This is a genomic window from Mesorhizobium sp. B2-5-13 (assembly GCF_006440535.1).
In the GTDB taxonomy this organism is placed as follows: Bacteria; Pseudomonadota; Alphaproteobacteria; order Rhizobiales; family Rhizobiaceae; genus Mesorhizobium; species Mesorhizobium salmacidum.
This window is the reverse complement of the sequence record NZ_VFUI01000003.1, coordinates 172,009-285,820: the sequence shown is the minus strand read 5'-3', so window position 1 is coordinate 285,820 and position 113,812 is coordinate 172,009. Positions and strand designations below refer to the sequence as shown.

Here is a 113,812-nt window from a genome sequence, read left to right as displayed (position 1 = left end):
CCGGCGCTGATGGCCGGCAACGCCGTTATCCTGAAACATGCGGCGCAGACATTGCTGGTCGGTGAGCGCTTCCAGCAGGCCTTCGACAAGGCTGGCCTGCCCAAGGGCGTTTTCCAGAACGTGGTTCTCAACCACGCCCAGACCGAAAAACTGCTGGGTTCGGGCAAGATCGACCATGTCAATTTCACCGGCTCGGTCGGCGGCGGTCGCGCCATCGAAAAGGCGGCGGCAGGCACCTTCATGACGCTTGGCCTCGAGCTTGGCGGCAAGGATCCGGCCTATGTGCTGCCCGACGCCAAGATGGACCATGCCGTGGCCAATCTGGTCGACGGCGCCTTCTTCAATTCCGGGCAGTGCTGCTGCGGCATCGAACGCGTCTATGTGCACGAGAAGGTCTATGACGAGTTCGTCGAAAGCTTCATCGCCGAGACCAGGAATTATGTCGTCGGCAATCCGCTCGACCAGGCGACGACGATGGGACCGATGGCGCAGGCGCGCTTCGCCGACCTGATCCGCGAGCAGAAGGCCGAAGCGCTGCGCAAGGGTGCCAAGGCGCACGTCGACATGAAGGTGGCTAACGACAAGGCCGGCTCGCCCTACCTGGCGCCGGAGGTGTTGACGCAAGTCGACCACCAGATGAGCGTCATGCGTGAGGAAAGCTTTGGCCCGATCGTCGGCATCATGAAGGTGCGCAATGACGAGGAGGCGATCGCTTTGATGAACGACAGCCCCTACGGGCTGACGGCCTCGATCTGGACGCGCGACACCGAGCATGCGGTGGCGATCGGCGACCGCGTCGAGACCGGCACGGTTTTCATGAACCGCTGCGACTATCTCGATCCGGCGCTGGTCTGGACCGGTGTCAAGGACACCGGCAAGGGCGCCGGGCTGTCGGCCATCGGCTACGACAATCTGACGAGGCCGAAGTCATTCCACCTGCGCGAAGCCATCTGATTTTTGAAAGACAAGCAATGTCCAAGCTCATCTCCAAATGGAACTACCCCACCACCGTCCGCTTCGGCGCCGGGCGCATCAAGGAATTGCCGGAGGTGCTCGCGGCCACCGGCATCAAGCGGCCGCTTTTCGTGACTGATCCGGGCTTGGCGAAACTGCCGGTCGTCGCCTCGACGCTTAGGATTCTCGATGAGGCCAAGGTGCCCTATGGCGTGTTCTCCGAGGTGAAGCCGAACCCGGTGGACTCCAACCTCACCGCCGGCATCGCCGTGTTCAACAAGGGCAAGCATGACGGTGTCATCGCCTTCGGCGGCGGCTCCGCACTGGATCTTGGCAAGCTGATCGCCTTCCAGTCCGGCCAGACGCGGCCGGTCTGGGATTTCGAGGATGTCGGCGACTGGTGGACGCGCGCCGACTCCGATGCGATCGCCCCGATCATCGCCGTGCCGACCACTGCAGGCACCGGCTCGGAGGTCGGCCGCGCCGGTGTCATCACCAATGAGGCGACCCATACCAAGAAGGTCATCTTCCATCCGAAACTTTTGCCGGCAATCGTCATTGCCGATCCGGAACTGTCGGTCGGCATGCCGGGCTTCATCACCGCCGGTACCGGCATGGACGCGCTCGCCCATTGCCTCGAAGCCTACTGCGCACCGGGCTACCATCCGATGGCCGACGGCATTGCCGTCGAAGGCATACGCCTGGTGTTCGAGAACCTGCCGAAGGCTTATGCCAACGGTGGGGACCTCGTCGCCCGCGCCCATATGATGAGCGCGGCCGCCATGGGTGCTGCCGCCTTCCAGAAGGGGCTGGGCGCCATCCACTCGCTGTCGCATCCGATCGGCGCGCTCTACGACACCCATCACGGCATGACCAATGCCGTGTTCATGCCTTACGTGCTGGCCTTCAACCGGGATTCCATCGAGGAGCGCATTGCCAGGCTTGCCGCCTATTGCGGCATCAAGGGCGGCTTCGACGGCTTCGCCAAGGCAATCATCAAACTGCGCAAGGAATTGAAGGTGCCGCACGCGCTGCCGGGCCTGATCAAGGGGCTCGACATGGACAAGAAGCGCAAGGCGCTGATCGCCGACATGGCGGTGGTCGATCCAACGGCCGGCGGCAACCCGGTCAAGCTGACCAAGAAGGCGGCGCTGACACTGCTCGAAAACGCGATCGCCGGGACGGTCTGAGGCCGGTTCCGGGGTGCGGAAGTTGATCGAGAAACGAGGGGAAAGGAAAGGGGAAGGGGCGATATAGGGGCGGATTAATGATTAGCCGGAAAATTAAGTGATGGCTAATTGCTACAGTCCGTTAAAAAGAGTTAACTTTTCACGCTGCGAGGCGCTGGTTTCACAAAGCTTTCATTTGGCTGTCACACGGAAACGATACCGCATCGCAGACGTCCAACGGCGTCAGTTCAATGGAGAGAACACATGTTCAAATTCACGGGGAAAGTACTTTCCCTTTCGGCCGCGGCCCTGATGGTGTCGTCGGTGATTTCGTCCGCCGCTTCGATGGACGATCTCATCAAGGCCGCGAAGGCCGAAGGCCAGCTCACCACGATCGCGTTGCCGCATGACTGGTGCGGCTACGGCGACGTCATCGCCGGTTTCAAGGCGAAGTATCCGGAAATCAGCATCAACGAACTCAACCCCGACGCCGGCTCCGGCGACGAAGTCGAGGCAATCAAGGCCAACAAGGACAACAAGGGCCCGCAGGCTCCTGATGTCATCGACGTCGGCCTGTCCTTCGGCCCGACCGCCAAGGCCGATGGCCTGTTGATGCCTTACAAGGTGTCGACCTGGGACTCGATCCCGGACAGCGCCAAGGATGCCGATGGCGCCTGGTACGGCGACTATTATGGCGTTCTCTCGTTCATGGTGAACAAGGACCTGATCAAGGAGTCGCCGAAGGACTGGGCCGATCTCCTCAAGCCCGAATTCGCCAACGCGGTCGCCGTTGCCGGCGATCCGCGCGCTTCGAACCAGGCCATCCAGGCCGTCTACGCCGCAGGCCTTTCCGGTGGGGCGGCTGCTGGTGAAGCCGCTGGCACCGCCGGCCTCGACTTCTTCAAGAAGCTCAACGCCGCCGGCAATTTCGTGCCGGTCGTCGGCAAGCCGGCAACGCTTGCCCAGGGCCAGACCCCGATCCTGATCAACTGGGATTACAACGCGCTTGCTGGCCGCGATACGCTGAAGGGCAACCCGCCCGTCGACGTCATCGTGCCGAAGACCGGCGTTGTCGCTGGTGTTTATGTGCAGGCGATCAGCGCCTTCGCGCCGCATCCGAACGCAGCCAAGCTGTGGATGGAATATCTCTATTCCGACGAAGGCCAGGTCGGCTGGCTGAAGGGCTATTGCCACCCGATCCGCTTCAACGATCTCGCCAAGAACGGCAAGATCCCGGCTGACGTGCTGGCCAAGCTGCCGCCGGCGGAATCCTACGCCTCGGCCGCCTTCCCGACGCTCGACGAGCAGGGCAAGGCGAAGGAGGCCATCAGCAAGAACTGGGACGCCGTTGTCGGCGCCAACGTCAAGTAAGGCTTGAAATCCACCGGGCGGCCTCGCCGCCGCCCGGCTTCCCCTCGAGGACGGTAGCCGGCGCATGACCGATCTTACGCTTTCAAATCAGTCCGTTACCACCAAGCCCGCGCCGCCGAACGAGGCGACCGCTTTCCGCTTTCCGATGCAATGGATTGGCGTGGCGCCCTTCTTTATCTTCGTCCTGATGTTCCTGATCCTGCCGACGATCTATCTCGTCCTGGGCGCTTTCCAGAATGGCGACGGTCAGCTGACGCTGGATAATATCCTGCAGCTGGTCAGTGATCCCTCGATCAGCGCTTCCTACTGGGTTTCGATCAAGATCAGTTTCTGGTCGGCCGTCATCGGTGCCTTTGCCGGGCTCGCGATTGCCATCGCCATCGTGCGCGGCGGGCTTCCCAACTGGACCCGCTCGGCGACCCTGACTTTTTCCGGCGTCGCCTCGAATTTCGCCGGCTTGCCGCTGGCCTTCGCCTTCCTGGCGACCCTCGGCCGCGTCGGCATCGTCACAACGCTTCTGCGTGACGTTCTCAATGTCAACATATACGCGATGGGCTTCAATTTCCTCACGACATCGGGCCTGATCGCGGTCTATCTGTTCTTCCAGATTCCGCTGATGGTGGTCATCATCGTGCCGGCCATCGACGGCTTGAAGAAGGAATGGGGCGAGGCCGCCGCCACGCTCGGGGCAACCCAGTCGCAGTATTGGCGCATGGTGGTCATCCCGGTCTTGTGGCCGAGCTTCCTTGGCACCGTCATCCTGTTGTTCGCCAATTCCTTCGGCGCCATCGCCACGGCTTATGCGTTTGCCGGCCCGGCACTCAACATCGTTCCGATTAAGCTCTATTCGCAGATCAATGGCGACGTGCTGCACAACCCGCAGCTCGGCTATGCCATCGCCTTCGGCATGATCGTCATCACGGGCTTAGCCAACGTCTTCTACATCTGGTTCCGGACCCGGTCCGAAAGGTGGCTCAAATGAAGTCGGGCAAATTCTGGGCCTGGGTCGTCTTCATTGTCGGCGCGGCCTATTTCTTCATTCCGCTGATGGCGACGGTCGAGTTCTCGTTGCGCATGCGGCGCGGTGTCCATTCCTTCGACGCCTACCAGATCGTGCTGGGCGACGCTCGCTTCCAGTCGACCTTCCTGTATTCGGTGGTGGCGGCCGTCTTCACCATCATCCTCGGTGTGCTGATCGTGGTGCCGGCGGCATACTGGATCCGGCTGCGCCTGCCGCAGCTCAGGCCGATCGTCGAATTCATCACGCTGTTGCCGCTGGTCATTCCGGCCATCGTCATCGTCTTCGGCTATATCAGGATGTACGGCTCGAATTCCCCGCTGCCGTTCCTGGGAAGCAATATGGGCGCCAATGCCTTGCTGGTGATCGGCTATGCGACGCTGGCTCTGCCTTACATGTATCGCGCCGTCGATACCGGGCTGCGCACCATCGATGTGCGGACATTGACCGAAGCAGCGCAGATCCTGGGTGCCGGCTGGGGCACGATCATTGGCCGGGTGATCCTGCCCAATGTCCTGATCGCCGTGCTGTCGGGCGCCTTCCTGACCTTTGCCATCGTCATCGGCGAGTTCACCATGGCGAGCCTCCTCAACCGTCCGGCCTTTGGCCCGTATCTGCAAAACGTCGGCGCCAACCGGGCCTATGAACCGGCGGCCCTAGCCATCATCGCCTTCGCCATTACCTGGGGCTGCATGTCGCTCATCCAGATCCTGTCCCGCTTCGCGCCGAAATCGGCGAACCGCCCGAATTGATCGAAAAGCACTGACCTGAGAGAAAAAGCCATGGCCGAGCCATTCCTGTCCATCCAGCATGTGCGAAAGTCCTACGGGTCCAACACCGTGGTGCAGGATTTCAGCCTCGACGTCGAGCCGGGCGAGTTCGTCTCGTTCCTGGGGCCCTCCGGTTGCGGCAAGACGACGGTGCTGCGCATGGTGGCCGGCTTCGAGGAGCCGTCGGCCGGCAAGATCGTCGTCGCCGGCAAGGACATCACGCGGCTGAAGCCCAACCAGCGCAATGTCGGCATGGTGTTCCAGGCCTATGCGCTGTTCCCAAACCTCACCGTGGCACAGAACATCGCTTTCGGGTTGAAGGTTGCCGGCATGCCGAAGGCCGACGCCGACAAGCGCGTCGCCGAGATGCTCGACATGATCAGGCTGCCGCAGATGGCGGACCGCTATCCCTACCAGCTCTCCGGCGGCCAGCAGCAGCGCATCGCGCTGGCGCGCGCGATCGCGCCAAAGCCGAAGCTGCTTTTGCTCGACGAGCCGCTGTCGGCGCTCGACGCCAAGGTGCGCGTGTCGCTGCGCGAGGAAATACGCTCGATCCAGAAGAAGCTCGGCATCACCACCATCTTCGTCACCCATGACCAGGAAGAGGCGCTATCGATCTCCGACCGCATCGCCGTCATGTACGGCGGCAAGGCCGAGCAGGTCGCGACGCCGTTCGAGATCTACAACCGGCCGGCGACCAAGTTCGTCGCCTATTTCGTCGGCACGCTGAACGTGCTCGAAGGCAAGGTCACCGATGCCGCCTCCGGCAAGGTTCAGGTCAACACGCAGGAAGTCTCGCTCAAGGGCAAGCTCAACGGCTCGAAGTCCGGCGACACGCTGTCTCTGGCGCTGCGGCCCGAGGCGATTTCGCTCGGCCGCCAGCCCGGCCGCGACTCCAGCCTGACCGGAGAGATTTCCGAAGTGCACTTCCTCGGCTCGGTGATCCGGGTTCGTGTCGGCATCGGCGGCAACACGGTGTCGCTCGACACATTCAACAGCCCGGCGACGCCGCCGCCCGCGGTAGGTGAAAAGGCGGAGATTTCGTTCTCGTCGAGCGATATGCTGGTGTTGCATTAGGTAATCCACGGTCGGTTGGCGCTCCCGAACGGATGCTCCAGCAATCCGAATTCCCGTGCTGTCCGCGGCGACACAACCCGTGCCAGAAGTATCGCCCGTTGTTTCACGGCCACGACTTTGGCACTGCCAATCGTTTCATTCGGCCGCTACGATAGCGCATGGCCCTTTTCGAACTGACGCTTATCCTGCTTTTGACCGCCGTCGCGCTGACGGCGCTGTCGCGGCGGCTGGAGATTCCCTATCCGTCCCTTCTGGCCCTGGCCGGCGTCGCGATTGCCTTCGTACCTGGCGCGCCTGTGATCGAGATCGATCCGGAACTGGCGCTTGCCCTGTTCATCGCGCCGGTGCTTCTCGATGCCGCCTATGACACGTCGCTGCGCGACCTGAAGCGCTACAGGCTGTCTCTGGTGCTGCTGGCGCTCGGCGCCGTGGTCTTCACCACCGTGGTCGTTGCCTTCGTCGGCTGGAAAATGGCCGGGCTGCCGATCGCGGCGGCGGTCGCGCTTGGCGCCATCGTCGCACCGCCGGATGCGGTGGCGGCGAGCGCCGTGCTCGGCCAGTTCAAGGTGCCGTACCGCCTCACCGCCATCCTGCAGGGCGAGAGCCTGCTCAACGATGCCACCGCGCTGCTGATCTACCGGTTGGCGGTTTCGGCCGCACTCGGTTCGATCCTGTTGAGCAACGCCATTCCGGTGATCTTGCTGTCGACGATTGGCAGTTTGGCCGCGGGTTATGTGCTTGGCCGTGTCTCGCTGCTGACACTTAGCCGGATCGACGACGCCGCAAGCAGCACCGTGGTGCAGTTCGCCGGGACATTCGGGGTGTGGATCCTGGCCGACAGGCTCGGTCTTTCCGCCATCATCACCATCGTCGTGTATGCCATCACCATTGCGCGCAGTGCGCCGCGCCGCATGTCGGCGAGACGCCGCGTCAGCACCTATTCAGTCTGGGAATCGGCGGTGTTCGTGCTCAACGTGCTGGCTTTCGTGCTCATGGGGCTGCAGGCACGCTCTATCGTCGGCCGGCTCTCAGGCGACGGGCAGGGCGGAGCCTTTCTCTTTGCCGCGACGGTGCTGGTTGTCGTCATTCTGGCACGTCTCGTCTGGGTGGCGAGTTACGTTGCGATCATCAGATGGTTCGCCCGTTTCGGTGGCGAGGACAGAAGGCGAGAAGCGCCGACATTTCGCGGCGCCGTGCTGGTCGGCTGGTGCGGCATGCGGGGGCTGGTGACGCTGGTGGTGGCCATTGCCCTGCCGGCCGGCTTTCCCGGCCGCGACCCGATCGTGCTAGCCGCCTTCGCGGTGGTTCTGGGCACGCTGGTGTTGCAAGGCATGACCTTAAAGCCCTTGCTGCGGATACTCAACTTCGAACGGGATACGAGCGTCGATCGCGAAGTGGCTCAGGCGCGTGTTGCCGTCATGCAGGCCGCGCTTGACGTGTTGAGCCGCAAGACGTCGGCCGCGGCGGCCGTCGTGCGCGAGCAGTACGAGGCTCAGCGGCAGATCGCGGAAAATCCAGAGGATGCGCAGGCGGCGACCGAATACGACCGGCTGCGGCTCTATGCCATCAACCGCCAGCGCGACACGCTGGAGGAACTGCGCAGCAACGGCACGATCGGCGATGAAGCCTATCACCGGCTGGAGGAAGAGATCGACTGGGCGGAACTGGCGGCGTCGCCGGCAGGCCGGTTCCAGCCGCTGACCACGGACTAGCAGATGCCGGGTCTCGACCGCCGCCCTGCTGGCCCAAGCCCCGTCCGTCCTCCTGCACATTGCAAGCGATCGACCGAACCGTTACTGCCAACACCGGGAAGTGAGCCGGATAAGCAATGAAGCTGGTCAGCTACAACATCCAGTACGGGTTCGGCAGCGACGGGCGCTACGATCTTTCGCGCGCCGCGCGCATGATTGCCGGCGCCGACATCATCGCCTTGCAGGAGGTCGAGCGGCACTGGCAGCGCAGCAATTTCGACGACCAGCCGGAGTTGCTTTCACGGCTTCTGCCTGATTATCACTGGGTGTATGGCCCGGCCTTCGACATGGATGGCAGCGAATGGCGGGACGGCCGTCTGGTCAACCGCCGCCGGCAATTCGGCACCATGGTCCTGTCAAAACTGCCGATCGTCTGGTCGCGGCTGCACGCGCTGCCGATGCGCCGTACGCTGCGTCCGCTCAACACCCGCAACGCCGCGCTCGAATGCATGATCCGCACGCCGGCCGGGTCGGTCAGGGTGCTTTCGCTGCATCTCGCGCACATCGCCGCGGAAGAGCGGCTGGACCAGATCGACTATCTCTCGGCGCAGCATCGCCGGGCGCCGGGGGAAGGCGGACCGTGGAGCGGCGTGGACGACGAACCTTCGCGTAACTGGACACATGGGGAAGTCGAGCCGGAAAATCCGCCGGCGGCGATCTGGCTGGGCGATTTCAACATGGAGCCGGACAGCGCCGAATACCGTCGCATCGTCGGCAGCACGCCATATCATCGTGGAGCAGCCTATCTCGACGGCTTCGTCGATGCCGCCGCCGTGGCGGTTGAACCGGCTGGTGATTTCCATACGCATGAGAAGATCATCGACGGCAGACTGGCAAAGCGCCGTCTTGACCATTGCTTTGTCGGCGGCATGTTGGCCGGGCGTGTGCGCTCGGTCAGCGCCGATATAGGCGAGCTTGCTTCCGATCACTTCCCCGTCCAGGTCGACATCGATCTCGAAACGCCCTTCGGCTCCGGAGGTCGATGAGCTCCATATGACGCTTTTCGTCTTCCTCGCGGTGCTTGCCGCGGCCGCCATGCACGCGATCTGGAACGCGCTGGTCAAGGTACATCTCGACCGCTTCCTGTCGATTACTTTGATGACGTTCGGCATGGGGGTCGCTGGCCTCGTGGTGCTGCCTTTCGTCGAGGTGCCCAAGGTGGAAGTCTGGCCCTATATCGCCGCTTCGGTGATCTTCCACATGGGCTACCGCACCTTCCTGATCGGCGCCTACCAGGCCGGCGATTTTGCCCAGACCTATCCGTTGGCACGCGGAACGGCACCTCTGCTGGCCGCGATTGGCGGGATGTTCGTTGTCGCCGAGGTGCCGGCACCGCTTGCCATCGTGGGCATCCTGCTGTTGTCGGCCGGAACGCTGGTGATGTCGTTTCGCGGCGGGGCGCATCTGGAGAAGCTGAACCTGCGCGCGGTCGCATTCGCGCTGGGCACGTCGATCTTCATTGCCAGCTACACGCTATCCGACGGCAGCGGCGCGCGGCTGGCCGCGACCGCGCAAAGCTATGCCGCCTGGCTGTTCATCTGCGATGCGCTTGGGGCGCTGGTGCTCTGCCTCGTTTTCCGAGGATCCAAGGCGCTTCCGGTGTTGGCGCGCGACTGGAAGACCGGGCTGTTCACCGGCGTGCTTTCCGGCGCCGCCTACTGGATCGTGATGTGGGCGATGACCAAGGCGCCGATCGCCTCGGTGGCGTCACTGCGCGAAACCTCGATCCTGTTCGCCATGATGATTTCGGTCTACGCGCTCGGCGAGAAGATGACGGGCTGGCGCGGTGCAGCCGCGCTCAGCATCGTCGCAGGCGTCATCGCGCTGAGGATGGGCTGACATTTCAACCCAGCACCGTCATTACCTGACCGCGCCGCTCCGGACTGAAGCGGATGACCACGATGATGCAGACGGCGACCACGCCGGCAAATAGCGCCAGCGCATAACCATAACTGCCGCCGGGCGCTTCCGCGATCCCCGCTTGATACGGACCGCCGTAGGAGGCGGCGAGATTGCCGGCCTGGTATATGAAGCCGGGCAAGGTGGCGCGCACCGCGCCGGGCGAAAGCTCATTGAGGTGAACCGGGATGACACCCCAGGCACCCTGGACCGCGACTTGTATGATGAAGGCGCCAATGGCCAGCATGAAGGGCGTGGAGCTGTAGGCCCATAGCGGGATCGCCGGCAGGGCGATGATGCATGCGAGGGTAATGGCGTTGATGCGGCCGATCTTCTCCGACAGCGCGCCAAACGCCAGGCCGCCGACAATGGCGCCGATATTGGCGACGATGGTGATCCAGCTCACCGTATGCGAATCAAAGCCATGCTGTTTCTTCAGGAAGGTCGGGTAGAGGTCCTGGGTGCCATGGCTGAAGAAGTTGAAGAACATCATCAGCACCACGGCATAGAGCGCGACGCGCCAGTGCTTCCGCAGCGTTTCCAGCAACCCCGGTCTGACCTGCTTTCGTGCCTCGACGAAGGGGGGCGATTCCGGCACGTGCGAGCGGATGAACAGCACCATCAGCGCCGGTATGAAGCTCAGCAGGAACATGAAGCGCCAGCCGAGGACGAAGTCGCCGACCTTCTGTCCGTAGAGCAGCCCATAGACCACCGCCGCCAGGAGGTAACCGGCGGGATAACCGCATTGCAGGATACCCGAGACCATGCCGCGTGCCCGCGGCGGTATGGATTCCATGGCAAGCGAGGAGCCGAGGCCCCATTCGCCGCCCATGGCGATGCCGAACAGGGCGCGTAGCGCCAGGAACATGCCGAGATTGGGAGAGAAAGCAGCCAGCGCCCCGATCACCGAATAGCTGACGATGTTGAGCATCAAGATCGGCTTGCGACCGTATTTGTCGGCAAGCATGCCAAAGAAGAACGCGCCGGTGAAGCGGGTCGCCAAGGTCAGGAACAGAGCCTTCGACACCGCGGGGACATCAGTCTGGAACTCAGCCGCAATGTCGGTGAGCAGAAAGGTCAGAAGGAAGAAATCAAAAGCATCGAGCGTCCAGCCCAGAAATGACGCCAGAACGGTTTTCTTCTGCTCGGCGGTGAGGTTCAAGGCGTCCTCCTTTGTACCCCAAAGGAACGATATGTCGCCTTGTCGGCAAAAGAGAACAGTGATCGGGCGGCTTTCGAAAGGCCGGCGGTTCACTTTTTCGTAAGATCGAGGTCGAAGACCATCAATCCGTCGGTGCCGCCTTCGAGGGTCGCGATCAGCCGGGCGCCGGCACGCTGATGCGCCTCATGGACGAGATAGGCGTCGCGCGCCGCTGCATCGCGGAAATCGATGGTAAAGCCATGGCTGAAACCCCGCGCGAAGGGCTCCGGACTGACATTGGCGCTGAATTGAACCGTCTCCATGCCTTCGATCACCTGCCGCAACGCTTCGAGGTCGGCGTGGATAGCCGTGCGCTCGGCCGGGGACACATCACTACGAAATCTTGCGAAAACACAGTGCCTGATCATTTTACCACTCCCTAAGCAGCACGATTGCCGGAAAACACCGCCGGCGCCAGCGGCTCGCGGCCTAGGATCAGATCAGCGCCCTTTTCGCCAACCATGATGGTCGGCGCGTTGGTGTTGGAAGAAGGCACACGCGGCATCACCGATGCGTCGCAGACGCGCAAGCCTTCTATACCGCGCAGCTTGAGATCCGGCGTCACCACCGCCATCTCGTCATGGCCCATGCGGCAGGTGCCGACGGGATGGTGGTCGGTCTTGGACGTGCGGCAGGCATAGTCGATCAACTCGTCATCGCTGGCGAGCGACGGACCGGGCAGCACCTCGCGCAGCACGTAGGGGGCAAGTGCCTTCTGCCGCATGATCTCTCGCGCCAGCCGCAGTCCCTTCAGCGACATGGCGCGGTCATAGGGATCGGACCAGTAGTTCGGATCGATCAGCGGATGGTCGGCTGGATCGGCGCTTTTAAGCCGCACGGTTCCGCGCGAGCGCGGCCGCAGGAAAGCCGAGTTCAAGGTGACGCCCGGGTTTTTCAGCTTCTCGACGCCGGCCTCGATGCCGGAGCCGAGACCCAGATGGAACTGGATGTCGGGCGAGGCGGCGGTCGGATCCGCGTACCAGAAGCCGCCGGTCTCGAACAGGCTGGAAGCCACCGGTCCCTTTTTCAGCAGCAGATATTGCAGCCCGGCCCAGGCCGTGCGGTGCAGCTTGGCGTAATTGTCGTAGGTGTGATCGCCTGTGCATTCGGCGATGACGAAGAGGTCGAGATGATCCTGCATGTTGGAGCCGACGCCTGGCAGATCGTGTACCGGCGTGATGCCGACCGATTTCAGGTGGTCGGCCGGGCCGATGCCCGACTGCATCAGAAGCTTCGGCGAACCGACGGCGCCGGACGAGACGATCACCTCGCGGTCGGCATGCAGGATTGTTGTCTGGCCGCCCGGCCTGTCGACCACCTCGACGCCGACGGCACGGCCGTTCTCGACGACGATGCGGGTGACCAGCACATCGGTCCGGACAATGAGATTCTTCCGGTCGCGGATCGGCTTGAGATAGGCCACCGAAGCGGAGGACCGGCGGGCGTCCTTCTGGGTGAGCTGGTAATAGCCGACGCCTTCCTGGCTGGCGCCGTTGAAATCCGGGTTGAAAGGAATGCCCATCTCCTGGCCGGCGCGGAAATAGGCCTCGCAGATCGGCAGCGGCGAAATCGGGTTGGAGACGCCGAGCGGGCCTTGGTCGCCGTGAAAATCGTTGGCGTAACGCTGGTTGTTCTCGGCGCGTTTGAAATAGGGCAGTACGTCGCGGTAGCCCCAGCCGGCCAGCCTTTCTTCCTTCTCCCAGGCATCGTAATCGCGTGCATTGCCGCGCGTGTAGATCTGGGCGTTGATGGAAGAACCGCCGCCGACCACCTTGGCCTGCGTGTACCAGAAGACGCGGTCCTTCATGTGTTTCTGCGGCACGGTCGACCAGCCCCAGGAGGCGATGCCCTTGGTCATCTTGGCGAAACCCGCCGGCATGTGGATATAGGGGTGCCAGTCCTTGCCGCCGGCTTCGAGCAGCAGCACGGAATTGGAGGGATCCTCGCTTAGCCGGTTGGCCAGCACGCAGCCGGCCGGACCGGCGCCCACGATGATGTAGTCGGTCATTGTCTTATCCGTTCACAGCCGGGGCACGGAGAGCGCGCCGTCGACATTGATGATCGAGCCGGTCGAAAAACCCAGTCTGCCGGCAGCGAGCGCCGCCACCATGGCGCCGATGTCGGAGGCTTCGCCCCAGCGTTTCGCCGGCACCAGGCCGCCGTCGATCAGCGCGTCGTATTTGGCACTCACGCCTGCCGTCATGTCGGTGCGGATGATGCCCGGCCGCAGCTCGAACACGCCGATGTTTTCCGGGGCGAGCCTGAGCGCCAGGTTCTTCACCCACATGGAAAGCGCTGCCTTCGACATGCAATATTCGGAGCGTTCCGGAGAGGCCATCTCGGCGCTGACCGAGGTGATGGTGAGGATTGACTTGGCATGATCGCCCGGCTTGGCCAGCATCGCCTTGGCGACGGCCTGGCTGAGGAAGACGGTGCCACGCAGGTTGACGCCGAGCGCGCGGTCGAAATTATCGGGTTTGAGGTCGAGAAGGTCGCCACGCGCCACGGCGCCGACGCCGGCATTGTTGACCAGGCAATCGATGCGGCCGAAGGCGCGCATGGCGGCGTCGACGAGGGAAGCATGGGTGGAAAGATCGGCGATGTCGCAGCCGAAATACGCGAACTTCGCGCCGCGCGCGGTGATGTCAGCGGCGAGCTCGCCTGCGGCTGTTTTGGCAAGGTCAGCGACGAGAATGTCGAATCCGGCGTCGGCCAGCGCCTCGGCGCAGGCAAAGCCGATGCCGCGCGCGCCGCCGGTGACGATGGCCGCCGGGCGGGTCATGCGGCAAGCTCTGTTTTGCGGATGTGTTCGGCTACCCGCAGCGCCTGGGCGGCGATCGACAGCGCCGGGTTCACGGCGGCCGAGTTCGGCAGGAAACTGGCGTCGACGACGAAGAGGTTCCGGTGATCGAAGGCGCGACAGAACGGATCGAGCGGCGACATCGCCGGATCGTCGCCCATTTTGACCGTGCCGCACTGGTGCGAGGGCGTGCGCTTGTCGAACGGGCGCGACAGCACGATGGGATAACCGCAGGCGCGGAAATTCGCGCGCATCACCTTGGTCAGGCCGTCGAGCGACTGCATGTTGGAGCGTCGCCATTGCATGACGATGTCCTTGCCGTCGACCATGATGCGGCTTTCGGGATCGGGCAGGTCTTCGCACATCAGATACCAGTCGATGGCATGGCCGGCCATGAAGTCGAGCGCGAATTTCGGCAGCCGTTTCACATTGGCCTTGAGCATGTTGCCGTCGATTTTGCCGAGAAGCTGGACATTGCCGAGCGGTTTGCCGCCCTTGCCACCCGTGAGATAGTAGTCGTTCAGCATTAGGGTCTTCTGGTAGACGGCATCGTTCCTGCGGCGCGGATCGATCGCCAGCATGGCGCTCGAATTGTGGTTCATGAAGTTGCGGCCGACCTGGTCGGAGCGGTTGGCCAGGCCTTTCCCATGAGGTGAGGGTGAGCGCAGCAGGATGACGGCTGAATTGACCGCGCCGGCCGACAGGATCACTAGTTTCGGCGCGACTTTCCTCGGCTCGCCGTTCTGGCGATAGTGAACGGCCGAGATGGTTTTGCCGTCCGGGGCTGTCTCGAGATATTCGACATAGGCGCCGGTCTCGAGCTTGATGTTCTGGTCGGTCAGGGCCGCCGTCAGCGGTCCGGTCTGCGCGTCGACCTTGCCCTGGCCGGTATTGGGAAAAGCGTCCCAGCCGGTCCTGCCCTCCTTCAGCCAGGTGTCGATGTCGACGCCGAGCGGCAGGGAGGCCGGATGCAGCCCCAGCCCCCTGAGTTCGGCACGGGCGCGCGCGATCGGCGCCTCGTCGGGCACCGGCTTGAAGGCATAGGGAACCGAATGAAATGGCTCGGTTGGATCCTCGTCCAGCGCGCCGCGCACGCGGAACAGCTGCTCTGCCCTGGAATACCAAGGCTCGAATTCGTCATAGGAAAACGGCCATGCCGGCGAGACGCCGCCAAAGTGTTCCATGGCGGAAAAGTCTTCCTTGCGGTAGCGGATCAGCACCGCGCCGAAGAATTTCGAATTGCCGCCGACATAGTAGTAATTGCCTGGGTTGAACGCGGCACCGCCAGCTTCGCGCCACATCTCCTTCGGCCGGTAATGGCCGTCAACGAAGATGGCGCGTGTGTCGCGCGCGTGCGGCGTTGCCGGCAGCGGCTCGCCACGCTCCAGCATCAGGATAGAGGCGCCGCTGCCGGCCAGACCAGAGGCGATCGTGGCGCCGCCGATGCCGGAACCGATGATGACGATATCGGGGTTTGCCATCGCCTAAAGCGCGCCGCGTTTGAATTGACACATGCGACCCGCTTCAGGTCTTTTGTTTTGATGCATGTCGTTGCCCCAAAACCAGATCCATTTTTGGGCGACACGCATCAGCGAATACGGCTCTCGGTCGCCGGATCAAAGAACACAGCCTTGGTCAGGTTGAAGGCCAGCGGCGTGTTGGTGCCCGGCTGGATGTTGGCATCGGCGCGCAGCCGCGCCACCACGCCCTTGCCACCGAGATTGGTGACGGCGAAAGTGTCGGAACCGGCCGGTTCCACAACCTCGATGTGACAATCGGCGGTGGCGATTTGCGAGGCGTTGCGTTCCGCGCCTTCCGGATCGGTGAGCGCCTCCGGGCGGACGCCGAAGATGATCGGCTTACCCTTGAACGCCGACAGTCCGGCCGGCGCGTTGGCCATCGGCAAGGTGATCGGCTGGCGTGCCTCGCGATCAAGCACGACGGCCAGATCGCCGCCATTGCCGCCGATGGTCGCCGGGATCAAGTTCATTGCCGGCGACCCCATGAAGTCGGCGACGAAGACATTGCTCGGGTTATTGTAGATTTCCGCCGGCGTGCCGAATTGCTGCACCTCGCCGTCACGCATGACCGCGATCTTGGTCGCCAGTGTCATCGCCTCGATCTGGTCGTGGGTGACGTAGACGATCGTTGTGCCCGTGGTGGCATGCAGGCGCTTGATCTCGATGCGCATGTCGACGCGCAGCTTGGCGTCGAGGTTGGACAGCGGCTCGTCGAACAGGAACAGCTTGGGGTCGCGCACCAATGCCCGGCCCATGGCGACGCGCTGGCGCTGGCCGCCGGAGAGTTGGCTCGGCTTGCGCTGCAGCAGATGGCCGATCTGCAGTACCTTGGCCACCTTGTCGATCGCCTTCTGGCGTTCCTCGGCTGGTACGCCGCGCATCTCCATGCCGAAGGAGATGTTCCCGGCCACCGTCATGTTGGGGTAGAGCGCATAGCTCTGGAACACCATGGCGATGTCGCGCTTGGACGGGTGCAGATCGGTGATGGTGCGGCCGTCGACGCGGATATCGCCAGAGGTGATCGTCTCCAGTCCGGCAATGGTGTTGAGCAGCGTGGACTTGCCGCAGCCGGACGGACCGACCAGCACCAGAAAGCCGCCCTTTTCCAGCTCGAGGTTAATCCCTTTCAGGATCTCGACCTGGCCGAAACGCTTCCTCAGACCATCAATTTCCAGAAAAGCCATTGCGTTATCCTTTGACCGCGCCGGCCATCAGGCCACGCACGAAATAGCGGCCGGCGAGCACATAGACGAGAAGGGTGGGCAGCGCGGCGATCATCGCAGCCGCCATGTTGACGTTGTATTCGACGACGCCGGTCGAGGTGTTGACGACATTGTTGAGCGCTACCGTCATCGGCATCGCGTCACCTGTGCCGGCATAGGCGGAGGCGAACAGGAAGTCGTTCCAGATGTTGGTGAACTGGTAGATGACGGTGACGACGAAGATCGGCATCGAGTTCGGCAGCATGATGCGCCGGAAGATCTGGAAGAAGGAAGCGCCGTCCACCTGCGCGGCCTTCACCAGTTCGGTCGGGAACGCCTCATAATAGTTACGGAAGAACAGCGTGGTGAAGCCGATGCCGTAGACGACGTGGACGAACACCAGGTTGACCGTCGGGTTGCCGAGGCCGAAGCTGGTTCCGACCGTGTTCTGCAGCGTCACGCCGAACCGTCCGAGGCTGCCCAGGATCGTCGCCATCGGCAAGAGCACCGACTGGAACGGGATGAAGCAGGCAAACAGCATCAGCCCGAACACCAGTGTCGCGCCGCGGAAACGCCATTTGGTCAGCACGTAGCCGTTGAGCGCGCCGAGCATGGTCGAGATCAGCACGGCGGGAACCACCATCTTGATGGAGTTCCAGAAATAGCCCTTGATGCCGGCGCAGGTGAGGCCAACGCAGGTCTCGCCCCATGCCTTCAGCCAGGGCTCGAAGGTCGGCGCCTTGGGCAGCGCCAGCATGTTGCCGTTCTGGATCTCGTCCATGGTCTTGAACGAGGTCACCAGCATGACAAACAGCGGCATCAGGTAGAACAGCGCGAACAGCGCCAGAAGCCCGTAGATGACGATGCGGTTGACGATCTTGACGTTCATGCCGCCGCTGGCCTGGCGGGTGGGAGTGGTTACGGCGCTCATCGCGACTTCTCCCTGAGTTCCGAATAGAGATAGGGCACGATGATGGCGACGATGGTCATCAGCATGATCACGGCACTTGCCGAACCGACGGCCATTTCGTTGCGCTTGAAGGTGTATTCATACATGAAGTTGGACGGCAGCCAGGCCGAGCCGCCGGGGCCACCGCTGGTCAGCGCCACAACCAGATCGTAAGATTTGATGGCAAGGTGCGCGAGCACGATGAAGGCTGACAGGAAGATCGGCCGCAAGAGCGGAATGACGATGCGGCGATAGAGCTGGAAGGTGGTGGCGCCGTCGATCTGCGCCGCTTTCATGATCTCGCCGTCGATGCCGCGCAGGCCGGCCAGGAACATCGCCATGATAAAGCCGGAGGCCTGCCAGACACCGGCGATGACCACGGTGTAGATGACGAAATCCTTGTTCTTGATCCAGTCGAAATGGAAGCTCGTCCAGCCCCATTGATGCAGCGTCTGCTCGAGACCGAGGCCAGGGTCGAGGAACCATTTCCAGGCAACGCCGGTGACGATGAAGGAGAGCGCCATCGGGTAGAGATAGATCGGACGCAGCACGCCTTCACCACGGATCTTCTGGTCGAGCAGGATGGCCAGGAACAGGCCGAGCGCCAGGCAGATCAAGATGTAGAGAAAGCCGAAAATGCCCATATTGGTGATCGACGTGTACCAGCTCGATGGCGGGTCGGTGTCGAAAGTCCAGCCCCACAGTCGCTGATAGGCGCGCCCGCCCGTTATAGCGTAGGACGGGAAGGTCTTGGAGTTGGTGAAGGATAGGTAGATCGTCCACAGGATGAAGCCGTAGACGAAAACGATAGTGATGGCGAAGCTCGGCGCCAGCACGATTTTCGGCAAGGCGTCCTGCAGGCGCGACCGCACAGAGGTGCGCGGGCGGGCATGCTCCGGCGTCAGCTTGATCTGGCTTGTCGCAACTGTGCTCATGGGTTCCTCCCATCGGCGTCCGGCCGACCGGCCTCACGGGACCTTCCCCGCCGGAGCGGGGAAGGCGTTTTCGTGCGTAACGCTTACTTGGCGTCGTCGATTGCCTTGACCAGTTCGGTCACGGCCTCGTCCGAGGTCTTGATCTGACCATGGACGAATTTGGAGATGACGTCCTTGTAGGCGTTGGCGACAGCCGGGGGCGCGCCATAGCCCTGGGCGAGCGAGCCGAACAGCGTGCCGCCTTCATTGGCCTTCTTCAGGTCGGCAATACCCTTCTTGCCGCAAGCGTCGAAGTCGGTGTCAGGCACGTCGGTGCGGGCCGGAACCGAACCCTTGACGACGTTGAAGGCCGACTGGAAGCTCTTCGACAAAGTGGCGGTGGCGAGTGCAACCTGGGCGGCCTTGCGGTCGTCCGGGACGTTGAACATGCCGAACATGTCGGAGTTGTAGATCACCGAGCCGTCGGTGCCCGGGAAGCGATAGCAGAGGAAGTCCGTACCCGGCGTCTTTTTAGCGGCGTGGAACTCGCCCTTGGCCCAGTCGCCCATGACCTGCACCAGCGCATCGCCCTTGATGACCATGGCGGTGGCGAGGTTCCAGTCGCGGCCCGAGAAGTTCGGGTCGACATAGGTGACGAGCTTGGCGAGATTGTCGAACGACTTCTTCATCGTATCGGACTTGAGCGACGCGTCGTCGAGGTCGTTCATCGCCTTCTTGTAGAACTCAGGTCCGCCGGTCGACAGCACGACGGAATCGAACATGGTTGCTTCCTGCCAGTTCTGGCCACCAAGCGCGAGCGGGGTGACCCCAGCCGCCTTGGCCTTGTCGAGCAGGGCGACGAAGTCGTCGAAGGTCTTCGGCTCGGTGCCGCCGATCTTGTCCATCACCGCCTTGTTGATCCAAAGCCAGTTGACGGAGTGGACGTTGACCGGAGCGGCAACCCACTTGCCGTCATAGACGGAGAATTTCTGCAGGGCGGCCGGAACCGACTTGTCCCAGCCTTCCTTCTTCGCCGTCTCCGTGAGGTCGCCCATGACGCCGGCAGCGGCATAGTCGAGCACTGTGTAGCCGAGCATCTGCGAGGCGGTCGGATAGTTGCCGGCCGCGACCATCGCCTTCAGCGCGGTCATGGCGGCATCACCGCCGCCGCCGGCCACGGGAACGTCCTTCCAGGCATAGCCTTCCTTGGCCAGATCGCCCTTGAGCACGTTGAGAGCAGCCGCTTCGCCGCCCGACGTCCACCAATGCAGCATCTGCACTTCCTTGACGTCCTCGGCATGGGCCGCGAAAGCCAGGCCCGAAGCGAGCGCCGTTCCGATAAGCAGTTTGCGCAACATGTACTTCCTCCCTTGTTGCATTACACGACCGGTGGCAGCCCACCGGGTTCTTCCCAACTCAGCCGACCCACCAACCGGTGCGCTGGCCGCGATGAAACTGGATTGTCTTTTCCTCGGTATAGTCCTCGACGGCGCGCTTGCCGAGTTCGCGGCCCAGGCCCGACTGCTTGTAGCCGCCGAACGGCAGTTCGGGATAACCTTCCATGAACGTGTTCACCCAGACTGTCCCCGAACGCACGCCCCGCGCCACCGACATGCAGGTGTCGATGCTGGTGCTCCACACACCCGCCGACAGACCATAGGGCGTGTTGTTGGCAATGTGCAACGCCCTTTCAATCGATTCAAAAGTCAACACCGATAGCACCGGCCCGAACACTTCCTCGCGGGCGACGGCCATGTTTTCGGTGACGTCGCGTAAGATCGTCGGGTCGAGATATTGGCCGGCATTGGAGGGGAGTTGCCCGCCGCCGCTGTAGATGCTGCCGCCGTCACTCGCGGCTGCCGCCACGTAATCCGTCACCTTGGCCAGATGGTCGGAGGAAATCATCGCGCCGACCTTGGTCCTGTCATCGAGCGGATCGCCCACGGTTACCTTGGCTGTCAACGCCTTCACCGCGGCCAGGAAATCGTCGGCGATCGCCTCGTGCACGATCAGCCGGCTGCCGGCATTGCAGCATTCGCCGGCATTGAAGAAGCCGCCGAACACCGCTGCATCGGCGGCCGCCTCGAGATCGGCATCGGGAAAGACGATCTGGCCGTTCTTGCCGCCGAGCTCCATCGACACCTTCTTCAGGGAGTTCGAGGCCGCCGCCATGGTCATCTTGCCGACGCGGGTGGAGCCGGTGAACGAAACCATCTCGACCAGGGGATGGCTGACCATCGGCGCGCCGACATCGGCGCCGAGACCGGCGAGGATATTGATGACGCCGGCGGGCACGCCGGCTTCGAGCAGGATGTCGCCAAGCACGAAGGTCGAGGCCGAAGTCATTTCGCTTGGCTTGACCACCGCCGTGCAGCCGGCGGCCAGCGCGAAAGGCAGTTTCTGGCTGACGATGAGGAACGGAAAATTCCACGGCGTGATGATCGAGACGACGCCGATCGGCTCGCGCAGCACCACGCCCAGCATGGCATCGCCGAGATTGGCGTAGCTTTCGCCGTGCAACGTGCGGGCCAGCGAAGCGGCATAGCGCCAGATGTCAACGGCGCCGCCGATCTCGCTGCGCGCCTGGGCGATCGGCTTGCCGGATTCCAGCGCATCGAGCCGCGCGATGTCTTCCAGTCGCGCCTCGATCAGGTCGGCCGTCTTGAGCAGGATCGCGGCGCGCTCGGCCGCTTTCATGCGCGGCCAGGGACCGGTCTCGAACGCCCTGTGCGCTGCCTGCATCGCGGCTTCCACTTCGGCGGCACCTGCCTGGGCATAATGTGAAACGGTGAAGCCGTGGCCGGGGCTCTTGCGTTCCAGCATGCGGCCGTCGCGGGCATCGACATGCTTGCCGTCGATCAGAAGCTTGTATGCCTTGGGAGCCGCGGAGGCCTCGGCAGGCATGGAAATCTTGAGAGGTGCATTCATGTGATTTCCACTCTGTCCTAGGAACGCGAAAACACGGGCTTTTGCTTGGTCTTGAAGGAGCCGACGCCGGCCTTGAGATCGCCGGTGAGCGCTATGAAGCCGCTGGCCAAGGCTTCGGTCGCGGCAGCGCTTTCTTCGCCTTCCGCCACTGCGATCATCAGCTTGGCGGCTTCGGTCGCCAGCGGCCCGCGTTCGGCGATTTTTTCAGCCCATGTCTTGGCTTCACCCGACGCTTTGCCGGTTTCGACGATGCGGTCGACGATACCCAGCGCAAGCGCTTCCGCCGCCAGAAAAATCTCGCCACCGACAGCCATACGGCGCACCGTCTGAGCGCCGAGGCGGCGCACCGCGCGTTGCGTGCCGGACCAGCCGGGGACGACGCCGATCGAGGTTTCGGGAAAGCCGAGTTTCACCTGCGTTTCCGCGACGCGAAAATCGCAAGCGACAGCCAATTCGAGCCCACCGCCGAGCGCATGGCCGGACAGAACGGCGATGGTCGGCTGCCGCAGCCGTGCCAGCCGGTCGAAGACACGGTGGCCGTAGCGCACCCATTGCACCTGGAAATCGGCGGCACTCATGCCGCCCCAGGCTTCGACATCGCCGCCGGCGCAAAAACCCTTGCCTTCGCCGCATATGAGCACCACGCGCACACCTTCGGCGCTTTCCGCCTCGTCGAGCGCCGCTTCCAGCGCGCGCAGCATCGGGATGTCGAGCGCGTTGAATTTTTCGGGCCGGCGCAAGGTGACGGTGCCGATCGCACCATCCTGCTGAAAGGTGACGAGGCGCTCAGCCATGCACGCCTCCGAGCGGGGTGCTGCCATTGAGCGAAAGGCCGATCGGCCGATCCTGGTAGAGCGCGGTCGGCGTCACCTTGAGGTCGTTGGCTACATTGAGCGGGATCTCGGCTTGACCAAGCACATCGCGCTCGAGGTCGATGCCCGGCGCCAGTTCCGTCACCATCAGCCCATCTGATGTCAGCTTCATCACGCAACGCTCGGTCACATAGGTGATATCCTGTCCCTGCGCGACGGCGCGCTTGCCGGAGAAGGAGATTTGCTCGACCTCCTCGACGACTTTCTTGACCTTGCCTTCCGCGTCGATGCGGATGCCGCCATCGGCGAGCGACAGCTTGGCTCCGGCATTGAAGAAGCCGGAAAACACGATCTTCTTCGCCCGCGACGTGATGTCGACGAAGCCGCCGGCGCCGGCGGTGACATGCGGCCGTGCCGAAAGCTTCGAGACGTTGACCGAGCCGTGGCGGTCGATCTGCAGGAAGGAGAGCAGCGAAGCGTCGAAGCCGCCAGCCTGGAAATAGATGAACTGGTGCGGCGAGGGCATGATCGCCTCGGCATTGGAGGCGCAGCCGAACTTGAAGTCGAGCAGCGGCACGCCGCCGACAGCGCCCTGTTCGATCAGCCAGGTGACCTTGCCGTGCTGGCCTTCTTCCAGAAGGATGCGCGGCACGTTGGCCGAGATGCCGAAGCCGATATTGACGGCCATGCCGTCGCGAAGCTCCATGGCGACGCGGCGCGCGATCACCTTCTGAACGTTCATTTCCGGCGTGCGGAAGCTCGACAGCGGCCGGAAGATTTCACCCGAAATCGCCGGATCGTAAGGCGTCAGCGTAGTCTGCAACTGGTCGGGCGCGACGACGACATGATCGACCAGCACGCCCGGCACGCGCACATCATGCGGTTTCAGCGTGCCGTTCTCGACGACGCGTTTGACCTGCGCGATGACGATGCCGCCATTGTTGCGGGCGGCGAGCGCCTGTTCCAGGCCGCCGAGATAGGCGCCCTCATGCTCATAGGTCAGGTTGCCGCGCTCATCCGCCGTGGTGGCGCGGATGATCGAAACCTGGGGCACGATGGCGCGGAAATAGAGCCATTCCTCGCCGTCGAATTGCTGCACCGAGACGATCGGCTCGCCGGCGGCGGCGTTCATCGCGCAGCCCTGGTGGCGCGGGTCGGCGAAAGTGTCGAGGCCGACCTTGGTCAGCACGCCCGGCCGCTTGGCCGCGGCCTCGCGGTGCATGTCGAACAGGATGCCGGACGGCACGTTATAGGCGGCAACGGCATTGTCGCCGATCATCTTCCAGATCCGCGGCGGCTCGGCGGAGGAGGGACCCGACGGATAGGAGCCGCACAGCGTACGCTTCAACAGGCCCGGCTTGGCCAGATGATCGATGCCCTTGATGCCATACATATCGCCGGCGGCGATCGGGTGCAGCGTGGTGATGTCCTTCGGATGGCCCTCGCTGTCAAAGCGTTCGCCGATGGCGGCGAGCACGGCGTCCGGACAGCCGAGGCCGCTCGACGAGGACACCGAGACGACCATGCCATCCTTGATCAGGCTGGCTGCCTGCGCCGACGAAACGACCTTGCTCAATTCATGCTCCCGAGTTTCGGGTCGATCTTGACGGCTCTGCCGGAATTGGCCGATTGCAATGCCGCCTCGGCCGCGGCGAGCGACCAGATGCCGTCCTCGCCGGTGGCGGAAGGCTGGCCCTCGCCACGGATCGCGGCATGGAACCGGCGCACCGACCTGACATAGAGATTCTCGCGGTCGAAGCTCAATTGTTCTTCGCCGCTGGCGGTGCGCAGAAGGACCGAGCCGACCGGTTTCTGCGTCATCACGTTACGGGCGATCAGCGAGCCTTGGGAGCCGTGCACCTCGAAGCCGGTGTCGGCAAATCTGGTGGTGAAGCCTTCATGCGATTGCGCGATGAGGCCCGACTTGAAGCGCCAGATGCACATGGCGCCGTCTTCCAGCCCGCTGCCGGCCATACCGGCGGATTGCGTGAAGGCGGAAACCTCGACCGGATCGTCGCCAAGCACGAAGCGCAGCGTGTCGGCATCGTGCACGGTGATGTCGAGCACCACGCCGCCGCCCGCCTCAGGCCTGGCGATGCGCCAACCCTGGAGGTTTTCGGGCAGGTAGACGGCGTGGAAGACCCGCGCGGCGATCGGCTGGCCTATGCGACCGACGGCAATCGCCTCGCGCATGGCACGGTGCGCGCCGGCGTTGCGCAGATGATGATTGGTTCCGAGCACGATGCCCGCGGCCTTGGCCGCAACGACCATTCTGCGCGCGTCGTCGCTGGTCAGCGCCAGCGGCTTTTCACACAGCACATGCTTTCCCGCCTTGATCGCGGCCAGCGCCTGTTCGAGGTGCAATTCGTTGGTGGTCGAGATGTAGACGGCGTCGATGTCGGATCCGAGCAAGGTATCGAGATTTGATACGGCGGCTGGAATACCATTTTCCCTTGCGTAGGCCGTGGCGCGTTCGGAGTTGGAGCCCATTACCGCCGCGATCTCGCCATCGGGCTGCGCGCGAATGGCGTCGATCATGAATTGCCGGGCGATCGTGCTGGCGCCGATCAGCCCCCATTTGACGCTCATGTCGCGGCTCCCGTAGGCCTTTTTTGCGTGCGGCGATCTGGGCCGCAGCTTTCCCTGACCACGAGATTGACGGCGCCGATATGGTCCTCGGCGCGCGTGGTGCGCGACTGGATCATCTTGATCATGACGTGGGCCGCGCGTTCGCCGAGACCGGCGGAGTCCACCGCGACGCTGGTCAGCGGCGGCATATAATGTTCGGCCTCGACCACATCGTCGAAGCCGACGACGGCGAAATCCGGGCCCGGCTCAAGTCCACGCTTGCGCAGCGCTAGCATGACGCCGAAGGCAACGGCATCGTTGAAGCAGAGCGCCGCGGTTGGCGACTCCGCCATTGCGAGTGACGTTTCCAGGCAGGCCATGCCGCCCTTGCGGTTGGTCTCGCCCTCGATGATGAGCGCGTCGCGAGCGTCGATGCCGAGCGTCTCGCAGGCCTCGCGAAAGCCGCCCAGCCGCTCATGGTAGACCACCAGATCAGACGAGCCGCCGAAGAAGGCCAGGCGTCGATGTCCCTTGCCGACGAGATGAGCGGTCGCGAGATAGGCGCCCCGATGATTGTCGGGAGCAATCACCGGAATGCGGCTTTCAGGCAGCCGGCGCATGGCGAAGGCAATCGGCAGACCGGCTATTTCCAGCCGCCGGAACGCCCCTGGCGTGGTGCCGCGCGCCGGGGAAACGATGAGCCCGGCGACGCCCTGTTCCATCAGAGACTTCAGCACTTCTTCCTGGCGCACTGGATTTTCGGCCGTGTTGGCGATGAAGGGCACGATGCCGGCCGATTGAAAAACACGCTCCATGCCCACTGCCAGTTCCGCGAAGAAGGGATTGGTGAGATCGTTGATGACCATGCCGATGACGTTGGAATGGGCCTTGCGCAGATTGGCGGCGCCGCGGTTGTAGACATAGCCGACATCCTCGATCGCCTTGCGCACCTTGACCGCGGTTTCGGGGCGGATCAGCCCGCTGCCCTGGAGCACGAGCGACACCGTCGATTTGGACACGCCCGCCTCGCGGGCAATGTCGAAGATCGTCGCCTTGGCCCGACTGGCCATCCTGATATCCTCCCGGTTTTCTAAATCGACTTTTATTGGAACGTTCTAATCTCTGCATCGTAGGCAAGTCAATCGGGATTTTTTCTCAATCAGAAGGAAGCGATCATACGTGATCAAGAAACATGCCATCCAGGGCCATTTTGTGCTGCAACGCAGCATTGGCTGGCCGGCCATTTCGAATCTAGAGGTTCTTGATTTATTGGAACGTTCCATTTGATAGGTGTCGAAAGGGAGAGATTGATGGATATTGCCTTGCCGGGCGAGAGTGGCCGCAGCACACGTTACGCGCTTGTCGGACAGCCGGTCCAGCCGGTGATCGGCGCGGGGTTCCCGCGCATCGCCTATGCCGCAGCGCATGTCGTTGCCGATCCCCTCAAGATGACCGATCCGTGGTCGCGGCCAGTGGTCGACTGGGACAGGACGATGGCGTTTCGTCATCATCTGTGGCGCCTCGGCTTCCGCACCGCAGAGGCGATGGACACGTCGCAGCGCGGCATGGGCTTCGATTGGACAAATGCGCGGGAATTGATCCGCCGTTCAATCGCGGAGGCGCAGACCGTCGCTGGCGCCGATCTCGCCTCGGGTGCCGGAACCGACCATCTGGCGCCGGCGTCGGCCAGGACACTGGACGATGTGATCGCCGCCTATGAGGAGCAGTTCGCTTTCATCGAAGGCCAGGGCGGCAAGGCGATCATGATGGCCAGCCGCGCCCTGGCGGCCGTGGCGAAGGGGCCCGACGATTACGCCCTGGTTTACGACCGCATATTGGGCCAAGCCTCCGGCAAGGTCATCCTGCACTGGCTGGGCGACATGTTTGATCCGGCCTTGAGGAGTTATTGGGGCAGCGACGATTTTGAGGCCGCGCTCGATACGGTGATCGCCATCATCGAGCGCCACGCCGGCAAGGTCGAAGGCATCAAGATATCGCTGCTCGACGCCGGCAAGGAGGTGGCGCTCAGGAACCGCCTGCCGGACGGCGTGTTGATGTTCACCGGCGACGACTTCAATTATCCCGAACTGATCGCCGGAGACGGCAAGCGGCACTCGCACGCATTGCTCGGCATTTTCGACGCGATCGCCCCGGTTGCCAATGCCGCGCTGGCGAAGCTGGCTGACGGCGATCGTGCCGGCTACGACGCGCTGATGGCGCCGACCGTGCCGCTGTCGCGAAAAATCTTCGAGGCGCCGACCGAATATTATAAAGCCGGCATCGTCTTCATGGCCTGGCTGAACGGCCACCAGGATCATTTCGCGATGGTTGGCGGCATGCAGTCGGCGCGCGGCATCCGCCATTATGCCGATGTCTTCCGCCTAGCCGACCAGGCTGGACTGCTGGCGGATCCGGAGATGGCGATTGCCAGGATGAAGAGCCTCTGCGCCGTCGCAGGCATTTAAGCGAGTTTCGCGATCGGATCAGCCGTCGTCCATCCCAGCCGGCGCCAAGACGGGCGCTCCGCGATGCAAGGTCCGATTGTCCGGGTTGGATGGTGGGCGTGACAGGGATTGAACCTGTGACCCCTGCAATGTCAATGCAGTGCTCTCCCGCTGAGCTACACGCCCATCCGAAGCCGCGCATACACCATTTTTGGTCCGGCGCGTCAATAGCAGGAAAAGAGGAAATACATGTCGTCTCGCCGCGGCTGTGGTTGACGCCCGGCGGCTTGCGGGAGGCGGCTCAGGCCGCCTGCAGCATCTTTTCGACCTCGTTGACGAGATCGCGCAAGTGGAAGGGCTTGGACAGCACCTTGGCGTCTTTCGGCGCCTTGGAATCCGGGTTCAGCGCAACGGCGGCAAAACCGGTGATGAACATCACCTTGAGGTCGGGGTCGATCTCCGTGGCGCGACGCGCCAGCTCGATGCCGTCCATCTCCGGCATGACAATGTCGGTCAGAAGCAGCGAGAACGGTTCCTCGCGCAGCCGCTCGTAGGCGCTGGCGCCGTTGTCGAAATCGCTGACCTGATAGCCGGCGCGCTCCAGCGCCTTGACGAGGAACCGACGCATATCGTCGTCGTCTTCCGCCAGAAGAATGCGTGCCATGATATCCCGTCCGAATCACCCGCCCGAGACTGCCGTGGGGCAGGCCCGTTAACCATCCTGTATATGAGGAGGTGAGAGTAAACATCAAGTGAACGCGGACGCGCTTGACCCACATTTGCCCAGCGGCACGACCGCCGAAATGCTGGACATGCGGCCAGCAAGGTGGCAGTTTCATGCCATGATGCACTGGTGTTTTCGGGTTCGTTCAAATTGAAGACGGCAGCCGAGGATTTTTCGGTCTTTCCACCCTTCGAAATCCGTTCGGGCGCCGAGCAGCGCGTCCCCTTTCTCTTCAATTCACCGCATAGCGGCCGTTACTATCCCGAACGCTTCCTTGCCATGGCAAGGCTCGATCGCAACGCCATCCGCCGCTCAGAGGATTGCTATGTCGACGAGCTGTTCGGCGGCGCCGTGGCGCTGGGCGCGCCGATGCTGGCGGCGAATTTCCCGCGTGCCTATCTCGACGTCAACCGTGAGCCCTGGGAACTCGACCCGCGCATGTTCGCCGAGCCGGTGCCGTCCTTCTGCAACATCCGCTCCGCGCGCGTGGCCGGCGGGCTCGGCACCGTGCCGAAGCTGGTGGGCGAGGGGCTCGACATCTATGCGGGCCGCTTGCCGCTCGCCGAGGCGGTTGCCCGCATCGAGGCCGTCTACAAGCCCTATCACGAAACGCTGAAGCGGCTTTTGACCAGGACCCATGCCCGTTTCGGCTTTGCCGTGCTGATCGACTGCCACTCGATGCCGGCGAGCATCCGCGTCGGTGACAACGGGCTGCGGCCGGATTTCATCATCGGCGACCGTTTCGGCATCTCGGCCACCGCGGCCCTGACCGAAACCGCGATCGGCCTGCTGACCGCGATGGGCTATACCGTCGCTCACAACAAGCCTTACGCCGGCGGTTTCATCACGGAACACTATGGCCGCCCGGCGCGTCATCTGCATGCGCTGCAGATCGAGGTCAATCGCGGGCTCTACATGAATGAGCGGACATTCGAGAAAGCCGCCGGCTTCGACGCGCTGGCCGACGATCTGACGCGATTTTCAGCCGACCTGATGGCGATGCCAGACCATCATTTCATCGACCTGCCGCTGGCCGCGGAGTGAAGATCACGCCTTGTCTCATGCGTGCCACTGCCCAATACACTTTGCGGTATTTGGACCCTTTGCAGTATTTGGGCGGCACGCTCCGGGAGCGGCGGTGAAAAAAAGACCGCATCGTTTGCACGATACGGTCGAAGTCTAGGGAGGAAACGCCCAAGGAGGGCATGGACAGGAAACCCTGTCCATCATTGATGGTATTGTGCAGCGCACAAATGTCAAGCGACGTTTAGGCTTTTTTAATTCAGAGTGATGTGGAAATTGCGTTTCGTTGGCGGGAACGTGATATTTGGGCAACAGATGTCGCTGGCGAATAATCCTCGAACACCCTTGTTTTGGCACGAAAGTGGCGGCAAACGACAGTCCGGGCATGCCGTAATTCGGGAGAATCAGTTGGACATCAGCATCGATTTCATGCGCCGCATCGCGCAAGCGGCGGCCGCCGAGACCTTGCCGCGCTTTCGCGCCCAAGGTGCGGTCGCCAACAAGGAGAAGGGCAGTTTCGACCCGGTCACCGAGGCCGACCGCGAGGCCGAGCGCGCCATCCGGGCGCTGATATCGGCCGAGTATCCCGACCACGGTATCCTGGGCGAAGAGCATGGCAGCGAGAACATTTCCAGCCGGCATGTCTGGGTGATCGACCCGATCGACGGCACGCGCGCCTTCATCTCCGGCCTGCCGGTGTGGGGGACATTGGTCGGGCTGACGGTCGATGGTGACGCGGTCGCCGGCATGATGGCGCAGCCCTTCACCGGCGAGCTGTTCTACGCCAATGGCTCCGGCTCCCACTATGAGGGACCGGGAGGTCCGCGAAAACTGTCGACCCGCAAGACGACGAAGCTGGCCGAAGCGACGTTGTTCACCACAACGCCGGCGCTGTTCAAGGGCGAGGCGCGCAATCGCTATGACGCGTTCGAGCGGCAAATCCAGCTCGCCCGTTATGGCGCCGATTGCTATGCCTTCGCCATGATCGCCTCGGGAAGCGTCGACATCGTCGCCGATCCTGGATTGAAGCCCTATGACATCGTGGCGCTGATCCCGATCATCGAGAAAGCCGGCGGTGTCGTCACCACTTTCGACGGCGGGCCGGCGGAGAATGGCGGCGATGTTCTGGCGGCGGCGACACCGGAGCTTCATGCCGCCGCCATGGCCGCCCTGCACGGCTGATATCGCCCCTGCTCAGTGCAGCCTTATCGAGCGCTGGAATTCCGCAGGGGTGCGCCCGTAGACCTGCCTGAATGAGGTCAGGCCGTCGGATCGTCCGAGCCGGGGACGAAGGCGTCGAAGGCGGCGAGGAATTGTTCGCGGTAGAGGTCGACTTCCTGCAGGATTTCGTGTTTGGCGCCGTCGATCATCAACAGCGAACCGAGTCTCAGATTTCTCGCATATGCTTCCACCGCCTTGGTCGAGACGACCTGGTCGGCGCCGGCGGCGATGATCAGCAGAGGCACCTGAATGCGGGCCATGAAGTCGGGGTCGCTTATGGCTTCCGACGCCTTCGCCGCCGCCTGCAGCCAGCGGACAGTCGGGCCGCCAAGTGCCAGTTGCGGATATTCTTCATAGATGCGCGTGTTGCGGCGATAGCGTTGCGGATCTGATGTCACCTTGTTGACCTCGAAAGGCAGCGTCTGTCTCGGGCGTGGACCCCAGGCGGCATAGAGCCGGCCGAGCCCCAGGGCGCAGAAAATCGAACAGACCCGGCGCACCGTCCCTATCGAGACCGGCAGGTCGGGCAACGTCAGGAATGGCGCGATCAGCACCATGCGCCGCACGCGGTTCACCATCGACGGCGCGGCAAGCAGCGTGATTACCGCCCCGGCGGAATGGGCCAGGATGTAATAGGGTCCACGGCAGTCCGGCAGCACGATCTCCTCGAAGAACTGCTCCAGATCGGCCGTATAGTCGCGGAACGACCTGACATAGCCGCGCTGGCGATCGCGGATCAGCCGGTCGGAATCGCCCTGACCGCGCCAGTCGAGGGTGGCGACACCGAAGCCCCGCGCGGCAAGGTCGCGGATGGTCTCGAAATATTTCTCGATGCACTCGTTGCGGCCGCCGAGCAGCACCACGGTGCCCCGCATTGGACGCGCCACCGCCGCGAACAGGCCATAACGGATCTTCTTGCCGTCGCGCGTGGTGAAAAAGCCGCCCGTGACGTTTTCCGGTCGCGGATTGCCTTCAATTTCGTGAAAAAGGGGTGTGTCGTGGAAAAGATCCGTCATTCGGCGCTTTGTGCTCGGCGTCTTGGCGCGCCAGCCCTTCACGGCCAGCCTCGTCAAGGTGATAGACGCCCACACATCAAAAGCAAAGCAAATCCGGGTTACGGAGGCCTGCAACGGGGAAGGCCGGAAGCGGCTTTGAGCACGCTTCCGGCCCCTGTCGATCCGGGAGGAAGGGACGTTAACACCCGGTTCGGCCTCGATGCGGCACCTCTGCAAATCCGGCGCCGCCAATCCTTGATCTTGAAAGCCACTTTAGCGGCGGCTGTCTGAACGGGCGCCGAAGCGCCGGTTCATCTGCCGTTCATCAAAGGCCGGCGGCCTCACTCTTTTTGCCGTCAAACGCAACTTGAAATGCTTTCGAACGCTCCCCAGATGTGGGTTGCGGCCGCCAATGTCGGGGCTGGTCCAGCCGAAACGCCGCTTACGGGTTTCGCACCGGCCATACGCAAACCATGTTGCTCAACAGGAGAACACCTCATGCGTCACGTTGATTTTTCCCCGCTTTACCGTTCGACCGTCGGCTTCGACCGTCTCTTCACCATGCTCGATTCGCTCGCGCAGCCCGATGGCGCGCAGACCTATCCGCCCTACAACATCGAGCGCACCGGTGAGGATTCCTACCGCATCTCGATGGCGGTTGCCGGCTTCTCGGATGACGAGATCTCCATCGAAGCCCACCGCAACGTGTTGACGGTGAAGGGTGAGCGCAAGGACGAGGGCACCGGCGAAGGCTCCGAGCTGCTCTATCGCGGCATTGCCTCCAGGGCCTTCGAGCGCCGCTTCCAGCTTGCCGATCACGTTGAAGTCGTCGGCGCCGCGCTGAAGAACGGCCTGCTCTTCGTCGACCTCAAGCGCAACATTCCCGAAGAGCTGAAGCCGCGCAAGATCGCGATCACCTCGGCTCCGGCCAAGGCCAAGCAGATCGAGGCCAAGACGGCAGCCTAAGGTTAGTCTCCCTCCCGAGACGGAAAGCGGCGCCGAAAGGCGCCGCTTTTTTGTTGTCGCGAAGCCTGACTATCCCGCGATCAGCTGGCCAAAGCGGTCGACTTCCTCCGAGGTCGTCGCAAAGCTGGTGACGAAGCGATAGAGCAGCTCGTCCTCGCCGATATGGCCGTCGAAGCCGTGCGGCCTGTGCCAGTCGTAGAAGGCCGCGCCCGCCGCCTGCAGCTTCTCGGCTTCGGTTTTCTTGATCACCGCGAAGACTTCGTTGGCCTGCGGCAGCCAGGCGAGCTTTGCCGTGGCCGAATCCTCGATCGCGGCCGCCAGGCGCGCGGCCATGGCATTGGCATGCCTGGCGGTATCGAGCCACAGCCCATCCTTGAAATAGGCTTCGAACTGCGCTGCGACGAAACGCGACTTCGAAAACAGCTGGGCGGCACGCTTGCGCAGAAAAGCCAATTCCTTGGCGCGATCGAGATCGAACAGCACGATCGCCTCGGCGCACCAGCAGCCGTTCTTGGTGCCGCCGAAGGACAGGATGTCGACGCCGCGTTTCCAGGTCATTTCAGCCGGCGTGGTGTCGAGCGCGACCAGCGCATTGGCGAAGCGGGCGCCGTCCATGTGCAGCGGCACGGAATGGTGTTTGGCGATCGCCGCAATCGCGGCAATGTCGTCCAGGCCATAGATCGTGCCGACCTCGGTCGACTGGGTGACCGAAACGGCCATCGGCCGGCCCCAATGGACTACCTCGCCGGCGAAACGGCCGATCGCCTTGTCCAGATTATGTGGCTCGATCTTGCCCAGCGGGCCGTCGACGGCGTGAAGCCGCGAGCCGCCGGAAAAATGTTCCGGCGCGCCGCACTCGTCCTCGATGATATGCGATTCGCGGTGGGCGAAGGAAATGCCGCCGGGCTTGTTATAGGCCGTCAGCGACAGCGAATTGGCGGCGGTGCCGGTCGCCACGAAGAACACGGCCACTTCGCGCTCGAAAATCTCGCTGAAGCGCTGATAGACGGTTTGGTCGAGGGCACCATCGCCATAGGCGGTCGAAAAGCCGGCGGTGTGGGCCGAAAGGCCGGCTGCAATGTTTGGATGGGCGCCTGCCCAATTGTCGGAAGCGAAGAACATGCGTCTGCCTGTGCTGGGGAAATCGCCGGACCTTGACCGGTTTCATGACCCGCCCGCAAGAGCCAGACACAAGAAAACGGGTAAAGCCAGCGTCGGGCTCGCGGCGTCTTCAGAGACCGAAGCTTACGTTTTGCAGCCGCCTCACGAAATTTTGTGTCGCGGCGCGGCCAAGTTTTTTGTGAATCGGTCTTGTATGGGTCCTGGATTTCTGTCATAAAAATTTAGGACAGTAGTGCTGTCTTATTTTGTCGCACAAAACAGGCTGGATTGGCGTATCGTTTAGGCCACTCCGGCTTTTGCCGCGAGCGACAGGTGGACGGACCAGCTCTGGCCTGTACGATACCGGATGTGAACCAGCGGCGCGCCGCTTGGTTCGGCGATTTCGCAAGACGTGCCGCAAGGATGAAGGGCGAGCCCAAGTGCTCGCCAAGGCAAACCAGCGCCCCCAGGCTGACCAAGGCCAAGTGGCGCGGAACGGAGGACAGGACGATGACGGAATTGACGCTCTCTGCGACGAACGGCCAGGCCGCGCAGACGAAAGCGGCCGCCGTCAAAAATACCTCCACCAAAAATCGCACGACCACCGGCGGCCTCACCGCCCAGGGACTCTACGATCCGCGCAACGAACATGACGCCTGCGGTGTCGGCTTCATCGTCAACATGAAGGGCGTGAAGTCGCATCAGATCGTCAAGGACGGGCTTGCGGTGCTCGAGAACCTGACGCATCGCGGCGCCGTCGGTGCCGATCCGCTGGTCGGCGATGGCGCCGGCGTGCTGGTGCAGCTTCCGGATCTTTTTTTCCGTGAGGAGATGGCGGCCCAAGGGATTGATCTGCCACCGGTAGGCCAGTATGGCGTTGGACACTGGTTCATGCCGCAAGATGCCATCCTTCGCGCCCATGTCGAAGAGATCATCGCGGAATCGGCGCAGTCCGAAGGGCTCCCGCTGCTGGGATTCCGTGACGTGCCCGTCGATAATTCGTCGCTGTCGAAGGCGGCTGACATCGTCGCGTCCGAGCCCTTCCACCGCCAGGTCTTCATCGGCCGCACGGCTGATATCACCGACGACGAGGAATACGAGGCCAGGCTCTATCTGCTGCGCAAGGTCATCTCGGGCCGCATCTACGCCGAGAACGACAACAAGGACATCGGCGCCTATTGCGTGTCGCTGTCGGCGCGCACCATCGTCTACAAGGGCATGTTCCTGGCCTATCAGGTCGGCGCCTATTACAAGGACCTCAAGGACCCGCGTTTCGAGACCGCGCTGATCCTCGTCCACCAGCGCTTCTCGACCAACACCTTCCCATCGTGGAAGCTGGCGCATCCCTACCGCATGGTCGCGCACAATGGCGAGATCAACACCGTGCGCGGCAACAACAACTGGATGGCTGCCAGGCAGGCGTCGGTCGATTCCGAACTGTTCGGCAACAACATCTCGAAGCTCTGGCCGATCTCCTATGACGGCCAGTCCGATACGGCGTGCTTCGACAACGCGCTCGAGTTCCTGTTCCAGGGCGGCTACAGCCTCAGCCACGCCATGATGATGCTGATCCCGGAAGCCTGGGCCGGCAACAAGCTCATGGATGCCGACCGCAAGGCTTTCTACGAGTACCATGCGGCGTTGATGGAGCCGTGGGACGGGCCGGCGGCGGTCGCTTTCACCGATGGACGCCAGATCGGCGCCACGCTCGACCGCAATGGATTGCGCCCTGCACGCTACATCGTCACCGATGACGACCGCGTCATCATGGCTTCGGAAGCCGGCGTGCTGCCGGTGCCGGAGGAAAAGATCGTCCAGAAGTGGCGGCTGCAGCCCGGCCGCATGCTTCTGATCGACCTGGCCAAGGGCCGCATCGTCCCCGACGAGGAGATCAAGTCGGAGATCGCGACCAAGCACCCGTACAAGACCTGGCTTGGCAATACGCAGCTCATCCTGGAAGATTTGAAGCCGGTGGAGCCTCGCGCGCTGCGCAAGGATGTCAGCCTGCTCGATCGCCAGCAGGCGTTCGGCTACACCCAGGAAGACACCAAGCTGTTGATGTCGCCGATGGCGACCACCGGCCAGGAAGCGGTGGGCTCGATGGGCACCGACACGCCGATCTCGGCGATGTCGGACAAGTCGAAGCTGCTCTACACCTATTTCAAGCAGAACTTCGCCCAGGTCACCAACCCGCCGATCGACCCGATCCGCGAGGAGCTGGTGATGAGCCTGGTGTCCTTCATCGGACCGCGGCCGAACATCTTCGACCTAGTCGGCAATTCGCGGCGCAAGCGCCTCGAGGTGCGCCAGCCGATCCTGACCAATGGCGACCTCGAGAAGATCCGCTCCATCGGCCACACCGAGGACCGTTTCGACACCAAGACGATCGACATCACCTATGGATCGAGCGAGGGCGCTGCCGGCATGCAGGGCGCCGTCGAACGTCTGTGCGAGCGGGCCGAAGCGGCGGTCGCCGGCGGCTACAACATCATCATCCTGTCCGACCGCCAGCTCGGGCCGGACCGCATCGCCATTCCGGCACTGCTGGCGACGGCCGCCGTGCACCACCACCTGATCCGCAAGGGACTGCGCACCGCGGTCGGCCTGGTCGTCGAATCCGGCGAGCCGCGCGAGGTGCATCATTTCTGCTGCCTCGCCGGCTATGGCGCGGAAGCGATCAATCCCTATCTCGCCTTCGACACGCTGCTCGACATGCACAAGCGCGGCGAACTGCCGGAAGAGGTCGACGCCTATGAAGTGGTGTCGCGCTACATCAAGTCGATCGGCAAGGGTATCCTCAAGGTGATGTCCAAGATGGGGATCTCGACCTATCAGTCTTATTGCGGCGCGCAGATATTCGACGCTATCGGGCTGAAGTCGGATTTCGTGCAGCAATACTTCACCGGCACCGCGACGCTGATCGAAGGCGTCGGACTGGATGAGGTCGCAGGCGAAACCGTCAGTCGCCACACGGACGGTTTCGGCAGCGATCCGGTGCTGCGCAACAGCCTGGAGGTCGGCGGCGAATATCTGTTCCGCATGCGCGGCGAGGCGCATATGTGGTCGCCCGACGCGGTCGCCACCTTGCAGCACGCGGTGCGCCAGGGATCGTGGGAGACGTTCAAGGACTATTCGGCGCAAATCGACAGCGAGACGGCCCGCGCCCAGACCATCCGCGGCCTGTTCAAGATCAAGCTGGCGGGTGAGACCGGCCGCACGAAGGTCGCACTCGACGACGTGATGCCGGCGGCCGACATCGTCAAGCGCTTCTCGACCGGGGCGATGTCGTTCGGCTCGATTTCCAGGGAAGCGCACACCACGCTGGCACGTGCCATGAACCAGATCGGCGGCAAGTCGAACACCGGTGAAGGCGGCGAAGAGGCCGATCGCTACCTGCCGCTGCCTGGCGGCGGCAAGAATCCGGAACGCTCGGCGATCAAGCAGGTCGCTTCGGGACGGTTCGGCGTGACTGCGGAATATCTCGTCAACTCCGACATGATGCAGATCAAGGTAGCGCAAGGCGCCAAGCCCGGCGAGGGCGGCCAGTTGCCAGGCCACAAGGTCGACGCCACCATCGCCAAGGTGAGGCACTCGACGCCTGGCGTCGGCCTGATCTCGCCGCCACCGCACCACGATATCTACTCGATCGAGGACCTGGCGCAGCTGATCTACGATCTGAAGAACGTCAATCCGGCGGCCGACGTGTCGGTCAAGCTGGTGTCGGAAGTCGGTGTCGGCACGGTCGCGGCGGGCGTCGCCAAGGCGCGCGCCGACCACATCACCATTTCGGGCTATGATGGCGGCACCGGCGCGTCGCCGCTGACCTCGCTCAAGCATGCCGGCAGCCCGTGGGAAATGGGTCTTGCCGAGACGCACCAGACGCTGGTGCTGAACGGCCTGCGCTCACGCGTGGCGCTGCAGGTCGATGGCGGTTTGCGCACCGGGCGCGACGTCATCATCGGCGCGCTGCTCGGCGCCGACGAGTTCGGCTTCTCGACCGCGCCGCTGATCGCGGCCGGCTGCATCATGATGCGCAAGTGCCACCTCAACACCTGCCCGGTCGGTGTGGCGACGCAGGACCCGGTGCTGCGCAAGCGCTTCAAGGGCACGCCCGAGCACGTCATCAACTTCTTCTTCTACGTGGCTGAAGAGGTGCGGGCGCTGCTCGCCGAGATGGGCTTCACCCATATCGACCAGATCATCGGCGACGCCGACCTTCTGGAAAAGCGCGACGTGATCCAGCACTGGAAGGCGCGCGGGCTCGACTTCTCGAAGATGTTCTACAAGCCCGATGCGCCGCATGAAGCGGCGCACTGGACCGAACGGCAGAAGCACCCGATCGATGATGTGCTCGACCGCAAGCTGATCGAACTGGCCAGGCCCGCGCTGGAGACCAAGCAGCCGGTCAAGATCGAAGTCGACATCCGCAATGTCGACCGCTCGACGGGCGCCATGCTGTCGGGTGAGGTGGCCAAGCGCTTCAGGCACAAGGGCCTGCGCGAGGACACGATCCAGGTCAAGCTCACCGGAACCGCGGGGCAGTCCTTCGGCGCCTTTCTGGCGCGCGGCATCTCGTTCGAGCTCGTCGGTGCCGGCAACGACTATGTCGGCAAGGGCCTGTCGGGCGGACGCATCGTCATCCGGCCGCCGCAAGAGGCCAGGATCGTCGCGGCCGACTCCATCATCGTCGGCAACACGGTGCTCTATGGCGCGACCGAGGGCGAGGCCTATTTCGCCGGCGTAGCGGGCGAGCGTTTCGCCGTGCGCAATTCGGGCGTGGCAGCCGTCGTCGAAGGCGTTGGCGACCATGGCTGCGAATACATGACCGGCGGCGTCGTCGTCGTCATCGGCAAAACCGGCCGCAACTTCGCCGCCGGCATGTCGGGCGGTGTCGCCTATGTGCTGGACGAGGCGGGCGATTTCGCCGAGCGCTGCAACATGGCCATGGTCGAGCTGGAGCCGGTTCCGGAAGAAGACGACCTCATGGAAAAGCTGCTGCACCATGGCGGCGACCTCGATCACAAGGGTCGCGTTGACGTGTCGGGCGACATGACCAGCCACGACGAGGAGCGGCTTTACCAACTGATCTCGAACCACGTGCATTATACGGGTTCGGTGCGCGGCCGCGAGATCCTCGACGACTGGACGATTTTCCGGCCGAAATTCCGCAAGATCATGCCGGTCGAATACCGCCGCGCGCTGATCGAGATGGAACGCATGCGCATGGGCGTCGCGGCCGAATAGATTTTTGAGAATTGCCGGGGAGCCCAGGCTTCCCGGCCCCTTTCATCGACAGTTTGACCTCGGGCTCAAGGTTGCCATGGCTGCCTCAAGAGGTTAACGGGTGCGGCGAAAACCGCACCATCTGGACAGCAGGAACTGGACTATGGGCAAGGTAACAGGCTTTCTCGAAATCGACCGGCAGGTGCACAAGTACCAGCCAGCCTCGGACCGCATTCGGCACTTCCGCGAGTTCACGCTGCCGATGTCGGACAAGGAGGTCGAGAAACAGGCCGCGCGCTGCATGGATTGCGGCATTCCGTTCTGCCACGGGCCGACGGGCTGCCCGATCCACAACCAGATCCCCGACTGGAACGATCTCGTCTACAACAGGGACTGGGACAACGCGATCCGCAACCTGCACTCGACTAACAATTTCCCGGAGTTCACCGGCCGCATCTGTCCGGCACCCTGCGAGGAAGCCTGTACGCTCAACCTCGAGGACATTCCCGTCGCCATCAAGACGGTGGAGCAGGCGATCGCGGACAAGGCTTACGAGACCGGGCATATCAGGCCCTATCCGCCGGAGAAGAAGACCGGCAAGCGGGTCGCCATCATCGGCTCCGGCCCGGCCGGCATGGCGGCCGCCCAGCAGCTTGGCCGCGCTGGCCACGACGTGCATGTCTACGAGCGCGAGAGCCGCCCCGGCGGGCTGATGCGTTACGGTATTCCCGACTTCAAGATCGAGAAGCACTATATCGATCGGCGCGTCGAACAGATGCAGGGCGAGGGCGTCACCTTCCATTGCGGCGTCAATGTCGGCGTCGACAAGCCCGTCGCGGAACTGCTGACCGAACATGATGCCGTGCTCTATTGCGGCGGTTCGGAAACGCCGCGCGCCGCCGGAATTCCCGGTGACGATCTCGGCGGCGTGCATGACGCGATGCCCTATCTGGTGCAGCAGAACCGCCGCGTCGGCGGCGAGCCGATCCAGTCCGTGGCGTGGCCGTCGCATCCGATCATCGCCGGTGGCCAGCATGTCGTCGTCGTCGGTGGCGGCGATACCGCGTCCGACTGCGTCGGCACCGCCTTCCGCCAGGGTGCGGTGCGCGTCACCCAACTCGACATCCGCCCGCAGCCGCCCGAGAAGGAAGACAAGCTCTCCGTCTGGCCCTACTGGGCAACGAAGATGCGTACCTCGTCCTCGCAGGCTGAGGGCGCCGAACGCGAATTCCAGGTGGCGACTCTCGAATTCATCGGCGAGGAAGGCCAGCTCACCGGCGTCAAGTGCTGCGAGGTCGACGAGAAGCGCAAGCCGATCGCCGGCACCGAATTCGTCATCCGCGCCGATCTTGCCTTCATCGCCATCGGCTTTGCCGGCCCGGCGATGGGAGGGGTTGCGGCGGAACTGGAGGGTGAGATGAAGATCACCACGGACAGCCGCCGTTCCAGGAATGTCGAGGCCAACGACCGCGACTACAGGACCAGCGTCGACCGGCTCTACGCGGCGGGCGATGTGCGCCGCGGCCAGTCGCTGGTTGTCTGGGCGATCCGCGAAGGCCGCCAGGCGGCACGCTCGATCGACGAGGCGCTGATGGGGACGACCGTCCTGCCGCGTTAGAGCGGTTCAGCGTTTGATAGACTCGCTAACATGCTCTAACTCTTTGCTTTACGCAATTCCCTAGGGAAAGCGCTACGCGCTTTTCCCGGGAAAACCGTTACACACTTTTCCTGCAATTGCTCTAGGGGCTGATCGCCGTCGTGGTGTCGCTTGCTGCCGCCGCGGCTGCTGGACTTGCCTTCGGCGGCCATGAGAAATCATCGGCGCGTCCGGGCGACGCCTCCGGTGCCTTGCCCTCGATCACCAGCCTTTCCCCGGGAAGAGCTGGATTGGCTTTCGGCGGCGGGGCAGCGCCGAGCAATTCGGTGCCGCCGTCGAGCGCGGGATCGCTGAGCAGCATGGGTTGGGTGCGATCGATGACGATAGGTGCGGCCGCCGGAGCCGGTGCTTCGACGGGTGCGCCCGCCGGCGCTGCCGCCGGTGCCACGCTTCCGGGCGCTGCCAGTCCAAGGATCTTCAGCAGCGGCCTTTCGGTGTAGAAGGCGAGCTTGCGCTTGCCTGCCTTGGACACGTTGATGCCGTCATCGGCGCGTAGCCGCACGGGCTGGCCGTTCATGTCGGGGCCGCTGGTAATGAAGGCGCCGTTCTCGTCGACGAAGCCGTCCCAGACATCGACGAATTCGCCGCCGTGGCTTTCGGCCGCCTTGTGGTAGATGTCGTTGAAGGCCAGCATGTCCGAGGTCATCTTCGGCACCCGGAAGGCCGGCATGCCGACCCACAGGAAAGGCACCTTGGCGGTGGCGATTGCCTTGCCGAACTCATCGGTACGGCGTTCGTATTCCTTGGTCCAGTTTTCGGAACGAGGCTGCTCGCGCACGTCGCCGACCTTCATCTGCTGGCGGTCGTTAGACCCCAGCATGACGACCACCGCGGCGGGTTTTTCGGTTTCGATCAGCGATTTGATCTGTTCAGGCCAGTTGTAGAAATCATCGCGCACGAAGCCTGACGAGCCATTGCCGCGGACAATGATCCTGACACCGGTATTCTCGGCGAAGGCTTCGTCCAGACCCTCGGCGAGCCCCGTCGCCATGAAGTCGCCGACCACCAAGACGGTGCGGGCGTCCGGCGCCTTTTCGACCACGGGCGTTGCCGGCTCCTCGGGTGGACGTGGCGCACGAGGTTTCTTCTTCGGCTTAGGCCTCGCCTGCTGGATGTCCGGCGGCGGCTCGATCCGCTCGCTGCGGCGCGGAAACAGAAGGTCGCGCAACGACCAGCCTCGGCTCTGCTGCGGCTGCTCCTGCGCCATGGCTGGGGCATGGACGGCGCCGGCCACGGCAATGGCGAGCACGGCGAAGGCCAGGATCAGCACCGGCATGCGACGAACGAACGTGCCGATGCGCGCAGGCCAAACCAATCGCTCCCTCCCTACTCAACTTCGTCAGGCTCTATTTCTGCCTGAGCCATTTCAGCACTTCCAAGCTCGGATAGCCATCCTGGGTCAAGCCGACCTTTGCCTGATAGGCCATGATGGCCGTCTTCGAGCCGTCGCCGATCTTGCCGTCGAATTTGCCATCATAAAGGCCATGCTGGGAAAGTCGCTTCTGCAACTCCTGCCGTTCCTCGAAGCTGAGCTTGGTGAAAGGCCGGTTCCAATCCTGGACCAGGCCGCTGCCGCCGGCGATCTCATCGGCAAGCAGACCAACGGCCAGCGCGTATTTGTCGGCATTGTTGTAGGCCTTGATGACCGAAAAATTCCTGACCATCAGGAAGGCTGGTCCGCCACGCCCGTCCGGCACTTTCAGCGTCGCCTTGTCGGTGAGGTTCTTGAACGGCTTGCCGCTGGCCCTGACGACGCCGAGCGCCTGCCATTGTGCCAGCGTCTTCGATCCGCCCGGCAATTTGCCTGCCGGCAACGTGACTTCGTAGCCCCAGGTCTTTCCGGCCTGCCAGCCATTCTTCTTGAGCAGGTTGGCTGACGTCGCCAGCGCATCGGGGATGGAATTCCAGATGTCGCGCTTGCCGTTGCCATCCATGTCGACGGCATAATGCTGGTAGCTGGTCGGGATGAACTGGGTCTGGCCCATGGCGCCCGCCCAGGAGCCCATCAGGTGGCTCTCGTCGATATCGCCGGTTTGCAGGATCTTCAGCGCCGCGACCAACTGGGTGCGGGCATATTTCGAACGTTTCGCGTCGCCGTAGCCCAAAGTCGCCAGCGAACGGATGACGTTGCGCATGATGTCGTCGCGCTTGAGGATCTCGCCATAGTTCGATTCCATCGACCAGATGGCCAGGAGAACATAGCGGTCGACGCCGAACCTTGCCTCGATCCTGTCCAGCCAAGGCTTCCACTTTTTCGCCATTTGCTGCCCGACGGCGACGGACTGATCATGGACGCGGTTGTCGAAATAATCCCAGGCGGGGGCGGTGAATTCGGGCTGCGTTCGGGCCTTTTCCAACACCACCGGATCGGGCTCGTTGATAGTCCTGAAAGCCTGGTCGTAGACGGAGCCGGAAACGCCGCCCGCCATGGCGGTGGCGCGGAACCCGGCAACCCATTGCCGGAAACCGGCGTCGGCGAAAGCCGGCCCGGTCGGCACCAGCAAAGCGAGCGAGAGGCTGGCCGCCGTCATGACGCTGGCGAAACGTTTTGCGGCATTGCGAACGGACATCTTTTCCTCCTTCTCTGTCTCAGGAAAGACCATTCATCGCCGAACCGGGTTAGGAATTAGTTTACCATAGGCGTCGCCTGGAACGAAAAGACACCTGGGTGCTTTAACCGGTGGAAGTTTCCCCTCAGTTGCCCCAGTAATCTTCAATTCCGGCGTGAAAATGTCGCGAGACGGGGATTGCGGAGCTGGCCAGCAAACGGATAATTGAAGGCATGAAGAGAGTTCGCAAGGCAGTTTTCCCGGTCGCCGGTCTCGGCACGCGGTTTCTCCCGGCCACCAAGGCCGTTCCCAAGGAGATGCTGACCGTCGTCGACAGGCCGGTCATCCAGTATGTCGTCGATGAGGCGCGCGAGGCGGGCATCGAGCATTTCATCTTCGTCACCGGCCGCAACAAGGCGGTCATCGAGGACCATTTCGATATCCAGTTCGAGCTCTATGACACGCTGGCACAGCGCGGCAAGGACGAGCAGCTTGCTCGCCTGCAACGGCTGCAGCCGGCGCCAGGGCAGACCAGCTTCACCCGCCAGCAGGTGCCGATGGGTCTCGGCCATGCCGTCTGGTGCGCGCGCGAACTGGTCGGCGACGAGCCGTTCGCCCTGTTGTTGCCGGATATGATCATGCAGTCGGAGAAGAGCTGCACGAAGGCAATGGTCGAGCTCTATGAGGAAACCGGCAACAACATCATCGCCGTGCAGGAATGCGATCCGGCGGAGGCGCATAGATACGGCATTGTCGGGCGCGGCGAAGACACGCATCACGGGTTCCGTATCACCGAAATGGTGGAAAAACCGAAGACCGGCACGGCGCCGTCCAATCTCTACATCAACGGCCGCTACATCCTGCAGCCCGAGATTTTTGGGATTCTGGAGGGGCAGGAGAAGGGCGCCGGCAACGAGATCCAGCTCACCGACGCGATGCTGAAGCTGGAGAAGCAGCAGGCCTTCTACGGCTATCACTATCAGGGCCGCACCTTCGATTGCGGTTCGCCGGAGGGTTTTGTCGAGGCCAATGTCGCCTTCGCGCTGTGGCGCAGCGACATGAATGAGAACATGGCCGGCGTCATCCGCACGCTTCTCGACGAGGTGAGCCCATCCGAGCGCCGCGGGGCCGCATTTTAGTCACCGCACTTTCGTCATCCTCGGGCAAAGCAGGAGCGTAGCGACGTCGCGGAGACCCCAGGATAACGAAGCTTATAGGCCTTCAGCGCTGCACTTTCACGCCGAGGTAGATGCTGTTGGCGGTGTAGTCGCGGCCGGGCAGGTTGCTGGTCAGCTTCTCGGTTCTCACCCGGGTGGTGAGGCCGGCATACCGGTTCAGCCACCAGGTCAGTCCGGCCTCCGCGCTCAAGATCCTGTCATGGCCGTCGATGCCGACATAGTCGCGCCAGTCCAGGCCCAGAGCCGCATTCGCGGTAAGATTGGATCGGATCACACGTTCGCCCGTCAGGCGTCCGGAGTAGAGGATATCGCCGCTTTCGCCTGACGTGGTCGTGGTCTCGACAGTTGTCTTGCCGGTCAAGCCGATGATGGTGCCGCGTTGCGGCGACCATTTGACATCCGCGTTGACGGTGGCCCCCGAAATCGCTTCCAGGCTCTTGTCGTCGACGGCTTCCCTGAGCCAGCCGGCCGAGAATTCACCCGACAGCTTCTCGCCCATGTCGAGCTGCAGGCCCGCGCGGGCGCCAAGCCGCGTCGAGGAGCGCTCGAAGCCTTCATTGTCGATGCGCTGGTCGTAGGCCCGGCGGCCGACCTCGATTTCGGTGAAGGGCGTGAGCGCCGGGGAAATCTCGTAGCCGGTGCGCAAGGTTGCTGTGTAGAGCGTGTTGTCCTGGTCTTTCTGCGACAGCGAGGTGCCGTCCGAGAGCTTGGCGTCGCCATAGAAGTCGTGTGAGACCGCCCCGGTCAATGTGTACTGCATCTTGCCGACCGCCTTCTCGACGCCGATGCTGCCGTCGATCGACTGCCGCAGGGGCTGGGTGCTGACGCCGGCGATGGCATCGGGCGAAGACGCGGATTCCGGCACGGCTTCGTAGCCGAGCTTGGCGATGGCGCGCATTTCCTTGTCGAGGTCGACATTGAGCTGGCCTTCGATGCGGCCCTGCGCATCGTGAACCCGGTAGCCCGACACCGTTTCGCGGAAAATGCCGTAGCCGTCGATGGTCGCGGAGTTTTCACGCCAGTCGGAAGCGGCGGTAAAGCGCAGCGCCGTCTCGGACAGCAGCGCCGATGTTCCGGCACTGCTCGAGTCGCCGTTCGTCGTGGCCGTCAATCCCTGTTCGATGGTCGGCCGGATGACGAAGGAGCCCCATTTGACCCCGGTGGCGGCGAACGGATCGTCCTCGGGTTTCTTGTTCCGGCCCTCGATCGCAGTGGTGCGCTCGGCGCCAGCGTCGAGTTTCTGCCTGTCCGCACTGTCGATGGTGAGTGCACGGCGGTTGGCCGCGTCCTGGTCCGCCGCGATGCTGTCGGTGTCGTCCGTTGTGGCCGTCGTGGCAGTGGTGGTTGGATCCGTAGCCGCCGTAGTGCTCTTTTTCTTCTTCGACTTGTCGGCCGCCCTGTCCTTTGCCTTGTCGGCCGCATTCTTCCTGGCGGTCGAAGTGCGGCGCGGCTTGGGCTGCGTCGGCGCATCAGCGGAGGTATCGTCGCTAGCCTGAGGCGGGTCGAAGACGCTGGTGGTCGAGTTCGCGGCGTCCGTGTCGTCAGGCACGGCGTCGGCGCTGGCCGGCAAATAGGTGCGCGCCGGCGCGTTGTCCCGCGCGTCAGCGTTGGCCGCCGTTTGCTGGGCGAGAACCAGGCTTCCCGCCTTGCGCTGCTGGTCGGACAGGATCGCCGATTCGGATACTTCTCCACGCAGTTCCGTTTCCTGGGCATGGAGGGGCGCAGGGCGCAGCAAGGCAAGGATGCTGGTCGCCAGCAGCAAGGCGCAGGCCGCCTTGTCCCGTCGTCCTCTCAATTTTTCTGGCTGGACCCCGGACATCGCCACCACTGCTTGCGCGGCGCATGCGCGCCATACTTACCGAACCGTAAATGGGGATGGTTAATGGAGGGTTGAGGCGGCACGCATCCCCCCCGGCTCGAACGCGATTTTCGCGGGCGACAATGCCGGTCCGGGTCGTGCCCTCTGTCTTGATCCTTGTCCTTGCTCCAACCGCCGCACACTCGACCTTGATGCCGGAGGGCCATTTCCGTTGGACAGGCGGGCGGCAAAGCGCTAATCGCATGATCCATGCATGCGAGACCTCTCGATAAGAAGCCTCTGGACAGGCAAGCGTCGATCGAATCGGCGCTGAGAACGGTGGCAACTGAACAGGCCGGGATCGCGGCCCTTGCCGAGGCACTCGAGAACGGACTGGCAGCACCCTTTGCCCAGGCCGTCGAGATGATCTCGAAGATCGAGGGCCGGCTCATCGTCACCGGTATTGGTAAAAGCGGCCATATCGGGTCGAAAGTCGCGGCGACGCTGGCCTCGACCGGCACGCCGGCCTTCTTCGTCCACCCCGTCGAGGCCAATCATGGCGATCTCGGCATGATCGCCAAGGACGACGCCGTCATCGCGATTTCGTGGTCGGGCGAGAGCAAGGAGATGATGGGCATCGTCGCCTATTCCAGGCGTTTCTCCATCCCGCTCATCGCCGTGACCTCCGGAGAGACGTCGGCGCTGGCGCGCGCGGCCGACGTGGTGCTGCTTTTGCCACGCACCCCCGAGGCATGCCCGCATGGCCTGGCGCCGACGACATCGACGCTGCTGCAACTGGTCATCGGTGACGCGCTGGCGATCGCGCTGCTCGAGGCGCGCGGCTTCACGCCTGACCATTTCCGCACCTTCCATCCCGGCGGCCAGCTCGGCGCCAACCTGACCATGGTCTCCGAGATCATGCGGGCCGGCGACCAGATGCCGCTGGCTTCGCTCGGCACCAAAATGCCGGAAGCTGTGATGACATTGTCGCAGAAGAAGGTCGGCTGCGTTCTGATCGTCGACGCGAATGGCGAACTGGCCGGGATCATCACCGACGGCGATGTCGCGCGCAACCTGCACCGCAACCTGGCCGACGTCATCGTCGACGACGTGATGACCCGCACGCCCAAGACGGTCGACCCGCAGACGCTTGCAGGCACGGCCATCGCGCTGCTCAACGAGCACAATATCGGCGCGCTGGTGGTGACCAGGAACAACATGCCGCTGGGCGTGGTGCATTTCCATGACCTGTTGCGCATCGGCGCTGCCTAAGGCGTGTCGGTATTCAGGTCAGGCCGGCCTGCGGACGGCAGCCTCCTGCGCTTCCCCGTTCTACTGCGTCGCAGTAGAACTGAGCTCACGGACTTAATGCCCGCTCCGCTCCGGTTCTCGGAAGCCACCATTCTCGGCTCGGCCTGACCTGAATCTCAACACACCTCGTGCCGGTGCTATTCAGGTATTGGGGGCCGGAAACTCAGACCTGTTCCACCGTCAATTCCAGGTCGGTGTCGGCAGCGGCGGTGACGCGCACCTGTGTGCCGGCGGGCAAATCCGGGCCGGAAACCCGCCACAGCGTGTCGCCGAGCTTGATGCGGCCGCGGCCGTCACGGATCGGCTCGGCGAGCGTCGCCATCCTGCCGATCATCTGCGCACCACGGCGGTTGAGCAGCGGCTGATCGCTCGGCTGGTCGTGTCCGCCCATGAGTTTCTTGCCGGCAAAGGCTGAAACCAGCGACAGCACGAGGAAGAGCAGCACCTGGACCTGCCATGTCCAAATGGCGGCACCCCAGACCAGCAGCGACACCGCGCCGACGATCAGAGCGGCGATGCCGATCCAAAGCATGAAGAAGCCCGGCGCGATGACCTCTACCACCAGCAGCACGAAGCCCAGGACCATCCAGTTCCACGGGCCGAGTTCAGAAACGATGCGGTCGATCATGAGAGTGGCCTATCTCAATTCTCGCTCGGGCGGACCACCGGCGGGCGGGCTGCCTGCCTCTGCGCACCGGTCGTGCCTTCGCTGCGGAAGACCTCCTTGGCGATTTCGCCAATGCCGCCAAGTGAGCCGATCAGAGACGACGCCTCGAAGGGCATCAGCACGATCTTGCTGTTGGTGGCGGTGCCGATCTTGCCCAGCGCCTCGGTGTATTTCTGGGCGACGAAGTAGTTCAGCGCCTGCACGTCACCCTTGGAAATCGCTTCCGACACGACCTGGGTGGCGCGGGCTTCGGCTTCGGCGGAGCGTTCGCGCGCCTCGGCATCGCGGAAGGCGGCTTCCTTGCGGCCCTCGGCTTCGAGGATCTGCGACTGCTTGAGGCCCTCGGCGGCCAGGATCTGCGCGCGCTTGTTGCGCTCGGCGGTCATCTGGCGGCCCATCGATTCGATGAGGTTGGCCGGCGGGTTGATGTCCTTGATCTCGACGCGGGTGATCTTGATGCCCCACGGGTGCGCCGCCTCGTCGACGACGCGCAGCAGGCGCTCGTTGATGGCGTCGCGGTTGGACAACAGCTCATCGAGGTCCATCGAGCCCATGACGGTACGGATGTTGGTCATCGTCAGGTTGAGGATGGCGTTCTGCAGGCCGGCAACCTGATAGGCGGCCTGTGCCGCATTGAGGATCTGGTAGAAAGCGATGCCGTCGACACCGACGATGGCGTTGTCGCGGGTGATGATCTCCTGGCTCGGAACGTCGAGCACCTGTTCCATCATGTTCATCTTGGCGCCGATGCGGTCGACGAACGGCGTGATGAGGTTGAGGCCGGGGCTCAGTGTCTTGGTATAACGACCAAAGCGTTCGACGGTATAGTTGTATCCCTGCGGAATTGTCTTGATGCCCTTGAACAGCACCAGCACGACAAGCGCGACAAGAACAACGATCGCAATATCGAAACCACTGAAATCCATTTGGCTCTCCCTCAGAGGCAGGCCGCGCAAGCCATTCCCGCGCAGCCAACTTCACCAAAGACTTAAGTGTGTTTCAAGAACGTTACAATCATGTGATGAGGGATTGTTTGCGAGTATACACTCAGCGGTTGAAGGCAAACAGGCTTGCATCCGTGTCTTCAAGCCCGTCGATCGACGCCGAGACGATCTCCGCAGCGATCCGCGAGAAGGTGATGCCATTGCCGCCATAACCCAACACGGCGTGGATGCGCGGGTGCCTGGGAATGGCGCCGATATAGGGCAGGCCTGACGTCGTGATGCCGAAGGAGCCGGCCCAGGCAAATTCGGGCCTGACGTCGAGATGCGGAAACATCAGGCCTAGCTTTGCGGCGATGCGTGCGCTCTTGTCCCCGATCAGTTCATCGCGCCGCGTCTCGTCGATGAAATCCTCGTCCTCGCCGCCGCAGATGACCCTGCCGTCGACCGTTGCCCTGACGTAGAGATAGGGATCGGAAGCTTCCCAGATAAACGCCGCACCCGGCCATAGTTTTCGCGTTTGCGGGCGGGTTGCGATCGCCCATGTCGATATGACCCGGTGAGCAGCCGCCGGCACCATGTTGACCAGTTCGTAACCCGTGGCCAGGACAACATGCCGTGCCGTGATGGCGGGGCCATCCCTGGTCGTCACGATCACCTCGTCGGCACTGTCCTTGATCGCCGCCGCTTCGACCGGCGTATAGAGACGTGCCTTGCGCTCCCGAGCCTTGAGTAGCAACCCGGCCGTCAGCTTGCGCGGGTCGAGCGCGATGTTGCCATGGCTTAGGATGGCGCCAGCGCGATCGATGCCGAATGTTTCGGCCAATGGCGCCGGTGTGAGATAGGTCGCGCCGATGCCGGCCATCTGCCGCGCCTCGGTTTCGTCCCGGAGTTCCGAGGGGCCGAGCGCGGTACCGGCCAAATAGAGCGATTGGGTGCGGCTCATGCCGCATTTGATGCCGAGTTCGGCGATGCGGGCGGCGAGATTGGAAATAGCCAGCCGCGAACGTCGCCAGGCCTGCCGTGCCTGGGCCGTGCCAATCATCCTCGACAGAGCCGAAAGCGGCTGGTCGATTTCGAACTGCACCAGCGCCGTGGTTGCCGCTGTCGATCCTTTCAGCGGCCCCCGCCGGTCGATGCAGATCACGGAGTGACCATCCGCTGTCAGCGCCTCGGCCATCATGGCGCCGCTGATGCCCATGCCGACGATCAGCACATCGGCCTTGACGTCCCGGATCAGACTGCCCGTCGGCACCGCGGGCGCCCGATAGGCGGACCAGACGGGCCGGCCAGTGCTGAGGTCGAGTTTGCGGAGCATTGAATTCTCCGGAGGCGCTGCTCAACGCTTCGGAGCTTGTGTTGTTCCGGCGTCAGACCCAGCCCGACAGTTCGCGCCGCACCATTGCTTCGATCACCGCCATGCCCTCGGGGCTGTCGTTGAGACAAGGAATGTGGGCGAAGTTTTCGCCACCGGCATGATGGAAGGTCTCGGCTGCTTCGCGGCCGATCTCGTCCAGCGTCTCGATGCAGTCGACGGAAAAGCCTGGATTGACGATGGCAATCGATCTGATGCCGTCCTTGGCCAGTTTCTCGACCGTCTTGTCGGTGTAGGGCTGCAGCCACTCCTGCGCCCCGAAGCGCGACTGGAAGGTGGTGATCAGCTTGTTCTCGCCCCAGCCGAGTTTCTCGCGCAGCAGCCGCGTCGTCTCCAGGCAATGCGCCCGGTAGGGATCGCCCTTGTCGGAATAGGGTTTCGGGATGCCGTGATAGGAGGTGATGACCACCTCCGGTTCGAAATCGAGCGTCGCCAGATGCCGTTCGATCGAACTGGCGAGCGCTTCGATGTAGACCGGCTCGGCATAGTAGGGCGGCACACTGCGGATCGCAGGTGCCGCGCGCATTTTCATCAACGCCCGGAACAACTGGTCGTTGGCGGTGGCGGTCGTCGTCGCCGAATATTGCGGATAGAGCGGAAAGCTCAGGATGCGGTCGCAGCCTTGCGCCACCAGCCTTTCGGCGACGCTTGATGTCGAAGGGTTGCCGTAACGCATCGCCCAGTCGACGATGACATTGGGCAAGTCGCGCAATGCCCCGGTCAGCTTTTCGGATTGCGCGCGCGTGTAGGTGCGCAAAGGCGACTCGTTCTTCTCCCGGTTCCAGATCCTGGCGTAGTTGGCACCCGACTTCTTCGGCCGCGTGGTCAGTACCAGCCCATAGAGGATCGGATACCAGATCGCCTTGTTGAGCTCTATGACGCGCGGGTCGGACAGAAATTCGCGGAGATAGCGCCACATAGGCTTGAATTCGGTACCGTCGGGCGTGCCGAGATTGACCAGCATGACGCCGACCTTGCCGGCCCTGGCCGGCGCGTGTCCCGCCGTCGCGGCGACCGGCTTGACCGTCTTGGGGTCGACAACATTGGTAGGCGTCATAAGGGTTCTCCGGAGACGGCGTGAAACTAGCGATGGCGCGCCGCTTTTCAATGCTGCGTCTGGCCGCACCATACCGCCTTTCCGTCTGGAAAAAGAACACCCGCCAGGTTTCCCAGGCGGGTGTTCTCGCCGGAAGCGAAATGAGGTTACTTCGCGGGGATGGTCAGTGTCGCGCCCGGCACAAGCCGATGCGGCCTTTGACCCTTGTTCGCCTCATAGATGAGTTTCCACCTGGTCGCATCGCCATAGGCTTTCTTTGCCAGATCCCAGTAGGTATCGCCGGCCACGATGACATGGTTGCCGGTGGCTGGCGCGGCTTCAGCGGGCGTTGTCGGTTCTGCTGGCGCCGCCGAAGCGGGAGCGGCAGGCGCGGGGGCGGTCTCGGCAGGTGCCGGCGGCGGGGGTGCCTTTTCCGTCGATATGGCTGGCGGCGTATTGGCGATATCGCCTGAGTTGGCAGGCAGTTCAGGCATCGCCGGTGCGGCCGGTTTGGCGGCTTCGGCCGGTGCCGGCGCTGCCGGTGCGGTCTCCGCGGGCTTTGCTGGTTCGGCAGGCTTGGCCGGCTCGGCGGCGGGAGCTGCCGCTGTCGTCGCGGCGATCTCGGTGATACGGCCGTCGAGCTTTGGCGTATAGGGCCGGTGGGCGCCGAGATAGTCGGCGACGACCTGTTCGAGGCCAGGGCCGTAATCATAGGCATTCCTGGCCTTTTCGGCGAAGACCTTGTAACCGTCGCCGCCCTGGCGGACATAGTTGTTGGTGGCGACCAGATAATCCTTGTCGGGATTGATCGGCGTCCAGGCGCCGTTTTCCATCACCTCCACCGACTTCACGCGGCCGGCATTGGGCGCGACCGACCTGTCGAAGGAATATTTGAGCCCCGCGACCTGCGGGAAGCGGCCGGCGCCGTCCTCGATCTGGCTGAGACCGGCTTCGAGCCCGGCGACCAGATCCTTGCCGGAAATCTGGAAGGTCGCCAGCGTGTTCTGGAACGGCAGCACGGTCAGCACCTCACCCATGGTGACGGTCCCCTTGTCGATCGAGGCGCGCAGGCCGCCACCGTTGGAGATAACGATCTCGACGCCCTGTCCCTTGACGCGGTCGAGTATGGCGTCGGAGACGAGATTGCCCATCTCGCACTCCTTGGCGCGGCAGCTTTCGCGGCTGCCGTCGATCACGTCGGTGGTCTCGGCCACTTCCTTGTTCTTCAGCGCCTCGATCGGCGCGCCGAGTTCCTTGATGCGGGCGAGCACCGCGGGATCGGGCGTGATCGACTTGTCGAGATAGATCGGGTCGCCGCTCGCCGATTTGACGACGCCATTGTCGTCGAACACCACCTTGAACTCGCCGAGATATTTCGAATAGGACGCCGCCTGCACCACCGGAACCTTGTAGCCGCCAGGGTTGTCGACCATGGTCGGGTAGGGGCCAGCCGCCTTCGGATCGGTGTTGGACAGGAGCGTGTGGCTGTGGCCGCCGACCACGACGTCGATGCCGGGGATCTTGGCAATGATGTCGCGTTCCCTGTTGTAGCCTATATGGGTGACGGCGATGATCTTGTTGACGCCTTCTCCCTTGAGTTTCTCGACTTCGGCCGTGATCGACTTGACGTCGTCCTCGATCGTGATGTTGGGGCCGGGGGAGGCGAGTTCGGGCGTGTCGTTGGTGACGGCGCCAATGATGCCGATCTTCTGGCCGCCGACCTCGATCACGATCGACGGCTTGACGCGGTCGCCGAGCTTGGACTGCGCGTTTGCCTTGACGTTGGCGCCGAGCACCGGGAATTTGATCATGTCGAGGAAGGGCGCAAGGGCGGCTTCGCCGTCGTCGAATTCATGGTTGCCGAGCGCCATGGCGTCGAACTTCATGTCGTTGAGGAACTCGCCTTCGACCTTGCCCTTGTAGGTCGTGTAGAACAGCGAGCCTTGGAAATTGTCGCCGGCGCTGAGCAGCAACACGTTCTGGCCTTCCAGCTTCTTGCGTTCCTGGGCGATGGCGGTGATCAGCCGGCCGGCGCCGCCGATGCACTCGCCCTTGGTCTCCTCCTCAGCAGAGCAGGTCGACTCATATTTGTTGTTGCCTTCGATGCGGCTGTGCCAGTCATTGATGTGCAGGATGTTCAGTGTGTAGTCGGCAAAGGATGCCCCGGCCGACAGGCCAAGCGTCGACGCGGAAAGGGCGGCAATGGCGGCAAGCTTCTTCATCTTCGTCTCCCGGTAGGCTGATCGGACGCGTCTACGCCCTTGCTTGACTGGGATATTACAGCCAGCGTTTCGATCATGTTCCCATCGCGTTCCGGCTGACGCAAGCGGAAATGCGGCGGTCTTTCCAGGCGCAAAAAAAGGACGGCGACCAAGCGGCCGCCGTCCTTTGTGACTGGAATGTTCGCCGGGTTCAGGTGCGCCGCGTCAGCACGAAATTCTGGCCGGCGGAGCTGGTGCAGTTGAGCTGGCTGGTAGACACCATCAGACAATTGAAGCTCACCGGGGTTTGGCGGATCAGCGAGGTGCCGTTGATCTGCACCGACGTGGCGCCGGTCATTGTGTAGCTGCCGTCGGCAAGCTTCTGTCCCGTGTCGGTGGCGACGGTCGTGAAGGTGCCGCCGCCGGTGAAGGTCGACAGGCCGGTACCCTTGGCATCGATCCAGGAACCTTCGACGCCTTTCGGCGTGGCAGCCATCGGCGGCTGGTCGGGACCGCTGGTGGCACAGGCAGCAAGCATCGAGGCAAGGGCACCCGCCATGCCCATCGAAAGAACTTTGCGCGCAATCGTCATATGAAATCCTCTCCAAACGCGTCGGTCCAAAAATCGGGCCGATTTCTGGGAAGCACGACGCGAACGTCCAAAGTGCTGGGGTATGCTTTAAGCGTCCAACGGACGCACATCGCCACCCCAGGCCGCATCCCTTCAATCGCCCGATTTCCGGGCGATTGCAAGGCAATGGCACATGGTCCGGGTGATGCTATCGGACGAGGATGTTGCGGAATTGCCACGGGTCGCTGCGGTCGAGGTCTTCCGGGAAAAGGCCCGGGCGTCTGTCGAGCGGCGTCCAGTCGGTATAGTAGCCCTTGACCGGTCCGAGATAGGGCGACTGCACGTCCAGGCAGCGCTTGTAGTCCATCTCGTCGGCCTCGACGATGCCGGCGGCCGGATTTTCCAGCGCCCAGACCATGCCGGCCAGAACCGCCGAGGTGACCTGCATGCCGGTGGCGTTCTGATAGGGGGCCAGCTTGCGCGCCTCGGCAAGCGACAGCTGGGAACCGTACCAGTAGGCATTCTTGTCGTGGCCGTAGAGCAGGACGCCGAGTTCGTCGACACCGTCGACCAGTTCGTTCTCGTCGAGCACGTGGTGCACCGGCTGTGGCTTGCCGGCGGCACCGAACATCTCGTCCAGCGACAGCATGGCATCGTTGCAGGGATGATAGGCGTAGTGGCATGTCGGGCGGTATTGAACCTTGCCCTTCTTGGAGTGCACGGTGAAGAAATCGGCGATCGAGATCGCCTCGTTGTGCGTCACCAGCAGGCCATATTGCGGTCCCGGCGTCGGGCACCAGGAGCGCACGCGGGTGTTGGCGCCAGGCTGCTCCAGATAGATCGCGGCCTTGGAGCCGTGCTTGTGCTTCTTGCCGTTCTTGGGCATCCAGGTCTCATGCGTGCCCCAGCCGAGCTCGGCCGGCTGCAATCCCTCGGAGATGAAGCCCTCGACCGACCAAGTGTTCCAGAACACATCCATCGGCTTGGGCTTCTTGGTGCGCTGGGTGTCGCGTTCGGCGATGTGGATGCCCTTGACCCCGGCCTTCTTCATCAGTTTCCCCCAGCCCTCGCGGTCTTCCTGCGCCGGCTCGGAGAACTCCATGCCAAGATCGGTGGCCAGATTAACTAGCGCCTGCTTGACGAACCAGGACACCATGCCGGGATTGGCACCGCAGGTGGAGACGGCGGTGGCGCCGCCGGGCTTGTCGTGCTTTTCCTTGAGCAGCGCCTCGCGCAACGCATAGTTGGTGCGGCTGGCATTGTCGGCCTTGGCGTCGAAATAGAAGCCAAGCCAGGGCTCGACGACGGTGTCGATGTAAAGCACGCCGAGCTTGCGGCAGAGTCGCATCAGGTCCACCGAGCCGGTGTCGACCGACAGGTTGACGCAAAAGCCCTGGCCACCGCCATTGGTCAGCAGCGGCGTCAAAAGCTTCTTGTAATTCTTCACGGTCACCGCTTCCTGGACGAAGGTGATGCCGCGCTCGTCGAGCAGCTTGCGATCGGTATCGCGCGGATCGACGACCGTCATGCGCGACTTGTCGAACTTGAAATGGCGTTCGATGAGCGGCAGCGTTCCGTGTCCGATCGAACCAAAGCCGATCATCACCACGGGGCCGGTGATCTCACCGTAAACGGGCCAGTTTTCATTCGCCATTTTATCGAGCACTCCTTCAAAACCCAGGAAACCGGGAAACACGCGCAAAACCGGGCATTTTTTGGCCGGCGGCCATGCGCTACATCACAGATCATTGTCACAAACCAGCAAAAAGCGCCAACCACAGCCCGGGCACCATTGGCCACTTGGTTAAGGACGCCAACCTGCCGCGGCCGACTGGGCCACTGCGCTCTCGATGCGCTTTCCTGGCTATAATTGGCCAAGCAATCGTGCAAATTCCGGCTTCAACAGGGCGCTGGCATCGGCGGCGGGCAATTCCAGAAAGTCGCCTCCGCAGACCTGGATGGCATGAGGAAGACTTTGCAGTCCAAAGACCAGGCGTTGCGTGTCGCCGTCGCGTTTGACGCTTGCGGCGAGATATTCGCCAATCAGTTCGTCGGTGCCGCATTCAGCCTCGAAACCGGCATCCGTCGGCTCCGTTCGCTTCTTGATCGGCGCGTCGTCGCCGAAGAATTTAGTTTCGGTGAAATCATGGAGGTCGAACGGGCGCGAAGCCGGCGTCTGCGTCTGTTCGCGGGCCGAGATCCGGGTCAGTTTCACGGGCCGCGTCTTTTTGCCGTTCCAGGTGCCTTCCAGCGTCTTGCCCTTGTCAGCCGAGGCAAGGCGCCAGATGGCTGCGGCGGGTGCTGCCTGACCATTGCCGCATTGCTCGGCGCCGCACACTTCCTCCTCCGCCAGTTCGAACCGGCGCCCTTTGCGCGGCCTAGCCTGCAGTGGGATGTCGACACCTTGCGAGCGGTAGAAATAGCGTCCGGCGAGCGGCCCGTCCGACGCCGACGGATCGCTGGTGAATTCGACGACGATGTCGGCTGATCCGATTTTGCCGGCATAAGTCACAGGCTCGGCTTGAGCTGCCGCGACAACGAAGACAAGCGCGCCGACAAGCGGTGGCAGATTGCGAACAGACATTTTACCCCCGGGCCATGGCTTTCAGATAATCCGCCAGTCTGTCACGGTCGGCGGTCAGGCCCTTGTAGTCAAGCTGCGTCTGGTCCAGCGCAATGAGCTGGTCGGCGAAGGAGACCGCCAGCGTTGCCCGTTCCGGGTGCCGCGCCAGCACGGCGAGCGGGTCGAGATGGATGCGGATGGTGAACAGGACATCGCGCGAAGCCGGCAGTTTGCGCAGCGTCTGACGCTCGACGCGGATGAAGGCGTGCGCCTTGACGTCACCGTCGCGGAAACGCGTCGGCCGGCTGGCCGCGCGGTCGATGCGCTCGACATTGGACAACGGATGGTAGAGCGCGTCGCCTGACTGGATCGACCAATTGTAACGCTCGACGGCCTGGCCCTGCAGGCCATCGAACATCCGGTTGATGAGATCGGCCGGCCTTGTGCCCGGGCCGAAGCCCGGCACCGGCTCGTGGATCCGCTGCAGCGGCCTGCCGAATTTTTCGGTGAGCGCCCAGGACGAAGGAAAGCACAGCGAACCCGCGGCCAGACGCCAGCCGTCTTCGCCCCGCCGCATGAGGATCAGGTCTTCCTGGACCAGCAGCGAGGCCGCGACCAAGGGAGCGCCGATGAGGCTGGAAGGGATGGCGGGATGGCTCGTCGTGCCCACGACCGCAACGCCCGCATCGCTGCGCCGGTGGGTGTCGGGAAATCTTTCCGGCAGGTAGGCGGCGAGCAAGTCGAGCACCTCTTGCTGGGCAGCGCGCGTGCCGTCCTCCTCGACGAAGACGCGCGCGGGGATTTCGTCATAGAGCCGGCGCTTTTCGGCGAGATAGGGCAGCAGGTGACCGTCGACCTCGATCCAGTTCGCGGGGTCGAGCGGCTTCAGCCCGATGGTGAAGAGTTTCGACGAGCCATCATAGGGCGTGTGGGTAGGTTGCCGGAAACTCATGCCTCTTTGAACGAGCCCAAACCGGCGGCGGTCATCCGCGCTGTGAATTCGGTGATGTCGTAGTCGGCGGCGCCCGCCTGGGCGAAAGGATCGGCTGCCAACCTGGCATCGAGCACTTCGCGGGAGCAGCGTGCGATGATGACGCCGCCGGTTCTTGGCCGCTTAGGCCCGGACGCAACGAAGATGCCTTCGGCGTAACAGGCTTCCAGCCACTCGATATGGCCTGGCGCCAAGCGGTCGATCTCGGTGAGCGGCACCTTGTAGTTCAGCGACACGACGAACATTGCATTCTCCGGGCTTGGGTCACGCCAGCCTGGCGGGGATCAGCCCGCGCAGCGAATTGCCGACGAACAGCGCCTTGGCGGATTTCAGGTCATCCAAGCTGTAGATCGCTTCAGTGGCGCGGCCTTCATCCAGAAGCACCGCGCGCAATACGCCAGGCAGCAGGCCGCAATCGAGCCGGGGCGTCGCCAGGATGCCGTCGCCGAAATCGGCGAAGACATTGGTGATCGTGCCTTCGCAGATTTCGCCGCGCTCGTTGGCCAGCAACACCTCATCGGCCTGGGGGATGAGATATTCGGAGCGGGCATGGGTGTAGAGCTGCCGCCAGCTGGTTTTGTGGCGCAGCAGCATGTTGCTCGAAGCGAGCCTCGTCCGTGCCAGCCGCAGCGCCCATACCTTGTCGGCGGCAAGCGGTTCATAGGGCTGCGCCGAGGCGTTGGCCTCGCCATCGCGCCACAGAGCGAGCCGCGTACGCATGGCGATGGGTGATCGATCGACCGCGCCACTCAGGGCTTCGCCGACCTTTTGCGGATCATAGCTGAAGCCCAGTTCCGCCGCCGATCCATAAAGACGTGCAAGATGGCGATCGAGGCGCAGGAAACCCGAGGCGGGTTCCCAGCGCATGGTCTCGATCAGCTCGAAATCGGCGGCGTCCCCGTCGCGAAGCGGGCTTTGAGCAGACATTCCTGGTACTCCTCTTCCGCGACCGAATCGAAGACGATGCCGCCGCCGACATTGTAGACAGCCTCGCCGCTGGCAAAGAGCGAGATGGTACGGATCGCCACGGAAAAGCGCATCGTGCCGCCGGGTGCGATCCAACCGATGGCACCGCAATAGACGTCGCGGGGCGTGCCTTCGAGATCGTGCAGGATCTCCATGGCGCGGATTTTCGGCGCGCCGGTGATCGAGCCGCAGGGAAACAGCGCCGCGAAGATCTGGCGTATCGAGAGGCCGGGCAGCAGCTGGGCCCTGACGTCGCTCACCATCTGGTGCACGGTCGGGTAGGTCTCGATGCGGAACAGTTCCGGCACCTCCAGCGTGCCGACCTCGCTGATCAGCGATATGTCGTTGCGCAGGAGATCGACGATCATCCGGTTCTCGGCCTGGTTCTTCTCGTCGTTGCGCAGGAAATTCTTCTGCCGCTCGTCCTCGTCCCTTGTCGCGCCGCGCGGTGCGGTACCCTTCATCGGGTGCGTTTCGATCCTCCCAGCCGCATCGATCTCGAAGAACAGTTCGGGCGAGCGCGACAGAACGATGGGATCGCCGAGCGCGACCAGCGCGCCATATTTCACCGGCTGGCGTTCGGTCAGCGCGTCGAAGGCGGCGAGCGGATCGCCGGACCATTGCGCTTGCACCGGAAAGGTGAGGTTGCCCTGGTAGCAATCGCCTTGCCTGATGTGCCGGTGCAGCCGCGAGAACCGCTTCTCGTAGTCCTCGAACGACCACGTCGCCCTTGCATCGAAGATCGGGCCGTTGGTCTGCGTGCTTGGCGGCGGCACCGCCTCTTCATCGGGAGCATCGAAGACCCCGAGGCAGACCAGCGGGGCCCGGCGCCGGCCCGGGAGCAGGGGAACGAGTTTCGGCTCGAGCAGGTAACCGGCCTCGTAGGAGAAATAACCGGCCAGCCATTTGCCGGCGTCGTGTGCGGCCTGCGCTGCTTGCAACGCGGCCGGGAAATCCTTGGCCTCATGCGCGACGATAACATTGGCCGGCCGCTCGAAAACGAGCTGGCGCGCGCTTTCGTCGTTGCGGAAAATTGCGGCGGGCAGGGACATGGGAACCGGGATCGATGTAGCCGACGATCGCTCTATATGGAGGGCCGGGCGCACGCAATCGAGGGAACGGCACCCTGTCCCTCAAAGCCGACCTTTGCCGCATCGAACCTTGCGATCAAAAAGAAGGCGGCGGCGCCCTTGGCGCCGCCGCCACATGGTCCCCATCGTTCAGGTGTTGCTGGCGGTTCCGGCCGTTGGAAACTGCCTGGCGAATTCGGCCTCGTTGCCGGCGGCGAGCAGCTTGGCCTGCTCGATCCAGCGTTCGCGCGCGATGCGGCCGTCGAAGTTCATGACGTCCTCGATCCGCTTGATGTCGGCTGATGTCCAGGCGGCGATCTGGGCGAAGCTGGTAACGCCTTGCGCCTTGAGCAGTTTTTCGTTGACCGGGCCGATGCCGATCAGCCGGCGCAGATTGTCGGGCTTGCCCGACGCCGGCTTGGCTGCTGCTGTTGCGGCCTTCTTTGCGGCGGGCGCTGCCTTGGGCGCGGCCGAGGTCTTCGCCGGAGTTTTGGTTGCTGGAGCCTTGGTCGGCGAAGCCTTGGCCGCCGCTGCCGAAGCAGTTGCGGATTTGGCCGCCGCAGGCTTCGGCGCCGTCTTTGCCGGGGCGGCCTTCGCGGCGGCTGGCTTGGCTGTCGCCGAAGCGGATTTGCCAACGGCAGGCGTCGACATCAGGGCTGCCGGTGGCTGACTTGACGCCTTTGCTCCGCCGACGCCCGACGAGGCCTGCGCCTCGCGCAGCTGACGCTCGAGATCGGAGCGGGTCTTGCCGCATGCATTGAGTTCGCCGGTCAGGCGGTCGCTGTCGGCGCGCAGCTTGTCGCGCTCGCTGCGGGTGCGATCGACGTCGCCGCGCAAACTGTCGAGTTCACCGCGCAGACGCCCCCAGATGAACCAGCCGACCAACACGCCTACCAGGAACGCCAGGACCACGTAGAAAAAAGTGCCCATTGTCTCTCTCCAGTCAGATCCGTCTGCCGTGGGTCAAGACCTTCGGCGCAGGACTACTCGATGATGGTTCCGCGGTTCGCGGAACAGCCGGCTTCGGTTCGAGCTGTCGGCGATCGGCTTTGCCTGCCCATGGCCAACGGCCGTCGTCGCGTTCGCCTGGGCGCACGGCCGGCCGGGACTTTCCCTCGCCGATCCGCATGCGCTCCGGCTGAGCTTAAAGGGAAAGCTACCATAGAGCTTGCGGAAAGCTATGGGAAAACGTTCCCGGAGAGTTCTTCAAGAACAAATATTTAGGCCAAGAATAGCGCGGCCCAAACATGCATTCCGGCTAAACTGTTCTTGCCGGGCGAGAGGCGACTCAATCGTCCAGCGTTTCCAGTTCGTCGATCAGGCCGCCGATCACGGCGAGCCCGATCTGCCAGAAGGCGGGGTCGGTGGCGTCGAGACCGAAAGGCGCCAGAAGCTGAGAATGATGCTTGGTGCCGCCGGCACGCAGCATCTCGAAATATTTGTCCTGAAAGCCGCGCTCGGCATTCTGGTAGACCGCATAGAGCGAATTCACCAGACAGTCGCCGAACGCATAGGCATAGACGTAGAAGGGCGAGTGGATGAAATGAGGGATGTAGGTCCAGAACACCTCGTAACCCTCGCGCAACTTGATCGCCGGTCCCAGGCTCTCGGCTTGCACCTCCAGCCAGAACTGGCCGAGCCTGTCGGATGTCAATTCACCGTTGCGACGCTCGGCATGCACCTTGCGCTCGAATTCATAGAAGGCGATCTGGCGTACCACCGTGTTGATCATGTCCTCGACCTTCTGGGCGAGCATGGCTTTGCGCTCGCGCCGGTCGGTGGTCCGCTCGAGCAGCGAGCGGAAGGTCAGCATCTCACCGAAGACGGACGCCGTCTCCGCCAGAGTCAGCGGCGTCGAGGCCATCAGCGCGCCCTGGCCGGCGGCCAGCACCTGATGCACGCCGTGCCCGAGTTCATGCGCCAGCGTCATCACATCGCGCGGTTTGCCCATGTAGTTGAGCAGCACATAGGGGTGAGCCGATGGCACGGTCGGGTGGGCGAAGGCGCCGGGAGACTTGCCCGGACGCACCGGCGCGTCGATCCAGTTGCGGTCGAAGAAGGTGCGCGCGATCTCGGCCATCTCGGGCGAGAAGCGGTGATAGGCCGACAGCACGGTGTTCCTGGCCTCGTCCCAGCCGATCACCGCCTGCGGCGTCTCCGGCAAGGGCGCGTTGCGGTCCCAGTGGTTCATCACCTCCATGCCGAGCCAGCGCGCCTTCATGGCGTAGTAGCGGTGCGACAGGCGCGGATAGGCCTCGCGCACCGCGGTGGCGAGCGCATCGACCACGCCGCGCTCGACGCGGTTGGCGAGGTGGCGTGAATCGGCGATGTCCTCGAAACCGCGCCAGCGGTCCGAAATTTCCTTGTCCTTGGCCAGCGTGTTGGTGATCAGCGTGAAGGTGCGCAAATTCTTGCGGAAGGTCGTGGCCAATGCCTCCGAGGCGCGCCGGCGAACATCGCCATCGGCGTCCTGCAGCCGGTTGAGGGCCGGCTCCAGCGTCAATTCCTCGCCGTCGACATCGAAGCGAAGATCGGTCATCGTCTCGTCGAACAGGCGGTTCCAGGCGCCGCGCCCGGTGATCGATTTTTCGTGGAAAAGCTGCTCGACGCGGTCCTCGAGCTGATAAGGCTTGTCCATGCGCAGATCGAGCACCCACGGGCGGTAATGCCCGAAGGCGGGGTCGCTGGCCAGCGCGCTTTCGATCGCCGCATCGTCGATAAGGTTCAGCTCGAGCGCGAAGAACAGAAGATGCGCGCTGGCGTCGGTCATCTTCTCCTGGATGTCGCCATAGAGCTTGGCGCGCTGCGGATCGGCGGTGTTGCCGGCATAGACGAGGCCGGCATAGGAGACGATGCGGCCGATCAGTTCCTCGAGTGCCTCGTAGGCGGCAAGCGCCTCGCCCAGCCTGCCGGCGCTGCCGCGCCCGGCCTCGGCGGCTAGCGTGCCTTTCCAGCGGGCCTCGAATACGATGGCGTCGGCGGCCGCTTTGGCAATGTCGCGCTTCAGTTCCGGCGCCTCCATGCCGGCATAAAGATCGGCGAGGTTCCACTCCGGCAGATCGCCAAGCCCGGCCGCCGCACCCTGACCGGACGCTGGCGCCGCAATCCGCCGATCAAACATCATGCGCATCGACATACCTTCTTTGAATCAAGTGACCGGAATTACCGAGCCGGACTCAACGCGAATGGAGAAGCCGGTCAAATCCTAAGGAATTCGTTCACCGGGTTTTTTGAAACCTTATTTAGAACCCTGTGCCAAGATGATCCATGGGGAATTCGGGCCCGGGCAAACCAAGACAGTCATGACAGGTTCCATACTCATAGTCGATGACGATCCCGTGCAGCGGCGGCTGCTCGAGGCGGCGGTGACTCGGTTCGGCCATACCGCAATCATCGCCGATGGCGGTGCTGCCGGCCTCGAAGTCCTCGACGGGCCTGGCGCCCGCGACGTCTCGGTCGTGATCCTCGACCTTGTCATGCCCGGTCTCGACGGCATCGGCGTGCTGAAGGCGATGCGCGAGCGCGACATCAGCGTGCCCGTCATCGTGCAGACCGCACAGGGCGGCATCGAAACCGTGGTTTCGGCGATGCGCCACGGCGCTTTCGATTTCGTCGTCAAGCCTGCTTCGCCCGACAGGCTGCAGGCCTCGATCTCCAATGCGCTCAAGGTCGAGGCGGTCGAGGGCGAGGTCAAGCGCACATCGCGCAAACGCGGCGGGCTGCTGACTTTCAGGGACATGATCACCCACAGTCCGGCCATGGACAGGGTGATACGCCTCGGCCAGAAAGCGGCGGCCTCCAACATCCCGATCCTAATCGAGGGCGAATCCGGCGTCGGCAAGGAGCTGGTGGCGCGTGCCATCCAGGGTAGCGGCGACCGCCGCTCGAAACCGTTCGTCACCGTCAATTGCGGCGCCATCCCCGACAATCTGGTGGAATCCATCCTGTTCGGACACGAGAAAGGCTCGTTCACCGGCGCCACCGACAAGCACACCGGCAAATTCGTCGAGGCGCATTCCGGCACGCTGTTCCTCGACGAGATCGGGGACCTGCCGCTCGAGGTCCAGGTCAAGCTGCTGCGCGCGGTCCAGGAGGGCGAGGTCGATCCGGTCGGCGGCCGCTCGACCGTCAAGGTCGACATCCGGCTGATTTCGGCGACGCACCGCAATCTCCTGCAGCAGGTCAAGGACGGCAAGTTCCGCGAGGATCTGTTCTACCGGCTCAACGTCTACCCGATCTTCGTGCCGCCGCTGCGTGACCGCCGCGACGACATTCCCCATCTGGTCACGCATTTCATGGAAAAGATGGCGCCCGCGGACCCGCGCCATCGGCTGAAAGGCATTTCGGCGGCGGCACTTGCGGTGCTGCAGGCCTATGACTGGCCTGGCAACATCCGGCAGCTCGAAAACGCCTTCTTCCGCGCATCGGTGCTGTGCGAAGGCGATGTGTTGACGGCCGACGATTTCCCGCAGATCCGCGCGCAGGTGGAAGGCACTGTCAATCTTGAGGTGGACGACACGTTCGAAACCAGCGGCGCTGCGCCGCCGCTGGCGCCGCACGACGAGGACGTCGTGCCCGACGAGACCGCTCCGGCAACTGTGCAGCCGGCCGGGGCGCAGCCCCGCTTCGGCACGCTGCGGGCGCTCGACGAGCGCGGCAATGTGCGTGCGCTGGCCGACGTCGAACTCGAAATGATCAAGCTCGCCATCGATCACTACAACGGCCAGATGAGTGAGGTCGCCCGCCGGCTCGGCATCGGCCGCTCGACGCTTTACCGCAAGCTCAAGGAATACGGTATCGACCCGGAAACCGGCCGCGTCGACAGGCTTGCATCCTGAACCGCAAGGCCGGGACCAGCTTCCCTCGTCATTATGTGGGCTGACAGAGTGCCTTCCCGGACTATCGCGGGTCGGAGGCGGCACTCGATGTGGGTATTGTTCACGCATTGAGGCCAGTGGTAACAGATCGTGTTCGGCCAAAGCCGGAATCCTGATCTAAACCAGCGGTTTACCAAGAAACCGCGCGGACAATTTTTGACGGGATATCGCCACGGTGTTACCGCATTTCGGCTTCAATAAGCGATGATTAACCATTAGGATCGATATTCGGATGTGAAAACGACACGTCCGTTTGGGCAAATCCGGGGACAAACGGCAGCCTGCAAGGCCTTTTGATTTGAACAGAATCGAACGATTCACAAACGGGCGGCACTATCATTTGAGCGTCTGGCCGAGATGGTTGGCGGCGGTGATTGTCGCATTTGGTTTTGTTGCCGCGGCCGCCACGGGCGCCCAGGCCGAAGTTCGTTCGCTAAAGCTCTACCACCTCCACACGCACGAGAAGGCGGAGATCGTCTACAAGCGCAATGGCCGCTACGTTCCCGAGGGCCTGAGGAAGATCAACATCATCCTGCGCGACTGGCGCCGCAACGAGCCGACCAAGATGGACCCGCGTCTGCTGGATCTGGTCTGGGAGGCTTATCGCGAAAGCGGCGCCACCGATTATATCCAGGTCGTCTGCGGCTACCGCTCGCCCTCGACCAATTCAATGCTGCGCAGCCGCAGCCGCGGTGTCGCCGAGAAGAGCCAGCATATGCTTGGCAAGGCGATGGATTTCTATATTCCCGGCGTGCCGCTAAAGAAGCTGCGCAACATCGGCCTCAAGATGCAGGGCGGTGGCGTCGGCTATTACCCGACCTCCGGTTCGCCGTTCGTCCACATGGATGTCGGCAATGTGCGCCACTGGCCCGGCATCAGCCGCCAGGAACTGGTCAGCCTGTTCCCCAATGGCAAGACGCTGCATGTGCCGAGCGATGGCCGGCCGCTGCCCGGCTATGAACAGGCGCTGGCCTCCTACCAATCACGCAAGGGTTCCGGCACACCGAATATCGAGATGGCCAGCGCCGGCGGCAGCGGCAAGAAATCCGGCGGGTTCCTCTCTGCCTTGTTCGGCGGCGGTGGCGACGACGAGGCCGACGACAGCGCCGACGTGGAGACCGCTTCGGCCGCACCTGCGCCCAAGGCTAGAAATCTGAAGCCGGCCGCCGCCGCCAAGAGCAGCAACGTGCCTGGCATCGCCATCGTGGCCCCCGAGAATGCCCAACGGGCCGACATTCCGCAGGTTGCCGACGAGCAGGCTCCGGAACCGGAGAAGAACACGCCGGAGACGATTATCGCGGCGCTGCCGGCCAAGGAAATCCCGCTGCCCGATTTCGCGCCGCGGCCGAAGGCCGATGTCGGCGCGCAGCCGCCTGAGAATGTTCCCTTCGCCACGGCGGATGCGACGGCCACCACCGAACAGGCAGTGGCGACGGCTCAGGCACCGGCGCCTTTCGGCAAGTCCGATCCGGCAGCCATCGCGGAAGCCGCGGCCGCAGATCCGGCGCAGGTCGCCGTCAACAACATCCCACTGCCGACATGGCGCCCCGAGCGCTCGCTGCCGGCGGACCTCGCACCGCCGCCCAGCAAGGATGTGCTGATGGCGCTGGCCGAAACGGCTGACCAGGGCAAGACCGCGACGGATGCGTTCTCCGTGCTGCCGACAGCGCGTCCCGAGCCGACCAAGCTGGACGCCGTCAAGGCCGTTCTCGACCAGGCCAATGCCCAGGTCGGCACCGCCGACGAATATCAGGTGGCCTCGTTGGCCGAAGAACCGCGTTCGGCCTTCAACGATCCGTCTGGTGTCGATGCGGCCTCGCCGCGCCAGGCTGTTGCCGCCCGTCCTGCCGGTTCCGATCCGGTCGCCGCGATCGGCGCTGGTGTGAAGACGACCCGCAAGGAAGCCAGGGCCACCGTCCGCGACCAGAAACCCGGCCCCAGGGCCGTAGTGGTTGCCGCTGCTCCGCAGGCCGCCCGCTGGGCGCTGACCAGCGGCGAAAACGTTGCCGCCGTTTCGAGCGCGACGACCGCGCCGGGTTACGCCTACAACATCGTGCATACGCCGCCGAGCGAGGTCTATACGACTGGCTTCCAGGCGGGCAACCAGATGGCCGATGCCAACCGTTTCACCGGCAATGCCGTCAAGTTCCTGTCGGTCGCCCGTTTCCAGACGAAGTAGCGAACAGCCCGGAATATTGCTGAAGCCGCGCCGGGCGACCCGCGCGGCTTTTTGCTGTCCAGAGGTGCGATGCAGGTGGTGCCTGATGCCGCAGGATCACATGATGAAGAAGCAAACTGCCGCACCAGGGTGGTGACGTGCTGGCGGCACCATCCCAAGCAGACGGTCAACGGTCTGCAACTGATCGCACCCCAGTCAGTCAAAAAGGCCGGGTCGACGCCAGTCGGCCGGGTTTTTCGGGCCGTCCGGAAAGGTTATTCCGCGAGTTTGCTGGCGGCGCGTGCGAGCGCTTCGATCTCGTCCCACTTGCCGGCCTTGACCATGTCGTCGGGCGCGACCCACGAGCCGCCGACGCAGATGACATTGGGCAAAGCGAGATAGTCGGCGGCGTTCTTGCCGGTGATGCCGCCGGTCGGGCAGAATTTGACGTCGGCCAGCGGCGAGGCGAAGGCCTTGAGCGAGGCGATTCCGCCGGACTGTTCGGCGGGGAAGAATTTCAGGAAGCGCAGGCCGGCTTCGCGCGCGGTCATGATCTCGCCGGGCGTGATGGCGCCGGGCAGCAGCGGAACCTCGCTGCCGGCGGCGGCGGCCAGAAGCTCGCGGGTGATGCCGGGGCTGACGATGAAGCGCGAACCGGCACCGGCTGCCTCGTCGAACTGCTTGCTGTCCAGAATGGTGCCGGCGCCGACGATGGCCTCCTCGACCTCGCCCGCCACGCGACGGATCGCTTCAAGCGCATCCGCGGTCCTGAGTGTGATCTCGATCGCGGGCAAACCGCCGCGCGCCAGAGCACGGGCCAGCGGCACCGCATCGGCTACGTTGGCGATCTTCAACACCGGAATGACAGGCTGGCCATTCAGGAGCGACAGGAGTTTCTCGGTCTTGCTGGGCATCTGTCTCTCCTTGTCGAGGGCCGCATCTAACGAATTTCAACCGATTAGCAGACGGGTATTGCCGTGTCCACGAAACCGGTCGCGGCGCGATGTCACGTATTGTCGCCGAGCTTAAAGGTTCTTTCCCGACAAGGCCATGACGAGCAGCCCGACCCGTTTCGCCTTGAATCGACGTCTACGAGCGTCTAGTTGCTCTGGCGATGACAACTCTGCCCGCGCCATCCCAGCCAGTCCGCGTCGCCGCGCTCTACCGCTTTGCCCGGCTTGACGCTTTCGAGGCATTGCGCGCGCCGCTTGCGGCCTTCTGCTGCGGGCGCGGGATCAAGGGCACGCTGCTCCTGGCGCATGAGGGCATCAACGGCACCGTCGCGGGCAGCGAGGAAGCGATCGCCGCGCTCATCGAATACATCGAAGCGATCCACGGCCTGTCGGGTCTCGAGGTCAAATACAGCAGTGCCGCAGCCATGCCGTTCCACCGCATGAAGGTGCGGCTGAAACGCGAGATCGTCACCATGGGTGTCGAGACCATCGACTCGGCGAAAAGCGCGGGCACCTATGTCGAGCCGGGCGACTGGAATGCGCTGATCTCGCAACCCGAGACGATCGTCATCGATACGCGCAACGCCTATGAAGTCTCGATCGGCACCTTCAAGGGCGCCGTCGATCCGGCGACGGCGAGCTTTCGCGAATTCCCGGCCTGGGTGGAAGCGCACCGGGCAGATCTCGAAGGGCGCAAGGTGGCGATGTTCTGCACCGGCGGCATACGCTGCGAAAAGGCGACCGCTTATGTGAAGTCGCTCGGCTTCGAGGATGTGTTCCACCTCAGGGGCGGTATTCTCAAATACCTCGAGGAGATTCCAGCGGAGCAGAGCCTGTGGGAGGGCGAGTGCTTCGTCTTCGACGAGCGGGTTTCGGTGTCGCACGGCCTCGCGGAGGGCGACGCGGAACTCTGCCGCGCGTGCCGCCATCCGCTGACGGAGAGCGAGCTGGTGTCGCCGAAATATGCCGCCGGGGTTTCGTGCCCGCACTGCTTCGACGCCCGCTCGGATGAAGACCGCGAGCGCTACGCAGAGCGCCAGCGGCAGGTCGAGCTCGCGCAAGCCCGGGGCAGGGGACCGCATATCGGATCCTGATGGAGGCGCGGGGCCGGGCAAACCGGGGCCGTCTGTCATTGCAATGTCAAGCTTTGGAACCTACGTCTTCGGCGTCGAAACCTGCCCGTTCGGCCGGGCAAATCCTGGAGGCATTGATGTTCGATCCCAAGAAGCTTCTCGACGATCTGCTCGGCTCGCAAATTCCCGGCACCAGCGGCACGGTCCGCGACAAGGCCGGGCAAGCGGTACAGATGGCCAAGGACAATCCGCTGGCCGCCGGTGCGCTGGCTGCCGTGCTGCTTGGGACCGGCGCCGGCCGGCAGGTGACGGGTGCCGCAGTGAAGCTCGGCGGCTTGGCCGCCATCGGCGGTCTCGCCTACAAGGCCTATCAGAACTACAAGGCCGGCAACGCGCCGGAACAGGCGCCCGCCGCCGGCGAGCCGGAACTGCTGCCGCCACCCAAGGACACCGCCTTCCACCCGTCGCAGGCGCCGCAAGGCGAGGATGAGTTCACGCTGACCCTCGTGCGGGCGATGATCTCGGCGGCCAAGGCCGACGGCCATGTCGACGACGAGGAACGCCAGAAGATCGCCGGCAAGCTCAACCTCGCCGGGATCGGCACCGATGCGGAAAATTTCCTGATGGCGGAGCTGGAGAGCCCGCTCGACCTCGACACGCTGGTGGCCGGCGCCAGGACCGACGCGCAGAAGCTCGAGCTCTATACGGCGTCGCGCCTCACCATCGACCCCGACACCCGCGCCGAGCGCGGTTATCTCGACCTGCTTGCCGGGCGGCTTGGCCTGCCGGATGCGCTGATCGACCATGTCGAGGCGACGGTTTCGGCGGCAAAAGTGCCCGCCGCCAAGGGTACGTCACCCAATCCGCAGAGGTAGCCCGGACTGGCACAGAGGGCCCTGGAGGCGTTTACCTTTCGTTAACTCAGGAAGCGCATCATTCTACACAGTCGGATCGGCTTTTCCTCCTCCCAAGCCCGGTTCAGATCAGGGCGGTCGCCAATGACCGCCCTTTTTGTCGGCGCTCGCCGGCTTCCCTCCAAAGAAACGGGTTTCACTTTTCGAGGGCATGTCCCGGTGGCCGCGCTTGCCATCGCCGCCATCATTTGCGATGCCTTCTCCACCCGAACCAAACTTGTAGATCAGGCGAGCATGCACAGCGCTGCCGGAGGACAACTGCCATGACCGAGCAAAAAACCGCCATCGTCACCGGCGCCGGCACCGGGATCGGCAAGAGCGTCGCCACGGCATTGCTCAAGGCGGGCTGGAACACGGTGTTCTGCGGGCGTCGCAAGCCGGTGCTGGATGCCGCGATCGCCGAGATCGGCCCGACCGACGCCAGGGCTTTGGCGGTTTCCTGCGACATCAGCAAGGCCGGCGAGGTCGACGATCTGTTCGAGACGGTGGCGGAGGCTTTCGGCCGCGTCGACCTGCTCTTCAACAATGCCGGCATGGGCTACAAGTCGACGCCCATCGACGAGATCCCGGTCGAGGTGTGGAACGATATCGTCGGCGTCAATCTCACGGGATCTTTCCTGTGCGCGCGCGCCGCCTTCGGCGCCATGCGCAAGCAGAAGCCGATGGGCGGCCGTATCATAAACAACGGCTCGGTGTCGGCCTATGCGCCCCGTCCGGGCTCCGTCCCCTATACGGCGACCAAGCACGCTATTACGGGGTTGACCAAGACGCTGGCGCTGGATGGCCGCCCCTATGACATCGCCTGCGGCCAGATCGACATCGGCAACGCGCTGACCGACATGGCGCAGCCGATGACAGTCGGCGTGCCGCAGGCCAATGGCTCGATCGCCGCCGAAGCGGTGATGGACGTCCAGCGCGTTGCCGACGCCGTCGTTCACATGGCCAGCCTGCCGCTCGACGCCAATGTGCTGTTCATGACGGTGATGGCCACCAAGATGCCATTCGTCGGGCGTGGGTGAGCCGCGGGTGCCGGCAGGGCTTTCGCCGCCGGTTCATTTGCCAACCAGCGGCACGCCGGGCTTGAAAAGCAAAATGGGCCTGATCTCGTAAACGGCGGTAGGATTGACGCGGCGCAGGTCGCGCGCGATGGCGATCGCATCGTCCGAGGTGGCGCAGTCGACGACGTAGAGGCCGAGCAACTGCTCCTTGGTCTCGGCGAACGGCCCGTCGACAATCATGCCGTCGCCTGGGCCGCGCAGGGTGCAGGCATCCTGTGTTGCCCCCAGACGCGCGGACGGTCCAAGCGTGCCTTCCTTGTGAAGCCGGGTGTTTATCTTCAGCAACTCGGCCATCAGTGCCGCATCCTCCTGCGGCGTCATCGCCTTGATCGCGTCTTCCACGTGATAGGCGAGAATTGCATAGAACATCCGAGATTCCCTCATTTGGTCGTGATAAAGCGAATTCGTAGCCGTTTCCGGCATGCCCGCCCAGCCTTGGCTACGCGCCTCCGGACGGCTCATGACACCGTCGTGGAAGGCGGCGGCAACCTATCTGGGCTCGCGCGGCGGACGCTGAGACTCACTTCGCCAGGAACGCTCCAATCCGCTCCAGGGCGCGCAGGATGTTCTCTTCGGAATTGGCGTAAGAGAGCCTGATATAGCCTTCGCCGAGAATGCCGAAATCGGGGCCGCCGATCAGCGCCACACCGGCCTCGTCGAGCAGCGCCGAGGCGAGCTTCTTGGCCTTCCAACCGGTCTTCGAGACATTTGGGAAGGCATAGAACGCACCCTTGGGCGTAATGCAGGAGACGTTTGGCAGGGCGTTCAGGCCTTCGACCACGATCTTCCGGCGGTTGTCGAAGGCGCGCATCATCTTGTCGACGTCGTCCTGCGGGCCGTCGATCGCGGCGATGCCGGCGAACTGGCTCGGCGCGTTGACGCAGGACCAGCAATTGACCGCCAGCTTGCGCACCTTGTCGTAGAGATGGGCGCCCTTGTCGCCATTCGGCCAGATCGACCAGCCCATGCGCCAGCCGGTCATCGCCCAGGTCTTCGACCAGCCGTTGAGCACGATCAGCCGGTCGCGGATCTCGGGAAAGCCGAGCAGCGAGCAATGCGTCTCGCCGTCATAGGTCATGACGTCGTAGATCTCGTCGGAGAGGATGGCGACGTCTGGGTGCTTCTCCAGCCCCTTGACCAGTTTTTCAATCTCGGCCCGGGGCGTGACGCCACCGGTCGGGTTGGCCGGCGAATTGAGGATCAGGAGCTTGGTCTTCGGCGTGATCAGCGCCAGCGTCTCTTGCGCCGAGAAGGCGAAGCCGTTCTCCTCGCGCATCGGCACGGGAATGGGGGTCGCACCGGTGAATTCGATCATCGAGCGGTAGATGGGAAAGCCGGGGTCGGGATAAAGGATCTCGGCACCCGGTTCGCCGAACATCAGGATGGCGGCGAACATGGTCGGCTTGCCGCCGGGCATGATCATCACCGCCTCCGGCGAGACCTCGACGCCGGTGGTGGTCAGCGTGCGGCGCACCACCGCCTCGCGCGTCGCCAAAAGGCCGTTGGCCGGCGTGTAGCCATGGTGGCCGTCACGCAACGCCTTGATCGCCGCCTCGACGATGTGCTGCGGCGTCTTGAAGTCTGGCTGGCCGATGCCGAGGTTGACGATGTCGCGGCCCTGCTGGGCAAGTGCCGTTGCTCGCGCCAGCACCGCGAACGCATTTTCCTCGCCGAGACGGTCGAAGGCCGAAATCGTGTGGAGCATTTTTCCCGTCCCTGTGGTTCTTACTGTTGGCGAGCGTTTTTGTGAGCGTCCGCCCGCAAAAGTCAAACGGATTGGAGTTTTCGGTGTCGGAAAATCTCAAAGACTGGCAGCCGCGTCCGCGCCCGGAGCGCAAGGTTCTGGAGGGCCGCTATGTCAGGATCGAGCCATTGAGTGCCGCAACACATGGCGACGGCCTCTATGAAGCCTCGGCCGTCGCCGATGTCGACGGCCGCTTCGCCTGGCTACCCGATTATCCGCCGGAAAACCGCGCCGCCTTCCAGCCCTGGCTGGACAAGGTGGAGGCCAGCGAGGATCCACTGTTCTTCGCGGTCATCGACAAGGCCAGCGGCAAGATCGCGGGACGCCAGACGCTGATGCGCATCGATCCGGCCTATGGCGTCATCGAGATCGGCAACATCTACTGGGGACCGCTCATCTCGCGCAAGCCGGCGGCGACGGAAGCGCAGTTCCTGTTCATGAAATACATCTTCGACGAACTCGGCTATCGCCGCTATGAATGGAAGTGCAACAACCGCAACGAGCCGTCGAAGCGCGCGGCGGAACGGTTCGGCTTTAAATTCGAGGGCATTTTCCGCCAGCATCTCATCGTCAAGGGTGAAAACCGCGACACCGCGTGGTATTCGATCATCGACAAGGAATGGCCGGCTCTGCGCAAGGCTTATGAAGCCTGGCTCGATCCAGCCAACTTCGACGCCGATGGCCAGCAGAAGCGCCGCCTGGAGGATTTTCGCGCGGCATTCGGCGCCTAGCGGGAGTTTGCCATTTGGCGCATACCCACGACCACAGCGGGCACGACCACGGCGGGCATGACCACGGCGCCGGCCATGTGCATGGTTCGACCGACAAGAAGCGCGTGCTGATCGCGGCTTGCCTTACCGCCGGCTTCATGGTCGCCGAGGCGCTCGGCGGCCTGTTTACGGGGTCGCTGGCGCTGCTGGCCGATGCCGGCCACATGCTCGCCGACGCCATTGCGCTCGGCCTGGCCTGGTATGCCTTCCATCTGGCAGGCCGGCCGGCGACCGGCCAGCTCACCTACGGCTTCGGCCGGGTCAAGACGCTGGTGGCTTACACCAACGGCATCGCCATCTTCGTCATCGCGCTGTGGATCGTCTACGAGGCATGGAATCGCCTGCTGACACCTGCACCGGTGCTGGGCGGTCCGATGCTGGTGGTGGCGATCCTCGGCCTGCTGGTCAATATAGGCTCCTTCCTGGTGCTGCATGGCGGCGATCGAGACAACCTCAACATGCGCGGCGCCATCCTGCATGTGCTTGGCGATCTGCTCGGCTCTGCCGCCGCGATCGTGGCGGCACTGGTCATCCTGGCGACCGGCTGGACGCCGATCGACCCGATCCTGTCCGTGCTGGTCTCGCTGCTGATCCTGTCCACCGCCTGGTCGCTGATGCGCGCCGCCGCCCACGTCCTGCTCGAAGGCGTGCCGCCAAGCCTCGATCGCGACCTGATTGCCGGGGATATCCAGGCAACGGTCAAGGGCGTGCGCGAAGTGCACCATATGCATATCTGGTCGATCGACGGCACGAGCAGCATGGCGACGCTGCATGCCTGCCTTGACCAGGGCGTCGATGCGCATCAGGCGGTCAGCGCCATCAAGAAGCGGCTTGCCAGCGAGCACGGCATCAGCCATGCCACCGTGGAACCGGAATTCGGCCACTGCGCCGACGATGGCGACGGCCACGACCATAAGCATGAGCACGATGCGGCTCCGCATCACGGCCACTATCACTAGGCCCGATCAATGATCATTGACCGGACCTGCCTCAGGAGTTCTCCAGCTTTGAAACTCAGCCCGATGAACGATCGCCGGTCCGGTGCGGCATGATGGACCGCGACACGCGCAATGCGGCCATCGCGGCGGTCTGGATCATGCTTCTGTTCGGTATTGCCGCTTTCTACCTGCCGACCGTGATGTTGGCACTCGGCAACTATTCGACCGTGCTGGCGGGTATCTTCGGCACCGCCTTCGTGCTGGCGTTCTTCTTGGTGTTCTGGCTGCGCGCGCGTAGCCAGCGCAAAAATCGACACAAGTAAGGGATATCGGACATGCGCATTCTGATCACTGGCGCGGCGGGCATGGTCGGCCGCAAGCTCATCGCCCGGCTGGCCAAGGACGGCACGCTGCGCGGCAAGAAGATCACCGCGCTCGATCTGCACGACATCGTGCCGCCGCAGGCGCCAGCCATGGACGGCGTCAGCGTCGCACCGCACACGGGTGACCTTGCCGAAGCAGGCGCCGCGGAAGGCCTGGTTGCGTCGCGGCCCGATGTCGTCTTCCACCTCGCCGGCATCGTGTCGGGTGAGGCGGAAGCGAATTTCGAACTAGGCTACCGCGTCAACCTCGACGGCACGCGCGCGCTGTTCGACGCCATCCGCCTGGCGGGGTTCGCGCCGCGCGTCGTCTTCACCTCGTCGATCGCGGTGTTCGGCGCGCCGTTCCCGGATGTCATTCCGGACGAATTCCACCCGACGCCGCTGACCTCCTACGGCACGCAGAAGCAGATGAGCGAAGCGCTGCTCGCCGATTATTCAAGGCGCGGCTTCTTCGATGGCATCGGCATCCGGCTGCCGACGATCTGCGTGCGGCCGGGCAAGCCGAACAAGGCGGCCTCTGGCTTCTTCTCCGGCATTATCCGCGAACCGCTGAGCGGGCAGGAGGCGATCCTGCCGGTGCCGCGCTCGGTGCTGCACACCCATGCCAGCCCGCGTTCGGCGGTGAATTTCCTGATCCACGCGGCTGGCATCGACGGTGCCGCCGTCGGGCCGCGCCGCAACCTGACGATGCCGGGCGTCGCCGTCACCGTCGGCGAGCAGATCGAGGCGCTGGAACGCATCGCCGGATCGAAGGCGGCAAGCTTAATCCGCGAGGTGCCCGACGAGACAATCTGGGCGATCGTCAAGGGCTGGCCGACCCGGTTCGAGGCGCGGCGGTCAAGGGAGCTTGGCTTTAGTGCCGAGAAAAGTTTTGATGAGATCATCCGCGTTCATATCGAGGATGAGCTGGGCGGCAAGATCGCCGGTTAGGCGTTGCGGCGGCTATCCCGTTCCAATGGGTTGGATGGGTCTACCCGCCGCTCGCCAAGCTGGCCGACAGCAGTAACAATCCAAACAGGAAGACGAAGGCCGCGCCGCCGATCTCGACGATCGAGTGGATGCGGTTGCCCATGCGGCCGCCGCCGGCGAAATAGACCGCCCAGTTCTTGGCTGTCACGGCAAGCGTCGCCAGCGCCGAGACGGTGATCGCGGTTCCGATCGACATAGCCAGAACCGATAGCAGGCCGCCGAGCCAGAGCCCGTTGAGCAGCGCGAAGCTGAGAACGATCAACGCACCGGAGCAAGGGCGAATGCCGACGGCGGCCACCGCCGACCAGGCGGTGCGCCAATCGAAGCGGTCACCCGACAGCAGCGCCGGATCGGGTGCATGCGAGTGGCCGCAGGTTTCGCAGACCTCGCCGCCGGCGTGGTCGTGATGCGCATGATCGTGCGCGCCATGGTCGTGATGATCGTGCGAATGGCCATGCGCATGATCATGATCGTCATGCGCGTGAAGTGCATAGGAATGTGCGTGCGCAGCATGGTCGTGGGCGCCATGCGAATGGCCGCCGACATGAGAATGGCCCGCGTGGGAATGACCTGCGTGAGCCGCGGACAGGCTGTAGGCCGGCCCCTTGCCAAACAGGCGCAGGACGGAAGGACCGAGCTTGCGCCACAAAAGCCAGGCGCCAAAGAGGGTGACCAGGGCAAAGCTCATGATCTCCATGAACCAGGCCGCATCGGTCATCGAGATGGTGGTGCCGCGCAGGACGAAATAGGCAAGCAGCATCACCAGGATCGCCGTCAGGCCCTGCAACAGCGCCGAGACGAAGGACAACAGGATGCCGCGCTTCAGCGCCACTTCGTTTGCCACCATGTAGGAGGAGATCACCGCCTTGCCGTGGCCGGGGCCGGCGGCGTGGAAAATGCCATAGGCGAAGGACAGGCCGATGAGCACCCAGAGCTTGCTGTTGTCCTGGCGCATCGCCTTCATGGCTGTCGCCAGCGCGCGATAGAATTCCTGCTGCCTGAGATTGATCCACATCAGGATGTGGGCGAACGGACCGGTGGTCGGCGCCATGCCGTCATTGACGCCGATGCCGAGCGAACTCTGGGCGTGCGCGGCATTGGCGAAATGCATCACGGCAAAGGTGAGGGCCATCAGGCCGAATGCCAAACGCAAGGACGGTTTCGAACAGTTCCCGATCAGGTTCACCGGATCTATCCTTCTGGCTGGCAGGTCAGTTCGAGCTTGGTGGCAAAGATCTTGCTCATATCGGTGCCTGTCGGATCGTTGAAGAAAGCATCCGTCAGGGTCTTCTGGTTTTCCTTGATCGCTTCGTCAGGGTCCGGCCGGATGACCTTGCTCGTGCAATTCGACGGCAAGCCTTCAACCGTGATGTTGGAATCCTCGGTGAAGTCGATCGCCGTGTAGAAGGTCGGATCGTAAACGCCGATGTCGGTCGTGCCGGTCAGCTTGATCGGTACCTTGGGTTCGGACTCGAACAGGATGATCAACTGATCGTTATCGAAATTGGCCATCAGATGCGGCGGCGGCACCATCGTCACGTCCTTGCCGTTCTGCGTGACGAGCTGGAAATAATTGAACTCGGCCAGCGAGGCATGAACGGTATCGGCGACCTCCTTCAGCTCCTTGTCGTCAAGCTTCAGGTCGGAGTTCTTGTCGAACTCCATCATCACCGTACTCGAAAACAGGTCGTCGAAGCGCCACAGATGACGCAACGCTTTCACACTTTGGTGATCCGGGGAGAGGATCACGTCGAGGCGTGCCTCGGCGAAGACGTGCGGATGCACCTGGGCGGGTCCTGTCGCGGCAAAGGTCGCCGCCAAGGCCGAAGCCAGCATGATTGCGTGCCGTTTCAAATGCATTCGCGGTCGCGATTCCCTTGGCTTTCGGAGAGAGTTGTCGAAGGTTACCAGAAAGGGGGCGAAATTGGGACCGCCAGTGCGTGTCGCCCAAAAGTGCGACGCGGTTTTGGGACGACGACACGCACACAACAAAGGCGTGTCGCCCAAAAGTGCGACGCGGTTTTGGGACGACGACACGCACACAGCAAAGGCGTGTCGCCCAAAAGTGCGACGCGGTTTGGGACGACGACACGCACGCTGAAGCGGGGTCAGGCGCTCTCGCGGGTCCTGAACCACTGCACCAGGAAATCGACGAAAACGCGCACCTTCGCCGGCAGATAGCGGCGGTGTGGATAGACGGCGAAGATGCCGCCGCCCGACAGGATGCGGTCGTCGAGCACCGCCATTAATTGGCCGCTCTTGAGGTCGGGCGCGGCGATGAAATCCGGCAGGATGCAGAATCCAAGCCCCGACAAGGCCGCGGCGCGCGCCGCCATCGGGCTGTTGACTTCGATCGGGCCCGACACGGCGATGCTCACCGGATCACCATTGTCGCCCTTGAACGGCCAGTTGTTCAGGCCGCGGCCATTGGTGTCGACGATGCAGGGCATGTGGCCGAGATCCTGGGGCCGTGTCGGCATGCCATGCCTGGCGATCAGTTCGGGAGAGCCGCAGAGCTTGATCGAAAACGGCGCCAGCCGTCTGGCGATCAGCGACGAATTCTCCAGCCGCGAGATGCGCACCGCGAGGTCGAAGCCTTCCTCGACCAGATCGACGAAGCGGTCGTCGAGCTGGATGTCGAGCACGATGTCGGGATATTGCTTGGCGAAGTCGATCAGCGACTGGCCGATCGGCGCGTCGGCGAAAGTGCGCGGCGCCGACAGCTTGATCCGGCCGCGCACATCGCCGGAGGACTCGCGCACGGCGTCGGCCAGGCTGTCGACCTCGCGCACGATCTCCGAGGCGCGACGGTAGTAGGTGTGGCCGGCCTCGGTCATCGAGAACTGGCGCGTGGTGCGGTTGAGCAGCAGCGCACCGAGTTCGTCCTCCAGCTCGCGCACATATTTCGACAGCAGCGCCTTGGAGCGGCCGATTTTGCGCGCTGCCGCCGAAAAGCCCTCGGCCTCGACGACATCGATGAAGGCGCGCATGCGGGTCAGTGTATCCATTGTTCAGGCTCTTTGTGCTGCGTCGAGAAGTTTTCGGCCGAGCCGTATCAGGGCTATGTCGCTGCCGGAAGGGCCAAGCAGCGACAGGCCGAAAGGAGCGCCGGCGACCGAGCCGATCGGCAAGGTGATTTGGGGAAAGCCGGAGAGCCCGGCCAGGCACAGGAGATGCAAGGCGCGCTCGCGATAGGCCTGAAACTGCTCGGGTGTGCTGTCGACGTAAGGCGCCGGGCCTGGCACCGTCGGCAGGACAAGGAAGCCGTCCTTGCCGAGCAGGGCACTCAATTCGCCGCGAAAGGTCAGCCGGCGCACTTTTTCGGCCTGTGCCGTCCGGTCGTCGACGGCACGGCCGAAGCCGAAACGCTCCTCGACCCCGGGGCCAAGATCGCGCTCGCCGCTGGTGATCCATTCGCCATGCACCGTCCAGGCCTCACTGGCCTGCAGCCGGCGAAAGCACCAGTAGAGTTCATCCGGGGGAGAGCTGAAGCACGTCGTCGGCGTCGCCGGCGTGCCGAAAACCGCGCTCGCCAGCGCCTTCATTCCCGCATATTCTGCGAGTGCCGGCCGGGCGACCATTTCGTCCAGCCAGCCGAGCGTCAGCGGGCGGTCGAGCGCATGCTGGTGCGGGTCGCGGCCGAGCAGCAGCTTGCCGACTGTCTCGTAGGTTTCGATGCCGTCGGCGAACCAGCCGAACGTGTCGAAACTCGGCGCCAACGGCATGGTGCCCTCGAGGGAAATGCGGCCATGCGTGGTGCGGAGCCCGATCAGCCCGCAGAAACTCGCCGGCGCGCGGATCGAACCACCGGTGTCGGACCCCGTGGCGATGTCGACCAGCCTACCCGCCACCGCGGCCGCCGACCCGGACGACGAGCCTCCGGTGACGCGGTCGGGAGCCGCGGGATTCGCTGGAAACGGAAAATGCGCATTCTGGCCGAACAGAGCGAAGGCGAGCTCGTCGGTCTGGGTCTTGCCGACGAAACGCGCGCCCGCGTCGAGAATCATCTGCACGGCGGGTGCCGTGCGCGAAGCGGCGTGGCCTTCGGCGAATTTCCGCAAATTGCCGCAACCGGTGCGATAGCCGGCAACATCGTAAATGTCCTTGACCGCCAGCCGCAGGCCGGCCAGGGGCCCAAGCTCGGCATGCGCCACCGGTATCTGGCGAAGATCGAGAAAGGCGTTGAAGGGGCCGTGCGTGCCTGTCATCGTTCGATATCCGGATACGGTTGCGCCAACATTGTTCGATGCCAGATATTTTACAACCTGGGATACGATTTTTATTGATTGTGAAATGCTTCGCCCCTATATCGCGCTTGCCCAAAGTCGCACGTGCCTGTGGGTGTCCGCCGATCCTCGAATGGTGAGGGAAATCGGTAAGGTAACTGGAGCCAACCCCTCCAGTCGGTTTAGCGGCCAACCGCCAGACCGAGGACACCTTGAAGCAACGACGGTGCGGGCCTTTCTGGTTCTCTGCCGGTTGTCCAAAGACCGGGGTTACTGAAGAGGCACACCTTCATTGCCGGCAGTGCGGAACGGGGTTCTCCCAATCCAAGCCAAGGCAGACAAAGCGAACCGAAGCCGGGCAAGGCCAAGGTTCATCGCCGCGAGACGGCGTTTCATGGTTCCGGGGTCTCCACCGGCTGGTTCCATGGATTTTCCGTCCCGCCTTTGTTTGACCGCGTGTTCGCGAGGCCGAAAGCCCGTGTCCGCACCCCTGTGCGCGCCGAAAGGCGCGATGGAGAAACCCGATGGCTACACAGCGCATCCTCGACTTCCTCGCCACCCGACGTCCGTCCGGCCCCTGCCTCGTCGTCGACCTCGATGTCGTGCGCGACAATTTCCGCGCCTTCGAGAAGGCTCTGCCCGATTCCAGGATCTACTATGCGGTGAAAGCAAACCCGGCGCCGGAAATCCTGCGCCTGCTTGCTGCGATGGGCTCGTCCTTCGACACCGCTTCCGTTGCCGAAGTCGAGATGGCGATGGACGCCGGTGCGCCGGCGGACCGCATCTCCTTCGGCAACACCATCAAGAAGGAGCGTGATATCGCACGCGCCTACCAGCTCGGCATCAAGCTGTTCGCGGTCGACTGCGTCGAGGAGGTCGAGAAGATCGCCCGCGCCGCTCCAGGCGCCCGCGTGTTCTGCCGCGTGCTGACCGATGGCGAAGGCGCCGAATGGCCGCTGTCGCGCAAGTTCGGCTGCGTGCCAGCGATGGCCGTCGACGTGCTGCGCCATGCCAAGGGTCTCGGCCTTGATGCCCATGGCGTGTCGTTCCATGTTGGCTCGCAGCAGACCGACCTGACCGCATGGGACCGTGCTCTGGCCGACGCCAAGAAGGTGTTCGCGACGCTCGCCGAAGAAGGCATCGTGCTCAAGATGGTCAATATGGGCGGCGGCTTCCCGACGCGCTATTTGCGTGACGTGCCGGCGGCGCAGGCCTATGGCCAGGCGATCTTCTCGGCGCTGCGCAAGCATTTCGGCAACGCCATTCCCGAGACCATCATCGAGCCAGGCCGCGGCATGGTCGGCAATGCCGGCGTCATCAAGTCGGAAGTCGTGCTGATCTCGAAGAAGGCCGACAACGACAATGTGCGCTGGGTGTTCCTCGACATCGGCAAGTTCGGCGGTCTGGCCGAGACGATGGACGAGGCGATCCGCTACCCGATCGTCACCGCGCATGACGGCACCGAGACCGCGCCTTGCGTGCTCGCCGGCCCGACCTGCGATTCGGCCGACGTGATGTACGAGAAGACGCCGTATCCGCTGCCCTTGTCGCTGACCATCGGCGACGAGGTGCTGATCGAAGGCACCGGCGCCTACACGACCACCTACTCGGCGGTCGCCTTCAACGGCTTCGAGCCTCTCCGATCCTACGTGATCTGACGGCTCGTTAGAGCTGTTCAGATCATCCGGCGCGGGCGAAGTGATCGTCCGCACCGGCTCGCCTGTGGAACAGATATCCGCTCGTGAAGGATTGCGGAAATGGACGTTGCGAATTTCATTGTTGAAGCTGGACAGCGCGATTGGCTGATCTCCCCTATCGAGGGGGAGACGGCCGCCAGGCCAGAGGGGGTCTCCTCCACTGCTGCGGCCTCTCTTCGCGCCGGCGCTCTGCGCGCACCGACCCCTTCTGTCACCTTCGGCGACATCTCCCCCTCAAGGGAGGAGATTAGCGTCGTCGCAGAGACCTCGGCCGACCTTGCAGCGCGCGAGGCACTGCTCAACGACGCCATGGGGCCGAAGCGCAAGACCAAATCGTCGGAGAAGTTGCGGCGCGGCCGCCGGCCCTCGGAGGGCCTGGCCTTCGTCGCGCGCGATGCCTCGGGCGGCTTGGCCGGCACGGTGCGGCTATGGGACGTCACGCTGGGCGAGGGCGGTCCGGCGCTGCTGCTTGGCCCGCTCGCCGTCGACCCGTCGCTCAAGAGTGCCGGCATCGGTTCGGCGCTGATGCGCCATGCCATCGCGGAAGCCGCGCGCCTCGGCCACGCGGCGATCCTGCTGGTCGGCGACGAGCCCTATTATGGCCGCTTCGGCTTTTCGGCCGCCAGGACCGGTGCGCTCGCCATGCCGGGACCTTACGAGCGGCACCGCCTGCTGGCGCTGGAACTGGTGGAGGGCGCGCTCGACGGCGCCGAGGGCACGCTGAAGGCGTCCGGCCGCAAGCTAAAGGCACAGGCGCCGATCCTGGCGCGTGAGGCTTAAGCGCGACTTGCCCTTCAAACAAAACGCCGCCTGAAAAGGCGGCGTTTTTATCACCTAAAGCCGCTTCTGGCGGCCGCGTCCGTTCAGCCGATCAACTGGCTCAGCGCCATGGCGACGGTCATGTCGCCTTCGACCTTTATCTTGCCGGTCATGAACGCCATGGTCGGGTTCAGGTCGCCCGCGATCAGCGAATCCAGATCGTCGAGCGACAGCTTGATGGTGCAGTCGGCGGGAGCGTCCGTGGTCGAGACGGTTGCGCCGTCGATGACGATGACGCCGTCGCTGCCGGTGTCGAATTTCACGGAACGATCGAACCCGCTGCTGGCCACGCGCGACTTGATCTTCTCGGCAATCTCCTGAACGCTCACGCTGTTCTCCTGTCTGGTTGCATTCTGTCGCGCAACGGCACTTCGGTCCAGCCGAAGTCCATGCGGCATCACTGGCGATCACGATCGCTGCCGCATATAGCTTTGGATTGACGTTTACGTCAACGCGAATTGCAGGAATCGGCCCCGACGCCGACTGCTATCGGGACCACCGGCACCGGGCCGATAGTTCAATGCGCGCTGACCGGCTTAGGCGTCGCGGGCGCAGGGGTGCTGGCATCCTGCCGTCGGCGCAGCCAGTTGTCGCGGATCTCATCCTTGCTCAGGAAATTGACCTGGTCGATCAGGACCTCATGCACCAGGGTTGCGCCGACACGTGTGTTGATCGTGTCGCGGATGGCGGCGCGAAAGGCATCGAGGTCGACCGTCGCCTTCTTGCTGAAGTCGATCTGGGGGTGGGCGTAGAGATAACTGTAGACCTCGTCTGTAATCAGCGCCTCGGCTGGGATCGACAGCTTCTTTATCTGTTCCGGCTCGACGGTATAGACGAGCTTGGCCAGGAAGTAGCCGTCGATCTTGGAGTCGTGGATCAGCGGCACCGAAATGACGTCGGTCTTGACGTAGTCCAGCCCGCCCAGCATCGGCTTGGGTTTTTCGCCTACGCCGCGTTCGCCAGCGGCCTGGAACGAATAGAACACCGCGCCGAGCGTGGCGGCGCAGATCCAGACCGCTATGGCGATGACCTTGATCATTTTGAACCCGAGCCCGGCATCGCCGCGCTCTAACCTTTCTGCCTGCCGAACTCGCCGGCGGAGTAGGTGCCGTCGGTTTCGGCGCGCTGGATGGCGCTGCGCAGCAGGCCGGCAACCTCGTTGACGGCGCTCAGATGCGCCAGGATCGCGGCCTCGTTCTTCGCCAGCTTCTGGCGCAGCCGGGTCAGGCCCTCGCGGTGCTGCTCGAGGAATTCGGCCTCGCTGCCGCCCTTCATGGCGCGGGTCAGCTCGTAGAGATAGCGGCTCTTGCGGGCGTTCGACGCCTTGAGGTCATAGCTTGTATCGCTGCGGATGCCGGCGGTCTCTTCCTCGACCACCTCCTCGATGCGGCCGATGATGGCGGCAAGGTTTCCAGGCCGCGCGAAAGGGGTCGGTGCGTCCGACGCTGTTGCTCGCGCTGGCAGGTTGGCGGAGAATTCGGAAGAGTCGGCCATGGTGTTTCCCAGTCTAGATCTTGATGTCTGTTTTTATGGTTGTCTCGTCGCCGGTCATCGACCTGGCGGCCTTGCGCTGCAATTCCTGGACAAGCGAGGTGGACAGACGGGTCTGCTGGTCGATCTCGGTCTTTTCCGGTCCATTCGAAACCGGGCCGATCGGTACCGTGCGCTTGCCGTCCATGTAATGGTCGGCAAGCAGCGACTTGGCGATGCCGATGCCGCCGCGATCGGCCATGACGTCGGCGACGCGCTCGGCGAGCTGCGATTTCCACATGTCGCCGGCGAGACCCGTGCCGTAGACGCCCTCGGTGTCCTTGGGCAGCATGTTCTGGATGAAGGTCTGCAAGACCATCGCCTCGAACTTCTTGAATTTCTTGGCCGGGTCGGCCGTCGCCGCGGTTTTGTCAGCCGTCGCGCGCGACAGGATCGAGCCGGCATCGACCGAGGCCGCGGTGTCGACCGAAAACGTGCCGGCGACGTTCCCGGCGCGCTTCGTCAGCGCGGCGCGGGCAGCCTCGATATCCATCGGATCGGCAGCTCGGGCGACATCCATCACGATGTCGCTGGGTGGAGAAATCGCCAAGAAGGTCCGCCTTTTGCCGGGTTTCCTTAGCCAGGACCATGCCTCAACAAGCTTGTGGCAGGCTTGCGGGGAGGCGGGCTTGATCTGGTTTGTCCGGGTCCAAGCCGCCTGGCCAGCTTCCGTCAGGAAGCAGGAAGGCCAGCTCTCGACAACATTTCAAGGAATCTCGCGTGATGATGATCCTTCACATAGCGCGGCACAAAGCCGGGGCAGACATTGCCCAGGTTGAGATGAGGAAGTTGTGACAGGCAATGGTGTATGGCCCGTGAGGCTTCTTCGTTGTTTCCGGTCGCCGACGCGGACGCGGCCCAGTAAAGGGCGCCGCGAACAAATCCCGGTTTTGTCCTGACCACCCTGCGGGCGACTTCGAGCGCCCGCCGATCGTCGCCGCCCGCGAACAGTGCGACAACCAGGCCATGATGACGCCAGAAATCGATGACGTCATGCGTTCCGAGCCGGATTGCCTCGTTCGCCTCACGCACTGCTTCGTTTACCTGTCCGCGCAATGCAAACAGCATCGAAATGTCGCCGTGGCCGGTCGGATAGCTTGGATTGAGACTGATCGCGTGCTGACATTCGGCGATCGCTTCGTCGATGCGGCCACAACTTTCGAGCGCGAATGACAGGATGCAGCGGGCAATTTCGTCGTCAGGCACCGCCCGTACCGCCGCCGCCGCAAGCTCGACCGCCCGCTCGATCTGGCCCGGCTCCCTGGGCAACGAACCGAACGCCACGCCCATTGAAATTGTAATCGAGAGCGTCCGCTTCGCACGAGCGTTGTCGGCGCCTATCGAGACAGCTTTCTCCGCAAGCTCTAGCCCGATCAAAAGCGAGTCCCGGGTCATCTCAAAGTACTTCATCAAAGCTTCGTTCACCAACCTGCGCACTTCGGGGGGACCAGGCGGGCTCTTGTCGCGGACTTTCCAGTTGGTCAGTTGAAGGTCGAGGATCACGGCCAAGACAACAGACTGTGCGATCCTGTCCTGGAATTCGAGCGCATTCTCGGAGTGCCCGTCGAACTTCTGGGCCCAGACGTTGTGGCCGCCAGCGGCATCGACAAGCTGGATATTCACCCTCAGCCCATTGCCCGATCTCTGGACGCTGCCGCTAAGCACGTATCGCGCGCGGAGCGTTCCCGGGATCTTTGTTCCTTCGGCACCACTTTTCTCCGCGGGTGGCGGCGCGGAGAGCACGACATAGTCAGCCACTTCGGAAAGAGCCGTGGTGATGTCCTGCACGAGCCCCTTGGAGAAAAAGTCGTCGCCTTGCTTTCCGGTCAGGTTGATGAAGTCGGCAACGCTGATCGATGGGCGCCCGTGGCGCTGGTTGGCTGGAACAGCATTTGCCGACTGTGTATTCGACGCCGTGTCGGCAGACAGCATGGATTGCCAAAGCGCTCGCGTCTCCGGGCCGACCTCGACCCCGAACTCTTTCTTCAACATGCTTTTGCAAACTTCGTATGTCCTGATCGCCCTGTCGCGTTGACCCGACGCGAGCAGCAATTCCATCTTGAGCCGATAGGACTCTTCCCGCGTCGGCTCCATGACGAGAACGCGATCAACCAGTATGATTCCGGTTTCCGCGTCAACGAGACGGGCCAATTTTTCGAAAGCTTCAAGTGCGCGGCTCAGCAATCTGTCGCGTTCGGATGTGACCCAGCCATCGAACCCATCGCTTCCCAGATAAAACCCGTCGAGGAACGGCCCGGTGTAGTTCGCCAGGGCCTTTTCGAGCTCCGGCACGGAACGGGCCGTGAGGCCTGCTTCGAACTCGTCCACGTCAACCCGAACCGCGTCTGGCGTGAGGCCAATCGATTCCCCGCGGGAATGGATAAGATTCACGCCTGCCCGCGATAAATCCCGGCGCAGAATACTGAGGGTTTGCCGCAGACTGTTGCGGGAGTGCTCGCTATCGCTGTCACTCCAGAATAGATCAGCCAGTCTCTCCCGTGTCGCTGCCATGCCTGGAGACCGGGACAGATAAGCGATGATCGCAGGCCCTCGTTTTCCTGTCAGCCGGAGCGAATCCGCCGTGGCATTTTCGATCCTGAAACCACCGAAGAGCGAGATTCTATTTGTCTCGCCCTTATCTTCATTTTGCATTTGCTCTCCCCGCCTGACGAAATTCTAACTCAAAACTAACGCTTCGCAAACAGTAGCGCACCACCCTCAAGCGCTGCCGTGATGCAGGATCGTCTAGATCCGGCGAGTAAGGGCGGCCGAGTCATCAAGACCTTGGCTTGAGGGGGTGCCGGGTGTCTGAGACCAGAGCCAATTTGCTGCTGCTGTTGGCGGCCGCTTTATGGGGCCTCGGCAATGTCGCGCAAAAGACGGTGCTTGCTCACCTTGATGCTCTGAGTGCCGTCGGCCTGCGTTGCCTGATCGGCGGGCTGCTGGGGCTGCCCTTTGTCTTGAAGGAAAGGAGACTGCCTGCCGGGCCAGGCTATTTCTCCAGCCTGACCAAGGTGGGTGTGTTGTTCGCGATCTCCATCACGCTTCAGCAGCTTTGCTATCTCGGCGCCGCGGTCACGAATGCAAGCTTCCTCGTGAGCACCGCAACCGTGATAACACCACTGGCCGCCTGGCTGCTCATCGGCGAACGCCCGACGGCGAACCTTGCCGTAGCTGCCGGTTTGATCGTCCTTGGTGCCCTGCTTTTGTCCGACGGAATCGACGGTTTCGGCGGCGGCGATCTCACCGCTATCCTGTCGGCCGCCTGCTATGCGCTCTGGATGGTCGAACTTGGCCGGCACATGCGGGCCCATCAGCGACCGTTCACCGCCTCGGCGACACAATTCCTCGGGGCGGCGGCCTTCGCCCTGCCGCTCGGAGCGCTGCAAGGCAAGCTATCGCCGGCCGCTGTATTCGCGGCTGGCCCGGAATTGGCGGTCCTCGGCGTGTTCTCCACCGCGATCGCTTTCGGCATACAGACCGCCGCCCAACGCTTCACCACCGCCAGTCATGCCGCCGTGATCGTCAGTGCCGAAAGTGTCTTCGGGGCGCTCGCGGCGACGATCTTCCTTGGCGAACGGAGCTCACCCGCGGGCGCACTGGGTGCCGCGATCATTCTCGGTGCGATCCTGTCCGTCGCAGCGAACGGAACGCCGCGTGCCCGCGCTGGCCGGCCCGATTCCTTTGATGCGGCGCCTGTCGTCGTGGCCGCGCCCGCACTCAGGGCGGGCGATCGTTCCGTCCCCAATTCAGGTTCAGTGGAGATACGTCATGATCCTTGCCGTTGATCAATGCGTATTCCAAATCCGACCGCCACTCGGCATGGCCTCAAACGACCCGGCAGCGGTCGCTGCCGGGCTTGTCGCGAGGTCGCCGCGATGACCGCTCGGGCAGCTCCGATCGCATATCTGGTGGCGGCGCTTCGCGCCCGCGTGAAGGGACCCGGCGGCTATTACAACAGCGGCAATGCGCTCGGCATCGTCGTGGGTGTCGCAATTCAGATTGCCACGGTGCCGGTCGGATTGCACGAGGGAAGCGCCGTCACCACCGCGGTGATGAACTGTTTCGCCGGCAGCCATGGCAGTGTTTCGCTGGCCCTGGCTACCCTGGTTTTCTTCTTGGGCGGTGAGGCCTATCACCGGGCATGGTCAGGGCCGGATGCTCCCGATCCCGCCCTCAACCGTCTGGGCGACTTCCTGTCAGGCATAGGTGCGCTCGGGCTCGGCGCTGCCCTGCTGCTGCTCGGCGATCCCTTACTGGCGGCGACTTCCGGCCTGCTGCATGCGTTGGGTAAATTCGGCAGCGCCATTCATGGGACGGGCACGCCGCTTCCGTTATGGCCGGTCGCCTGGCCCGATCCCTTCCGTAGTGCAGTGCTCGCCAGCCGGTTGCCGGCAATGCTGGCGACAACCGTAGCCCTCGGGGGGACCTTCCCGCGGGTCTGGTCGGGCGAGTCCTTCGCGGCGCTCGCCATGCAACTGACTTTGCTGGGCTGTTACCTTCTATGGACCAAGGCGGATCTGCTGCTGCTCGGCGCGCGGAGCAAGGCTCTTCGCGAGATTTCCACACGTTGAAAAATGACTGCTTGAAAATGCCCGTTCTTGAGATGGAGAATAACATGTTGGGTAGTATGCATCGGGGCGTAGGTGCCCTGTCCGTAGCGGCCTCTTTTCGCGAGCAGGCGTGCGCGATATGCAGGGGCACCCTGACATCGGCGACAGAGCGGTCAGCCGAAGGGCCGGCAAAGCGCGCCAGCCTATTTTTGGCGCTGGTGGGGACACTTGCGGCTTCGGTGGGTTGGACGCCGCGGGCCTGGGCGGCCAACGTCGATGTCGCCGTTGTGTTCGCCGTCGATTTCTCATCCTCGATCGATCCAAAAGTCGCCGATCTACAGCGCGAGGGTCATGCCGCGGCACTCACTTCTCCAGAGATCATCGCCGCCATCGCGCGCAATTACGTCGGCTGCATCAGCATTGCCTACTTTGAGTGGTCAAGTCCCGGACACTCACGCGTCGTGCTGCCGTGGACAAACATCTGCGGGCTGGAAGACGCCAGAGCGGCCGCGTCGGTGATCAGCAAGAAGGGAGATACCGGCTTCGCTCGCCGGGGGCGGAGCGGAACGTCCGTATCGTCGGCTATTGACGTCGGTAGCCTTCTGCTCGATCAGTTTCCGGGAACGGCAGCAAAGAAAGTAATCGACATCTCGGCCAACGGCGAGAATAACGATGGGCTTCCTGTTCAGCCGAGCAGGCTGAACGCCGTTGCCAAGGGGTATACGATCAACGCGATCGCCATTCCAACGCAGGATGAGGATCCCGATCAACCGTTGGCATCCTATTTCGCCAAATCGGTCATTGGCGGTTCCCAAGCCTTCGTTATAACGCCGAAGGGACCGAGCGACTATGTGACGGCCCTTCGCCGCAAGCTGGTTACGGAAGTAAGCATGGACGTTAGCCGGCAGGCGGATGGACTCTCCACGCAACCTTGATGAGTTCGGGCCAACGATCGGGCTCCGGCACTACTCCTCGCCCCGCTTCTGGGCGATCAGGTCCAGGCGCTCGCGGTCTGATCTCTCGCGTTCGTCGCGGTTGCGCAGGTCCTTGTAGGCGCGCTCGACCATGTTGGTGCGGGCGCTTGCCGCGGCGATGAGGCCGGCCTCTTTCCTGGCGCTTTCCAGGCTTTCCTCCTGGCGCACCACGGCTTGGGCGATGCGGCGATGATAGAGATCGGGGAACAGGCCGGAGAGGGAATTGTCCTGGTCGAAATGGCCGATCAATTCGCGGGCTTCGGTCTCGGCGGCGTTTGCCGCGGCGACGAAGGTGGCGTGGCGGGTTTCGTGCAAGGCTTTCAGCTGTTCCTGCACCTTGACCAGTTTCCTCAAGCGGTCCTTGCGCATGCTCATGTCACCTTGCCAGTGTGAGGTCGACGAAGCCGTCGACGAACAGCGACAGCATGGTGCCGATGGCGAAATAGAAGATCAGCATGCCGCCGGCGATGACGAAGGGCTGGGAGATGAAATAGATCGGGATCTGCGGGGTCAGCTTGTTGACGAAGCCGATCGTCAGATTGACGAGAATGGCATAGGCGACGAACGGGCTGCCGAGGCGGATGACCAGGAAGAACGTGTCCGACACGGTGTCGGTGATGTCGACCAGTGCGGCCTGCGGGTTGAAGAAGACATTGACCGGCGCGACCGTGTAGGACGTTACCAAGGCACGGACGATTTCGTGGTCGAAGTCGAAGACGAACAGCATCAGCAGCGCCGAGAACGAGATGATGGCGGCAAGGGCTGCCTGCGGTTCCGGCTCCTCGATCGCTGGTCCGCCGGAGCCGCCATAGCCGATCAGCATGGCGATGGCCGAGCCCATGAAGCGCAGCGCTTCCATGTAGAGCCTGGTCATGGCGCCGATCAGCCCGCCGACCAGCAGCTCCGAGATGATCATCGGCACCAGGATCTGCGGGCGCGGATCGACGAAGGGAAAGATCTTGTCCCACAGGAAGGCGAGCAGGCCGCCGGTGGCGGCGACCGCGACGAACAGCCTGACCTGGACCGGGATGCGGGCGCTGGACAGGCCCGGCATCAGCATGAAGCAGGCGCCGATGCGGCAGAAGGCGAGGAACGCCGCGATGACGACGGCCTGCGAGAGAACGCTCACGATATGGTCCCGAGCACCCTGATCTCGACGCCCTTTGCGATTTCGACATGGGAGAGCACCGGCAGCGTGGTGAACAGGCGCTCGATGATCATGCGCACATAGGGGCGGGCGTCGGGCGCTGTCACCAGCACGAAGCGCTCGCCGGCTTCCAGATGTTTCTTGATCGCCTTGGTGGCGTCCTGGCCGAACTCCTCGAGCTGGCGCGGATCGATGTCGAACTCGCGCACCTCGCCCTTGGCGTCACGCTTGAGGCTCTGGTGGAAGGCAAGGTCCCAGCGGTTGCCGAGGCGCAATACCTTGAGGACGCCGCTTTCCGAGAGATCGCCGCAGATCTGCTGGGCCATGCGGATGCGCACATGTTCGACGATCTGTTCGGTGCGGCGCACATGCGGCGCTATCTCGGCAATGGCCTCGATGATGAGATGCAGATTGCGGATTGAGACGCGTTCGGCAAGCAAGAGCTTCAGCACCGCCTGCAGGCCGGGATAGGAGATGTGGGTGGTGCAGATCTCGTCGGCGAGTTTGCGGTATTCCTGGTCCTGGCGTTCGAGCAGCGCCTTCATGTCCTTGTAGGAGAGGAGCTGCGGCAGGTTGTTGCGGATGACTTCCGAGAGATGGGTGAGCAGCACCGACATGTTGTCGGCAAAGGTGAAGTTCTCGCGCTTCAGATCCTCGGCGAAGGTCTCCATGACGGAGTAGGCGCGCATGCCGAAGGCGGGCTCACGGATTTCCTCGCCGGGGATTTCGGGGATGTCGCGGTTGCCGAGCAGCACCATGATCTCGCCGACGCGCATCGAATATTCGGCGACCACGGTGCCGTGCACCTTGATCTGATAACTTTTCGGCGGGATGGCGAAGTCGTCGGCGACGCGGACTTCCGGCACGACGAAGCCGTATTGCTGGGCGAATTTCTTGCGCATCTTGGACATGCGGAAGACCAGTTCCTGATGCGAGACCAGCAGCCGGGTCGAAAGCTGCTTGCCGATCAGGAGTTCGATCTCGGCTGTGGCGAGCGAGGCCTTGACCGAATTCTTCTCTTCCTCGGCCTTGCTCGCTTTTTCCTGGCTCTTCAGCGCCTCGGCCTCGGCGGCTGCCCGGTTGTGGCGCATCGGAATGACATAGCCGAGGGCAGCCATGCCGGCGGCGAGCGCGAAGAACGGGAACAGTGGCAGGCCGGGCATCAGGCCGAGCAGCACCAGCAGTGCGGCCGCCACGTAGAGCGCGCGCGGATGGGCACCGAGCTGGCCGAACACGGCCTGGTTGGTCGAGCCGCGCGTGCCGCCCTTCGACACCAGCAGGCCGGCCGCCAGCGAGACGATCAGCGCCGGAATCTGGGTGACCAGACCGTCGCCGACAGACAGCTTGATGAACACGTCGGCGGCCTCGCCCATGCCCATGCCGTGCCTGATGTAGCCGATGGCGATGCCGCCGACGATGTTGATGGCGGTGATGATAAGGCCGGCGATGGCGTCGCCGCGCACGAATTTCGAGGCGCCGTCCATCGAGCCGAAAAAGGAGGATTCCTCTTCCAGTTCGCGGCGGCGCAGCTGCGCGGTCTTGTCGTCGATCATGCCGGCGGAGAGGTCGGCGTCGATCGACATCTGCTTGCCGGGGATGGCGTCGAGGGTGAAGCGCGCGCCGACCTCGGCGATACGGGTGGCGCCCTTGGTGATGACGATGAAGTTCACCACGATCAGGATCATGAAGACGATGAGGCCGATGACGAAGTCGCTGGCCATGACCAGCTTGGAGAAGCCGGCGATGACATAGCCGGCGGCGTGCGTGCCCTCATTGCCATGCGACAGGATCATGCGCGTGGTGGCGATGTTGAGCGACAGGCGCAGCATGGTGGCGATGAGCAGCACGGTCGGGAACGAGGAGAAATCCAACGGCCGCTGGATCCACAGCGCCACCATCAGGATCAGCACCGAAAGTGCGATCGAGAAAGCCAGCCCGATGTCGATGAGAAAGGCCGGGATCGGCAGGAACAGCACGGCCAGGATGATGACGATGCCGAGCGCGAAGAAGATGTCGCGGCCGTTCTTGGCCGCCACGCCGGGCTGGATGCTTTCGCTGATCGCCATTCTCGTCCTCGAACCACAGGGCTGCCGAGCATGCGACAGCCCGGCGAGGGTAGCTGGCCAAGCTTGCGCGAGGGTGGGAGAGTGGCCGGATCGACTCTCTCGCGAAGGACAATTCATGCTGCTGATCATCGGTACGATCCGCCTGTCGCCCAACAGGCTCGACGAGGCCAGGCCGGTAATGGAACGCATGGTTCGCGCCAGCCGCGCCGAGGACGGCTGCCTTGAATATTCCTATGCGCAGGATGTGCTTGATCCCGGCTTGATCCGGGTCACCGAGGCATGGCGCGACAGGCCGGCACTCGATGCGCATTTCCGCTCGCCGCACATCGCCGACTGGCGCGCGAGTTGGCCGGGCCTCGGCATCGACGAGCGCAATCTCATGCTCTACGAGGGCGGCGAAGCCATGCCGACCTGAGCGGTCCGGCGCCCGGATCCTTGCCGGCCGCCAGCAAGCAATCAGGTCTCGGCCGTGTCTGCGGTGGCAACGCCGACCAGCCACCGCCTGACGGCTCGTTCCTCCGGCGCCGACAGGCCGGCGGTCAGTTCGCTCTCGATTGCATGCACACGGTTCCGGCATCGCCGCAGCAGGGCCTGTCCGCTGGCGCTGAGCTCGATATGCTGGATGCGGCCATGGACAGCGTGCGGCTTGCGCTGGACAAGGGCGTGCCCGGCATCTTCAACGTGGCCGAACCCAATGAGGCCGCCTCGACGCGAAAGGCGGCCGAGGAACTCGGCTGGCGCGCCGATTTCCGCTTGCCCGCCTGAACCAATCCGCCCGGAGACATCGACATGATCAGCAATCAGGCCCGTTTGCGAGCGATCCATCTCGTCGCCGAGAATGCCAGCACCACCGAGCCGGCCGAACTGCTGGCGACCTTTTATTGCCTACGACGATTGCGGCCGCTGACGATCCCGGATTGACCACCGCGCCAGTGGCTTTCCACGTCCGGGACGGGAACGGCCGGGTCAGGCGGCATCGCGGCCATATTGGCGCCTTTGATGTCGGCATTGTGGTTGTCACGACGTGCCGCCCGGCGTATCAGGCGGGTCTTCCGTTGCCTTGATATCGGCGAGCCGTCCCGGTGCTTTCCAGAAACCAACCCCAAGTCTACGCCCGCCGGCTGCGCGCGGTGCTTCTGAGGTCAGTCCCTCTCTTGGAGGCGCGCGGCATCGCCGTGGTCATCCTGGCGGGCGTTGTCGGCATCACGGCGGGCATACTGGTCACCGCGATGAGCCAGATCGTGCAGGACCTGCACGGGCTGCTGTTTGGTGTCCAGCCCGGCGGACGCCTGTCTGGCATGTTCTCGCTTGCCAATCCGATGCAGGCGCTGATCCCCGCGATCGGCGGCATCCTGCTTGGGATATCGGTGGTCTGGCTGAGGCTTCGGAAATTCCGCACTCCGGTCGACCCGATCGAGGCCAACGCGCTCTATGGCGGGCGCATGTCGCTCACCGATACCTTCATCATCGTCGTGCAGACGATGATTTCCAGCGGCTTCGGCGCTTCGGTCGGCCTGGAGGCCGGTTATACGCAGATCGGCTCAGGGGTCGCCTCGCGGCTGGCGCGTGCCTTCCGATTGCGCCGCAACGATGTCCGCATCCTCGTCGGCTGCGGCGCCGCCGGCGCCATATCAGCCGCCTTCGATGCGCCGCTGACCGGCGCCTTCTACGGTTTCGAGCTGGTCATCGGCATCTACTCGGTCGCCAATGTCGCGCCTGTCTTGACCGCCGCGATCTCGGCGTCGCTGACAGCGGAAGTGTTCGGCGGCGTACCGTTTCCGCTCGAGCTTTCAGGGTTACCGCAACTCACCGCCAGTCAATATGTACCATTCCTGTTGCTCGGCCTGCTTGGCGGCGCGGCCTCGATCGCCATCATGCATCTGGTGACGCTGATCGAGCGCGGGTTCAACAGGCTGTCCGTCGATGCCTCGCTGCGCCCCGTCATCGGCGGTGTCCTGGTCGGCCTCCTCGGCCTGATGACGCCGCAGGTCCTGTCCAGCGGCCACGGCGCGCTGCATCGCGAGTTCGCCATGAATTACGGGCTGGCGGTGGTGGCCAGCGTCTTCGTGCTGAAGCTGGCGGCGTCGGCCATCTCGCTGGGCTCGGGCTTTCGCGGCGGACTGTTCTTCGCCTCGCTGTTCCTTGGGGCGCTGCTCGGCAAGTCGTTCGCCGGTGTCATGGCGCTCGTCTCGCCGGCGACCGGCATCGACCCTTCCGTCGCCGCCGTCGTCGGCATGACGTCGCTCGCCGTCGGTGTCGTCGGCGGCCCGCTGACCATGACCTTCCTGGCGCTGGAATCGACCCGTGACCTGACGCTCACCGGCGTGGTGCTTGCCGCCTCGATCATGGCGGCGATCCTGGTGCGTGAGACCTTCGGCTACTCGTTCTCGACCTGGCGCTTCCACCTGCGCGGCGAGACGATCCGCAGCGCCCACGATGTCGGCTGGATGCGCAGCCTGACCGTCGGCTCGATGATGCGCAAGGACATCAAGACCATCGACGCCTCGACGACCCTGGCCGCCTTCCGCAAGGAATTCCCGCTGGGTTCGGCCCAGCGCGTGATCGCCGTCGACCCGGGGGACGAGTATGTCGGCGTGCTGATCGTGGCCGAACTGCACAGCGATCCCTCCGGAGGCGAGGTGCCGGTGCGCGATCTTGCCCAGTACAAGGATGCCGTCCTGGTGCCCAGCATGAACGTGCAGGCCGCCGCCGAGACCTTCCAGCGCGCCGGCGCCGAGGAACTGGCCGTGGTCGAGGACTTCGCCGACCACATTGTGCTCGGGCTTCTGACCGAGGGCCATTTGATGCGGCGCTATGCCGAGGAACTCGAAAAGGCGCGCCGGGACCTGTCGGGGGAAGGGTAAGGAGCCCGCGGTCTCCGAACTCGTCAGTGCTCGATCGGTCCCTTGGCCGGCACCAGCGCCGTGCCGGCGGTTGTCGGACGCTCGATGACGCGGCGCACGCGCGGCGGCTCGTCGCCTGAGTGCAACGCCCGCAAGCGTTCGCCGACCATGGCGTCGGCATGGGTGATGCGGCCATTGTGCCTGACATATTCGAGCCAGGTCGGCGTGTGATAATGCTCGATCCAGATCGACGGATTTTCGAGATCGCGCGCCAGCGTCCAGTTTCGGGCGCCGTCGCGGCGGCGGATGCGCCCGCGCTCGGCCATGGTGGCGAGGAATTCCGCCTCGTCCTCGCGCCGGATCACATATTCGATCATGATGGCGATCGGACCGCTGCGCGGCTTCAGGTCGAGGGCGAGGTGCGGCTCCTTGAAGCGGTTGAGCGGGTCCAGGTTGAGCACCTGCTGTTGTGGTAGCGGCAGCACGAGACCGATGGCACCGCCGGCCAGCATGGCGATGGCCGCGGCGATCAGCGCCGTCTCGGCGCCATGCGCGTCGGCGACCACACCCCAGATCCAGCTGCCCAACGCGATGCCGCCGAAGGTGGCGGTCTGGTAAACCGACAGAACCCGGCCGACCACCCAGCGCGGCGTCGCCATCTGCACGGTAACGTTGAAATGCGAGAGCGCAATCACCCAGCAGGCACCGCCGACCAGCAGGCCGAGCGAGGTCTGCCAGGCATGCTGGCCGATGGCGGCGTTGAAGGCGCAGGCAGCGAAGCCGGCGAAGGCACAGCGCACCATCGTCTCGCTGGAGAGCAACTGCCGAAGCCGCACACTGATCAGCGCGCCGCCGACGGCGCCGATGCCGAAGGCGCCCAGCATGATGCCGTAGGTCAGCGCGTCGCCCTTGACGACGTCGCGCGCCACCAGCGGCAGCAGCGCCAGCACCGCGCCGGCGCTGAAGCCAAAGGCCGCGCCCCTGACCAGCACCTTGCCGATGTTGGGCGACATGGCGACGTAACGCAGGCCGGCGCCCATGGCGGCCCCCAATGACTCGCGCGGCAGGGTCGAGACCGGTAGATCCGGCTTCCAGCGTGCCAGCACGACGATGAGGCCGACATAGCTCACCGCGTTCGCCGCGAAGGCGGCGGCCGCACCGGCGGCCGCGACGATGATGCCGCCGATCGCGGGGCCGACACTGCGGGTCAGGTTGAAGCCCATGGAATTCAACGCCACGGCGGCAGGCACCTTGTTGCGCGGAACGATGTCGCCGACGGAGGCTTGCCATGACGGGCTGTTGAGCGCCGTGCCGCTGTCGATCAGGAAGGTGAAGGCCAGCAGCGTCCACGGCGTGATCAGGTCGAGATAGGTGAATACGGTCAGAAGCACCGAAACGACCAGCATGAAGGTCTGGGCGACCAGCATCACCTTGCGGCGGTCGAAGCTGTCGGCGATGGCGCCCGCGACAAGCGCGAACAGCATGATCGGCAAGGTGGTCGAAGCCTGGACCAGGGCGACCTGATAGGGCGAGGTGGCGATGGTGGTCATCATCCAGGCGGCGCCGACGCCCTGGATCAAGCCGCCGAAATTGGAGACGAGACTTGCGCCCCAGACGGCGCGGAAGATGCCGTGCCGGAACGGCGCCAGCGCCGAGACGCTTTCGCTATCCGGCTTTTCGTCAATCATGGGCGGGTTCCTGCCACGGCGTGCCGATCCTTGCGGTGATCCGTTTCCCCGCATGATTTGCCGAAACTATGGCATCACGGCGCAAAGGGCGAATGCCTTGCGGGCAAGATCATGGTCCAACAAGGGGATAGCGAAGGGCCACACGCTCGTGCCGGAAGGCGCCGAGCACCCTTTCTGGAATCGCTCAGAAACCGTTCTGGATGCGCTCGAAGATGACATTGGTGAAGGCCGATATCTGGCCGCCGATGAAGGGGCCCGTAAGCGCCACCACCAGCATGATGGCGACGATCTTGGGCACGAAGGTCAAGGTGATTTCCTGGACCTGTGTCAACGCCTGGATCAAGGCTATGCCGATGCCGACGGCCATTGCGACCAGCACCACCGGCGCGGATGCCGTCAGCACCGTCCAAACCGCGTACTGGACGATGTCGAGAGCGTCGGCTTCGTTCATGTCGGCGGTTGGCCTAGCTCGCCGGCTTGATCGACACGCCCGCGCCGACGGGGACCTGGGTGCCGTCCTGCAGCACTGCGATCAGTCCGCTGCTGGCGAGCGTCACCGAAGCCACTATTCCGGTGGTCTTGCCGTCGGCCGACGTGATCGAGCGGCCGATAATAGCGTCGGCCTGCGACAGCGCCGAGGACTGCATGATCTGGTCGAGCTTGGTGTTGCTCTGTACCGATTGCTCGACCTGGGAGAAGGTGGCGAGCTGGGCGACGTACGCCGTCGAATCCATCGGCTTGGTCGGATCCTGGTTCTTCATCTCCGCGATCAGAAGCTTCAGGAAGGACTGATAGTCGACCGCTGTCTTCGAGGTCGACTTGGTGGTCTGGTTGGCGCCAGCCGGTATCGTCGTCGTCATGTCCACGGTCATCAGTATCGTGCCCCCACGGCCAGCGGGCGCGCGGCACCCGGAACGTCGTCATTGCCGCCAAGCGCGCGGCGTTCGAGAGGATAAAGCGAACGGATCGCCTTCAAGGCCTCGTAAATGTGATCCTCGCCGACCATGCGGTCGACCTGTTTCAGCGCGTTGCTGATCTCGGCGTCTTCGAAACTTGCAATGAGCAGCGGCAGCGAGCGGCGGAACATCTCGCGTGCTTCATCGGCACCAGCGGGGTTCATCAGCATGACCTGCACGATGAAATAGAGCTGCCGCAATGGCGTCGACGCCTCGTCGGCCTGGATCACATGGCTCTCGAGCAGGAACTGCACGTCGTTCATCAGCTCGACGGTGACCTTGCGGTCGACGCGGAGGACCGCGCCGTTGATGTAGATCTTCTCATTGGGCTTCAGCGATATCTTCAGCGTGTTCGTCATTGAATGCCGTCGCGGATGATCTGGGACACTTCGATCAGCCCCTCGAAATTGTCGGTGCGGCCCTGGCGGATGTCCTCGGCCTCGCGCAGCAGCCACAGGCCGATGGAAATCAGGTTGGCGCGCAATTCCTTGGGGAGCGCATTGTCGCTGGAGCCAAGGTCTTCGACGAAGACAGTCCAGACGCGGTTGGTGAAATTCAGTGCCTCCACGGCCTCCATCGAATCCTGGCCGGCCACCGCCGCAGCCGACAGCATGTCGATCGAGCGGGTCAGCAGCTCGCGCTCACGGTCCTTGGCGTCCGTGACGGAGGTGCTTTGGACGTCGGCGTAGGAGAATTGGTACATCGTTGGCTCTACCGTTCCGGTTCAGAGTGCTTTCAGGTCAGGTAATTCAACAGGCTGAGCTGCTGCAGGCGCGCCGTCAGAGCGAAAGACGTCTCGATATGCTGCGTCAGGTCGGCGACGCGGGTCGCGGCTGCGGCCGGATCGACTGCTTCGAGATCCAGAATGTGCCGTTCGAACAGGTCGATCTGCGTCTTCATACGGTCGCTGGCGTCGGAGACGCGCTTCTGGACGATGCCGGTCTGGGATTGGACCTGCGCGATGCCGCTCAGCGCTTCGCCAACCAGCACCTGCGAGTGGCCGACGATGCTGTCCTTTGCCGCCCGGCTGATATTGGTGGACATCAGGCTGGAGACCAAGGCCGCCGCCATGGCGAGCTTCCTGATGCCGTCGCTGTTGGCGCCGGTCGAGGTCTCGGTGGTTTCGTTGAGCGCGATGCGGCTGACGATCTGCTGGTCGGTGGCATTCGACATGTTGGTCTGCCAGCCCGCGCCGAGGAACTGCGGCGTGACATCGTTGGTGATGAAATCGTCCATTTGGGCCGCGGTGATGTTGGCTGCGGCCGGGTCATTGGGCGTGAAGCCGAATTTGGCGACGAAGGAGGCGTCGAAGGCAGCCTTGGCGGGAGAACCGGGGGCCGTGAAATCGTTGATGGGCTTGACGTCGGTGTTGGTGCCAGCGAACAGATATTCGCCGTTAACGCTGGTGTTGAGGATCGACGTAAGCTGCTGGATAGTTGTCTGGCCGGTCGATTGGGTCAGACTGTCGGAGTTGTCACCCGACGATGCGGTGGTCAGGCTGGACAGGAAAGTCTGCGCGACGTTGGAGAGCTGGCCGAGCGAGGTCTGGGTCGATGAGAGCCGGGCGGCCACCAGTCCGTTGGAATCGACAATGACGTTGAGCCGGTCGAGGTCGCGCGAAAAAGTGACGGACTGGGCGGTGCGCCCACCAAGTGCCAGACCGACATCGGCGACCTTGCCGGTCGAGGACTCCTTCGTGGCTTTGACGAGATCGGCCTGCATGCGCATCTGCTGATAGCGCATGGCATTCGTGAGGGCAGCAGAGGAGACAAAGGTCATGGCTTATCCCACCGCGTTCAACAGGGCCGTCATCATGTCGTCGACGGTCTTCATCATCCGGGCGGATGCCTGATAGGTGTGCTCGAGATCGAGCATCAGCGACATCTCTTGATCGACATTGACGCCGGTTGCGTTGGACAAGGCATCGGCACTGCGCTGTGCCAGGGCTTCCTTGGCGTCGGCGGCGGTCGAAGCCTGCTGACGAACGCCCTGCAACCAGCCGATCGAATTGGCGGCGTAGTCGGCAACGCTGGAGGTTGCCGAAATCCCGGCCGAGGAATCGAACGTCATCGGCTTGTCGAGCTGGTCGCCATAGGCGACCAGAAGGTTGGAGTATGAAGCTCCGCCAGTGTTGGCGACGTAAGCGGCGCCGTTGGCGCCGCCGTCGCGCAGCAATGTCGGGTTGCCGCCGGTGCTGGGGTCCATCGCGGCATTGATCTTGATCGTTCCAGCAAGGCCATCGACGAGCGTGCCCGCGGCTGGCACCGCCGGTGCGCCCGACCAGGTGAACAGGCCCGCCGCGTTGGGCATCGACGGTGCGGTTTCGGCAAAGGCGGTGATCAGGCCGCGCGCGGTTTCGTCGAGCTGGCTCTGCATGGTCGAGGCGACGCCGTCGCGCAATTGCAGCATACCGGCAATCGTGCCGCTGGCGGTTGTGTTGCCGCCGCTGCCCGCCGAGACCGGCACATTGTCGATATAGACCGTGTTGCCAGCCGCACCCGCGGCATAGCCCGAAGATGGGGCGAAGCTGACGGTACGTGGGATCGTCTCGAACAATGTCGTGCCGTCGCCCGTAGTGATGACCATGTCATTGTCGCCACGCGTGAAGGTCGATACCGGAATGTAATTGGCGATCTTCTTCAACAATGCGTCGCGTTGGTCGAGCGCATCTGAAACGTCGGTACCGGAACGGGTTCCGGACATGACCGCCGTGTTGGCATCCTGGAACTGGTTGAGCAGCGAGTTGAGATCTTTGACGGCGGTATCGATCTGGCCGTCGGTCTGGGTACGAAAATCCTGAATGGCCTTGGAGCCTTCATTCAGGGACCGCACGACCTGTTTGGCCGCGTCGATGACACTCGAGCCCAGATTCTGGTTGGACGGCGAGGTGGCGTATAGCTGCAGCGCCTGCTGCAGATTGGCAATGGCGGTCGAAGGTGAGGAGGCGTTGTCGACGCCATTCACTGAAACGTCGAGCTGATCCATGCCGCTGTAGAGCGCATTCTGGCCAGCGTAGGCGGACAAAGCGCCGAGGTTCTGGCGAAACAGCAGGTCGTTGGCCGCACGCTGGACATCAACCGAACGCGCGCCGGGCGTCGTGCTGGTGACGAGCGCGATGCGGCGCGAATAGTTCGGATTGTCGGCGTCTGCCACGTTGCGCGTGACGACGCTTGTCTGCCGCGAGGTGGCTAGAAGCGCCGATTGGGCGATGCTCAGTGCGGAGGAAAGCGACATGCTGGTCTTTCACGGGCGGAGCCCGGTTTATCTCTTCAGGTTGACGAGGACGTCCATCAGATCGGAACCGGTCTGGAAGACTTTGGAATTGGCGGTGTAACTGCGCTGAGCCGCGATCATGTCGGTCAATTCCTCCGCGATATCGACGTTGGAATTTTCGAGCGCGCCGGAAATGATCGAACCAAGCTTGCCTTCATTGGCAAAACCGACACGGATGGCACCGGAGTCGGTGCCTTGGGCGTAGACATTGCCAGGCAGCGCCTTGAGCTGGTCGGGGCTCTGCACGTCGGCCAGCGGAATTTTGTAGAGCGGCTTGGAGGTGCCGTCCTTGTACTGGGCGTAGATGGTGCCGTCCTTGCTGATCTGCACCTTGTCGATGGTGCTCGGCGCGTTGCCGTTCACCTGGGCGTCGGAAACGGTGAAACCGGTGCCGAGCTGTGTGAGCGCCGACAGGTCGAGATCGAGGCTGGCGCCGCCCGGCACTGTGAACGAAACGTCGGTGGGGGTGCCGGTAAGCTTGCCGGTGGTGGTATCGAAGGTCAGGTTGGCCGTTCCCAGTGCACCGCCGCCAGCGTAGGGGAAGCCAGTTCCGGCCGTCGCCTTCGATTGGTCGAAGACCGCCACCTGCCAGGTGCCGGCGCCGGTGTTGGTGAAATAGACGTCGAGCAGCCTCTTGTTGCCGAGATTGTCATAGGCGACCATCGACGATTTCGAGGTGTACTGCGCGCCTGCGGTGTTGGTGGTGGGCAGGTTGCCGGCGGCGACCGGTGTCGCACCTGCCGGCAGATTGCCACTGAAATTGCCCTGGGTGCTCGGCGTCGCGGTCAGTCCCTGGTCGGAGATGACAACCGGCTCGAGACCTTCGAAGCCGTTCACGGTCGCTGCCGGCGTGCCGTTGGCGTAACTGTAGGCCATCAGCTGGAAACCGGCGGCATTGACCAGCCGGCCCTGTGCATCGGGAACGAAGGCGCCGGCGCGGGTCAGGAAGGGCGTGCCGCTCGGGTCCTGGACGACAAAGAAGCCATCGCCGCTGACGGCAAGGTCGGAGACCGAGGTCGTGTATTGAAGTACGCCCGGATCGCTGACCGCCTGGCGGATCGTGGTGGTGACGCCGCCGGAATTATAGGCGCCGCCGGTCGACGGCATGATCAGCGTCGAAAATTCGGCCGAGGACCGCTTGTAGCCGGTGGTGTCGGAGTTGGCGATGTTGTCGGCCGTCGTCGACAGGCGGTTTGCCTGGGCGTTCATGCCGGAAACGCCAGTCCGCATCATTCCGTAGAGGCTCATCGAGATGTCTCCGCAATATCCTTGCCACTGGCTTCGAGGCTAGGCCTCCTGTCTTGCGCGAGGCTGGCGCGGTGCCGCATCAGAACACCAGCCGGTAGCCGAGGAAGCGCTTGGAATCGATCGGGTCGGTGCCCAGCTTCTCGCGCAGTTTCTTGCGCAGTTTGCTGATGTGGCTTTCCACCACGTTCTCCTCGACCTCTTCGTCGAAAATGCCGTAGATGGCGTTGAACACCTGGGTCTTGGTGACGCGGCGGCCGCGATTGCTCGCCAGATATTCCAGGATGCGGCGCTCGCGGCGTGGCAAGGGCAGCGGTTGGCCGTCGATCTCGGGATCGCGGCCGTCCATGAAGATGCGCATGGCACCGATCTCGGTATAGGCGACGTCCTCGCTGGCGCGTCGGCGGATGGCGGTGATGCGGGCCAGGATTTCGCGGATGTGCACCGGCTTGCGGATGACGTCGTCGACGCCGCTCTCGAACAACCGCAGCGTGTTTTCCAGCGAATGTTGCTCGCTGAGCGCAATGACCGGAGCTCCGGTGCGGTCGCGGATCTGGCGCGGCGAGATTGCGCCGTCGCGACAGTCGCCGATCAGGAAGGCCCGGACCGATCGCAGATCGGTGTCGGCGGCCGAGTTGACCCACTCGCCGAATTCGCCCGGTGCGAAACCGGCGCAGGCAATCCCCTCGCGGTCGAAAAGTGAATTATAGCCCTCTGTCACGAGCTCTCGCTCGTCAACGATAACGATCATCGGCCCCGCCTCCGAATCAGCACATTTGCCCCGTGGGGAAAGGCGTATCCGCTGGCGAGAATCCTGAACAACCGTCATTTCTTGTAACTAGTTTCTTGGGAGTCTGGAATCGGAGCGGTTGCATTAGCGCGCCGCCAGATATGTTTGTGAGCCCAGGTCGGATGGACCGCTTCGCATCCAGGGAGTTGAGGTATTAGAAGCAGAAAATGCGCTTATGGGTTGCAGAAGGCGCGAGCGTTCGTGGTCCATTTGCCGAAGCCGGTGGCTACCATGTTGGCGATCACCCTGCAGACATAGACCTTCTGCGCCGGATCGTTGTCGGGACCGGCATGATAGCGGGCGACGGCCATCGACCAGGTCACATGGCGGGCATGGAGGCTGGCCAGGAAGCTTGCCGCGTAGTCGACGTTCTGGCGTGGGTCGAGCATGTCCTCGACGCTGCGGAAATGCGAGGCATGGTAGTGATGGTTGATCTGCATGCAGCCCAGATCGATCAGCGTCTTGCCCTCGCGCTGGGCGTTGGCGAAGGCGGCAAGCGCTTCGGCCCGGCTTCTCGGGAAGACTGCTTTTCCCTCTATGTTCAAGGCATTAGGCTGAAGACTGCCCTTGTTGCCGGTTTCCGTCAATCCGACGGCATAGAGGATGCCGGCGGGTATGCCATAGCGGTCGGCGGCACGCAGGATCTCGGGTTCGCAAGGATTGGTGGCGGCGCCGGCGCTGCTCGCGAGGCTAGATAAATATATCGCCAGCGCGCTCGCGAGAAGGCGAAGCGGCGCGGCCGTGTGCTTGCGCTTCATCATGGTTACCCCTTGCGGATTGCTGACCCGACTGCTGGCCGCCGGCTCCATTATTGCCGCCGCCGGAATTTCCGGGCTGGAAGGATGATGGATCGCGGCCGGGTGCAGCGCTCACGGAGGCGGTCGTATCCGTCCGGGTTGTAGAGGAAATTGCGACCGAGGGTTGCATGATGGTGACCTTATCAACCTCGAATCCCAGCCCGCGCAGCGACTTGACGATCGCCTCGCTGTCGCTGGAAAGCCGGCGATAGGCATCGTGTGTTTCGGGCTTCAATTCAATCGACAGTTGTTCTCCGGAGAGCCGAAGATGGGCCGTGACCATGCCCAGTTCCGCCGGGTGAAGTTCGATCTTCAACACATGTGTCGGAACGGCAACAGAGCCCGTCAGTTGAGCGGTCGCGGAAGCCGTGGAAAGCGTCTGGTTCGGGCCCCCATCGGCTGAAATGGCGCCAATCACGTTGAGGGCTGCCTGGCTCATCGGTGCCTGCGGCGGCGCGGGAAAGCTGCGTTCGGAAACCACGTCGATGCGTGCCGCCGCCGACTGCTGTTTTCCCGGCTCGGACCGCAATGAGGACTGAAGGTCGGCGATGGATTTCAGCTGTGGCGGCGCCTGTTCCGTCTCCATGCCTGGCACCTCCGCAGGCGCCTCGCACAGGGGGCCGGCCGCGATGGCATTGTCGTGTTTCGGCGCGCCGGCGGCATCGCGGACGAGCTTGCCGTCGAGTTTCGTCAACGGCCCGTCGACGAGCGATACCCGCTCAGGCTCGGACATGGGTTCGAGACCGTCACGCCCCGAAGCGGATTTCTGCCGATAGGCCTTCGACGGAAGCTGCCCATCGATAGCAGAGCCCTGTCCTGTTTCGCTCGCGCTCGAGTCGGCCGACTTGGTCGATGTCGAGAAATGGCGCAGGTCATGAAACGCCATCAGCAGCGGCAGATGCCCGTCGAGCGGCGTTGCGCCCGGATCGGCGGCGGGCGCTTCGGCATCGGCATCCTTGTCCGTCCCGGCGTCCTTGCCGTCCTTCATGGATTTCGCGGCAGACGATCCGCTCGGCGTGGCCCTTGCCTTGCCGGCGGGCATCGGCTTGTCCTCGCCTGCCTTTGCCGCAAGCTCCGCGGCAAGCCTGGTCCACCGCGGATCGCGGGAGCCCGCCTCGGCCGGTGGCTGCTTCTCCGAATGGGCAGGGCTCGCGCCGCCGTGCACCATCTCTCCGAAACCGGTGTCGTCCTTCTTTCCGGACGCGGCCGGCTGCTCGGCCGTGCGCACGGCGGTGAATCCTTGCAGAGCCGGACCGAGGCTGGGGGTCATTTCGGGGCGGCTCCAAGCATCTGGTCGATCAGGTCTAGCTGTCGACGGGTTTTCGTCATGGCGGCGTCGGTCGGGTCTGTCGTGTCGGCGCTGGCCGAGGCCGCCGGTGCCGGTAGGACGGTTGCCGCATCGGTTGCAGGCGTGGATGCGTTCGGCGCAGCCGCTGCTGCGTCCAGGGATGGCGTAACGGCGGTCTGTTCAGGGACAGCGCCCTCGACAGGTGGCAATCCGGCGGCATCGGTGGCCGCAACCTCGGGTTCGGGCGATGGCACAACCGCGGCGGGCGCCGGATTTGCGGCCGGAGGGGAGGCAGGCGGCGCCACCACTTCACCGGCGATGGTCTGGGCCGCGTCGAGCAAGGCGCGGTCGCCGTCCGACAACCTGCTGCGGTCGATCTTGCCCAGTTTGGCACGCACGTCCTCGATGGTGTCGGAGGTCACCGTGGACAGGCTGGAATAGAGCAGGGCGCGCGGATCGCCCTGATTGGTGTTGCCGTCGCGACCCTGCTCGGCCCGTGCCGAGGCGAAGGCCGACAAGTCGCTCATGCCGTCAATCGCGGCGCGGCGGGCGATGCGCAGATAGATCACCTTCTCGCGCTCGGGATCCATCATCGAGGTGATGTCGGCAAGCTTGTCCTGGCTGATCGACATGTGCAGGGCGATGACGCCGGAGACGAAGGAGTCGGCGAACTGGCTGGCGTAAGGCGAATAGAGATAGCGCTCGACATACTGGGTGGAGGCAAGCGCGAACCGTGCCGCGTCGCCTTGCGTCACGGCAATGCCGACCGAGCGCCGCAACGCCGCTTCCTCGACCAGAGTGCCGGGGCTGAGCAGCTTGGCCTCGTCGAACAGCGTGAGTGCGGTCGCCGGCTGGTCCGTGGCAAGCAGCGAGCCTTTGACCAAGGCGAGGAACGCGCCGAGATCGCCTGGCAGAGCCATAGGATCGATCGGCCTCAGGGCTTCGATCGCCTCGCCGGGCCGGCCGTTCAGGTAGTCGATCACACCTTTGGCCATGGCAAGGTTGCGCGGATCGGAGGCGGCGCGCGACACGGCCGCCTCGACGGTTACCGGATTGCCGCCGCTCATGCCGTAGACCAGGAGCGCGCGAAAATTCCTGGGATCCTTGAAATCCTCGGCATCGGCCGCGCGCAACCGCGCATCGGTCATCTCGAGCAGCTTGGCCTGCATCGGCATCGCGGCGTGATCGCCGGCCGCGATACGGTCCTGGACGAGCTGCAATGAGCGCACCAGTTGATAGGGCTGCAGCGTATCCTGGGCAAAGCCCGCCGACGGATATGCCGTGGCCAGCAGCAACAGGCCCATCAGGCGGCTGGTCAGCGCCGCCCGCTTCATCCGCCGGTCGCCATCAGGATCTCGATGCGGCGGTTGGCCGCCGACATTGGGTCTGCCGGATCCTTGGGCTGGCGATCCGCGAAGCCGGCAACCTCGGTGATGCGGCGTTCATCGACGCCGCCGCGCACGAGCATGTAATAGGCGGAGTGCGCCCGCGCCGTCGACAGCCGCCAATTGTCGTAGCTGGCGCTGCGGAAAGGGCGCGCATCGGTGTGGCCGTTGATGCTGATGGTGCCCTTCTGGCTGTTGACGATGTGGCCGATCTTTTCCATCGCCAGCACCAGCTCGCGACTCGGCACCGCCGACCCGATCTCGAACATGCCGAAGTCGAGCTGGTCGGTGATGGAGATGACGACACCCTTGTCGGTGGCTTCGACCGAGACACCGTCATGCAGCTTGTCACCGGGCTTGAAGGCATCGGCGAGCTGCTGCTTAACGTCGGCAGCCGCCTTCAGCGCGGCGGTGGTCGGAGCCTTGTCCGCCGCCTCGGTTTTTGCGGCCTCCTGCTTTGCGACCGCATCAGCGGCCTTGTTGTCTCCAGCGTCGGCGTTGCCCGCCTTGGTATCCCCCGCCTTGGCATCGCCGGCCGTGGCATCGCCGGCCTTGGCATCGCCCGTCTTGACCATTGTCGCGGCGGTATTCCTGCCATCTCCGGCCAGGGGCTCGAGCGGTGCGTCCTTGACCGGCGGTGCGGGCGGCACGGCCTTGACCTTGGCGACCCGAGTCTCGGCCGCCTTGTCGCCGGACTTGAGCGGGTCGCCCTCGATCTTGGGACGCTGGGCGCTCGCCTCGGCGCCGGGCGCGGCGACCTGCTGCGACCAGAAGTCCGGCTCGAAGGGATCGCGGTAGGACGCGCCGCCCGAGGCACCCGTCGCCGGGCCGGAATTCTGCGCGCCGCCATCGCCCTTCTGGCTGACATTCTGCATGACGCCGGTATCCGTGGCGATCTCCGAGAGCACCGCATAGGGGTCGGCGAAAAGATGCTCGTCGGATTGTGGCGACTGCTGCGGCTCCTGGTTTTCCTGCTTGCGGTTGAATGAGCCCGCGGCGCCGCTGCCGTCCTGCCCGGCCTTGGCTGTCGCTTCCTGCGGGTCGTCGGCCATCAGCCCGACCGAGCGCGGCCCATTGCCGAGATCCTGGAGGCCCTTGCGGCTCGACTCACGGTCGACCAGCTTGACGGGATTGAAGTAGCTGGCGACGGCGGCCTTGGTCTGTTCGTTGGCGGCATTGATCAGCCACATGACCAGGAAGAAGCACATCATCGCGGTCATGAAGTCGGCGAAGGCGATCTTCCAGACGCCGCCATGGTGACCTTCGTCGTGGTCGTCATGCCCGCGCCGCACGATGATGATCTCGTGCCTGCCATGATCGGCATCGGCGACGCTCATGACAGCACCTCGGAAAGTGTTGCCGACCATTCGGCCATGCGCGTCTCGAACACGGCCTCGTCGATGGTGACCGTCAGGTCGAAGCCGGGCGCCTCGATGAAGTCGAGATTTTCGGCACGCGGCCCAAGCGATGCCTTCAGCGTTTCGAACAGCGAGAGCGGCCCGCGGACCGTGATGCGCACGGCTTCGCCATCGCCGACGGCTTCGCGGACCGCGCCGGCGAGCGCTTCAAGCGAGCGCTTCCGCAGATCGTCGCTGACCACGCCGCCGATGATGCGGGCGACCGTGGCGCCGACAAGATCCGTCACGCGCGCCTCCATGGCGTCGAGCCGCGACGAGACCGCCTTGCCGACATCGCCACTGAAGCTGTCGAGAAAGGCCTTCGCTTCCTCGGCATTGGCCCGGCGTTCCGCTTCCAGCGCTGCTTCATGTGTCGCGGCAAGCCGTTCGCCGAGCGCTGCCTCCGCCTGGGCAACCGCTTCGGCGATCAGCGTGCCGATATCGGCCGGCGGTGCCGCCTCGGGTTTGTGCTCGGTGGCGGCCTGGGGCTGGCTGGCGCGTTGCGCGCGCGTGCCGAAATCAGGGAGAAGATCGAAGAGGGCTGCGGAGGGCATGGTCTACGCCGCGACTTCCTGGGCCGCCCATTTGCGCAGGATCTGCGCGGTGCGTTCCTCGTTGATGTCGACCATGCGGGCAAGCCGCTCCTGCGGGGCCGGCCTGATCTTCTGGCGCAGATCGTCGAGCGGGGTGGCGCCGGCACGCGTGCCGGGCAGGGCGCCAATGGCGGCACCCGCATCGGCGGAAGCGGCTGCCTCCGGCGTCGGCAGAGAGCGCTGGACTTCATCGAAATTGGGGCCTGCTATGGCGGGCGTCGCCCTGGCCGTCAACGCGGCCGCCATCGGCCGCAGGCCAAAAAAGGCGACCAGGAACACCACGACGATGAAGGCGCCGGCATTGATCAGCGTGCCGGCGTGCTGGCCGATGGAATCGAGCATTCCCGCCTGGGGCACCGCCTCGCCGTCCAGCCCGTCGATGAACTCGACGGCCGAGACGTCGATGACGTCGCCGCGCTTGTCGTCGAAGCCGGTGGCGGAGCTCACCATCTTCTGGATTTCGGCGACGCGCTTGGCGATCTGCTCCGGTGTCGCATCCTTGCCCAGGATCGTCTTCAGCCGATCCTGGTTGACGACGACGGCAATCGACATCTTGGTCACTGAATAGCCGTTGGAGACGGTGGCGATCTTCTTGGAATTGATCTCGTAATTGGTGATCTCCTCCTTGCGGTCGTTGGCCGAGGAGGTCTGCGGACCCTCGGTGCTGGTCGCCTGGGTTTCGGGCAGGTTCTGCTCGACGCTGGCGGGAGTTGAAGCCTGCTTCTGGTTGCTGTTCTCATTGGCGCGCACCGATTGCACCGAGCGCTCGACGCGGGAATTCGGGTCGAAGATTGTCTCTTCCGTCTGACGGGTGTCGGTGTTGACCTCGGCCTTGACGCTGGCGCGGAAATTGTCCGGGCCGAGATAGGGTGTCAGAGCGCGGCGGATGTTGTCACCGATCTGCGCCTCCACGGTCTGCTCGATGCCGAGCGTGCGGGCGGCACTGGTATTGGAGGGATCATCACCCGCGGCCAGCAGATTGCCGTTGGAATCGAGCACCGTCACCTTGTCGGCCGACAGGCCAGGCACGGCAGCGGCGACGAGGTGGCGGATCGACATGGCGCTCTTCTCCGCGTCGATGCCGGCATAACGGATGACGACCGAGGCGGAGGGCTGCTGTTCGTCGCGGCGGAAATTGGCGCGCTCGGACATGACGATGTGGACGCGCGCCGCCTTGATGCCGGCGATGGACTGGATGGTGCGGGCGATCTCGCCTTCCAGCGCACGCACGCGGGTGATCTGCTGCATGAAGGAGGTGAGGCCCATCGCGCCGACATTGTCGAACAGCTCATAGCCGGCATTGGCGCTGGTCGGCAGGCCCTTCTCGGCAAGCAGCATGCGCGCCTGCGCCGTGGTGCCGGCCGGCACCAGTACGGAGGTTCCGTCGGCGCCGACGTCGAAGCCGATGCCGGCTTCGCCCAATACTAGGCCGATCTGGTTCACGTCGGAGCGGTCGAGCCCGACATAGAGCGTGTCGTAGGCCGGGCGGTTGAGGTAGACCGAGGCAACGCCGATGACGCCCATCACCAGGACAGCGATGCCCGCCAGCATGGCGAGGCGCCTGACGCCAAAGCCGCGGAGATTCGAGATGATGCTCTGGATCTGTTCCGGCACGATTGAGCGACTCCCAGCATGACTGTCCGCCGGAACACTAATCCTCGAAGCTTGTGCGAAAATGAAATCGGGCCGCGCTTGCGACGCGGCCCGTGAATTGGAAATCGACGTATCCGTCGGCTAAGGTTGAATTAGCCGTTCTTGAACAGCGACAGGATCGACTGCGAGGAGCTGTTGGCGATCGACAGCGACTGGATGCCGAGCTGCTGCTGCACCTGCAGCGCCTGGAGGCGGGTTGATTCCTTGTTCATGTCGGCATCGACGAGCTGGCCGACGCCGCGGTCGATGGAGTCCATCAGGCTCTGCGTGAAGGTCTTCTGCAGGTCGATGCTGCTCTTGGCTGAACCGAGGATGGTGGCGGAGTCGGTCAACTGGCTCATGACCTTGTCGATTTTGCCGACCATCTGGGTGATGATGTCGTCGGTCACGCCGGCCGCCGTGATATCGAGATTGTAAGCGGAAACATTGTCGATCCTGGGAACCACCGCACCGGCCGCGGTCTGGCCGGCGGTGTTGGCGGCAATGTCCGTGCCGCCGCCGGCGATTGCGGCCGCATAAGCGGTATCATACAGGTTCTGGGCGGCCGCCGTGGAATAGACCGAGGTCTGGCGGTCGAGCGTGCCCTGGTTCTTGACGGCGGTGGAGAGACCGGAATCGAACAGCTTGGTGCTCTCGACATCGATGTCGATCGTGCCGAGCGAAATGGCGCCCGAGGAGGAGCGATTGAAGGACGAGACGATCTTGGCGTTGGCCTGGACGCCATCATTGGCGGCGGCGACCTGTGTCGATGTCACCGAAAGGTAATTAGAACCTGAAAAGGTGGCGGCATCGGCAAAAGACTTCATCTGCGCCTGGAGGGCCGTGATTTCGGTCTGTGTCTTCGCCTTGGCAGCAGCTGTCTGGCCAATGGTGGAGAGCAACTTGGTCTTGATCTTGCCGATCGTGTCCAGCGCATTGTTCATGCCGGTATAAGCGGTATCGACTTTCGAGGCGCCGAGGCCGAGCGCGTCCTGCACGGTCGAGAGCGCCTGGTTGTCGGAGCGCATCGTCGTGGCGATCGACCAGTAGGCCGCGTTGTCGGATGCTTCGGAGACCCTGTAGCCCGTCGAGATGCGGGCCTGTGTCTGCTCAAGCGACTTGTTGGTGGCGTTGAGGCTCTGAAGTGCAGTCAACGCCGCAGCGTTCGTCATGATGCTCGCCAAGAAACTCGCTCCTTTTTTCCAGACCGGTCTTTCTCAAAAACCGGCGTTGCCCTCGCGAGCCGCTCGACCCGCCCGTGGATTGCCGCCGCCCCGATCGGACCGATTCGGTAATCCGTTGTAAGTCATTGGTTAACCATGACTAGCGCGTTATGGTTAACGGCCTGTTAAAAGCCGACTTTAGAGGGTTAAGGAACGAGAGTTGCGCGGGGCTGGAGCAAACGCGAAACGGACCGCGCTTCTGGCGCGGCCCGTTTGCCTGGTTTGGTCGGTCGAGAGCGATCAGCCGCGGAAGAGAGACAGGATCGACTGCGAGGAGCCGTTGGCGATCGACAACGCCTGGACGCCGAGCTGCTGCTGAACCTGCAGGGCCTGGAGGCGGGTCGATTCCTTGTTCATGTCGGCATCGACGAGCTGGCCGACGCCGCGATCGATGGAGTCCATCAGGCTCGAGGTGAAGGTCTTCTGCAGGTCGATGGAGCTCTTGGCGGCGCCAAGCTTGGTGGCGGCGGTCGTCATGCCCTTGAGCGCGGCATCGACGACGTTCATCATCTGCTGGATCTGGGTATCGCTGGCAGCAGTGGTGCCCGAGAAGATGGCCAGAGAGGCGACCGAGTAGGTATCGGTGGCCGCAGCGGCAGCGCCCAGGGTCGGGTTCGATGCCGTGGTAACCGCGGCGCCGGTGGTGCCGAGACGAGCCGTGTCGAGGATGCCCTTCGCAGTCGGGGCAGCACCGGCGTCATAGAGCTTGATGCTTTCCACATTGACGTCGATCGTCGAGATCGAAACCGCGCCGGCGGCGCTGCGGTTGAAGGCCGAAACGACCTTCACGTCGGCCGCCGTGCCCGAGGCGGTGGACACCGACAGCATATTGGTGCCGGAGAAGGTGGCGCCATCGGCATAGGCCTGCAGCTGCTTCTGCAGAGCGGCGATTTCGACCTGGGTCTTTTCCTTGGAAGCATCCGTCTGGCCGTAGGATGCGGTCAGCTTCTGCTGGATCTGGTTAATGGTGGTGATCGCGCTGTTCATGCCGGTGTAGGCGGTGTCGACCTTGGAGGCGCCGAGGCCGAGCGCGTCCGAGACGGTGGACATGGCCTGGTTGTCGGAGCGCATCGTGGTGGCGATCGACCAGTAGGCGGCGTTGTCCGAAGCCTGGGAGACGCGATAGCCCGTCGAGATGCGGGACTGGGTGGTGTCGAGGCTCTTCTGGGTGGCGTTCAAGCTCTGCAGCGCGGTCAACGCTGCGGCGTTGGTCATGATACTGGCCATGGCTACTCGTACCTTGTTTTTACAGGTGTTTTTTGCATACCGGTTTGTCCGGTATGACGGAGCGGCATCATGCCAATGACCGTTGCGTTTGGGTCACCCGCCATCTGCGAGCGACTATGGCGGCGAGTCCCTACCAAAGGACTAAATCGGACGGTTAATCGAAAATAATTCGGAGAAAATTCGATGATGCTCGCGCCGCCCGGTTCCTCGGCGCGCGCGGTGCCTGATGCCGGGCGCGGGCGCTCAGGTGAAAGAGCGCACCAGGCTGCCGACGAGCAGGTTCCAGCCGTCGATCAGGACGAAGAACAGGATCTTGAACGGCAGCGACACGACCGTGGGCGGCAGCATCATCATGCCCATCGCCATGGTGATGGTGGCGACGATCAGATCGATGACCAGGAATGGCAGCACGATCAGAAAGCCGATCTCGAAGCCGCGCCGGATTTCGGAGATCATGAAGGCGGGCACCAGGATGCGCAGATCGACGGTCTCCTTGGCAACGACCTGGCCGCGCTCGCGCGCGAGATCGGCGAAAAGATCGAAGTCCTTGTCGCGCACATTGTGCAGCATGAAGGTGCGGAACGGATCGGAAATCTTCCCGAAGGCCTCGGTCTGGCTGATCTGGTTGTCCATCAGCGGCTTGACGCCGGTATTCCAGGCCTGATCGAAGGTCGGCGCCATGACATAGAAGGTCATGAACAGCGACAGCGAAATGAGGATGAGGTTCGCCGGCGTCGATTGCAGGCCAATGCCGGCACGCAGGATCGAGAAGGCGATAACGAAGCGGGTGAAGCTCGTCACCATGATCAGCAGCCCCGGCGCCACCGACAAGACGGTAAGCAGGCCGAACATCTGGATGATGTAGCCGACGGTGGTGCCATCGGCCTTGCCGATGGCACCAAGGTCCAGTTGCTGGGCCGCCGCGACGGAGGTGGCGGCACCGATCAGTACCGCGGCAAGAAGGAATTTTCTCATTCGAGCAGCAATGTCCTGATAAGAACCTGTTTGACGTGCCCCTGGCTGCGGATCGAGGCGCGTTCGTCGAGATCGGCCTTCAGATGCTGGTAGCCGCTGGCGCCTTCGATCTGGTGCGTCTTCAGGGTACGTACGAATGCCAGAAGATCCTGTTGAATGTTCTCCGCCATGGCCGGC

General features: G+C 63.6%; 104 protein-coding genes and 1 tRNA gene (2 of these 105 running past the window's edge). 36 read left to right on the top strand and 69 right to left on the bottom strand.

Going from position 1 to position 113,812, the window contains the following annotated elements:
• The 9 genes from FJ434_RS07475 to FJ434_RS07435 form a co-directional block, all read left to right on the top strand.
• Positions 1-954 carry the 3' portion of an aldehyde dehydrogenase family protein gene (locus FJ434_RS07475; RefSeq protein ID WP_140745302.1) on the top strand. Its footprint begins 435 nt before the window's first position, so only the last 954 of its 1,389 coding nucleotides appear in the window; its start codon lies off the left edge, out of view; the stop codon is at positions 952-954.
• A gap of 17 nt (positions 955-971) precedes the next feature.
• Positions 972-2,144: an iron-containing alcohol dehydrogenase gene (locus FJ434_RS07470; RefSeq protein ID WP_140745304.1), complete on the top strand. Its 1,173-nt coding sequence runs from the start codon at positions 972-974 to the stop codon at positions 2,142-2,144.
• A 243-nt stretch (positions 2,145-2,387) separates the two neighbouring features.
• Entirely contained in the window at positions 2,388-3,494 is a 1,107-nt protein-coding gene (locus tag FJ434_RS07465) for an ABC transporter substrate-binding protein (RefSeq protein WP_140745306.1), read from the top strand.
• 145 nt (positions 3,495-3,639) lie between these two features.
• Positions 3,640-4,476, top strand: a complete 837-nt coding sequence (locus FJ434_RS07460; protein WP_181165828.1) for an ABC transporter permease subunit — start codon at positions 3,640-3,642, stop codon at positions 4,474-4,476.
• Complete coding sequence (locus FJ434_RS07455; protein WP_015315811.1) at positions 4,473-5,264, top strand: ABC transporter permease; 792 nt, start codon at positions 4,473-4,475, stop codon at positions 5,262-5,264. The genes FJ434_RS07460 and FJ434_RS07455 overlap by 4 nt, the downstream gene beginning before the upstream one ends.
• 30 nt (positions 5,265-5,294) lie before the next feature.
• Positions 5,295-6,359 (top strand): ABC transporter ATP-binding protein, encoded by a 1,065-nt coding sequence (locus FJ434_RS07450; RefSeq protein WP_140745308.1) that lies wholly within the window; start codon positions 5,295-5,297, stop codon positions 6,357-6,359.
• A gap of 158 nt (positions 6,360-6,517) precedes the next feature.
• A complete protein-coding gene (locus tag FJ434_RS07445; protein ID WP_140745310.1) occupies positions 6,518-8,071 on the top strand; it encodes a sodium:proton antiporter in 1,554 nt (517 codons plus the stop codon).
• Between the two features lie 116 nt (positions 8,072-8,187).
• Entirely contained in the window at positions 8,188-9,096 is a 909-nt protein-coding gene (locus tag FJ434_RS07440) for an endonuclease/exonuclease/phosphatase family protein (protein ID WP_140745312.1), read from the top strand.
• Positions 9,097-9,103: 7 nt separating this feature from the next.
• A complete protein-coding gene (locus tag FJ434_RS07435; protein WP_140504286.1) occupies positions 9,104-9,949 on the top strand; it encodes an EamA family transporter in 846 nt (281 codons plus the stop codon).
• Positions 9,950-9,953: 4 nt separating this feature from the next.
• Here FJ434_RS07435 and FJ434_RS07430 read toward each other — a convergent pair whose 3' ends face one another.
• From FJ434_RS07430 to FJ434_RS07365, 14 genes are all read right to left on the bottom strand, one after another.
• Entirely contained in the window at positions 9,954-11,171 is a 1,218-nt protein-coding gene (locus tag FJ434_RS07430; RefSeq protein ID WP_181165810.1) for an MFS transporter, read from the bottom strand.
• Between the two features lie 89 nt (positions 11,172-11,260).
• Positions 11,261-11,578 carry a Dabb family protein gene (locus FJ434_RS07425; RefSeq protein WP_140711930.1) on the bottom strand — a complete coding sequence of 106 codons (318 nt, stop codon included), beginning with the start codon at positions 11,576-11,578 and terminating at the stop codon, positions 11,261-11,263.
• 11 nt (positions 11,579-11,589) lie between these two features.
• Positions 11,590-13,218, bottom strand: a complete 1,629-nt coding sequence (locus tag FJ434_RS07420) for a GMC family oxidoreductase N-terminal domain-containing protein (protein WP_140745314.1) — start codon at positions 13,216-13,218, stop codon at positions 11,590-11,592.
• Positions 13,219-13,230: 12 nt separating this feature from the next.
• Positions 13,231-13,992 (bottom strand): 3-ketoacyl-ACP reductase, encoded by a 762-nt coding sequence (locus FJ434_RS07415; RefSeq protein ID WP_140745316.1) that lies wholly within the window; start codon positions 13,990-13,992, stop codon positions 13,231-13,233.
• The gene (locus tag FJ434_RS07410; RefSeq protein ID WP_140745318.1) at positions 13,989-15,491 is read right to left on the bottom strand and encodes a GMC family oxidoreductase; all 1,503 of its coding nucleotides are present in this window, start codon (positions 15,489-15,491) and stop codon (positions 13,989-13,991) included. The genes FJ434_RS07415 and FJ434_RS07410 overlap by 4 nt, the downstream gene beginning before the upstream one ends.
• A gap of 107 nt (positions 15,492-15,598) precedes the next feature.
• Entirely contained in the window at positions 15,599-16,714 is a 1,116-nt protein-coding gene (locus FJ434_RS07405; protein ID WP_140711924.1) for an ABC transporter ATP-binding protein, read from the bottom strand.
• Positions 16,715-16,718: 4 nt separating this feature from the next.
• Positions 16,719-17,663, bottom strand: a complete 945-nt coding sequence (locus tag FJ434_RS07400) for a carbohydrate ABC transporter permease (protein ID WP_140504271.1) — start codon at positions 17,661-17,663, stop codon at positions 16,719-16,721.
• The gene (locus FJ434_RS07395) at positions 17,660-18,616 is read right to left on the bottom strand and encodes a sugar ABC transporter permease (protein ID WP_027142944.1); all 957 of its coding nucleotides are present in this window, start codon (positions 18,614-18,616) and stop codon (positions 17,660-17,662) included. The genes FJ434_RS07400 and FJ434_RS07395 overlap by 4 nt, the downstream gene beginning before the upstream one ends.
• Before the next feature lie 83 nt (positions 18,617-18,699).
• Complete coding sequence (locus FJ434_RS07390; protein ID WP_140745320.1) at positions 18,700-19,953, bottom strand: ABC transporter substrate-binding protein; 1,254 nt, start codon at positions 19,951-19,953, stop codon at positions 18,700-18,702.
• A 58-nt stretch (positions 19,954-20,011) separates the two neighbouring features.
• Positions 20,012-21,523, bottom strand: a complete 1,512-nt coding sequence (locus tag FJ434_RS07385; protein ID WP_140745322.1) for an aldehyde dehydrogenase family protein — start codon at positions 21,521-21,523, stop codon at positions 20,012-20,014.
• 17 nt (positions 21,524-21,540) lie between these two features.
• Positions 21,541-22,317: an enoyl-CoA hydratase/isomerase family protein gene (locus FJ434_RS07380; protein WP_140745325.1), complete on the bottom strand. Its 777-nt coding sequence runs from the start codon at positions 22,315-22,317 to the stop codon at positions 21,541-21,543.
• Positions 22,310-23,911 (bottom strand): acyl CoA:acetate/3-ketoacid CoA transferase, encoded by a 1,602-nt coding sequence (locus FJ434_RS07375; protein ID WP_140745327.1) that lies wholly within the window; start codon positions 23,909-23,911, stop codon positions 22,310-22,312. Before FJ434_RS07375 ends, FJ434_RS07380 begins: the two co-directional genes overlap by 8 nt.
• Positions 23,908-24,924 (bottom strand): Gfo/Idh/MocA family oxidoreductase, encoded by a 1,017-nt coding sequence (locus FJ434_RS07370; RefSeq protein ID WP_140745329.1) that lies wholly within the window; start codon positions 24,922-24,924, stop codon positions 23,908-23,910. Before FJ434_RS07370 ends, FJ434_RS07375 begins: the two co-directional genes overlap by 4 nt.
• The gene (locus tag FJ434_RS07365) at positions 24,921-25,973 is read right to left on the bottom strand and encodes a LacI family DNA-binding transcriptional regulator (RefSeq protein ID WP_140745331.1); all 1,053 of its coding nucleotides are present in this window, start codon (positions 25,971-25,973) and stop codon (positions 24,921-24,923) included. The genes FJ434_RS07370 and FJ434_RS07365 overlap by 4 nt, the downstream gene beginning before the upstream one ends.
• Before the next feature lie 240 nt (positions 25,974-26,213).
• Between FJ434_RS07365 and FJ434_RS07360 the strand changes: the two genes are divergently transcribed.
• Entirely contained in the window at positions 26,214-27,368 is a 1,155-nt protein-coding gene (locus FJ434_RS07360) for a dihydrodipicolinate synthase family protein (RefSeq protein WP_140745333.1), read from the top strand.
• A 90-nt stretch (positions 27,369-27,458) separates the two neighbouring features.
• On the opposite strand, the gene FJ434_RS07355 is transcribed toward FJ434_RS07360, so the two are convergent.
• Both FJ434_RS07355 and FJ434_RS07350 read right to left on the bottom strand, forming a co-directional pair.
• Positions 27,459-27,533, bottom strand: a tRNA-Val gene (locus FJ434_RS07355).
• Positions 27,534-27,648: 115 nt separating this feature from the next.
• Complete coding sequence (locus FJ434_RS07350) at positions 27,649-28,011, bottom strand: response regulator (protein ID WP_006199474.1); 363 nt, start codon at positions 28,009-28,011, stop codon at positions 27,649-27,651.
• Between the two features lie 162 nt (positions 28,012-28,173).
• On the opposite strand from FJ434_RS07350, the gene FJ434_RS07345 reads away from it, so the two are divergent.
• Together FJ434_RS07345 and hisN are read left to right on the top strand one after the other, a co-directional pair.
• Positions 28,174-29,115, top strand: a complete 942-nt coding sequence (locus FJ434_RS07345) for an N-formylglutamate amidohydrolase (protein WP_127869910.1) — start codon at positions 28,174-28,176, stop codon at positions 29,113-29,115.
• 387 nt (positions 29,116-29,502) lie between these two features.
• The gene (gene hisN, locus FJ434_RS07340) at positions 29,503-30,276 is read left to right on the top strand and encodes a histidinol-phosphatase (protein WP_140745335.1); all 774 of its coding nucleotides are present in this window, start codon (positions 29,503-29,505) and stop codon (positions 30,274-30,276) included.
• Positions 30,277-30,353: 77 nt separating this feature from the next.
• Here the strand turns inward: hisN and FJ434_RS07335 are convergent, their stop codons facing one another.
• Entirely contained in the window at positions 30,354-31,331 is a 978-nt protein-coding gene (locus FJ434_RS07335) for an alpha/beta hydrolase (protein WP_140745338.1), read from the bottom strand.
• A 477-nt stretch (positions 31,332-31,808) separates the two neighbouring features.
• Between FJ434_RS07335 and FJ434_RS07330 the strand changes: the two genes are divergently transcribed.
• Entirely contained in the window at positions 31,809-32,276 is a 468-nt protein-coding gene (locus tag FJ434_RS07330) for an Hsp20 family protein (RefSeq protein WP_027142918.1), read from the top strand.
• A gap of 69 nt (positions 32,277-32,345) precedes the next feature.
• On the opposite strand, the gene FJ434_RS07325 is transcribed toward FJ434_RS07330, so the two are convergent.
• The gene (locus FJ434_RS07325) at positions 32,346-33,398 is read right to left on the bottom strand and encodes a low specificity L-threonine aldolase (protein WP_140745341.1); all 1,053 of its coding nucleotides are present in this window, start codon (positions 33,396-33,398) and stop codon (positions 32,346-32,348) included.
• 489 nt (positions 33,399-33,887) lie between these two features.
• On the opposite strand from FJ434_RS07325, the gene gltB reads away from it, so the two are divergent.
• Together gltB and FJ434_RS07315 are read left to right on the top strand one after the other, a co-directional pair.
• Positions 33,888-38,621 carry a glutamate synthase large subunit gene (gene gltB, locus FJ434_RS07320; protein ID WP_140745343.1) on the top strand — a complete coding sequence of 1,578 codons (4,734 nt, stop codon included), beginning with the start codon at positions 33,888-33,890 and terminating at the stop codon, positions 38,619-38,621.
• A gap of 142 nt (positions 38,622-38,763) precedes the next feature.
• Positions 38,764-40,218: a glutamate synthase subunit beta gene (locus FJ434_RS07315; protein WP_140745345.1), complete on the top strand. Its 1,455-nt coding sequence runs from the start codon at positions 38,764-38,766 to the stop codon at positions 40,216-40,218.
• A gap of 121 nt (positions 40,219-40,339) precedes the next feature.
• Here FJ434_RS07315 and FJ434_RS07310 read toward each other — a convergent pair whose 3' ends face one another.
• Together FJ434_RS07310 and FJ434_RS07305 are read right to left on the bottom strand one after the other, a co-directional pair.
• Positions 40,340-41,572: a DUF459 domain-containing protein gene (locus FJ434_RS07310; protein WP_140745347.1), complete on the bottom strand. Its 1,233-nt coding sequence runs from the start codon at positions 41,570-41,572 to the stop codon at positions 40,340-40,342.
• A 31-nt stretch (positions 41,573-41,603) separates the two neighbouring features.
• Positions 41,604-42,827: a lytic murein transglycosylase gene (locus FJ434_RS07305; RefSeq protein ID WP_140745350.1), complete on the bottom strand. Its 1,224-nt coding sequence runs from the start codon at positions 42,825-42,827 to the stop codon at positions 41,604-41,606.
• A 203-nt stretch (positions 42,828-43,030) separates the two neighbouring features.
• Between FJ434_RS07305 and galU the strand changes: the two genes are divergently transcribed.
• Complete coding sequence (gene galU / locus FJ434_RS07300; protein ID WP_181165829.1) at positions 43,031-43,945, top strand: UTP--glucose-1-phosphate uridylyltransferase GalU; 915 nt, start codon at positions 43,031-43,033, stop codon at positions 43,943-43,945.
• Positions 43,946-44,027: 82 nt separating this feature from the next.
• Here the strand turns inward: galU and FJ434_RS07295 are convergent, their stop codons facing one another.
• Entirely contained in the window at positions 44,028-45,803 is a 1,776-nt protein-coding gene (locus FJ434_RS07295; RefSeq protein ID WP_181165811.1) for an outer membrane beta-barrel protein, read from the bottom strand.
• A gap of 249 nt (positions 45,804-46,052) precedes the next feature.
• Between FJ434_RS07295 and FJ434_RS07290 the strand changes: the two genes are divergently transcribed.
• Positions 46,053-47,054 carry a KpsF/GutQ family sugar-phosphate isomerase gene (locus FJ434_RS07290; protein ID WP_140712800.1) on the top strand — a complete coding sequence of 334 codons (1,002 nt, stop codon included), beginning with the start codon at positions 46,053-46,055 and terminating at the stop codon, positions 47,052-47,054.
• 202 nt (positions 47,055-47,256) lie between these two features.
• Here the strand turns inward: FJ434_RS07290 and FJ434_RS07285 are convergent, their stop codons facing one another.
• The 14 genes from FJ434_RS07285 to FJ434_RS07220 all read right to left on the bottom strand — a co-directional run bounded on the left by FJ434_RS07285 (position 47,257) and on the right by FJ434_RS07220 (position 62,604).
• A complete protein-coding gene (locus FJ434_RS07285; RefSeq protein WP_140712798.1) occupies positions 47,257-47,721 on the bottom strand; it encodes an NfeD family protein in 465 nt (154 codons plus the stop codon).
• A gap of 14 nt (positions 47,722-47,735) precedes the next feature.
• Entirely contained in the window at positions 47,736-48,686 is a 951-nt protein-coding gene (locus tag FJ434_RS07280) for an SPFH domain-containing protein (protein WP_140504234.1), read from the bottom strand.
• Positions 48,687-48,807: 121 nt separating this feature from the next.
• Complete coding sequence (locus FJ434_RS07275) at positions 48,808-50,019, bottom strand: FAD-binding oxidoreductase (protein WP_140745356.1); 1,212 nt, start codon at positions 50,017-50,019, stop codon at positions 48,808-48,810.
• A gap of 52 nt (positions 50,020-50,071) precedes the next feature.
• Complete coding sequence (gene hemH, locus FJ434_RS07270) at positions 50,072-51,133, bottom strand: ferrochelatase (RefSeq protein ID WP_140745358.1); 1,062 nt, start codon at positions 51,131-51,133, stop codon at positions 50,072-50,074.
• Between the two features lie 146 nt (positions 51,134-51,279).
• The gene (locus tag FJ434_RS07265) at positions 51,280-53,334 is read right to left on the bottom strand and encodes a bifunctional UDP-sugar hydrolase/5'-nucleotidase (RefSeq protein ID WP_140745360.1); all 2,055 of its coding nucleotides are present in this window, start codon (positions 53,332-53,334) and stop codon (positions 51,280-51,282) included.
• 190 nt (positions 53,335-53,524) lie between these two features.
• The gene (locus FJ434_RS07260) at positions 53,525-53,905 is read right to left on the bottom strand and encodes a hypothetical protein (protein ID WP_027146250.1); all 381 of its coding nucleotides are present in this window, start codon (positions 53,903-53,905) and stop codon (positions 53,525-53,527) included.
• A 187-nt stretch (positions 53,906-54,092) separates the two neighbouring features.
• Positions 54,093-55,538, bottom strand: a complete 1,446-nt coding sequence (locus FJ434_RS07255; RefSeq protein WP_140745362.1) for a homospermidine synthase — start codon at positions 55,536-55,538, stop codon at positions 54,093-54,095.
• A gap of 210 nt (positions 55,539-55,748) precedes the next feature.
• A complete protein-coding gene (locus tag FJ434_RS07250; RefSeq protein ID WP_140745364.1) occupies positions 55,749-56,468 on the bottom strand; it encodes a hypothetical protein in 720 nt (239 codons plus the stop codon).
• A 1-nt stretch (position 56,469) separates the two neighbouring features.
• Positions 56,470-57,399 carry a DUF3445 domain-containing protein gene (locus tag FJ434_RS07245; RefSeq protein WP_140745366.1) on the bottom strand — a complete coding sequence of 310 codons (930 nt, stop codon included), beginning with the start codon at positions 57,397-57,399 and terminating at the stop codon, positions 56,470-56,472.
• Positions 57,396-57,683, bottom strand: coding sequence for a YciI family protein (locus tag FJ434_RS07240; RefSeq protein ID WP_140712786.1), 288 nt, complete (start codon positions 57,681-57,683; stop codon positions 57,396-57,398). The genes FJ434_RS07245 and FJ434_RS07240 overlap by 4 nt, the downstream gene beginning before the upstream one ends.
• 19 nt (positions 57,684-57,702) lie before the next feature.
• On the bottom strand, positions 57,703-58,365 hold the full coding sequence (locus FJ434_RS07235; protein WP_140745368.1) for an aminotransferase class IV family protein: 663 nt from the start codon (positions 58,363-58,365) through the stop codon (positions 57,703-57,705).
• Entirely contained in the window at positions 58,314-59,456 is a 1,143-nt protein-coding gene (locus FJ434_RS07230) for an aminodeoxychorismate synthase component I (RefSeq protein WP_140745370.1), read from the bottom strand. The genes FJ434_RS07235 and FJ434_RS07230 overlap by 52 nt, the downstream gene beginning before the upstream one ends.
• A gap of 168 nt (positions 59,457-59,624) precedes the next feature.
• On the bottom strand, positions 59,625-60,404 hold the full coding sequence (locus FJ434_RS07225; RefSeq protein WP_140745372.1) for a proton-conducting membrane transporter: 780 nt from the start codon (positions 60,402-60,404) through the stop codon (positions 59,625-59,627).
• Positions 60,405-60,762: 358 nt separating this feature from the next.
• Positions 60,763-62,604 (bottom strand): M3 family oligoendopeptidase, encoded by a 1,842-nt coding sequence (locus FJ434_RS07220; protein ID WP_181165812.1) that lies wholly within the window; start codon positions 62,602-62,604, stop codon positions 60,763-60,765.
• Between the two features lie 172 nt (positions 62,605-62,776).
• Here FJ434_RS07220 and FJ434_RS07215 point away from each other — a divergent pair, with 172 nt between their 5' ends.
• Both FJ434_RS07215 and FJ434_RS07210 read left to right on the top strand, forming a co-directional pair.
• Positions 62,777-64,312: a sigma-54 dependent transcriptional regulator gene (locus FJ434_RS07215; protein ID WP_140745374.1), complete on the top strand. Its 1,536-nt coding sequence runs from the start codon at positions 62,777-62,779 to the stop codon at positions 64,310-64,312.
• Between the two features lie 409 nt (positions 64,313-64,721).
• A complete protein-coding gene (locus FJ434_RS07210; RefSeq protein ID WP_246678245.1) occupies positions 64,722-66,530 on the top strand; it encodes a DUF882 domain-containing protein in 1,809 nt (602 codons plus the stop codon).
• A 254-nt stretch (positions 66,531-66,784) separates the two neighbouring features.
• Here the strand turns inward: FJ434_RS07210 and FJ434_RS07205 are convergent, their stop codons facing one another.
• Positions 66,785-67,423: a 2-dehydro-3-deoxy-phosphogluconate aldolase gene (locus FJ434_RS07205; protein WP_140745378.1), complete on the bottom strand. Its 639-nt coding sequence runs from the start codon at positions 67,421-67,423 to the stop codon at positions 66,785-66,787.
• A 200-nt stretch (positions 67,424-67,623) separates the two neighbouring features.
• Here FJ434_RS07205 and FJ434_RS07200 point away from each other — a divergent pair, with 200 nt between their 5' ends.
• The 4 genes from FJ434_RS07200 (at position 67,624) to FJ434_RS07185 (ending at position 70,468) form a co-directional block, all read left to right on the top strand.
• Positions 67,624-68,556, top strand: coding sequence for a rhodanese-related sulfurtransferase (locus FJ434_RS07200; RefSeq protein ID WP_140745380.1), 933 nt, complete (start codon positions 67,624-67,626; stop codon positions 68,554-68,556).
• Positions 68,557-68,672: 116 nt separating this feature from the next.
• A complete protein-coding gene (locus FJ434_RS07195; RefSeq protein WP_140745382.1) occupies positions 68,673-69,410 on the top strand; it encodes a tellurite resistance TerB family protein in 738 nt (245 codons plus the stop codon).
• Between the two features lie 123 nt (positions 69,411-69,533).
• Complete coding sequence (locus tag FJ434_RS07190; protein ID WP_140745384.1) at positions 69,534-69,716, top strand: hypothetical protein; 183 nt, start codon at positions 69,534-69,536, stop codon at positions 69,714-69,716.
• Complete coding sequence (locus FJ434_RS07185; protein WP_140745386.1) at positions 69,713-70,468, top strand: SDR family oxidoreductase; 756 nt, start codon at positions 69,713-69,715, stop codon at positions 70,466-70,468. Before FJ434_RS07190 ends, FJ434_RS07185 begins: the two co-directional genes overlap by 4 nt.
• A 33-nt stretch (positions 70,469-70,501) precedes the next feature.
• Here the strand turns inward: FJ434_RS07185 and FJ434_RS07180 are convergent, their stop codons facing one another.
• Positions 70,502-70,876, bottom strand: coding sequence for a YciI family protein (locus FJ434_RS07180; protein ID WP_140745615.1), 375 nt, complete (start codon positions 70,874-70,876; stop codon positions 70,502-70,504).
• Between the two features lie 151 nt (positions 70,877-71,027).
• A complete protein-coding gene (locus FJ434_RS07175; RefSeq protein ID WP_140745388.1) occupies positions 71,028-72,212 on the bottom strand; it encodes a pyridoxal phosphate-dependent aminotransferase in 1,185 nt (394 codons plus the stop codon).
• A gap of 83 nt (positions 72,213-72,295) precedes the next feature.
• On the opposite strand from FJ434_RS07175, the gene FJ434_RS07170 reads away from it, so the two are divergent.
• The 4 genes from FJ434_RS07170 (at position 72,296) to denD (ending at position 75,272) form a co-directional block, all read left to right on the top strand.
• Positions 72,296-72,982 (top strand): GNAT family protein, encoded by a 687-nt coding sequence (locus tag FJ434_RS07170; RefSeq protein WP_140745390.1) that lies wholly within the window; start codon positions 72,296-72,298, stop codon positions 72,980-72,982.
• Positions 72,983-72,996: 14 nt separating this feature from the next.
• Positions 72,997-73,980: a cation diffusion facilitator family transporter gene (locus FJ434_RS07165; protein WP_140712760.1), complete on the top strand. Its 984-nt coding sequence runs from the start codon at positions 72,997-72,999 to the stop codon at positions 73,978-73,980.
• An 89-nt stretch (positions 73,981-74,069) separates the two neighbouring features.
• On the top strand, positions 74,070-74,282 hold the full coding sequence (locus tag FJ434_RS07160) for a hypothetical protein (protein ID WP_140745392.1): 213 nt from the start codon (positions 74,070-74,072) through the stop codon (positions 74,280-74,282).
• 12 nt (positions 74,283-74,294) lie between these two features.
• Complete coding sequence (denD, locus tag FJ434_RS07155; protein ID WP_140745394.1) at positions 74,295-75,272, top strand: D-erythronate dehydrogenase; 978 nt, start codon at positions 74,295-74,297, stop codon at positions 75,270-75,272.
• 40 nt (positions 75,273-75,312) lie between these two features.
• Here the strand turns inward: denD and FJ434_RS07150 are convergent, their stop codons facing one another.
• The 4 genes from FJ434_RS07150 to FJ434_RS07135 all read right to left on the bottom strand — a co-directional run bounded on the left by FJ434_RS07150 (position 75,313) and on the right by FJ434_RS07135 (position 79,519).
• The gene (locus FJ434_RS07150; protein ID WP_140745617.1) at positions 75,313-76,488 is read right to left on the bottom strand and encodes a nickel/cobalt transporter; all 1,176 of its coding nucleotides are present in this window, start codon (positions 76,486-76,488) and stop codon (positions 75,313-75,315) included.
• Positions 76,489-76,502: 14 nt separating this feature from the next.
• Positions 76,503-77,171, bottom strand: a complete 669-nt coding sequence (locus FJ434_RS07145) for a DUF1007 family protein (protein WP_140745397.1) — start codon at positions 77,169-77,171, stop codon at positions 76,503-76,505.
• A gap of 248 nt (positions 77,172-77,419) precedes the next feature.
• Positions 77,420-78,319 carry a LysR family transcriptional regulator gene (locus tag FJ434_RS07140; protein WP_027144786.1) on the bottom strand — a complete coding sequence of 300 codons (900 nt, stop codon included), beginning with the start codon at positions 78,317-78,319 and terminating at the stop codon, positions 77,420-77,422.
• Between the two features lie 3 nt (positions 78,320-78,322).
• Entirely contained in the window at positions 78,323-79,519 is a 1,197-nt protein-coding gene (locus tag FJ434_RS07135) for an amidase (RefSeq protein ID WP_140712756.1), read from the bottom strand.
• Between the two features lie 542 nt (positions 79,520-80,061).
• Here FJ434_RS07135 and odc2 point away from each other — a divergent pair.
• Both odc2 and FJ434_RS07125 read left to right on the top strand, forming a co-directional pair.
• A complete protein-coding gene (odc2, locus tag FJ434_RS07130; RefSeq protein ID WP_140504186.1) occupies positions 80,062-81,195 on the top strand; it encodes an ornithine/lysine decarboxylase in 1,134 nt (377 codons plus the stop codon).
• A 264-nt stretch (positions 81,196-81,459) separates the two neighbouring features.
• The gene (locus FJ434_RS07125; RefSeq protein ID WP_140745619.1) at positions 81,460-82,014 is read left to right on the top strand and encodes an N-acetyltransferase; all 555 of its coding nucleotides are present in this window, start codon (positions 81,460-81,462) and stop codon (positions 82,012-82,014) included.
• 83 nt (positions 82,015-82,097) lie between these two features.
• Here the strand turns inward: FJ434_RS07125 and FJ434_RS07120 are convergent, their stop codons facing one another.
• The 5 genes from FJ434_RS07120 to FJ434_RS07100 all read right to left on the bottom strand — a co-directional run bounded on the left by FJ434_RS07120 (position 82,098) and on the right by FJ434_RS07100 (position 86,235).
• On the bottom strand, positions 82,098-82,382 hold the full coding sequence (locus FJ434_RS07120) for an SCP2 sterol-binding domain-containing protein (protein WP_027144782.1): 285 nt from the start codon (positions 82,380-82,382) through the stop codon (positions 82,098-82,100).
• A gap of 188 nt (positions 82,383-82,570) precedes the next feature.
• A complete protein-coding gene (locus FJ434_RS07115) occupies positions 82,571-83,092 on the bottom strand; it encodes a hypothetical protein (protein ID WP_140504183.1) in 522 nt (173 codons plus the stop codon).
• A gap of 29 nt (positions 83,093-83,121) precedes the next feature.
• Complete coding sequence (locus tag FJ434_RS07110) at positions 83,122-83,547, bottom strand: hypothetical protein (protein ID WP_140745399.1); 426 nt, start codon at positions 83,545-83,547, stop codon at positions 83,122-83,124.
• Positions 83,548-83,560: 13 nt separating this feature from the next.
• Entirely contained in the window at positions 83,561-84,133 is a 573-nt protein-coding gene (locus FJ434_RS07105; protein WP_181165813.1) for a rod-binding protein, read from the bottom strand.
• A 122-nt stretch (positions 84,134-84,255) separates the two neighbouring features.
• On the bottom strand, positions 84,256-86,235 hold the full coding sequence (locus FJ434_RS07100) for a BTAD domain-containing putative transcriptional regulator (RefSeq protein ID WP_140745401.1): 1,980 nt from the start codon (positions 86,233-86,235) through the stop codon (positions 84,256-84,258).
• A 173-nt stretch (positions 86,236-86,408) separates the two neighbouring features.
• Here FJ434_RS07100 and FJ434_RS07095 point away from each other — a divergent pair, with 173 nt between their 5' ends.
• The 3 genes from FJ434_RS07095 to FJ434_RS07085 all read left to right on the top strand — a co-directional run bounded on the left by FJ434_RS07095 (position 86,409) and on the right by FJ434_RS07085 (position 89,071).
• Positions 86,409-87,371, top strand: a complete 963-nt coding sequence (locus tag FJ434_RS07095; RefSeq protein ID WP_348640959.1) for a DMT family transporter — start codon at positions 86,409-86,411, stop codon at positions 87,369-87,371.
• A 90-nt stretch (positions 87,372-87,461) separates the two neighbouring features.
• Positions 87,462-88,157, top strand: a complete 696-nt coding sequence (locus FJ434_RS07090) for a hypothetical protein (protein WP_140745405.1) — start codon at positions 87,462-87,464, stop codon at positions 88,155-88,157.
• A 44-nt stretch (positions 88,158-88,201) separates the two neighbouring features.
• On the top strand, positions 88,202-89,071 hold the full coding sequence (locus tag FJ434_RS07085; RefSeq protein WP_140745623.1) for a DUF1194 domain-containing protein: 870 nt from the start codon (positions 88,202-88,204) through the stop codon (positions 89,069-89,071).
• Positions 89,072-89,101: 30 nt separating this feature from the next.
• On the opposite strand, the gene FJ434_RS07080 is transcribed toward FJ434_RS07085, so the two are convergent.
• From FJ434_RS07080 to flhA, 3 genes are read right to left on the bottom strand one after another with little or no spacing between them, the layout of a single operon-like run.
• Positions 89,102-89,485: a hypothetical protein gene (locus FJ434_RS07080; RefSeq protein ID WP_140745407.1), complete on the bottom strand. Its 384-nt coding sequence runs from the start codon at positions 89,483-89,485 to the stop codon at positions 89,102-89,104.
• 1 nt (position 89,486) lies between these two features.
• Positions 89,487-90,239 (bottom strand): flagellar biosynthetic protein FliR, encoded by a 753-nt coding sequence (gene fliR / locus FJ434_RS07075; RefSeq protein WP_140745409.1) that lies wholly within the window; start codon positions 90,237-90,239, stop codon positions 89,487-89,489.
• Complete coding sequence (gene flhA / locus FJ434_RS07070; protein WP_140712738.1) at positions 90,236-92,323, bottom strand: flagellar biosynthesis protein FlhA; 2,088 nt, start codon at positions 92,321-92,323, stop codon at positions 90,236-90,238. The genes fliR and flhA overlap by 4 nt, the downstream gene beginning before the upstream one ends.
• 115 nt (positions 92,324-92,438) lie before the next feature.
• On the opposite strand from flhA, the gene FJ434_RS07065 reads away from it, so the two are divergent.
• The 4 genes from FJ434_RS07065 (at position 92,439) to FJ434_RS07055 (ending at position 95,187) form a co-directional block, all read left to right on the top strand.
• Positions 92,439-92,738 carry a putative quinol monooxygenase gene (locus FJ434_RS07065; RefSeq protein WP_140745411.1) on the top strand — a complete coding sequence of 100 codons (300 nt, stop codon included), beginning with the start codon at positions 92,439-92,441 and terminating at the stop codon, positions 92,736-92,738.
• Positions 92,739-92,758: 20 nt separating this feature from the next.
• Positions 92,759-93,088, top strand: coding sequence for a hypothetical protein (locus FJ434_RS29690; protein ID WP_181165814.1), 330 nt, complete (start codon positions 92,759-92,761; stop codon positions 93,086-93,088).
• A 24-nt stretch (positions 93,089-93,112) separates the two neighbouring features.
• The gene (locus FJ434_RS30445; protein WP_281406437.1) at positions 93,113-93,244 is read left to right on the top strand and encodes a hypothetical protein; all 132 of its coding nucleotides are present in this window, start codon (positions 93,113-93,115) and stop codon (positions 93,242-93,244) included.
• 161 nt (positions 93,245-93,405) lie between these two features.
• Complete coding sequence (locus FJ434_RS07055) at positions 93,406-95,187, top strand: chloride channel protein (protein ID WP_140745413.1); 1,782 nt, start codon at positions 93,406-93,408, stop codon at positions 95,185-95,187.
• Between the two features lie 23 nt (positions 95,188-95,210).
• On the opposite strand, the gene FJ434_RS07050 is transcribed toward FJ434_RS07055, so the two are convergent.
• The 19 genes from FJ434_RS07050 to FJ434_RS06960 form a co-directional block, all read right to left on the bottom strand.
• Positions 95,211-96,854: an MFS transporter gene (locus FJ434_RS07050; protein ID WP_140745416.1), complete on the bottom strand. Its 1,644-nt coding sequence runs from the start codon at positions 96,852-96,854 to the stop codon at positions 95,211-95,213.
• A 184-nt stretch (positions 96,855-97,038) separates the two neighbouring features.
• Positions 97,039-97,305, bottom strand: coding sequence for a flagellar biosynthesis protein FliQ (gene fliQ, locus FJ434_RS07045; protein WP_013893193.1), 267 nt, complete (start codon positions 97,303-97,305; stop codon positions 97,039-97,041).
• Between the two features lie 13 nt (positions 97,306-97,318).
• Positions 97,319-97,726 carry a flagellar hook assembly protein FlgD gene (flgD, locus tag FJ434_RS07040; RefSeq protein ID WP_140504163.1) on the bottom strand — a complete coding sequence of 136 codons (408 nt, stop codon included), beginning with the start codon at positions 97,724-97,726 and terminating at the stop codon, positions 97,319-97,321.
• A complete protein-coding gene (flbT, locus tag FJ434_RS07035; protein ID WP_140712732.1) occupies positions 97,726-98,169 on the bottom strand; it encodes a flagellar biosynthesis repressor FlbT in 444 nt (147 codons plus the stop codon). The genes flgD and flbT overlap by 1 nt, the downstream gene beginning before the upstream one ends.
• The gene (gene flaF, locus FJ434_RS07030; RefSeq protein WP_140504160.1) at positions 98,166-98,513 is read right to left on the bottom strand and encodes a flagellar biosynthesis regulator FlaF; all 348 of its coding nucleotides are present in this window, start codon (positions 98,511-98,513) and stop codon (positions 98,166-98,168) included. The genes flbT and flaF overlap by 4 nt, the downstream gene beginning before the upstream one ends.
• A gap of 32 nt (positions 98,514-98,545) precedes the next feature.
• Positions 98,546-99,589 carry a flagellar hook-associated family protein gene (locus FJ434_RS07025; RefSeq protein ID WP_140745419.1) on the bottom strand — a complete coding sequence of 348 codons (1,044 nt, stop codon included), beginning with the start codon at positions 99,587-99,589 and terminating at the stop codon, positions 98,546-98,548.
• 3 nt (positions 99,590-99,592) lie between these two features.
• Positions 99,593-101,044, bottom strand: coding sequence for a flagellar hook-associated protein FlgK (gene flgK / locus FJ434_RS07020; RefSeq protein ID WP_140712726.1), 1,452 nt, complete (start codon positions 101,042-101,044; stop codon positions 99,593-99,595).
• Between the two features lie 27 nt (positions 101,045-101,071).
• Complete coding sequence (locus tag FJ434_RS07015; RefSeq protein ID WP_140504155.1) at positions 101,072-102,331, bottom strand: flagellar hook protein FlgE; 1,260 nt, start codon at positions 102,329-102,331, stop codon at positions 101,072-101,074.
• 79 nt (positions 102,332-102,410) lie between these two features.
• Positions 102,411-103,079: a response regulator transcription factor gene (locus FJ434_RS07010; RefSeq protein WP_015315897.1), complete on the bottom strand. Its 669-nt coding sequence runs from the start codon at positions 103,077-103,079 to the stop codon at positions 102,411-102,413.
• Between the two features lie 212 nt (positions 103,080-103,291).
• Complete coding sequence (locus tag FJ434_RS07005) at positions 103,292-103,876, bottom strand: transglycosylase SLT domain-containing protein (protein WP_181165815.1); 585 nt, start codon at positions 103,874-103,876, stop codon at positions 103,292-103,294.
• A complete protein-coding gene (locus FJ434_RS07000; RefSeq protein WP_140745421.1) occupies positions 103,809-105,185 on the bottom strand; it encodes a flagellar hook-length control protein FliK in 1,377 nt (458 codons plus the stop codon). Before FJ434_RS07000 ends, FJ434_RS07005 begins: the two co-directional genes overlap by 68 nt.
• Positions 105,182-106,537 carry a chemotaxis protein MotC gene (locus FJ434_RS06995; protein ID WP_140745423.1) on the bottom strand — a complete coding sequence of 452 codons (1,356 nt, stop codon included), beginning with the start codon at positions 106,535-106,537 and terminating at the stop codon, positions 105,182-105,184. Before FJ434_RS06995 ends, FJ434_RS07000 begins: the two co-directional genes overlap by 4 nt.
• The gene (locus tag FJ434_RS06990) at positions 106,534-107,925 is read right to left on the bottom strand and encodes a MotB family protein (protein ID WP_140745425.1); all 1,392 of its coding nucleotides are present in this window, start codon (positions 107,923-107,925) and stop codon (positions 106,534-106,536) included. The genes FJ434_RS06995 and FJ434_RS06990 overlap by 4 nt, the downstream gene beginning before the upstream one ends.
• Complete coding sequence (locus tag FJ434_RS06985) at positions 107,922-108,539, bottom strand: hypothetical protein (protein WP_140745427.1); 618 nt, start codon at positions 108,537-108,539, stop codon at positions 107,922-107,924. Before FJ434_RS06985 ends, FJ434_RS06990 begins: the two co-directional genes overlap by 4 nt.
• Positions 108,540-108,542: 3 nt before the next feature.
• Complete coding sequence (gene fliF / locus FJ434_RS06980; protein WP_140745429.1) at positions 108,543-110,192, bottom strand: flagellar basal-body MS-ring/collar protein FliF; 1,650 nt, start codon at positions 110,190-110,192, stop codon at positions 108,543-108,545.
• Between the two features lie 131 nt (positions 110,193-110,323).
• On the bottom strand, positions 110,324-111,394 hold the full coding sequence (locus FJ434_RS06975; protein ID WP_027144759.1) for a flagellin: 1,071 nt from the start codon (positions 111,392-111,394) through the stop codon (positions 110,324-110,326).
• Between the two features lie 279 nt (positions 111,395-111,673).
• Entirely contained in the window at positions 111,674-112,660 is a 987-nt protein-coding gene (locus FJ434_RS06970) for a flagellin (protein WP_140504145.1), read from the bottom strand.
• A gap of 243 nt (positions 112,661-112,903) precedes the next feature.
• Positions 112,904-113,635: a flagellar type III secretion system pore protein FliP gene (fliP, locus tag FJ434_RS06965; RefSeq protein ID WP_140745445.1), complete on the bottom strand. Its 732-nt coding sequence runs from the start codon at positions 113,633-113,635 to the stop codon at positions 112,904-112,906.
• Positions 113,632-113,812, bottom strand: the 3' portion of a protein-coding gene (locus FJ434_RS06960; protein ID WP_140745447.1) for a flagellar basal body-associated FliL family protein. Its footprint extends 314 nt past the window's final position; only the last 181 of its 495 coding nucleotides appear in the window; its start codon lies off the right edge, out of view; its stop codon occupies positions 113,632-113,634. Before FJ434_RS06960 ends, fliP begins: the two co-directional genes overlap by 4 nt.

What these genes read in the sequence shown, in the direction of transcription:
- FJ434_RS07470 (WP_140745304.1), top strand. Translation starts at nt 972, where the DNA reads ATGTCCAAGCTCATCTCCAAATGGAACTACCCCACCACCGTCCGCTTC.
- FJ434_RS07465 (WP_140745306.1), top strand. Translation starts at nt 2,388, where the DNA reads ATGTTCAAATTCACGGGGAAAGTACTTTCCCTTTCGGCCGCGGCCCTG.
- FJ434_RS07460 (WP_181165828.1), top strand. Translation starts at nt 3,640, where the DNA reads ATGCAATGGATTGGCGTGGCGCCCTTCTTTATCTTCGTCCTGATGTTC.
- FJ434_RS07455 (WP_015315811.1), top strand. Translation starts at nt 4,473, where the DNA reads ATGAAGTCGGGCAAATTCTGGGCCTGGGTCGTCTTCATTGTCGGCGCG.
- FJ434_RS07450 (WP_140745308.1), top strand. Translation starts at nt 5,295, where the DNA reads ATGGCCGAGCCATTCCTGTCCATCCAGCATGTGCGAAAGTCCTACGGG.
- FJ434_RS07445 (WP_140745310.1), top strand. Translation starts at nt 6,518, where the DNA reads ATGGCCCTTTTCGAACTGACGCTTATCCTGCTTTTGACCGCCGTCGCG.
- FJ434_RS07440 (WP_140745312.1), top strand. Translation starts at nt 8,188, where the DNA reads ATGAAGCTGGTCAGCTACAACATCCAGTACGGGTTCGGCAGCGACGGG.
- FJ434_RS07435 (WP_140504286.1), top strand. Translation starts at nt 9,104, where the DNA reads ATGACGCTTTTCGTCTTCCTCGCGGTGCTTGCCGCGGCCGCCATGCAC.
- FJ434_RS07425 (WP_140711930.1), bottom strand. Translation starts at nt 11,578, where the DNA reads ATGATCAGGCACTGTGTTTTCGCAAGATTTCGTAGTGATGTGTCCCCG.
- FJ434_RS07420 (WP_140745314.1), bottom strand. Translation starts at nt 13,218, where the DNA reads ATGACCGACTACATCATCGTGGGCGCCGGTCCGGCCGGCTGCGTGCTG.
- FJ434_RS07415 (WP_140745316.1), bottom strand. Translation starts at nt 13,992, where the DNA reads ATGACCCGCCCGGCGGCCATCGTCACCGGCGGCGCGCGCGGCATCGGC.
- FJ434_RS07410 (WP_140745318.1), bottom strand. Translation starts at nt 15,491, where the DNA reads ATGGCAAACCCCGATATCGTCATCATCGGTTCCGGCATCGGCGGCGCC.
- FJ434_RS07405 (WP_140711924.1), bottom strand. Translation starts at nt 16,714, where the DNA reads ATGGCTTTTCTGGAAATTGATGGTCTGAGGAAGCGTTTCGGCCAGGTC.
- FJ434_RS07400 (WP_140504271.1), bottom strand. Translation starts at nt 17,663, where the DNA reads ATGAGCGCCGTAACCACTCCCACCCGCCAGGCCAGCGGCGGCATGAAC.
- FJ434_RS07395 (WP_027142944.1), bottom strand. Translation starts at nt 18,616, where the DNA reads ATGAGCACAGTTGCGACAAGCCAGATCAAGCTGACGCCGGAGCATGCC.
- FJ434_RS07390 (WP_140745320.1), bottom strand. Translation starts at nt 19,953, where the DNA reads ATGTTGCGCAAACTGCTTATCGGAACGGCGCTCGCTTCGGGCCTGGCT.
- FJ434_RS07385 (WP_140745322.1), bottom strand. Translation starts at nt 21,523, where the DNA reads ATGAATGCACCTCTCAAGATTTCCATGCCTGCCGAGGCCTCCGCGGCT.
- FJ434_RS07380 (WP_140745325.1), bottom strand. Translation starts at nt 22,317, where the DNA reads ATGGCTGAGCGCCTCGTCACCTTTCAGCAGGATGGTGCGATCGGCACC.
- FJ434_RS07370 (WP_140745329.1), bottom strand. Translation starts at nt 24,924, where the DNA reads ATGAGCGTCAAATGGGGGCTGATCGGCGCCAGCACGATCGCCCGGCAA.
- FJ434_RS07365 (WP_140745331.1), bottom strand. Translation starts at nt 25,973, where the DNA reads ATGGCCAGTCGGGCCAAGGCGACGATCTTCGACATTGCCCGCGAGGCG.
- FJ434_RS07360 (WP_140745333.1), top strand. Translation starts at nt 26,214, where the DNA reads ATGGATATTGCCTTGCCGGGCGAGAGTGGCCGCAGCACACGTTACGCG.
- FJ434_RS07350 (WP_006199474.1), bottom strand. Translation starts at nt 28,011, where the DNA reads ATGGCACGCATTCTTCTGGCGGAAGACGACGACGATATGCGTCGGTTC.
- FJ434_RS07335 (WP_140745338.1), bottom strand. Translation starts at nt 31,331, where the DNA reads ATGACGGATCTTTTCCACGACACACCCCTTTTTCACGAAATTGAAGGC.
- FJ434_RS07330 (WP_027142918.1), top strand. Translation starts at nt 31,809, where the DNA reads ATGCGTCACGTTGATTTTTCCCCGCTTTACCGTTCGACCGTCGGCTTC.
- FJ434_RS07325 (WP_140745341.1), bottom strand. Translation starts at nt 33,398, where the DNA reads ATGTTCTTCGCTTCCGACAATTGGGCAGGCGCCCATCCAAACATTGCA.
- gltB (WP_140745343.1), top strand. Translation starts at nt 33,888, where the DNA reads ATGACGGAATTGACGCTCTCTGCGACGAACGGCCAGGCCGCGCAGACG.
- FJ434_RS07315 (WP_140745345.1), top strand. Translation starts at nt 38,764, where the DNA reads ATGGGCAAGGTAACAGGCTTTCTCGAAATCGACCGGCAGGTGCACAAG.
- FJ434_RS07305 (WP_140745350.1), bottom strand. Translation starts at nt 42,827, where the DNA reads ATGTCCGTTCGCAATGCCGCAAAACGTTTCGCCAGCGTCATGACGGCG.
- FJ434_RS07295 (WP_181165811.1), bottom strand. Translation starts at nt 45,803, where the DNA reads ATGTCCGGGGTCCAGCCAGAAAAATTGAGAGGACGACGGGACAAGGCG.
- FJ434_RS07290 (WP_140712800.1), top strand. Translation starts at nt 46,053, where the DNA reads ATGCATGCGAGACCTCTCGATAAGAAGCCTCTGGACAGGCAAGCGTCG.
- FJ434_RS07285 (WP_140712798.1), bottom strand. Translation starts at nt 47,721, where the DNA reads ATGATCGACCGCATCGTTTCTGAACTCGGCCCGTGGAACTGGATGGTC.
- FJ434_RS07280 (WP_140504234.1), bottom strand. Translation starts at nt 48,686, where the DNA reads ATGGATTTCAGTGGTTTCGATATTGCGATCGTTGTTCTTGTCGCGCTT.
- FJ434_RS07275 (WP_140745356.1), bottom strand. Translation starts at nt 50,019, where the DNA reads ATGCTCCGCAAACTCGACCTCAGCACTGGCCGGCCCGTCTGGTCCGCC.
- hemH (WP_140745358.1), bottom strand. Translation starts at nt 51,133, where the DNA reads ATGACGCCTACCAATGTTGTCGACCCCAAGACGGTCAAGCCGGTCGCC.
- FJ434_RS07265 (WP_140745360.1), bottom strand. Translation starts at nt 53,334, where the DNA reads ATGAAGAAGCTTGCCGCCATTGCCGCCCTTTCCGCGTCGACGCTTGGC.
- FJ434_RS07260 (WP_027146250.1), bottom strand. Translation starts at nt 53,905, where the DNA reads ATGACGATTGCGCGCAAAGTTCTTTCGATGGGCATGGCGGGTGCCCTT.
- FJ434_RS07255 (WP_140745362.1), bottom strand. Translation starts at nt 55,538, where the DNA reads ATGGCGAATGAAAACTGGCCCGTTTACGGTGAGATCACCGGCCCCGTG.
- FJ434_RS07250 (WP_140745364.1), bottom strand. Translation starts at nt 56,468, where the DNA reads ATGTCTGTTCGCAATCTGCCACCGCTTGTCGGCGCGCTTGTCTTCGTT.
- FJ434_RS07245 (WP_140745366.1), bottom strand. Translation starts at nt 57,399, where the DNA reads ATGAGTTTCCGGCAACCTACCCACACGCCCTATGATGGCTCGTCGAAA.
- FJ434_RS07240 (WP_140712786.1), bottom strand. Translation starts at nt 57,683, where the DNA reads ATGTTCGTCGTGTCGCTGAACTACAAGGTGCCGCTCACCGAGATCGAC.
- FJ434_RS07235 (WP_140745368.1), bottom strand. Translation starts at nt 58,365, where the DNA reads ATGTCTGCTCAAAGCCCGCTTCGCGACGGGGACGCCGCCGATTTCGAG.
- FJ434_RS07230 (WP_140745370.1), bottom strand. Translation starts at nt 59,456, where the DNA reads ATGTCCCTGCCCGCCGCAATTTTCCGCAACGACGAAAGCGCGCGCCAG.
- FJ434_RS07225 (WP_140745372.1), bottom strand. Translation starts at nt 60,404, where the DNA reads ATGGGCACTTTTTTCTACGTGGTCCTGGCGTTCCTGGTAGGCGTGTTG.
- FJ434_RS07220 (WP_181165812.1), bottom strand. Translation starts at nt 62,604, where the DNA reads ATGCGCATGATGTTTGATCGGCGGATTGCGGCGCCAGCGTCCGGTCAG.
- FJ434_RS07215 (WP_140745374.1), top strand. Translation starts at nt 62,777, where the DNA reads ATGACAGGTTCCATACTCATAGTCGATGACGATCCCGTGCAGCGGCGG.
- FJ434_RS07205 (WP_140745378.1), bottom strand. Translation starts at nt 67,423, where the DNA reads ATGCCCAGCAAGACCGAGAAACTCCTGTCGCTCCTGAATGGCCAGCCT.
- FJ434_RS07200 (WP_140745380.1), top strand. Translation starts at nt 67,624, where the DNA reads ATGACAACTCTGCCCGCGCCATCCCAGCCAGTCCGCGTCGCCGCGCTC.
- FJ434_RS07195 (WP_140745382.1), top strand. Translation starts at nt 68,673, where the DNA reads ATGTTCGATCCCAAGAAGCTTCTCGACGATCTGCTCGGCTCGCAAATT.
- FJ434_RS07190 (WP_140745384.1), top strand. Translation starts at nt 69,534, where the DNA reads ATGACCGCCCTTTTTGTCGGCGCTCGCCGGCTTCCCTCCAAAGAAACG.
- FJ434_RS07185 (WP_140745386.1), top strand. Translation starts at nt 69,713, where the DNA reads ATGACCGAGCAAAAAACCGCCATCGTCACCGGCGCCGGCACCGGGATC.
- FJ434_RS07180 (WP_140745615.1), bottom strand. Translation starts at nt 70,876, where the DNA reads ATGTTCTATGCAATTCTCGCCTATCACGTGGAAGACGCGATCAAGGCG.
- FJ434_RS07175 (WP_140745388.1), bottom strand. Translation starts at nt 72,212, where the DNA reads ATGCTCCACACGATTTCGGCCTTCGACCGTCTCGGCGAGGAAAATGCG.
- FJ434_RS07160 (WP_140745392.1), top strand. Translation starts at nt 74,070, where the DNA reads ATGATGGACCGCGACACGCGCAATGCGGCCATCGCGGCGGTCTGGATC.
- denD (WP_140745394.1), top strand. Translation starts at nt 74,295, where the DNA reads ATGCGCATTCTGATCACTGGCGCGGCGGGCATGGTCGGCCGCAAGCTC.
- FJ434_RS07145 (WP_140745397.1), bottom strand. Translation starts at nt 77,171, where the DNA reads ATGCATTTGAAACGGCACGCAATCATGCTGGCTTCGGCCTTGGCGGCG.
- FJ434_RS07140 (WP_027144786.1), bottom strand. Translation starts at nt 78,319, where the DNA reads ATGGATACACTGACCCGCATGCGCGCCTTCATCGATGTCGTCGAGGCC.
- FJ434_RS07135 (WP_140712756.1), bottom strand. Translation starts at nt 79,519, where the DNA reads ATGACAGGCACGCACGGCCCCTTCAACGCCTTTCTCGATCTTCGCCAG.
- odc2 (WP_140504186.1), top strand. Translation starts at nt 80,062, where the DNA reads ATGGCTACACAGCGCATCCTCGACTTCCTCGCCACCCGACGTCCGTCC.
- FJ434_RS07115 (WP_140504183.1), bottom strand. Translation starts at nt 83,092, where the DNA reads ATGATCAAGGTCATCGCCATAGCGGTCTGGATCTGCGCCGCCACGCTC.
- FJ434_RS07110 (WP_140745399.1), bottom strand. Translation starts at nt 83,547, where the DNA reads ATGGCCGACTCTTCCGAATTCTCCGCCAACCTGCCAGCGCGAGCAACA.
- FJ434_RS07100 (WP_140745401.1), bottom strand. Translation starts at nt 86,235, where the DNA reads ATGCAAAATGAAGATAAGGGCGAGACAAATAGAATCTCGCTCTTCGGT.
- FJ434_RS07090 (WP_140745405.1), top strand. Translation starts at nt 87,462, where the DNA reads ATGACCGCTCGGGCAGCTCCGATCGCATATCTGGTGGCGGCGCTTCGC.
- FJ434_RS07085 (WP_140745623.1), top strand. Translation starts at nt 88,202, where the DNA reads ATGTTGGGTAGTATGCATCGGGGCGTAGGTGCCCTGTCCGTAGCGGCC.
- FJ434_RS07080 (WP_140745407.1), bottom strand. Translation starts at nt 89,485, where the DNA reads ATGAGCATGCGCAAGGACCGCTTGAGGAAACTGGTCAAGGTGCAGGAA.
- flhA (WP_140712738.1), bottom strand. Translation starts at nt 92,323, where the DNA reads ATGGCGATCAGCGAAAGCATCCAGCCCGGCGTGGCGGCCAAGAACGGC.
- FJ434_RS07065 (WP_140745411.1), top strand. Translation starts at nt 92,439, where the DNA reads ATGCTGCTGATCATCGGTACGATCCGCCTGTCGCCCAACAGGCTCGAC.
- FJ434_RS30445 (WP_281406437.1), top strand. Translation starts at nt 93,113, where the DNA reads ATGATCAGCAATCAGGCCCGTTTGCGAGCGATCCATCTCGTCGCCGAG.
- FJ434_RS07050 (WP_140745416.1), bottom strand. Translation starts at nt 96,854, where the DNA reads ATGATTGACGAAAAGCCGGATAGCGAAAGCGTCTCGGCGCTGGCGCCG.
- fliQ (WP_013893193.1), bottom strand. Translation starts at nt 97,305, where the DNA reads ATGAACGAAGCCGACGCTCTCGACATCGTCCAGTACGCGGTTTGGACG.
- flgD (WP_140504163.1), bottom strand. Translation starts at nt 97,726, where the DNA reads ATGACCGTGGACATGACGACGACGATACCGGCTGGCGCCAACCAGACC.
- flbT (WP_140712732.1), bottom strand. Translation starts at nt 98,169, where the DNA reads ATGACGAACACGCTGAAGATATCGCTGAAGCCCAATGAGAAGATCTAC.
- flaF (WP_140504160.1), bottom strand. Translation starts at nt 98,513, where the DNA reads ATGTACCAATTCTCCTACGCCGACGTCCAAAGCACCTCCGTCACGGAC.
- FJ434_RS07025 (WP_140745419.1), bottom strand. Translation starts at nt 99,589, where the DNA reads ATGACCTTTGTCTCCTCTGCTGCCCTCACGAATGCCATGCGCTATCAG.
- flgK (WP_140712726.1), bottom strand. Translation starts at nt 101,044, where the DNA reads ATGTCGCTTTCCTCCGCACTGAGCATCGCCCAATCGGCGCTTCTAGCC.
- FJ434_RS07015 (WP_140504155.1), bottom strand. Translation starts at nt 102,331, where the DNA reads ATGAGCCTCTACGGAATGATGCGGACTGGCGTTTCCGGCATGAACGCC.
- FJ434_RS07010 (WP_015315897.1), bottom strand. Translation starts at nt 103,079, where the DNA reads ATGATCGTTATCGTTGACGAGCGAGAGCTCGTGACAGAGGGCTATAAT.
- FJ434_RS07005 (WP_181165815.1), bottom strand. Translation starts at nt 103,876, where the DNA reads ATGAAGCGCAAGCACACGGCCGCGCCGCTTCGCCTTCTCGCGAGCGCG.
- FJ434_RS07000 (WP_140745421.1), bottom strand. Translation starts at nt 105,185, where the DNA reads ATGACCCCCAGCCTCGGTCCGGCTCTGCAAGGATTCACCGCCGTGCGC.
- FJ434_RS06995 (WP_140745423.1), bottom strand. Translation starts at nt 106,537, where the DNA reads ATGAAGCGGGCGGCGCTGACCAGCCGCCTGATGGGCCTGTTGCTGCTG.
- FJ434_RS06990 (WP_140745425.1), bottom strand. Translation starts at nt 107,925, where the DNA reads ATGAGCGTCGCCGATGCCGATCATGGCAGGCACGAGATCATCATCGTG.
- FJ434_RS06985 (WP_140745427.1), bottom strand. Translation starts at nt 108,539, where the DNA reads ATGCCCTCCGCAGCCCTCTTCGATCTTCTCCCTGATTTCGGCACGCGC.
- FJ434_RS06970 (WP_140504145.1), bottom strand. Translation starts at nt 112,660, where the DNA reads ATGGCCAGTATCATGACCAACGCCGCAGCGTTGACCGCGCTGCAGAGC.
- fliP (WP_140745445.1), bottom strand. Translation starts at nt 113,635, where the DNA reads ATGAGAAAATTCCTTCTTGCCGCGGTACTGATCGGTGCCGCCACCTCC.